This is a genomic window from Stappia indica (assembly GCF_009789575.1).
GTDB lineage: Bacteria > Pseudomonadota > Alphaproteobacteria > Rhizobiales > Stappiaceae > Stappia > Stappia indica_A.
On the sequence record NZ_CP046908.1, the window covers coordinates 1914510 to 2029852 of the forward strand.

100 protein-coding genes, 1 tRNA gene and 1 CRISPR repeat array (2 of these 102 cut by a window edge) are annotated in these 115343 nt (G+C 66.0%); of the genes, 32 read left to right on the top strand and 69 right to left on the bottom strand.

The annotated features are described in order from the left end of the window. The 3 genes from GH266_RS09055 to GH266_RS09065 all read right to left on the bottom strand — a co-directional run. Positions 1–91, bottom strand: partial view of a TRAP transporter large permease gene (locus GH266_RS09055; protein WP_158193612.1) — the beginning only. It extends 1196 nt beyond the left edge of the window; 91 of the gene's 1287 nt are visible here — the first part of the coding sequence; it begins with the start codon at positions 89–91; the stop codon falls past the left edge of the window. Further along, positions 88–591, bottom strand: a complete 504-nt coding sequence (locus GH266_RS09060) for a TRAP transporter small permease (RefSeq protein WP_158193613.1) — start codon at positions 589–591, stop codon at positions 88–90. Before GH266_RS09060 ends, GH266_RS09055 begins: the two co-directional genes overlap by 4 nt. Before the next feature lie 249 nt (positions 592–840). Next, positions 841–1863 carry a TRAP transporter substrate-binding protein gene (locus GH266_RS09065; RefSeq protein WP_158193614.1) on the bottom strand — a complete coding sequence of 341 codons (1023 nt, stop codon included), beginning with the start codon at positions 1861–1863 and terminating at the stop codon, positions 841–843. Between the two features lie 234 nt (positions 1864–2097). Here GH266_RS09065 and GH266_RS09070 point away from each other — a divergent pair, with 234 nt between their 5' ends. Then, the gene (locus GH266_RS09070; RefSeq protein ID WP_158193615.1) at positions 2098–3018 is read left to right on the top strand and encodes a helix-turn-helix domain-containing protein; all 921 of its coding nucleotides are present in this window, start codon (positions 2098–2100) and stop codon (positions 3016–3018) included. Positions 3019–3057: 39 nt separating this feature from the next. Here GH266_RS09070 and GH266_RS09075 read toward each other — a convergent pair whose 3' ends face one another. Continuing rightward, positions 3058–3780: a GntR family transcriptional regulator gene (locus GH266_RS09075; protein WP_158193616.1), complete on the bottom strand. Its 723-nt coding sequence runs from the start codon at positions 3778–3780 to the stop codon at positions 3058–3060. Between the two features lie 176 nt (positions 3781–3956). Here GH266_RS09075 and GH266_RS09080 point away from each other — a divergent pair, with 176 nt between their 5' ends. The 6 genes from GH266_RS09080 (at position 3957) to GH266_RS09105 (ending at position 10646) form a co-directional block, all read left to right on the top strand. Then, entirely contained in the window at positions 3957–4994 is a 1038-nt protein-coding gene (locus tag GH266_RS09080) for a C-terminal binding protein (protein ID WP_158193617.1), read from the top strand. 84 nt (positions 4995–5078) lie between these two features. Continuing rightward, positions 5079–6095: a TRAP transporter substrate-binding protein gene (locus tag GH266_RS09085; RefSeq protein WP_158193618.1), complete on the top strand. Its 1017-nt coding sequence runs from the start codon at positions 5079–5081 to the stop codon at positions 6093–6095. A gap of 95 nt (positions 6096–6190) precedes the next feature. Then, positions 6191–6790 carry a TRAP transporter small permease subunit gene (locus GH266_RS09090; RefSeq protein WP_158193619.1) on the top strand — a complete coding sequence of 200 codons (600 nt, stop codon included), beginning with the start codon at positions 6191–6193 and terminating at the stop codon, positions 6788–6790. Then, entirely contained in the window at positions 6783–8111 is a 1329-nt protein-coding gene (locus tag GH266_RS09095; RefSeq protein ID WP_158193620.1) for a TRAP transporter large permease, read from the top strand. Before GH266_RS09090 ends, GH266_RS09095 begins: the two co-directional genes overlap by 8 nt. A 41-nt stretch (positions 8112–8152) precedes the next feature. Continuing rightward, a complete protein-coding gene (locus tag GH266_RS09100) occupies positions 8153–9760 on the top strand; it encodes a GMC family oxidoreductase (RefSeq protein WP_158193621.1) in 1608 nt (535 codons plus the stop codon). Positions 9761–9797: 37 nt separating this feature from the next. Beyond that, a complete protein-coding gene (locus GH266_RS09105) occupies positions 9798–10646 on the top strand; it encodes a fumarylacetoacetate hydrolase family protein (RefSeq protein ID WP_158193622.1) in 849 nt (282 codons plus the stop codon). Positions 10647–10695: 49 nt separating this feature from the next. Here the strand turns inward: GH266_RS09105 and GH266_RS09110 are convergent, their stop codons facing one another. From GH266_RS09110 to GH266_RS09130, 5 genes are all read right to left on the bottom strand, one after another. Then, positions 10696–12000, bottom strand: a complete 1305-nt coding sequence (locus GH266_RS09110) for a TRAP transporter large permease (RefSeq protein WP_158193623.1) — start codon at positions 11998–12000, stop codon at positions 10696–10698. Continuing rightward, on the bottom strand, positions 11997–12479 hold the full coding sequence (locus GH266_RS09115; RefSeq protein ID WP_158193624.1) for a TRAP transporter small permease: 483 nt from the start codon (positions 12477–12479) through the stop codon (positions 11997–11999). The genes GH266_RS09110 and GH266_RS09115 overlap by 4 nt, the downstream gene beginning before the upstream one ends. A gap of 74 nt (positions 12480–12553) precedes the next feature. Then, positions 12554–13630, bottom strand: a complete 1077-nt coding sequence (dctP, locus tag GH266_RS09120; protein ID WP_158193625.1) for a TRAP transporter substrate-binding protein DctP — start codon at positions 13628–13630, stop codon at positions 12554–12556. A 26-nt stretch (positions 13631–13656) separates the two neighbouring features. Beyond that, a complete protein-coding gene (locus GH266_RS09125) occupies positions 13657–14448 on the bottom strand; it encodes an alpha/beta fold hydrolase (protein WP_158193626.1) in 792 nt (263 codons plus the stop codon). Next, positions 14448–14999, bottom strand: a complete 552-nt coding sequence (locus GH266_RS09130; RefSeq protein ID WP_158193627.1) for a cupin domain-containing protein — start codon at positions 14997–14999, stop codon at positions 14448–14450. The genes GH266_RS09125 and GH266_RS09130 overlap by 1 nt, the downstream gene beginning before the upstream one ends. Positions 15000–15164: 165 nt before the next feature. Here GH266_RS09130 and GH266_RS09135 point away from each other — a divergent pair, with 165 nt between their 5' ends. Continuing rightward, positions 15165–16097, top strand: coding sequence for a LysR family transcriptional regulator (locus tag GH266_RS09135; RefSeq protein WP_158193628.1), 933 nt, complete (start codon positions 15165–15167; stop codon positions 16095–16097). A gap of 8 nt (positions 16098–16105) precedes the next feature. Here the strand turns inward: GH266_RS09135 and GH266_RS09140 are convergent, their stop codons facing one another. The 22 genes from GH266_RS09140 to GH266_RS09245 all read right to left on the bottom strand — a co-directional run bounded on the left by GH266_RS09140 (position 16106) and on the right by GH266_RS09245 (position 44519). Further along, positions 16106–16561, bottom strand: coding sequence for a YaiI/YqxD family protein (locus GH266_RS09140; protein WP_158193629.1), 456 nt, complete (start codon positions 16559–16561; stop codon positions 16106–16108). Between the two features lie 134 nt (positions 16562–16695). Next, positions 16696–16920 (bottom strand): formate dehydrogenase subunit delta, encoded by a 225-nt coding sequence (locus tag GH266_RS09145; RefSeq protein WP_067219362.1) that lies wholly within the window; start codon positions 16918–16920, stop codon positions 16696–16698. Continuing rightward, the gene (gene fdhD, locus GH266_RS09150) at positions 16910–17725 is read right to left on the bottom strand and encodes a formate dehydrogenase accessory sulfurtransferase FdhD (protein ID WP_158193630.1); all 816 of its coding nucleotides are present in this window, start codon (positions 17723–17725) and stop codon (positions 16910–16912) included. The genes GH266_RS09145 and fdhD overlap by 11 nt, the downstream gene beginning before the upstream one ends. Before the next feature lie 4 nt (positions 17726–17729). Next, positions 17730–20600, bottom strand: coding sequence for a formate dehydrogenase subunit alpha (gene fdhF / locus GH266_RS09155; protein WP_158193631.1), 2871 nt, complete (start codon positions 20598–20600; stop codon positions 17730–17732). 4 nt (positions 20601–20604) lie between these two features. Beyond that, positions 20605–22176: a formate dehydrogenase beta subunit gene (locus GH266_RS09160; RefSeq protein WP_158193632.1), complete on the bottom strand. Its 1572-nt coding sequence runs from the start codon at positions 22174–22176 to the stop codon at positions 20605–20607. After that, positions 22173–22652 carry a formate dehydrogenase subunit gamma gene (locus tag GH266_RS09165; RefSeq protein WP_158193633.1) on the bottom strand — a complete coding sequence of 160 codons (480 nt, stop codon included), beginning with the start codon at positions 22650–22652 and terminating at the stop codon, positions 22173–22175. The genes GH266_RS09160 and GH266_RS09165 overlap by 4 nt, the downstream gene beginning before the upstream one ends. Positions 22653–22928: 276 nt before the next feature. Continuing rightward, a complete protein-coding gene (locus GH266_RS23475; RefSeq protein WP_158193634.1) occupies positions 22929–24674 on the bottom strand; it encodes an OFA family MFS transporter in 1746 nt (581 codons plus the stop codon). 344 nt (positions 24675–25018) lie between these two features. Next, positions 25019–27103: a sensor histidine kinase gene (locus GH266_RS09175; protein WP_158193635.1), complete on the bottom strand. Its 2085-nt coding sequence runs from the start codon at positions 27101–27103 to the stop codon at positions 25019–25021. Next, complete coding sequence (locus GH266_RS09180; RefSeq protein ID WP_158193636.1) at positions 27096–28499, bottom strand: sigma-54-dependent transcriptional regulator; 1404 nt, start codon at positions 28497–28499, stop codon at positions 27096–27098. The genes GH266_RS09175 and GH266_RS09180 overlap by 8 nt, the downstream gene beginning before the upstream one ends. Before the next feature lie 171 nt (positions 28500–28670). After that, a CRISPR array of direct repeats spans positions 28671–29032; the repeat unit is 32 nt; unit sequence GTTTCGATCCGCGCCCCCGCGAGGGGGGCGAC. 184 nt (positions 29033–29216) lie between these two features. Further along, positions 29217–29507 carry a CRISPR-associated endonuclease Cas2 gene (gene cas2, locus GH266_RS09185; protein ID WP_158193637.1) on the bottom strand — a complete coding sequence of 97 codons (291 nt, stop codon included), beginning with the start codon at positions 29505–29507 and terminating at the stop codon, positions 29217–29219. Positions 29508–29516: 9 nt separating this feature from the next. Then, on the bottom strand, positions 29517–30551 hold the full coding sequence (gene cas1c / locus GH266_RS09190; protein ID WP_158193638.1) for a type I-C CRISPR-associated endonuclease Cas1c: 1035 nt from the start codon (positions 30549–30551) through the stop codon (positions 29517–29519). Further along, a complete protein-coding gene (gene cas4 / locus GH266_RS09195) occupies positions 30548–31192 on the bottom strand; it encodes a CRISPR-associated protein Cas4 (RefSeq protein WP_158193639.1) in 645 nt (214 codons plus the stop codon). The genes cas1c and cas4 overlap by 4 nt, the downstream gene beginning before the upstream one ends. A 38-nt stretch (positions 31193–31230) precedes the next feature. Next, on the bottom strand, positions 31231–32184 hold the full coding sequence (gene cas7c, locus GH266_RS09200) for a type I-C CRISPR-associated protein Cas7/Csd2 (RefSeq protein WP_158193640.1): 954 nt from the start codon (positions 32182–32184) through the stop codon (positions 31231–31233). After that, on the bottom strand, positions 32181–33992 hold the full coding sequence (cas8c, locus tag GH266_RS09205; protein ID WP_158193641.1) for a type I-C CRISPR-associated protein Cas8c/Csd1: 1812 nt from the start codon (positions 33990–33992) through the stop codon (positions 32181–32183). Before cas8c ends, cas7c begins: the two co-directional genes overlap by 4 nt. Then, positions 33989–34654 carry a type I-C CRISPR-associated protein Cas5c gene (cas5c, locus tag GH266_RS09210; RefSeq protein WP_158193642.1) on the bottom strand — a complete coding sequence of 222 codons (666 nt, stop codon included), beginning with the start codon at positions 34652–34654 and terminating at the stop codon, positions 33989–33991. Before cas5c ends, cas8c begins: the two co-directional genes overlap by 4 nt. Positions 34655–34786: 132 nt before the next feature. Next, positions 34787–37054 (bottom strand): CRISPR-associated endonuclease Cas3'', encoded by a 2268-nt coding sequence (locus tag GH266_RS09215; protein WP_158193643.1) that lies wholly within the window; start codon positions 37052–37054, stop codon positions 34787–34789. 198 nt (positions 37055–37252) lie between these two features. Continuing rightward, positions 37253–38950: a dihydroxyacetone kinase family protein gene (locus GH266_RS09220; RefSeq protein ID WP_158193644.1), complete on the bottom strand. Its 1698-nt coding sequence runs from the start codon at positions 38948–38950 to the stop codon at positions 37253–37255. A 287-nt stretch (positions 38951–39237) separates the two neighbouring features. Continuing rightward, complete coding sequence (locus GH266_RS09225; RefSeq protein WP_158193645.1) at positions 39238–40128, bottom strand: NAD(P)-dependent oxidoreductase; 891 nt, start codon at positions 40126–40128, stop codon at positions 39238–39240. Positions 40129–40166: 38 nt separating this feature from the next. Continuing rightward, entirely contained in the window at positions 40167–41603 is a 1437-nt protein-coding gene (locus GH266_RS09230; protein ID WP_158193646.1) for an aldehyde dehydrogenase, read from the bottom strand. Positions 41604–41639: 36 nt separating this feature from the next. Then, the gene (locus GH266_RS09235; RefSeq protein WP_158193647.1) at positions 41640–43118 is read right to left on the bottom strand and encodes a tripartite tricarboxylate transporter permease; all 1479 of its coding nucleotides are present in this window, start codon (positions 43116–43118) and stop codon (positions 41640–41642) included. Position 43119: 1 nt separating this feature from the next. Beyond that, complete coding sequence (locus tag GH266_RS09240; protein WP_158193648.1) at positions 43120–43581, bottom strand: tripartite tricarboxylate transporter TctB family protein; 462 nt, start codon at positions 43579–43581, stop codon at positions 43120–43122. After that, positions 43572–44519: a tripartite tricarboxylate transporter substrate binding protein gene (locus tag GH266_RS09245; protein ID WP_199270488.1), complete on the bottom strand. Its 948-nt coding sequence runs from the start codon at positions 44517–44519 to the stop codon at positions 43572–43574. The genes GH266_RS09240 and GH266_RS09245 overlap by 10 nt, the downstream gene beginning before the upstream one ends. Before the next feature lie 169 nt (positions 44520–44688). On the opposite strand from GH266_RS09245, the gene GH266_RS09250 reads away from it, so the two are divergent. The 7 genes from GH266_RS09250 (at position 44689) to GH266_RS09280 (ending at position 50826) form a co-directional block, all read left to right on the top strand. Continuing rightward, complete coding sequence (locus GH266_RS09250; RefSeq protein ID WP_158193649.1) at positions 44689–45351, top strand: GntR family transcriptional regulator; 663 nt, start codon at positions 44689–44691, stop codon at positions 45349–45351. Positions 45352–45704: 353 nt separating this feature from the next. After that, entirely contained in the window at positions 45705–46679 is a 975-nt protein-coding gene (locus GH266_RS09255) for a Bug family tripartite tricarboxylate transporter substrate binding protein (RefSeq protein ID WP_158193650.1), read from the top strand. Positions 46680–46699: 20 nt separating this feature from the next. Further along, on the top strand, positions 46700–47290 hold the full coding sequence (locus GH266_RS09260; RefSeq protein ID WP_158193651.1) for an amino acid synthesis family protein: 591 nt from the start codon (positions 46700–46702) through the stop codon (positions 47288–47290). A gap of 17 nt (positions 47291–47307) precedes the next feature. After that, positions 47308–48177, top strand: a complete 870-nt coding sequence (locus GH266_RS09265) for an alpha/beta fold hydrolase (RefSeq protein ID WP_158193652.1) — start codon at positions 47308–47310, stop codon at positions 48175–48177. 1 nt (position 48178) lies between these two features. Then, positions 48179–48865, top strand: coding sequence for a GntR family transcriptional regulator (locus GH266_RS09270; RefSeq protein WP_158193653.1), 687 nt, complete (start codon positions 48179–48181; stop codon positions 48863–48865). 22 nt (positions 48866–48887) lie between these two features. Continuing rightward, positions 48888–49328, top strand: coding sequence for a tripartite tricarboxylate transporter TctB family protein (locus GH266_RS09275; protein WP_158193654.1), 441 nt, complete (start codon positions 48888–48890; stop codon positions 49326–49328). Positions 49329–49332: 4 nt separating this feature from the next. After that, positions 49333–50826: a tripartite tricarboxylate transporter permease gene (locus GH266_RS09280; RefSeq protein ID WP_158193655.1), complete on the top strand. Its 1494-nt coding sequence runs from the start codon at positions 49333–49335 to the stop codon at positions 50824–50826. Between the two features lie 105 nt (positions 50827–50931). Here the strand turns inward: GH266_RS09280 and GH266_RS09285 are convergent, their stop codons facing one another. Then, positions 50932–51405: a MarR family winged helix-turn-helix transcriptional regulator gene (locus GH266_RS09285; protein ID WP_158193656.1), complete on the bottom strand. Its 474-nt coding sequence runs from the start codon at positions 51403–51405 to the stop codon at positions 50932–50934. Between the two features lie 115 nt (positions 51406–51520). Here GH266_RS09285 and dctP (GH266_RS09290) point away from each other — a divergent pair, with 115 nt between their 5' ends. The 5 genes from dctP (GH266_RS09290) to GH266_RS09310 all read left to right on the top strand — a co-directional run bounded on the left by dctP (GH266_RS09290) (position 51521) and on the right by GH266_RS09310 (position 57427). After that, positions 51521–52609 (top strand): TRAP transporter substrate-binding protein DctP, encoded by a 1089-nt coding sequence (dctP, locus tag GH266_RS09290; RefSeq protein ID WP_158193657.1) that lies wholly within the window; start codon positions 51521–51523, stop codon positions 52607–52609. An 8-nt stretch (positions 52610–52617) separates the two neighbouring features. Next, the gene (locus tag GH266_RS09295) at positions 52618–53139 is read left to right on the top strand and encodes a TRAP transporter small permease subunit (RefSeq protein WP_158193658.1); all 522 of its coding nucleotides are present in this window, start codon (positions 52618–52620) and stop codon (positions 53137–53139) included. Next, a complete protein-coding gene (locus GH266_RS09300) occupies positions 53136–54431 on the top strand; it encodes a TRAP transporter large permease (RefSeq protein WP_158193659.1) in 1296 nt (431 codons plus the stop codon). Before GH266_RS09295 ends, GH266_RS09300 begins: the two co-directional genes overlap by 4 nt. Further along, positions 54431–55402 (top strand): alpha/beta hydrolase family protein, encoded by a 972-nt coding sequence (locus GH266_RS09305; RefSeq protein ID WP_158193660.1) that lies wholly within the window; start codon positions 54431–54433, stop codon positions 55400–55402. The genes GH266_RS09300 and GH266_RS09305 overlap by 1 nt, the downstream gene beginning before the upstream one ends. A 531-nt stretch (positions 55403–55933) precedes the next feature. Next, positions 55934–57427: a TolC family protein gene (locus GH266_RS09310; RefSeq protein WP_158193661.1), complete on the top strand. Its 1494-nt coding sequence runs from the start codon at positions 55934–55936 to the stop codon at positions 57425–57427. Here the strand turns inward: GH266_RS09310 and GH266_RS09315 are convergent. The 11 genes from GH266_RS09315 to GH266_RS09365 form a co-directional block, all read right to left on the bottom strand. Beyond that, positions 57424–58251, bottom strand: coding sequence for a hypothetical protein (locus GH266_RS09315; protein ID WP_199270489.1), 828 nt, complete (start codon positions 58249–58251; stop codon positions 57424–57426). The genes GH266_RS09310 and GH266_RS09315 overlap by 4 nt on opposite strands. Positions 58252–58324: 73 nt before the next feature. After that, positions 58325–59704, bottom strand: coding sequence for a glutamate decarboxylase (gene gad / locus GH266_RS09320; RefSeq protein WP_158193663.1), 1380 nt, complete (start codon positions 59702–59704; stop codon positions 58325–58327). Positions 59705–59755: 51 nt separating this feature from the next. Then, the gene (locus GH266_RS09325; RefSeq protein ID WP_158193664.1) at positions 59756–60871 is read right to left on the bottom strand and encodes a linear amide C-N hydrolase; all 1116 of its coding nucleotides are present in this window, start codon (positions 60869–60871) and stop codon (positions 59756–59758) included. Positions 60872–60898: 27 nt separating this feature from the next. Continuing rightward, entirely contained in the window at positions 60899–62596 is a 1698-nt protein-coding gene (locus GH266_RS09330) for an FUSC family protein (RefSeq protein WP_158193665.1), read from the bottom strand. A gap of 115 nt (positions 62597–62711) precedes the next feature. Further along, complete coding sequence (gene mdtN / locus GH266_RS09335) at positions 62712–63764, bottom strand: multidrug transporter subunit MdtN (RefSeq protein WP_158193666.1); 1053 nt, start codon at positions 63762–63764, stop codon at positions 62712–62714. A 3-nt stretch (positions 63765–63767) separates the two neighbouring features. Then, on the bottom strand, positions 63768–63998 hold the full coding sequence (locus GH266_RS23695; RefSeq protein WP_158193667.1) for a YtcA family lipoprotein: 231 nt from the start codon (positions 63996–63998) through the stop codon (positions 63768–63770). Positions 63999–64496: 498 nt separating this feature from the next. After that, positions 64497–65300 carry a hypothetical protein gene (locus tag GH266_RS09345; RefSeq protein WP_158193668.1) on the bottom strand — a complete coding sequence of 268 codons (804 nt, stop codon included), beginning with the start codon at positions 65298–65300 and terminating at the stop codon, positions 64497–64499. Positions 65301–65323: 23 nt separating this feature from the next. After that, positions 65324–66115, bottom strand: coding sequence for a transporter (locus tag GH266_RS09350; protein ID WP_158193669.1), 792 nt, complete (start codon positions 66113–66115; stop codon positions 65324–65326). Between the two features lie 187 nt (positions 66116–66302). Continuing rightward, positions 66303–67754, bottom strand: a complete 1452-nt coding sequence (locus GH266_RS09355) for a GntP family permease (RefSeq protein ID WP_158193670.1) — start codon at positions 67752–67754, stop codon at positions 66303–66305. Continuing rightward, positions 67751–68821, bottom strand: coding sequence for a patatin-like phospholipase family protein (locus GH266_RS09360; RefSeq protein ID WP_158193671.1), 1071 nt, complete (start codon positions 68819–68821; stop codon positions 67751–67753). The genes GH266_RS09355 and GH266_RS09360 overlap by 4 nt, the downstream gene beginning before the upstream one ends. A gap of 467 nt (positions 68822–69288) precedes the next feature. Continuing rightward, positions 69289–71385, bottom strand: coding sequence for an alkyl/aryl-sulfatase (locus GH266_RS09365; RefSeq protein WP_158193672.1), 2097 nt, complete (start codon positions 71383–71385; stop codon positions 69289–69291). Positions 71386–71785: 400 nt separating this feature from the next. Between GH266_RS09365 and GH266_RS09370 the strand changes: the two genes are divergently transcribed. Next, positions 71786–72469, top strand: coding sequence for a Crp/Fnr family transcriptional regulator (locus tag GH266_RS09370; RefSeq protein WP_158193673.1), 684 nt, complete (start codon positions 71786–71788; stop codon positions 72467–72469). Positions 72470–73140: 671 nt separating this feature from the next. On the opposite strand, the gene GH266_RS09375 is transcribed toward GH266_RS09370, so the two are convergent. The 8 genes from GH266_RS09375 to GH266_RS09410 all read right to left on the bottom strand — a co-directional run bounded on the left by GH266_RS09375 (position 73141) and on the right by GH266_RS09410 (position 79876). Beyond that, a complete protein-coding gene (locus GH266_RS09375; RefSeq protein WP_158193674.1) occupies positions 73141–73446 on the bottom strand; it encodes a DUF2249 domain-containing protein in 306 nt (101 codons plus the stop codon). 192 nt (positions 73447–73638) lie between these two features. Beyond that, a complete protein-coding gene (locus GH266_RS09380) occupies positions 73639–74901 on the bottom strand; it encodes a class II aldolase/adducin family protein (protein ID WP_158193675.1) in 1263 nt (420 codons plus the stop codon). A 19-nt stretch (positions 74902–74920) separates the two neighbouring features. Next, a complete protein-coding gene (locus GH266_RS09385; protein WP_158193676.1) occupies positions 74921–75232 on the bottom strand; it encodes an antibiotic biosynthesis monooxygenase in 312 nt (103 codons plus the stop codon). 8 nt (positions 75233–75240) lie between these two features. Next, positions 75241–75732 (bottom strand): D-ribose pyranase, encoded by a 492-nt coding sequence (gene rbsD / locus GH266_RS09390; RefSeq protein WP_158193677.1) that lies wholly within the window; start codon positions 75730–75732, stop codon positions 75241–75243. A 33-nt stretch (positions 75733–75765) separates the two neighbouring features. Further along, positions 75766–76491, bottom strand: a complete 726-nt coding sequence (locus GH266_RS09395; RefSeq protein WP_158193678.1) for an ATP-binding cassette domain-containing protein — start codon at positions 76489–76491, stop codon at positions 75766–75768. A gap of 71 nt (positions 76492–76562) precedes the next feature. Then, positions 76563–77702, bottom strand: a complete 1140-nt coding sequence (locus GH266_RS09400; protein WP_158193679.1) for a substrate-binding domain-containing protein — start codon at positions 77700–77702, stop codon at positions 76563–76565. Positions 77703–77742: 40 nt separating this feature from the next. Then, on the bottom strand, positions 77743–78768 hold the full coding sequence (locus tag GH266_RS09405) for an ABC transporter permease (RefSeq protein ID WP_158193680.1): 1026 nt from the start codon (positions 78766–78768) through the stop codon (positions 77743–77745). A 175-nt stretch (positions 78769–78943) separates the two neighbouring features. Further along, positions 78944–79876, bottom strand: coding sequence for a sugar-binding transcriptional regulator (locus GH266_RS09410; protein ID WP_158193681.1), 933 nt, complete (start codon positions 79874–79876; stop codon positions 78944–78946). A gap of 312 nt (positions 79877–80188) precedes the next feature. On the opposite strand from GH266_RS09410, the gene GH266_RS09415 reads away from it, so the two are divergent. The 3 genes from GH266_RS09415 to GH266_RS23600 are packed head-to-tail and all read left to right on the top strand — an operon-like array spanning position 80189 to position 83239. After that, positions 80189–81451, top strand: a complete 1263-nt coding sequence (locus tag GH266_RS09415) for an LVIVD repeat-containing protein (protein WP_199270490.1) — start codon at positions 80189–80191, stop codon at positions 81449–81451. 32 nt (positions 81452–81483) lie between these two features. Then, positions 81484–83049, top strand: coding sequence for an autoinducer-2 kinase (gene lsrK, locus GH266_RS09420; RefSeq protein ID WP_158193682.1), 1566 nt, complete (start codon positions 81484–81486; stop codon positions 83047–83049). 58 nt (positions 83050–83107) lie between these two features. Next, entirely contained in the window at positions 83108–83239 is a 132-nt protein-coding gene (locus GH266_RS23600) for a hypothetical protein (protein WP_280524821.1), read from the top strand. A gap of 82 nt (positions 83240–83321) precedes the next feature. Here the strand turns inward: GH266_RS23600 and GH266_RS09425 are convergent. Beyond that, a tRNA-Met gene (locus GH266_RS09425) sits at positions 83322–83398 on the bottom strand. 331 nt (positions 83399–83729) lie between these two features. On the opposite strand from GH266_RS09425, the gene GH266_RS09430 reads away from it, so the two are divergent. Continuing rightward, on the top strand, positions 83730–85475 hold the full coding sequence (locus GH266_RS09430) for a cyclic peptide export ABC transporter (RefSeq protein ID WP_158193683.1): 1746 nt from the start codon (positions 83730–83732) through the stop codon (positions 85473–85475). A 3-nt stretch (positions 85476–85478) separates the two neighbouring features. On the opposite strand, the gene GH266_RS09435 is transcribed toward GH266_RS09430, so the two are convergent. The 5 genes from GH266_RS09435 to GH266_RS09455 all read right to left on the bottom strand — a co-directional run bounded on the left by GH266_RS09435 (position 85479) and on the right by GH266_RS09455 (position 93041). After that, entirely contained in the window at positions 85479–87923 is a 2445-nt protein-coding gene (locus tag GH266_RS09435; protein ID WP_158193684.1) for a GcvT family protein, read from the bottom strand. Positions 87924–87927: 4 nt separating this feature from the next. After that, complete coding sequence (locus GH266_RS09440) at positions 87928–88830, bottom strand: choline/ethanolamine kinase family protein (protein WP_158193685.1); 903 nt, start codon at positions 88828–88830, stop codon at positions 87928–87930. Then, positions 88827–90890: an ABC transporter permease gene (locus GH266_RS09445; protein WP_209001569.1), complete on the bottom strand. Its 2064-nt coding sequence runs from the start codon at positions 90888–90890 to the stop codon at positions 88827–88829. The genes GH266_RS09440 and GH266_RS09445 overlap by 4 nt, the downstream gene beginning before the upstream one ends. A gap of 2 nt (positions 90891–90892) precedes the next feature. Next, complete coding sequence (locus tag GH266_RS09450) at positions 90893–91936, bottom strand: quaternary amine ABC transporter ATP-binding protein (RefSeq protein ID WP_158196128.1); 1044 nt, start codon at positions 91934–91936, stop codon at positions 90893–90895. A gap of 145 nt (positions 91937–92081) precedes the next feature. Further along, positions 92082–93041 carry an ABC transporter substrate-binding protein gene (locus GH266_RS09455; protein WP_158193686.1) on the bottom strand — a complete coding sequence of 320 codons (960 nt, stop codon included), beginning with the start codon at positions 93039–93041 and terminating at the stop codon, positions 92082–92084. Between the two features lie 217 nt (positions 93042–93258). Here GH266_RS09455 and GH266_RS09460 point away from each other — a divergent pair, with 217 nt between their 5' ends. From GH266_RS09460 to GH266_RS09470, 3 genes are all read left to right on the top strand, one after another. Beyond that, positions 93259–94020, top strand: a complete 762-nt coding sequence (locus tag GH266_RS09460; RefSeq protein ID WP_158193687.1) for a DeoR/GlpR family DNA-binding transcription regulator — start codon at positions 93259–93261, stop codon at positions 94018–94020. Positions 94021–94134: 114 nt separating this feature from the next. After that, entirely contained in the window at positions 94135–95421 is a 1287-nt protein-coding gene (locus GH266_RS09465) for a UDP-N-acetylglucosamine 1-carboxyvinyltransferase (protein ID WP_158193688.1), read from the top strand. Positions 95422–95532: 111 nt separating this feature from the next. Beyond that, positions 95533–96762 (top strand): mandelate racemase/muconate lactonizing enzyme family protein, encoded by a 1230-nt coding sequence (locus GH266_RS09470; RefSeq protein ID WP_158193689.1) that lies wholly within the window; start codon positions 95533–95535, stop codon positions 96760–96762. On the opposite strand, the gene GH266_RS09475 is transcribed toward GH266_RS09470, so the two are convergent. From GH266_RS09475 to GH266_RS09505, 7 genes are all read right to left on the bottom strand, one after another. Next, positions 96763–98049, bottom strand: a complete 1287-nt coding sequence (locus tag GH266_RS09475; RefSeq protein ID WP_158193690.1) for an amidase family protein — start codon at positions 98047–98049, stop codon at positions 96763–96765. It lies immediately after the preceding gene. A gap of 64 nt (positions 98050–98113) precedes the next feature. Then, entirely contained in the window at positions 98114–98791 is a 678-nt protein-coding gene (locus GH266_RS09480; protein WP_158193691.1) for a DUF2848 domain-containing protein, read from the bottom strand. Between the two features lie 44 nt (positions 98792–98835). Then, complete coding sequence (locus tag GH266_RS09485; RefSeq protein WP_158193692.1) at positions 98836–100116, bottom strand: TRAP transporter large permease; 1281 nt, start codon at positions 100114–100116, stop codon at positions 98836–98838. After that, on the bottom strand, positions 100113–100661 hold the full coding sequence (locus tag GH266_RS09490; protein WP_158193693.1) for a TRAP transporter small permease subunit: 549 nt from the start codon (positions 100659–100661) through the stop codon (positions 100113–100115). Before GH266_RS09490 ends, GH266_RS09485 begins: the two co-directional genes overlap by 4 nt. A 27-nt stretch (positions 100662–100688) precedes the next feature. Further along, positions 100689–101732: a TRAP transporter substrate-binding protein gene (locus GH266_RS09495; protein ID WP_158193694.1), complete on the bottom strand. Its 1044-nt coding sequence runs from the start codon at positions 101730–101732 to the stop codon at positions 100689–100691. A gap of 22 nt (positions 101733–101754) precedes the next feature. Then, positions 101755–102558, bottom strand: coding sequence for a putative hydro-lyase (locus tag GH266_RS09500; RefSeq protein WP_199270568.1), 804 nt, complete (start codon positions 102556–102558; stop codon positions 101755–101757). 132 nt (positions 102559–102690) lie between these two features. Next, positions 102691–103611: a LysR family transcriptional regulator gene (locus GH266_RS09505; RefSeq protein WP_158193696.1), complete on the bottom strand. Its 921-nt coding sequence runs from the start codon at positions 103609–103611 to the stop codon at positions 102691–102693. Positions 103612–103813: 202 nt separating this feature from the next. Here GH266_RS09505 and GH266_RS09510 point away from each other — a divergent pair, with 202 nt between their 5' ends. Beyond that, complete coding sequence (locus GH266_RS09510; RefSeq protein WP_158193697.1) at positions 103814–104443, top strand: LysE family translocator; 630 nt, start codon at positions 103814–103816, stop codon at positions 104441–104443. Between the two features lie 36 nt (positions 104444–104479). Here the strand turns inward: GH266_RS09510 and htpG are convergent, their stop codons facing one another. The 3 genes from htpG to GH266_RS09525 form a co-directional block, all read right to left on the bottom strand. Beyond that, positions 104480–106414, bottom strand: coding sequence for a molecular chaperone HtpG (gene htpG / locus GH266_RS09515; protein WP_158193698.1), 1935 nt, complete (start codon positions 106412–106414; stop codon positions 104480–104482). Between the two features lie 112 nt (positions 106415–106526). Continuing rightward, positions 106527–107354: a glycerophosphodiester phosphodiesterase family protein gene (locus tag GH266_RS09520; RefSeq protein WP_158193699.1), complete on the bottom strand. Its 828-nt coding sequence runs from the start codon at positions 107352–107354 to the stop codon at positions 106527–106529. After that, positions 107351–108397, bottom strand: coding sequence for a Gfo/Idh/MocA family oxidoreductase (locus GH266_RS09525; protein ID WP_158193700.1), 1047 nt, complete (start codon positions 108395–108397; stop codon positions 107351–107353). The genes GH266_RS09520 and GH266_RS09525 overlap by 4 nt, the downstream gene beginning before the upstream one ends. Before the next feature lie 207 nt (positions 108398–108604). Between GH266_RS09525 and GH266_RS09530 the strand changes: the two genes are divergently transcribed. From GH266_RS09530 to GH266_RS09540, 3 genes are all read left to right on the top strand, one after another. Then, the gene (locus GH266_RS09530) at positions 108605–110767 is read left to right on the top strand and encodes a caspase family protein (RefSeq protein WP_158193701.1); all 2163 of its coding nucleotides are present in this window, start codon (positions 108605–108607) and stop codon (positions 110765–110767) included. A 46-nt stretch (positions 110768–110813) separates the two neighbouring features. Beyond that, positions 110814–112769, top strand: coding sequence for an adenylate/guanylate cyclase domain-containing protein (locus GH266_RS09535; protein ID WP_244953822.1), 1956 nt, complete (start codon positions 110814–110816; stop codon positions 112767–112769). 68 nt (positions 112770–112837) lie between these two features. Next, on the top strand, positions 112838–113602 hold the full coding sequence (locus GH266_RS09540; RefSeq protein ID WP_158193703.1) for a hypothetical protein: 765 nt from the start codon (positions 112838–112840) through the stop codon (positions 113600–113602). A 16-nt stretch (positions 113603–113618) separates the two neighbouring features. Here GH266_RS09540 and GH266_RS09545 read toward each other — a convergent pair whose 3' ends face one another. Together GH266_RS09545 and GH266_RS09550 are read right to left on the bottom strand one after the other, a co-directional pair. After that, a complete protein-coding gene (locus GH266_RS09545; RefSeq protein ID WP_158193704.1) occupies positions 113619–114857 on the bottom strand; it encodes an MFS transporter in 1239 nt (412 codons plus the stop codon). Positions 114858–114986: 129 nt separating this feature from the next. Further along, on the bottom strand, positions 114987–115343 hold the final stretch of the coding sequence (locus GH266_RS09550; RefSeq protein WP_158193705.1) for a metal-dependent hydrolase. 732 nt of this gene lie beyond the right edge of the window; 357 of the gene's 1089 nt are visible here — the last part of the coding sequence; the start codon falls outside the window, past its right edge; the stop codon is at positions 114987–114989.

The window sequence follows — 115343 nt, forward strand, 5'->3', positions numbered from 1 at the left end:
AGAGGGCCGGCACGCCGAGCACGAGAAACATCTCGAAGCCCGCGATCAGCAGCACGACGGCCAGCGCAACGATGAGGAAGAGGAGAATCATGCCTCGTCGGCCTCCCGTGCCGGCGTGCGGTCGATCAACCCGAGGAAGCTCAGCAGGTAGCGCAGGGCAAGCAGCCCGAAGCCAACCAGGGGCGCGACATAGATCCAACCCATCTCGAGGCCCAGCGTCGGGCTTCTCTGGCCGGAGCCGAAGACGAACAGCGTCATCTTCCAGGCGAGCCAGACGAGATAGAGCGAAAAGAGGAAGCCGACGGCATCAATGATGCGCTGGACCGGCAGGCGGGTCGCCTCGGCGATGCGGGACCGCCAGGTATCGACGGCGACGTGCCGGCCGATCTCGAGCGCGTAGCCGAGGGCGAGGAAGACCAGGTAGAGGTTCATCAACCGGACCGCCTCCTCGATCCAGCCGAGGCTGGAGGCAAGGGGACTGCCCGAGGCGCGAACCAGGACATTGACGAAGTAGAGCCCCGCCATCGTCAGAAAAATCGAAACGAGTGCGCACCGTTCGACGGTGCGCAGGACCGAAAGAGCGCTGCGCATAGAGTTGCTCCAGACATCCGCCGCAAGGGCCATCCCGTCCGCCGCCGGACGGTGGTCAGGATGAAGATCGCGGGCGCGGTCCGAGCCGCGCGGACAATCAAGTCGGGACGCACACCGTCCGCCACGAATGCGGGCCGGGACGAAACCACCCGCCGCAGGACGACGGTCAAGGCGCCTGCAGGCATCAGGCACTGCAGGTAAAGAGCCTGCGGGCGCGGTCCGGGCCGCGCCCGCGGGCACCGCCGACGATTACTTGGTAATCGTAGCGTATTCCTGCTCGTACAGGTTCACCAGCTCGAGGCCTTCCTCGCCGGCGCCCTGGATGTAGGCGTTACGGGCAGCCGGGTACATGGTCTCGCGGAACGCGGCCTTCTCCTCGGCGGAGAGCTCGCGCACCTCGACGCCGGCAGCCTTGATCTCTTCCAGCGAGGAGGCGACCGAGGCCTTCTTGTGGGCGATCAGGTCCGGGACGACCTCGGCGAAGGCGTCGGTGATGATGGTGCGGTACTCTTCCGGAAGGCTCGCCCAGAAGGTCGGGTTGAAGAGGATCACGTCCTCCATCGCGCCGTGGTTGGAGAGCACGAGGTACTTCTGCACCTCGTAGAACTTCATGGCGCGGATGGTGTCGAGCGGGTTCTCCTGGGCATCGACGACGCCGGTCTGCAGCGAGGTGTAGAGCTCGCCGAAGGGCAGCGCGATGGCGGAAGCGCCGACGGACTTGAACTGCTCGATCAGGATGCTGGAATCCATCACGCGGAACTTCTGGCCCGAGAAGTCTTCCATGGAGGCCAGCGGCTTGCTGGAGGAGAAGTTCTTCCGGCCGTTCGGCCAGAGCATCAGGCACTCGACGCCGCGGCTCTCGAAGGACTCGCACAGCGCCTTGCCGAAGGTGCCCGAGCGCAGCTCCTGCGCCTTGGCATCGTCTTCCGGCAGCAGGAAGGGAATGTCGAGGATCGACACGACCGGGTTGAAGCCGCCGAGGAAGGCAGCCGGAGCGACGGTCGCCTCGAGCGAGCCGAGCTGCACGCCCTCGGTCATCTCGCGCTGCTGGCCGAGCTGGCCCTGCGGGAAGATCTGGAACTCGACGGCGCCGTTGGTGCGCTCGGCGACCAGTGCCGCAACCTTTTCAAGGTGCACGTGGCGGGACTGCTGGGTCGACTCCAGATGGCCGATCTTGGCGACGAAATCCGCCGCGAAGGCACCGGTCGAGAAGGCGACACCGGCAACGGCGAGAACGGCCGTTGCGGCCAGTTTGCGAACAGTATGTGTCATAGGGCTCCACCTCTAAGGCTAACAGGCACTGGATACGCTTTTGTTTCTTGGCGCGATACAGGCGCGGAAGTGAATAGCGTATTGAGCGATCCGGATGCTGTCAACGACTCATCTCAAAAATGAGACAATTGGACAATTCGTCCAAGAACTGATTATCATGCTCGGAATTGAACACTGCAACGGTCATCCGGCCTCGCGCCGGCATCGCCTGCTCCCAGCCCACGGGACACCCTTTTGACCCAGGACGACGACGCCATCCGTTTCAGCGATATCGGCGCGAGGCTGAGGGCCTATCGCCTCGGCAAGGGACTGACGCCGGAGGCGCTGGCGGAGAAGCTCGGCATTTCCCGTGCCGCCCTCTACCGGGCCGAAAAGGGCGAGATCCGCAAGATCGAGATGCTGACCTCCATCGCCGACGAACTCGGCGTGTCGCTGCCGAGCCTCCTCGGCGTCGGCGTGGAATATGTCAGCACCTCCATCGGCTTCTTCGAGCGCATGCGCCAGCTGGAGGACGAGTGCCAGCAGATCATCGGCCTGTTCAGCCCGATGTCCTACCTGCTCACCTCCGACGGCTACGACGAGATCCTCAAGGAGGTGCTGCTCGAATCGATTCCCGAAGGCACGGACCCTGCGGGCGAGGCCGCCGAAGCGGTGGAACGGCTGCTGGAGATCCTGCACGCCCGAAAGGACGCCTTCCGCCTGCGCCGGCCGCTGATCGTCAGCCTGATCTCCTCGGCCGACCTGGAGCGGTTCCTGCTGCACGGGCTGATCGGCCGGCACGACCTGTCGCCGGAGACGACCGACCATCGCCGGCTGATGGCGCGGCGCGAGGCGGAGTATCTGCTGTCGATGCTGCGCGACCAGCCCATCGGCATCCAGATCGGCATCGTGCGCGGCCCGGTGCCGGCAACGAGCTTCCAGATCTTCCGCCAGACCAACCGCTCGGTGCTGGCGATCAGCCCATTCCGGCTCGGCGAACAGCCGAATGTGCGCCTCGGCGTTGCGCTGATCACCTCGGCCGCCGAGGCGATGACGCTGCACGAATCCATCGCCGAACGCCTGTGGGGCGACGCGCTCAAGGGCGCCGAGGCAATCGCCTATCTGGAAGCGATGATCGAGAAATACGCGATCGCGGAGACGCCCGGCGCGAAGTGAGGCCGCCGCGGCCTCGCTGAGGGCGGGGCCAAGGCAGCGTCAGGGCAGCGCCAAGGCGGACAGCGCCTCCAGGCATTCCTCGTCCGAGCGCCGCTTGCCCTTCTGCCGCGCCGAAGGGCCGGCCTGCAGCCCGTTCTCCGGCAGGGCGAGCGAGCGGTTGATCACCAGGATATGCTCGCGCAGCAGGGCGTGGGCCGCCTCGAATTCGCGCCGCACGATGAGGTCGCGCATCTCCACATGCTCGGAGAAGGACCGGCTCCAGAAGTTGCCCTCGCCCGACTGCAACCTTGCGCGCAGCGCCTCCAGCGCCGTCGCGGTGAGGTCGTAGGCCTTTTCCAGGTAGCGGTTGCCGGCGGTCTGCAGAATGACCCGATGATAGGCGCTGTCGGCGCGGCTGTAGAGCCACCACTCGCCCACGTCGATGGCGTGCTGCATCTGGGAGATCGCCCCGTTCAGCCGGTGCACGAGGGTCTCGGGATCGCGCGCCAGCGCGTCCTGCAGCGCTTCGCGCTCCAGCATCGCGCGAAAGCGGCTCATCTCCGCAACGTCCTGGCGCGAGGGCGTCACCACATAGGTGCCGGCCTGCGGCACGATGGTGACGAGCCCCATGTCGCGCAGGTCCATGAAGGCCGCGCGCACCGGCGCCTTGCTCATGCCAAGGGCCCGCGCGATCTGCTCTTCCGACAGCCGTTCGCCGAACTCGAACCGGCCCGACACGATGGCATCGCGCAGCCGCTCGCAGGCCTCCTGAGTGAGTGACAAGACGCTCTCCTTCCCGGTCCGGTCGTGTTCCATCGCGGACGAACAAGCCTGAAATCACCTGAATTCCGGACTTTTTCAAGCGCGATAAAAACCGTTTGACATTCCATGAAATTCTAGAATTCTAGAATGGAAACGTCAATGACCAATCGCGTCTCGAGAACTCCAAGAGGTTCCCCATGTCCCGCCTTCGCCTGTTGACCCCCGACGCCCAGTACCCGGACGACGCCCTGATCGAAAGGGCGACGGCGGGCGAGGAGGTCGACTGGGACATCCACCGGGAGCGCAGCTTCGACCGGCTGCCCGATGCGGTGCTGCGCGGCTGCGACGCGATGGTGGTCTGGCACGAAATGCCGGTGACACGCGAGATGATCGCCCGGCTGGAGCGCTGCCGCATCATCGTGCGGGCCGGCGTCGGCTTCGACCATATCGACCTGGACGCGGCCGCCGCCGCCGGCATTCCGGTCTGCAACACCCCCGACTACGGCACCAGCGAGGTGGCCGACCACGCCATCGCCCTGATGCTGACCCTGCGCCGCGGCATCGGCTCCTATCACCGCAACCTGATGGCCTCGCCGCAGGAGGGCTTCGACCACGCCCGCGCTCCGCTGCTCGCCCGGCTGAGGGGCAAGACCTTCGGCGTCGTCGGGCTGGGCCGCATCGGCATCGCCGCGGCGCTGCGGGCCAAGGCCTTCGGCATGCGCGTGCTCGCCTATGACCCGCTGGTCTCGCGCGGCACGGAGATCGCCGCCGGCGTCGACCGCTGCGACCGGCTGGAGGAGCTGCTGGCGCAGGCGGACGTGGTCAGCCTGCACTGCCCGCTGACCCCGCAGACGCTGAAGATGATCAACGCGGAGCGGCTGGCGCAGATGCAGCCGCATGCGGTGCTGATCAACACCGCCCGCGGCGCCATCATCGACATGGATGCGCTGCTGGAGGCCCTGCGCAACGGCACCATCGCGGGAGCGGGGATCGACGTGCTGCCGGTCGAGCCGCCCTCGCCTGCGGACGCCATCGCCCGCGCCTATGCGAACGGCGCCGACCCAATCGTCGGCGAGCGCCTGTTCGTCACCCCGCATGCCGCCTGGTCCAGCCCGGAAAGCGTTGCCGACGCCCGCCGCCTGTCGGTGGAGACGGCCATGCAGTTCCTGCGCGAGGGACGGCTGCGCAACCTGGTGAATTCGCCGGTCGCGACCCCGCTGAGCGGCGTCGCCTGACGTGGCAGACTTCGCGGGAAACACCTGCGACACGATCCAAGGACATGGGATCAGACAAACATGTCCGCCCCTGGGAGGAAGACCATGAGAAAGACGCTTGCAACCGCCATCCTGGCCACCGGCATGCTGGCCGGCACCGGCGCCCTGGCGCAGGAGTTCGAGTTCACGTTCCAGTCGGTCGACCCGGCCGGCAACCCGAACTTCGCCATCCAGCAGGCCTGGACCGAGCGGGTGAAGGAAATGTCGGGCGGCCGCCTCGTCATCGAGCTGCTGCCGGTCGGCGCCGTGGTCGAGTACAACGAGACCCAGGACGCCGTCGGCTCCGGCATTCTCGACGGCCACATCACCGATGTCAGCTACTTCTCCGGCAAGGACCCGGCCTTCGGCCTGATCGCCAACCCGATCGGCGCCTGGTCGTCGCCCGACGAGATGTTCCGCTTCATCAACTATGGCGGCGGCCATGAGCTGATGAACGAGCTGGAAGGCCCTTATGGCCTGCGCTTCATCGGCGCCACCACGACGGGCCTGGAGGGCTTCGTCTCCGCCCGTCCGCTCGACGGCGTCGACGACCTCAAGGGCCTGAAGGTCCGCGCTCCGGAAGGCCTGATCCAGGAAGTCTTCGCCGCCGCCGGCGCGGTGCCGGTGAACCTTCCCTATTCGGAGGTCTATACCGCGCTCGACAAGGGCGTGATCGATGCCGCGGACTCCACCGTGTTCTCGACCAACCACCAGCAGGGCCTGCACAAGGTCGCCCCGCATCCGGTCTATCCCGGCTTCCACTCCATGCCGCTGGTCGAGGTGTCGATGAACCTCGACAAGTGGAACGCCCTGCCGGCCGACCTGCAGGCGATCCTCACCGTCTCGGTCCGCGACTTCGCGCAGGATTCGGTCGCGATCCTGTCGATGAACGACCTGAAGACCTATGCGGAAGCCAGTGCCGATCCGAACATCACCGTCCACAACTGGCCGGCGGACGAGCGAGCCCGGTTCCGCACCATCGCCATGGACCAGTGGGCCAAGATCGCCGACCGTTCGGACAATGCCCGCAAGGTCTACGACACGCTGACCGCTTACCTGAAGAGCCAGGGCATGCTGAACTGAGCCAGGCCTGAATATCCCGGGCGCATCCCCTGCGCCCGGGCCTTTTTGCCGAAGAACGCCCGACAGCACCGCGCCCCAGACCGGAGTGGCTCCCCATGTCCGAAGCCCCGGACCCGCGTCCAGACATCGCCGGCATCGCCAACGCCCCCGCAAGGCGGCTCGAACACCTGCCGGAAGCCGGGCGGCTCGGCTGGGCCATCACCCGGATCGCACGCCTCTTCGCCATCGGCATCATCGTTGCGATGGCCGTGCTCGTGGTGGAGATCTTCCTGCGCTACGTCTTCAACTCGCCGACCACCTGGGCGCACGAAACGACGACCTTTCTCAGCGCCCTCACCTTCATCTTCGGCGGCCTCTACTGCGTGGCGCGCAACAGCCATATCCGCGTCGTGCTGATCTACGACCTCGTCGGCGCGCGCCTGCGCAACCTGCTCGACGTGCTGATCTCCCTCGCCTGCCTCGGCGCCAGCCTGTTCTTCGCCTGGGCCGCCTGGCTGATGGCGCGGAAGGCGGTCTATCGCCCCGACGGCAGCTTCGCGCTGGAAACCAGCGGCAGCGCCTGGAACTCGCCCGCCCCGGCGGTGCTGAAGGTGTTCCTGTTCGTCGTCCTGGTGACGATGAGCCTGCAGTTCCTGGTCCTCACCTTCAATTACCTGCGCGGCCTCGCAAGGCCTGAGAGGCACGACGATGCTTGACCTTCTCGACCTCGGCCTGAACCTGAAGGCGCTCGGCATCGAATACGGCACGCTGGTCCTGTTCGCCCTGCTGGTGGCCCTGCTGCTCACCGGCATGCCGCTGGCGCTGGTCACCCTGCTGGTGGCGCTGGTCTTCGCCATCGGCTGGTTCGGCCCCAATGCGGTGCCGCTGATCACCAGCCGCGTCTATTCCTTCGTCTCCTCCTTCGTCTTCGTCTCCGTGCCGATGTTCGTGCTGATGGCGGCGATCCTCGACCGCTCCGGCATCGCCCGCGACCTGTTCGACGCCATGAAGCTGGTCGGCGGGCGCCTGCGCGGCGGCGTCGCGGTGCAGACCGTCTTCGTCGCGGTGATCCTGGCGGCGATGAGCGGCATCATCGGCGGCGAGATCGTGCTGCTCGGCCTCGTCGCGCTGCCGCAGATGCTGCGCCTGGGCTACGACCGCCGGCTCGCCATCGGCGTCGTGTGCGCCGGCGGCTCGCTCGGCACCATGGTGCCGCCCTCCATCGTGCTGATCATCTACGGCCTGACCGCAAACGTGTCCGTCGGCGAGCTGTTCACCGCCGCCTTCGTGCCGGGCTTCATGCTGGCCGGGCTCTATATCGGCTACATCCTGTTCCGCTCCTACACCGATCCCGCAGTCGCCCCGCCGCCGCCGGAAGACCGCCCGTCCCTGTCGGAGATGCTGCCGCTGCTGAAAGGTCTGATCCTGCCCGTTCTCGTCGTGTCGGTGGTGCTCGGCTCGATCTACGGCGGCATCGCCTCGGTGACGGAGGCCTCGGCCATCGGCGTTGCCGGCGTCATCGTCTCGACGATCCTGCGGCGCGAGTTCTCCTTCTCCATGCTGCTCGACGCGGCCATGCACACGCTGGCCACCGTCGGCATGATCATGTGGATCGGCATCGGCGCCAGCGCGCTGGTCGGCGTCTACAACCTGATGGGCGGCATCCGCTTCATCTCCTCGCTGATCACCGGCGTCTCGGACTCGCCCACCGTCATCATCCTGCTGATGATGGGCATCCTCTTCGTGCTGGGCATGTTCCTGGACTGGGTCGGCATCGCGCTGCTGACCATGCCGATCTTCGTGCCGATCGTGATCGGCCTCGGCTACGACCCGGTCTGGTTCGGCGTGCTCTTCGCCATGAACATGCAGGTGTCTTTCCTGACGCCGCCCTTCGGACCGGCCGCCTTCTACCTCAAGAGCGTGACGCCGCCGGAGATAACGCTCGGCGAGATCTTCCGCTCGCTGGTGCCCTTCATCTGCCTGCAGGTCCTGGCAGTGGCGATCCTGATCCTCTTCCCCGGCATCGCCCTCTACTGACGTCGCCGGCCACCTGCAACACAGCCCCTTCGGATACCTTCATGACGTCCACCCTCGACGGCGACTACGACTACATCATCATCGGCGCGGGAACCGCCGGATGCGTGCTCGCCAACCGCCTGAGCGAAGACCCGCGCACCCGCGTCCTGCTGCTGGAGGCCGGCGGCAAAGACACCTATCCCTGGATCCACATCCCGGTCGGCTATCTCTACTGCATGGGCAATCCGCGCACGGACTGGATGCTGCGCACCCAGCCCGAGAACGGGCTGAACGGCCGCTCCCTCGCCTATCCGCGCGGCAAGGTGCTGGGCGGCTGCAGCTCGATCAACGGCATGATCTCCATGCGCGGACAGGCCGCCGACTATGACGGCTGGGCCGCGCTCGGCAACACCGGCTGGAGCTGGCAGGACGTGCTGCCGCATTTCCTGCGCTCGGAAGACCGGCCGGGCGGCAACGGCCCGCTGCACCGCGAGGGCGGCGAGTGGAAGGTGGCGCGGCAGCGGCTGAAATGGCAACTGCTGGAGGACGTGCAGACGGCGGCGGCGGAAATGGGCATTCCCCGCAGCAGCGACTTCAATGCCGGCGACAACGAGGGCGCCGGCTATTTCGAGGTCAACCAGAAGAACGGCCGGCGCTGGAGCGCGGCCCGCGCCTTCCTGAAGCCGGCCCTCAAGCGCCCCAACCTGCGCCTTCTCACCCATGCCGAGGTGGAGCGCATCCTCGTCGAGGACGGGCGCGCCGTCGGCGTCGCCTTCACCCGCGGCCACAGGCGGGGCGAAGCGCGCACGCGCGGCGAGGTGCTGCTGGCGGCAGGTGCGATCCACTCGCCGGCGCTGCTGGAGCGGTCCGGCATCGGCCAGGGCGCGCGGCTGAAGGAGGCCGGCATCGACGTCGTGCAGCACATGGAGGAGGTCGGCGAGAACCTGCAGGACCACCTGCAGCTGCGCATGGTGTTCCGCGTCGAGAACGCGCTGACGCTGAACCAGATCGCCAACTCGCTGACCGGCAAGATCGCCATGGCGGCGGAATATCTGTGGCGCCGCTCGGGCCCGTTGTCGATGGCTCCGAGCCAGCTCGGCATCTTCACCCGCAGCGGCCCGGACCAGGCAACGCCGGATCTGGAATACCACATCCAGCCGCTCTCCACCGACCGGCTCGGCGAGCCGCTGCACCCCTATCCCGCCGTCACCGTGTCCGTGTGCAACCTGCGCCCCGAAAGCCGGGGCAGCGTGCACCTGTCGCCCGGCAGGCCGCACGACCCGCCGCAGATCGCGCCGAACTACCTGGCAACGTCCGGCGACCGCGAGATCGCCCGCCGCTCGCTGCGCCATGCCCGCAAGCTGATGACCATGCCAACCTTGCGCAAATACGCGCCGCAAGAGGCGCTGCCGGGGGCGGACATCGTCTCCGATGCCGGGCTGATCCGCGCGGCCGGCGACATCGGCACGACCATCTTCCACCCCGTCGGAACCTGCCGAATGGGCGCCGACGACCATGCCGTGGTCGATCCGCAGCTGAGGCTGCGCGGCCTTGAGGGCCTCAGGGTGGTCGATGCCTCGATCATGCCGCGCATCGTCTCCGGCAATACGGCAACGCCCGTGGTGATGATCGCCGAAAAGGCCGCCGACATGATCCTGCGCCCCGCCTGAGCGGCGCATTCCGTTTCAAGACCCGAAAGGACAACCCATGAAGTTTCTCCGCTTTGGACCGGCGGGCGCGGAAAAGCCCGGCTGCCTCGACGAGGCCGGCACGATCCGCGACCTGTCCGGCCTGATCGACGATTTCACGCCGGAAACGCTCTCCTGCGAGACGCTGGACCGGCTCAAGGACACCGACCTTGCCGCGCTGCCGCAAGTCCCGGCCGGCACCCGCATCGGGCCTTGCGTCGGTGCGGTGCGCAATTTCTTCGCGGTCGGGCTGAACTATGCCCGCCATGCCCGCGAGACCAACAATCCGGAGCCGGCCGAGCCGGTGCTTTTCTCCAAGGCGACGTCCTGCATCTGCGGGCCGAACGACCCGATCATCCTGCCGAAGGGCTCGGTCAAGACCGACTGGGAAGTGGAGCTCGGCATCGTCATCGGCCGGGTCTGCGAGCATGTCGAGGAAGCCGAGGCCCTCTCCCATGTCGCCGGGTACTGCACGATCAACGATGTCAGCGAGCGCGCCTTCCAGATCGAGCGCGGCGGCCAGTGGATCAAGGGCAAGTCCGCGCCGAATTTCGGCCCCGTCGGCCCCTGGCTGGTGACGCCGGACGAGGTCGGCGACCCGCAGGATCTCGCCCTCACGCTGTCGGTCAACGGCGAGACGATGCAGGACAGCTCGACCTCGGACATGATCTTCGGCGTCGCCACGATCATCTCCTACATGTCGCGCTTCATGCGGCTGATGCCCGGCGACATCATCGCCACCGGCACGCCGGAAGGCGTCGGCCTCGGCTTCACGCCGCCGCGCTTCCTGCGCGAGGGCGATGTGGTGGAGCTGTCGGTGGAAAAGCTCGGCGCCCAGCGCCAGAGCGTCATCGCGCACGGCAGCTGACGGCAGAAAACCAGCGGCGCGGCGGTGACAGGACCGCCGCGCCGCAGCCTCAAAGCAGCGAGGGCACCAGCGTCGCCAGCGGCGGGAACAGATAGACCGCGACGGCAATGGCCAGGATCATGATCCAGTAGGGCGCAAGGCCGCGGAACACCTCGGACAGGCGCAGCTCCTTGTCCGGGATCGCCGCCAGCACCACGAAGGCGCCGATGCCGAAGGGCGGGGTCAGAACGCCGGCCTCGATCACCAGGATGCCGACGATGGCGAAGACCACCGCGTCGATGCCCATTGCCTGCGCGATCGGCCAGAACAGCGGCACCGTCAGCAGCATGATCGAGATGCTGTCGACGAAGCAGCCGAGCACCAGCCAGATCGCCGCCATCACCAGCACCGTGCCGGTCGGGCCGAGCTCCATCGTCTCGAACAGCATGCCCACCACCTGCGGGATGCCGGCGAGCGCCAGCAGCTTGGAATACATCGCCGCGCCCAGCAGCAGCAGCATGATCGGCGTGACCACCATGCCCGCCTCGCGGGTCGCCTCGACGATGGCACTCCGGCTCATGCCCTTGGCGAGAGACAGCAAAAGCGCGCCGGCAAGCCCGACGGCGCTTCCCTCCGTCGGGGTGAAGAAGCCGCCCCAGATGCCGCCGAGCGTGACGACGATGATCGCCAGGATGCCGAAGATGCCGACCGGATCGGGCCGCGGCGCGCTTTCGGGCGCGACGGACGTCTCGGCTTGCACGATCTGCGGATCGCGGATCGCCCGCACCACACAGTAAAGCGCGAAGAGCACGGCCAGCGCGATGCCCGGCAGGACGCCGGCCGCGAACAGCCGCCCGATGGACTGCTCCGTCAGGATCGCCCAGACGATCATGAAGACCGAGGGCGGGATCAGGAGGCCGAGCACCGAGGAGCCGGCGATGCAGCCGGCGGCGAAGCTGCGGCGATAGCCGGCCGCCTGCATCGAGGGATAGGCGATGTGGCTGAAGGTGGCGGCCGCCGCCACGCCGACGCCGGTCACCGCCGCGAAGAAGGCGTTGCCCGCAACCGTTGCCACCGCAAGGCGCGCCGGCACGCGGGAGAAGGTGCGGTTGGCGGCGGAGAAGAGGTCTGTCGCAGCGCCCGAGCGGGCGATCAGCAGACCCATCACCGCAAACAGCGGGATCACCATCAGATTGTAGTCGCGAATGCCGTCGAAGGCCGTCTGCTGCAACAGGCCCAGCGTCATCCACCAGTCCTGGAACAGCAGGTAGAGCCCGACGGTGGAGCCGATGAGGAAGGCCAGGGCAATATGCACGCCGGCCAGCGCCAGCACGAAGATCAGCCCAAGGGCGATGACCGCGGTCTGTTCGATCATCGCGCGCTCCTCCCGAAGCTGCTGCGGGCCTTGCTGAGGAAGGCGACCGCCAGCATGCACCACAGCAGCGCGACCGCGAGGCGCACCGGCCAGGCGGTGACGCGGAACGCGTCGGTGCCGAAGAATTCATGGGTCCGGTAGGCCTGCTCGATGGGCTCGACCGAGATCGCGGCAAGGCACAGGAACAGCGCCGCGCCGACCAGATTGGCCAGCGTCATGGCAAGCGTCAGCACCGCGCCCGGCAGCTTTTCCAAAAGCAGCGTCATCTGCAGCAGCCGGTCCTGCAGCAGCGCCTTCATCGCCTGCAGGAAGGTGACGAGAACCAGGGCGATGGCGACGAGATCGGCCGTGCCGGCGAAGGGGCGCCCGAAGGCGAGGCGGGCGCACACGTCATAGACGATGAGCCCGGCACAGAGATAGACGACGAGGCTGCCGAGATCCGCCAGCAGGCTCGCCGCCCGGTTGATGAAGCGTTCCATGTCTTTCCACCGGTTGGACGGACGGCACAAGACGAAAGCCGGCCGGACATGGCGCCCGGCCGGCATCGCCCCACTCAGAACTGGTAGTCCGTCGGGAAGGTATAGCCTTCCTCGCCGAGGATCCGGATATAGGTCCTCAGCACCTCCGCGGTGGGATAGCCGCGATCTTCCAGGCCGGCAATCGAGGTGACCGGAATGTCGGTCACCGCCCGTGCCCAGCGGGCCCGCTGCTCGTCGGAAAGATCGCGCACGGTGATGCCCTCGGCCGCAAGCTTCTCGGCGAGCTGGCGGTCGCGCTCGGCGCTGCGCTCGGCAACGATCACCGCCGCCTCGGCCGCCACCTCGTCGATGATCGCCACCACGTCCTCGGGCAGCCGCTCGCGGGTGTCCTTGTTCATGAAGGAGACGAAGGTCGCCAGCGAGCCGAAGCCGGTCCGGGTGAAGGTCGAGGAGACTTCCTTGAGCTGGAAGGCCTCCATGCCGGAGATGAAGAACAGGCTGCCCTCGGCAAGGCCCGTCTGCATCGCCTGGTAGTGCTCGCCGATGCCGAGATTGACCGGAACGGCGCCGATGGGCACGAAGAGCGGCGCGTTGGTGCCGGCCATGGCGATGCGCCGGCCCTTGAGCTCGTCGATCGCCGTCCAGTCGAAGCTGGTGGCAAGGCCGTAGGCCTCGGTGACCATCATCGACAGGATATGGGCGTTGTAGGGCTCCATGCTCTCCTGCAGGCTCGGCACCTCGGCCAGCATGCGCGAGGCGACGCGGCCCTGCAGCACCGGATCGGATGTGGTGAAGGGGACCATGGCGCTGTAGTTCAAAAGCGCCGCCCGCGACTGCTCGAAGCCGATGGGCGACAAGCCGATGTCGAGCGTGCCGCGCTGCACTGCCTCGACGGCGCCGTCGACCTTGGCGACGCTGCCGCCCCAGGCCTTGATGAAGCGGATGTCGTGACCGGTTCGCTCCTTGACCCGCTTCTGCACCTCGTCGGCGAAGAACGTGTCATAGGTGGCGATATAGGTCAGGCCGGTCGTGTGACCGCCGCCCATGCGCAGCAGGAAGCTGTCCGCCTGCGCCCCGATGGTGCCGGCTAGCAGCAGCGCCGCCCCGCAGACGCTGCCGTGAAAACCCTTGATCCACGTGCCCAGTTTCATTTTTTTCCCTCCCAGGTATTCCTGCCTCAGATGGCGGCCAGCACAGTGCGTGCAAACTCCTCCGGGGCGTTGACATAAGGATAGTGTCCGCCGGAAATCTCCCGATGGACGGCCTCCGGCCAGCTGTCGCGGAACAAGGCCCTCGCCCGCTCGCCGACAATCGGATCGTCATGGCAGTCGACCACCGTCACCGGGCCGGCGAAGCGCTCGCGCAGCGGCACCGGCAGCGACGAGGTCACCTCCAGCAGGCGGCCCTTCAGGTCCTCCGCCGCCAGCCATCCGCTCATCGCCTGCAGCAGAAGTTCGGACAGCATCGCGGGCGGGGCAGAGGCCGCACGCTCGCGCCACTCCTCGCGAAGCGTCTCCGCCGGCGTTGCCGCGATGGCGGCATGGTCGAACAGCGGATGCGGCTTGAGATCCTCGGCTTCGACGAAGCCGTTGCACAGGATCAAGGCGTCGAACGGCCCGTCCGTGGCCGCATGCTGCAGCCACCAGGCGCTGTAGGAACAGCCCAAGGCGACCGGCGCCGCGAGCCCGAGCGCAAGTGCCAGGCGCTCGGTGCGCCGGGCAAGCTCGCGCGGGGCGAGCGTACCGGGATAGTCGACCAGCACCGGATCCACGCCGCCGGCCGCCAGCAGCGGCGCGGCAAGGCAGAAGAACTCGGAAGTGCCGCTCGCGCCCGGCAGCAGCAGCACGGGCCGGCCCGACGGCGAGGCGGCCCGGCGGAACGACAGGGCGCCGTCCGCGCCCTGCGTCCTGGGGAAAGCCGCATCCAGTGCGGCGAGCGGCTCCCCCGTCAGGTGTGTGCCAGGGACCATCAGCTTTCCAGCAGGCCCCGTTCGCGCAGCTCGTCCATCGCGCCCGGCGAGAACTCGGCCTTCGGCTGGTTGCCGCCGATCACGAACATCAGCAGGTGCTCCTTGTCCGGCTCGTCGAACGTGATGTTCTCGAAACGGCGCTGCACGCCCGGGGGGAACGAGATAACGTCATGCGGGCCGAGCTCGAACGCCTCGACCTGGCCGTCGACTTCCCACGAACAGCGCCAGCGGCCGGTCATCGGAATGAAGGTCTCGTTGGTGTCGTGGTTGTGCATCATCGGTCCCTTGCCGGGCTTGGCATGGCAATAGCCCAGATTGAAGCCCTCGGAGATCTTGATCGATGCGTTTTCCGCGGCCTGGGCACCGACCGGCGAGGTGGTGGCGACATCCGCCCCCTCCGGCGGCTGGAAGCCGACGACGTTGTACAGCGTGCGCTTGCACTCCGGATGATCGCTGTCCGGCAGTCCGCCGTCGAACCCCTTGAGTTCGGAGAAAAGGGCAACGCGCTTGCGCATCTCTTCACGGGTGACGCGGATCGTCTTCAAAGCCATTACGACCTCCCTGGCCTGTTTGCGTGATGACCGGCACTGCCGGTTTTGCCCTCCGTGCAACTACGGAGAACTATCACGATGGAGAATGGCGCGAGGGGATCGTTTGCAGCAATCGGCTGGCCTTGATATGCTTCATTCGATTTCCGAATAGCTGAAGAGTATGAAATGGCTGGCCCCGACTACAGCCTGAAGGACCTGCGGGCGCTCGATGCCTTGCTGCGCGACCGGCATGTCAGCCAGGCGGCGAACCGGCTCGGCATGAGCCAGCCGGCGATGAGCATGACCTTGAAGCGCCTGCGCGCGGTCTTCGACGATCCGCTGCTGATCCGCCAGGGCAACAAGCATGTCCTGACCGATGTGGCGCGCGGCCTGCACGAGCGCGTACAGATCCTGATCCGCGAGATGGAAGGTCTGGTCGACGACAGCGGCGGCTTCGATCCGCTGCGCTCGCGCCGCACCTTCACGCTGATCCTGACCGACTATATCGACGCGATCCTGATCCCCTCGCTGCAGCAGCGGTTCAGGGACCTCGCACCGGAGGTGCGGCTGCGCATCGTCGGGCCGGACCCGTTCCGCCTCGCGCGCGTCTTCGGCGAGGGCAGCGTCGACCTGACGGTGTCGTATTTTCCCGATGCGCCGGGCGACCTGATCTCGCGCCGGATGTTTTCCGACAGGATGGTGTGCCTTGCCAGGCACGGCAATCCGGCGATTTCCGGCGAGCTGACGCTTGCCCGCTTCTGCAATCTCGACCATGTCGCCATCGAGCCGGCCGAGGCGACCATGTACCGCGCGGTGCTGGACGAATCCCTAGCCAAGCTGAACCTGGTGCGCCGGGTGGCGATCTCCAAGCCGGACTTCGTCGGCGTGCCGTTCCTGCTCGAGCGGTCGGACCTCGTGGCGACCATGCCCGAGCGGCTCGCCCGGCTGTTCACCGCGAAATTCGACCTCGTCACCTTCTCGCCGCCGATGGACCTGCCGCCGCTCGACATCCAGATGATGTGGCACAAGAGCACCCACCTGTCGCCGGCCCATGTCTGGCTGCGCGATCAGGTGATCCAAGTCTGCCGGCAGCAATCGCCGGGGACCGATGGCGACTGAGGCGGCCGTCAGGCGCCGTTGAGCGCGCGCCGTGCCAGCCGGTCGAGCGATTGCAGGAAGCGGGAGCGGTCGGACCTGGAAAAGGCGCGCCCGCCACCCTGGTGGAAGGGATCGGCGGCACGGATGTCCTGCATCAGGTCGCGGGTTGCGAGCCGGCCGCCGATATTGGCCGTATCGAGGATCTGGCCGTCGTGCTGCAGCACATGCGCCCCCGCCTTCACGCAGCGGTCGGCAAGCGGCAGGTCGGCGGTGACCACCACATCGCCCGGACCGCAGTGCTCGGCGATCCACTTGTCGGCCTCATCCGGGCCTTCCGCAACGATCTTCAGGGATATCAGCCGGTTGGAGGGCGGACGCAGGCCGCCGTTGCACACGAGCACGACCGGAACATCGAGCCGGCTCGCCACGCGCTCGACCTCGTCCTTCACCGGACAGGCATCGGCATCGACATAGATCGTGGTCACGCCTCTACTCCCCTCACCGCTCACGCATGGCGGGCACGGCTTTGCGAACCGCGCCGACGCCGGCCCTTATAGGGGCTCTTTCGAGGGAGCGAAATCCGGGCGGAGAAAATCGCCCGGAAATCGGCACGGGAGGGTCAGGCGGCCTGCTTCGGCTTGCGGATGGCGGGAGCTGCCTCGACCACCAGCGGATCAAAGCCGGACCCGTTCTCCGCCAGCATGGCGAAGAGCTGATTGCGCATGCGCGGCTCCCAGAACTTGCTGATGTGATCGGCGATCCCGGCCACCGCCTCGTCATGCGGGCGGGTCCGGAAGAAGCCGGCGATCTGGTTGGCCATGTAAGTCAGTTTGTCAGGCGACATCTTTGAGGCTTCCCCCGATGATCCTTTGCGGATGCGTGAAGAGTTCGAATTCGTCGCCGCGCGCGACGGCCGCGAGGGTGATGCCGGCGGCCTCGGCCTCGTCGACGGCAAGGGCGGTGGGCGCGGAGACCGCGACGAGGATGCCGCAGCCGGCGACCGCCGTCTTCTGCACCAGTTCGATGGACAGCCGGCTGGTGAGGACGATGGCCCCCGTCGCCATGTCGATCCCGGCCCGCGCCGCCGCGCCGATCAGCTTGTCGAGCGCATTGTGCCGGCCGACATCCTCGCGCACCAGAACGAGCCCGTGCTCGCTCTGGTAGAAGCCGGCCGCGTGGACGGCACGCGTACGCAGGTTCAGCGCCTGCATCTTGGCCATCGCGGCGACGGCCCGCGACACCTCGGCCGGCGCGAGCCGGACCCCGGCGGCGACGGGCGCGATCTCGCGCATCGCCGCCTCCAGGCTCTCGATGCCGCACAGCCCGCAGCCGACCGGCCCGGCCATCGACCGGCGCCGCTCGCCGAGCCGCGCGCTGGCGTCGCCGGCAAGGCTGACCTGCAGGTCGAGGCCGCGGCCGCAATCGACCGCGGCGACCTCCTCGACCTCCGCCACCGAGGCGACGAGCCCCTCGGTCAGCGAGAAGCCGTAGGCGAGATCCTCCAGATCGGCCGGTGTTGCCATCAGCACGGCATGGGACGTGCCGTTGTAGCTGATCGCCACCGCCACCTCCTCCGCAAGCTCCCTGGTGGAGGCGGAGAAGCGGCCGTTGCGATAGGCGGTGCCGGAGGCGGGGCGATGGGTGACCATGCGGCTACTCGGCAGCCTCGATCCGCCGCGACAGGGTCGAGAATTCCTCGTATTTCTCCTGCCAGTCGGTCGGGCCGTTGGACGGCATCACCTGCACCGCCGTCACCTTGTATTCCGGGCAGTTGGTCGCCCAGTCGGAATAGTCGGTGGTGATGACGTTGGCCTGCGTCGTCGGGTGATGGAAGGTGGTGTAGACGACGCCCGGCGACACGCGGTCGGTGATCTGCGCCCGCAAGGCCGTCTCGCCGGAACGGCTGGCGAGCTTCACCCAGTCGCCGTCCTTGACGCCGCGCGTTTCCGCGTCGTGCGGATGGATCTCCAGCACGTCCTCCGCATGCCAGACCACATTGGCGGTGCGCCGGGTCTGCGCGCCGACATTGTACTGCGACAGGATGCGCCCGGTGGTGAGCAGGAGCGGGAAGCGCGGCCCGGTCTTCTCGTCCGTTGCCACGTAGTCGGTGCGGATGAACCGCCCCCTGCCCCGCACGAAGCCGTCGACATGCATGATCGGCGAACCGTCCGGCGTCTTGTCGTTGCACGGCCACTGCACCGAGCCCTTCTTCTCCAGCATCTCGTAGGAGACATTGGCGAAGCTCGGCGTCGTCGCGGCGATCTCGTCCATGATCTGCGAGGGGTGGGTGTAGGACCAGTTGGCGCCCATCGCATTGGCCAGCATCTGGGTCACCTCCCAGTCCGCATAGCCGTTGCGCGGTGCCATCACCTTGCGGACCCGGTTGATCCGGCGCTCGGCGTTGGTGAAGGTGCCGTCCTTCTCCAGGAAGGTCGAGCCCGGCAGGAAGACATGGGCGTAGTTGGCGGTCTCGTTCAGGAAGAGGTCGTGGACGATGACGCAATCCATCGCCGCAAGGCCGGCCGAGACATGGCGCGTGTCGGGATCCGACTGCAGGATGTCCTCGCCCTGGCAGTAGAGCCCCTTGAAGGTGCCGTCGACCGCCGCATCCAGCATGTTGGGAATGCGCAGGCCCGGCTCGTCGGAGATCTCGACGCCCCACAGCTTTTCGAAGATGTCGCGCACCTCCTGGCCGTTGACATGCCGGTAGCCGGGCAGCTCGTGCGGGAACGAGCCCATGTCGCAGGAGCCCTGCACGTTGTTCTGGCCGCGCAGCGGGTTTACGCCGACGCCCGGCCGACCGATATTGCCGGTGAGCATGGCAAGGTTGGCGATGCCGATGACGGTGGTCGAGCCCTGGCTGTGCTCGGTGACGCCGAGGCCGTAATAGATCGCGCCGTTGCCGCCGCGAGCATAAAGCCGGGCCGCCTCGCGCAGCTCCTGCGCCGGGACGCCGGTCAGCGTCTCGACCGCTTCCGGGCTGTGCTTCGGGTCAGAGACGAACTCCACATAGTCCTGGAACTCGTCCCAGTCGCAGCGCTCGCGGATGAAGGTCTCGTCGAACAGCCCTTCGGTGACGATGACATGAGCCATCGCCGTCACCACGGCGACGTTCGTGCCCGGACGCAGCGCAAGGTGATGCGAGGCCTGTACATGCGGCGTCTTGACCAGGTCGATGCGGCGCGGGTCGACGACGATCAGCTTCGCCCCTTGGCGCAGCCGCTTCTTCAGCCGCGAGGCGAAGACGGGGTGCCCGTCGGTCGGATTGGCGCCGATCACCACGACCACGTCGGCATGCTGGACGCTGTCGAAGTCCTGGGTGCCGGCGGAGGTGCCGAAGGTCTGGCCGAGGCCGTAGCCGGTCGGCGAGTGGCAGACACGGGCGCAGGTGTCGGTGTTGTTGTTGCCGAAGACCGCGCGCGTCAGCTTTTGCACCAGATAGGTTTCCTCGTTGGTGCACCGCGAGGAGGTGATGACGCCGATGGCGTCCTTGCCGAGCTCGTACTGGATGGCCCGCAGCTTCGTCGCGGCGAAGCCCAGCGCCTCCTCCCAGGAGACTTCCCGCCAGGGGTCGGTGATCTTCTCGCGGATCATGGGGCTCAGGATCCGGTCCTTGTGCGCGGCATAGCCATAGGCAAAGCGGCCCTTGACGCAGCTGTGGCCGCGGTTCGCCTTGCCGTCCTTGTAGGGCACCATGCGCACCAGCTCGTCGCCGCGCATCTCCGCCTTGAACGAGCAGCCGACGCCGCAATAGGCGCAGGTCGTGACCACCGAATGCTCCGGCTGGCCGATCTCGATCACCGACTTTTCCTGCAAGGTCGCCGTCGGGCAGGCCTGGACGCAGGCACCGCACGAGACGCATTCGGAGGACAGGAAGTCCTCGTGCATGCCCGGCGAGACGCGGCTGTCGAAGCCGCGTCCCTCGATGGTCAGCGCGAAGGTGCCCTGCACTTCCTCGCAGGCCCTGACGCAGCGCGAGCAGACGATGCACTTGGACGGATCGTAGGTGAAATACGGGTTGGTCTCGTCCTTCGGCATCCAGCGGGCGTTGACCTCGCCCAGCCCATCGCGCGCCTTGACGTGGTTGTCGCCCTCATGGCCGTAGCGCACGTCGCGCAGACCGACGACGCCGGCCATGTCCTGCAGCTCGCAGTCGCCATTGGCCGCACAGGTCAGGCAGTCGAGCGGATGGTCGGAGATATAGAGCTCCATCACCCCGCGGCGCAGCTGCTTCAGCCGGCCGGTCTGGGTGCGCACCACCATGCCCGGTTCCACCGGCGTGGTGCACGAGGCCGGCGTGCCGCGCCGCCCCTCGATCTCCACCAGGCAGAGCCGGCAGGAGCCGAAGGCATCGACCATGTCGGTGGCGCAGAGCTTGGGGATCTGGATGCCGGTCTCCATCGAGGCCCGCATCACGGAGGTGCCTTCCGGCACGGTGACCTCGAAGCCGTCGATGGTCAGCGTGACCGTCTTTTCCGACGTCGAGGCCGGTGTGCCGTAGTCGGTTTCCTTGATCAGGGTCATCGGTCTACTCCGCCGCTTCGGCCATCGGCCGGGGGGTGAAATCCTGAGGGAAATGGGTGAGCGCGCTGAGGACCGGATAGGGCGTGAAGCCGCCGAGCGCGCAGAGCGAGCCGGCCTTCATCGTGTCGCAAAGGTCCTTCAGCAGGTCCACCTGCTCGCCGGAGCGCTCGCCACCGGCGATCTTGTCCAACGTCTCGACGCCGCGCACGGCGCCGATCCGGCAGGGCGTGCACTTGCCGCAACTCTCGATCGCGCAGAACTCCATGGCGAAGCGCGCCTGCTTCAGCATGTCGACCGTGTCGTCGAAAACGACGACACCGGCATGGCCGATCAACCCGTCCTGTGCCGCGAAGGCCTCGTAGTCGAACGGCGTGTCGAACAGCGCGGGCGGGAAATAGGCCCCGAGCGGGCCGCCGACCTGCACCGCGCGCACCGGACGGCCGTTCGCCGTGCCGCCGCCGATCTCGTTGACCAGGATACCGAGCGTCACGCCGAAGGCGGTCTCGTAGAGCCCGCCGTGGCGGATGTTGCCGGCAAGCTGGATCGGCATTGTACCACGCGAGCGGCCGACGCCGAAATCGCGGTAGAAGGCGGCGCCCCGGTCCATGATCACCGGCACGGAGGCCAGCGAGAGCACGTTGTTGACCACCGTCGGCCGGCCGAACAGGCCCTGCAGCGCCGGCAGCGGCGGCTTGGCCCGCACGACCCCGCGCTTGCCCTCCAAACTGTTGAGCAGCGAGGTCTCCTCGCCGCAGACATAGGCGCCGGCGCCGACGCGCACCTCCATGTCGAAGGCGTGGCGCGAGCCCAGCACCGAGGCGCCGAGAATGCCCTCCCGGCGGGCGATCTCGATCGCCTCGCTCATGATGGCGATGGCATGCGGATATTCGGAGCGGGTGTAGATGTAGCCCTTGGTCGCTCCGGTCGCGATGCCGGCAATCGCCATGCCCTCGATGAGCACGAAGGGGTCGCCCTCCATGATCATCCGGTCGGCGAAGGTGCCGCTGTCGCCCTCGTCCGCGTTGCAGACGATATACTTGCGGTCGGCCTCTGCCCTGAGGACCGTGTTCCACTTGATGCCGGTGGGAAAGCCGGCGCCGCCGCGGCCGCGCAAACCGCTCTCGGTCACTTGAGCCACGATCTCCGCCGGCTCCATGGCAACCGCGTTCTGCAGCCCGCGCAGGCCCTTGTAGTGGCGATAGTCCTCAAGCGAGAGCGGGTCGGTGACGCCAACGCGGGCGAAGGTCAGCCGGGTCTGGCCCTTGAGGAAGGGGATTTCCTTCGTCTCGCCGTGGAACAGCGGATGGGCGCCGCCATCCCCCAAACCGGCGTCCAGGAACCCCGCCTCGAACAGGCCGGGCACGTCCTTTTCCGCGACCGGGCCATAGGCGAACCGGCCATGGGCGGTGCGCACCTCGACGAGCGGCTCCAGCCAGTGCATGCCGCGCGAGCCGTTGCGAACGATCCTGGCCTCAAGGCCGCGGGCGGAGAGTTCGCGCGCGATCGCCCTGGCAACGCGGTCGGCACCGACGGCAAGCGCCGCGGAGTCCCTGGGAACGAAGATCACCGGGGTCATCGGCCTGTCTCCTTCACCAGCTCGCTCATCGCGGTCTCGTCCAGCCGTCCGTGCAGCTCGCCGTCGAGCATCGCCGCCGGGGCGCAGGAACACAGGCCGAGGCAGTAGACCGGCTCCAGCGTGACCCGCCCGTCCGGCGTCGTCTCGTGCCAGTCGATGCCGAGCGCGGCGCGCACCCCGTCGGCGAGCGCATCGCCGCCCATCGACTGGCAGGCCTCGGCCCGGCAGATCTTCAGCACATGGCGGCCCGCCGGCTCCTTGCGGAAGTCGTGATAGAAGCTCGCGACGCCGTGGACCTCGGCCCGGCTCAGATTGAGCGCCTCGGCGATGGTGCGCAGCGCCTCTTCCGGCACGCAGCCGAACTCCTTCTGCACCTCGTGCAGGATCGGCAGCAGCGGCCCCTCGAGCTGCGCAAGGTCCTCCACGACGGCCTGCGTCCGTTCCGCGACCTGTCGTGACGACAATTGCAATGACATGCGTTTTCTCCCTCGCCTCGCCCGCTTTCCGGAAAGTCCGAAATGCACGGAGAAACATCAACATCACTGTTCCGTTGTGCGATTGCACATCCCTATAGATGAGCAATCGACTCCACTTTACGCCCCCCCTCGGCCGGCTGCGTCGGGACGCAAGGGCTCAGCCGCGCCGGATGAGCGGCGCGCGGGGCGGACCACGGAAACGGTGGGTCGGAACCCGGGACGCCGAAGCGTCCCGGGCCTGGGTCTGTGCCTGGGATCGGGCCCTGGGGGATCGCCTCAGGCCTTGGCCGGCTGCGCGCCCTCGGGGCTTGCACCCTTCGCGCCTGCTCCCGCGGCACTCTCCATGTGATGCCTGGCATCGACCGGCCGCACCAGGGCATTGGCCACCAGCGCGATCACCAGCAGGGCCGCCATGGCATACATGGTGGTGTTGTAGAGGCTCGGCGTCGGATCGACCGTGCCGGCTGGCGCGATCTCCATCAGCTGGGCCACCGTCACCGTCTTCGCCGCCACCAACTGGTCGAGCTGCTCGACGCCCGCGCCGAACTTCTGGACGAAGGCCTGCGGGTCCACCTTGGACGCAAGGTCCCGGATGGCGCTGTTGAGCGACATGTTGCGCAGCTCGGTGATGGCGAGCGGCCCCAGGACACCGGCGGTGCTCCAGGCGGTCAGCAGGCGTCCGTGGATGCCGCCGACATACTTGGTGCCGAAGATATCGGCGAGATACGCCGGGATCGTCGCGAAACCGCCGCCATACATCGTGAAGATGATCATGGTGGCGCCGTAGAACATCACCAGCCAGGTCACCGCCGGATCGACGCTCACCTGTGCCGCCGCGAAGGGGATCGACAGGTACAGCAAGGTGCCGAGCACGAAGAAGCAGTGATAGGTGTTCTTGCGCCCGATATAGTCAGACGTGGAGGCCCAGAAGAACCGGCCGACCATGTTGAACACCGAGATCATGAACACGTAAGTCGCCGCGAAGGCGGAGTTCACGATCAGCGGCAAGGTGGTGCCGAAGATCTCCGACATCATCGTCTTGGCGACGCCGATCACGCCGATGCCGGCGGTCACGTTGAAGCACAGCACGATCCACAACAGGTAGAACTGCGGCGTCTTCAGCGCCTGGTCGATATGGACGTTGTTCTGGGTGATCATCTTACGCGAGGCCGCATCCGCCGTCGGCGGCGTCCAGCCGGCCGGGCGCCAGCCCTCGCGCGGCACGCGGTACGAGAAGGCCGCGATGATCATCACGACGAAATAGGCGATGCCCAATGTGAAGAAGGTGCCGGCAGCGCCCGTGTTGCCGGTGCCCACCACATAGATGCCTTCCTGCAGGGCGACGGGTGCGGCCGCCACCTGCTTGGCACCGGCGAGCACCACCTCGACCATCTGGCCGTTGACCTCGGCAAGCCGGCGACCGCCCTCGGTGACGAGATCGATGGAACCGAGCGGACCGAGATAGTCCGGCGCCTTGTAGAACACGCCGAGCAACCACTCCTTGATCGGCGTCGCGATCATCGCACCGCCGCCGAAACCCATGATCGCCATGCCCGTCGCCATGCCGCGGCGGTCCGGGAACCAGCGGATGAGGGTCGACACCGGCGAGACATAGCCAAGGCCGAGGCCGCAGCCGCCGAGCACGCCGTAGCCCAGATAGAGCAGCCACAGCTGGTGCGTCATGATGCCGAAGCCGCCGATCAGGAAGCCGCCGCCCCAACACAGCGCCGCCACCACGCCGACCATGCGCGGGCCGACCTCTTCCAGCCACTTGCCCGCAAAGGCCGCCGACAGGCCGAGAAAGACGATGGCGACGGAGAAGATCCACACGACCGACGACAGGCTCCAGTCGCCGGGCGCTGCGGCCACGACGCCGAACTGCTTGATCAGCGGCGGATTGAAGATGCTCCATGCATAGACGGAGCCGATACACAGGTGGATGGCAATGGACGCCGGCGGAACCTTCCAGCGGTTGAAGCCGTCCTCTGCGACGATGTGTTCCTTTTTCAGCCAGTCAAACATGCACCTGTTCTCCTCCCGTGCACGGTTGTCGAGGCAGTTCCGGATCGCATGCCGCGCCGTTGACCGGATCGTCGGCAGCCCCCGGCCGGCCCCTGTCCGGGACCGGATGCCTGCTGCCTGCTCCCCCGCGCCCTGCAAGGCCTCCCGCCCTGCAGCACCGCGGCAGACCGGCCCACACGGACGGCCTGCGTCCAGACAGCACACTCCCCCATGCAAGTTCGGCGCCAGTTTGAATGATCGATATTTTTCAATAACTTGACAGAAATAGCCGGCGCAGTGCGGACATTTTGTCCAGGTCCGCCCGCCTGTCCCGCCACCGGGGACTGGACATTTTGTCCGAAGCGTCAGGCGTCGCCGGCGCTCGGCTCCTCGGGCAGCCAGATGGTGAAGACGGTGCCCGCGCCCGGTGCGCTGCGCACCCGGATCTCGCCGCCCTGGCGGCTGACCAGCGTCTGGGTGATCGACAGGCCGAGGCCCGTCCCCTGCCGGCTCTTGGTCGTGTAGAACGGATCGAAGACGCGGGAGAGCACCTCCGCGCTCATGCCCACGCCCGTGTCGGCGACCTCGACCGTCACGCCCGGTACGTCGCCGCGCTGCGTGTCGGCGGTGGCCAGAGACAGCCGCCCGCCCAGCGGCATCGCATGGATGGCGTTGACGATCAGGTTGATCAGCACCTGCTGCAATTCGGTCCGGTTCATCAGGATGGCGCGGGTCGCCCGCATCTCGCGCACCACCTCGATCTCGGTGCGGCGCAGGAGATGGCGCACCAGCGGCAGGCAGTCGGAAATCACCTCGTCGGGCGCATGCCGGTCGGCATAGCCGGCATATTCGTCGGGCTTGGCGAACTGCAGCAGCTTCATGACGATCTGGTTGATCCGGTGGACCTGCTCGTCGATCAGCCGGATCTCCGTCCCGGCGACCTTCGCGTGCTCGCCGAGCAACATGCGCAAGACCTCCAGATTGCCCTGGATGACGGCGATGGGATTGTTGATCTCATGCGCGACGCCGGCCGTGATCTCGCCGATGGCGGCGAGCTTTTCCGACATGATCAGCTGCTTCGTGGTCTCCTCCAGCTGCCGGTTGGCCAGCATCAGATCGCGCGTGCGCTCCTCGACCCGGGCATTCAACTCCTCGTTCCAGGACCGCAGCTGCCGGTCGCGCTCCTGCACCAGATCGAGCAGGTGATCGAGATGCTGCGCGACCCGGGCGATCTCGTCGTTGCCGCTGCCGGGCCGGGTGCGTGCGCCGAGGTCGCCATGCTCCACCCGCGCGATCGTGTCCGTCATCCGCTCCAGCGGCTTGAACACGCCGCGCGCCCAGCGCAGGAACAGCGGCACGCTGACGGCCGTGACCAGAAGGAAGCCGATGAGAACGGCGGCAAGCGTCGCCACCTTCTCCTTCTGGAACGGCGCCTCCAGAAAGCCGACATAGAGCATGCCGACCCGCATTCCCCGGCTGTCGGTGATCGGCTCATAGGCGGAGATGTACCAGTCGTTCACGACGAAGGCGCTGTCGAGCCAGACCTCGCCCCGGCCCAGCACGCGCTCGCGCACCGCCGCCGAGACCCGGGTGCCGAGCGCCCGGCGGTTCTCGAACAGGCGGACATTGGTGCTGATCCGCACATCCTCCAGGAACAGGGTGGCGGTGCCCTGGCTCCCCTCCGGCAGGCTGGCCTCGCGGTAGACGAGGTCGTTGATCGTGTCGATGAAGACGAGATTCTGGTTGAGCAGGATGCCGCCGACCAGCGCGGCCGGCACCGCGCCGGCAAGGCGTGCCGGGCTGGCCGAGTGCACGACCATGCCCCGCGTCTCGGTGGTCCGCTCCGTCGGCACCGCGTTGGGTGTCGGGATCAGCTCGAGGCTCGCACGCTCCGCAAGGTCGGGCGAGATGCCGGCGAGCTCCTCGCCCTCGAAAATGTCGACGCTGCTGGCGGGGGCACCGGCCATCGCCCGGTCGACCACCGGCCACTCGCGGCCGAGCGGCGGACGCGCGCCAGCGGGCGAGGCCGCGCGGACCCGGCCGTCGTCGCCGACGAGATAGAGAAAGTCGAGCCCCATCTCCGCGCGGCTGCGCTCCAGCAGCGCGGCCAGCGCCGCCCCGTCGCGCGCATCGGCGATGTCGCGGAACTCGGCCGACTTGCCGAGCGCGTCGAGCCGCTCGCCGGTATTGTCCAGGATCCGGGTGAAATACTGGTGCGCAACCGTCAGGTCCGCATTCACCTTGGTCTTCAGCAGGGCGTCGAACTTCGAGTTCCAGCGCACCATCGCCCCGCCGAGGAACAGCGGCAGCACCACGAGCGTCGGCAACAGCGCGATGGCGAGCAGGCGGACGCGAACCGACAGGCGGCTGCGGCGCGCCGCCCGCCCCCCCTGCCCCGTCGCAGGCTCGGGCTCGGGCTCGGGCTCGTGCTCCGGCTTGGGCTCAGCCATTCCAGTCCGCAAGCTTGCGGTCGATGGTCTTGCGCGAGATGCCGAGCCGGCGCGCGGCTTGCGCGCGATTGCCCTCGCACTCGCCCAGAACCGCCAGGATGTGCCGGCGCTCCACATCCTCCAGCAGATCCGTCCGGCTCGGCGCCGGCACGGTCTGCGGCTTGTCCGCCCTGCGCGTCATCTCTGCCGGGAACCGGCCGAGGATCAGCGACCGCTCGATCATGTTACGCAACTCCCGGACATTGCCCGGCCACTCGTAGGCGAGGAGACCGGCAGCCACATCCGGCCCGATCGGCACCGGCGGCATGCCCAGCTGGACCGCCAGCTTGCTCATGAAGAGTTCCGCCAGTTCGCGAATGTCGTCCCCGCGCTCGCGCAGCGGCGGCATCTCGATCTGCAAGACGTTGATCCGGTAGAACAGGTCGGCCCGGAAGCGCCCGGCCTCCACCTCGCGTTCCAGGTCCGCGTTGGTGGCAAAGACGAAGCGCAGGTCGACCGGCACCTCGCGCTCCGAGCCGATGGGCCTCACCCGCCGGTCCTCGATCGCCCGCAGCAGCTTGCCCTGAAGCGGCATCGGCAGGTCGCCAATCTCGTCGAGGAACAGCGTGCCGCCCTGGGCATGCATGAACAGGCCCTCGCGATTGGACGCGGCCCCGGTGAAGGCGCCCTTCAGGTGGCCGAACAGCTCCGCCTCGATGACATCGGCCGGGATCGCCGCGCAATTGACCGGCACGAAGGGCTTGGCGGCGCGGTCCGAGAGCTCGTGCAGGGAGCGCGCCGCCACTTCCTTGCCGGTGCCGGATTCGCCGGTGATCAGGACGGATGTCGGCAGCGATGCAACACGGGCGATGGTCTCGCGGATCTCGCCGATCTGGGGAGAGTGGCCGATCAGCTTGTCGCGCAGCAGCAGGTGGTCGGAGGTTGCCTGCAGCTGATGGCGCAGCAGCTGGTTTTCCCGCAGCAGGGTCACCCGGTCGAGGCAGCGCGCCACCGCATTGAGCAACTGGTTGGAGCGGAAGGGCTTCAGCACGAAATCGACCGCGCCCGCCCGCAGCGCCTGGATCGCCGTTTCCAGGTCCGCATAGGCGGTCATCAGGATCGCATGGGCGAAGAAACCGATCTCTCGCTGTTCGGCGAGCCATTCCACGCCCGTCTTGCCGGGCATGATATTGTCGAGGATCACCACATCGAAGTGATGCCGGTCGAGCAGCACCGAAGCGGCGGCGGCATCCTCCGCCTCCGCGATATGCTTGCAATGCGGCGCCAGCGTCCGCACCAGGAAATTGCGCATGCCGGGCTCGTCGTCGACGACGAGGATCGCAGCCTGCGACAGCCATGGCCCGAACTCCGCATCGACGGACGCATCTGTCAAGCGTCTGAGCGATCCCGTGCCCATGATCTCCCTCCCCCGGAGTTTTATGTCGTTTTGTGTCTATTTATCCTCAACAGATAGCACAAGCAGGACAGGCAGCATAACGCCCAAGAACGCAACCGGGACGTGACCGGGCAGCACGGAAAGACGATGGCGGTTACAGGCCTCCAGCACCAACTCTCCGAAGTGACGCATGTTTCGATCCACGCCCCCGCGAGGGGGGCGACAGCTTGTTGCCGTGGCTGGAAGCGCGCCTTCGAAAGTTTCGATCCGCGCCCCCGCGAGGGGGGCGACCACAGGCCTCCCGCTCCGCTTCGACCGCATCCCGTTTCGATCCGCGCCCCCGCGAGGGGGGCGACAATTCGGGCGGCGGTGCTTGGTGAAGGCCGCAAAGTTTCGATCCGCGCCCCCGCGAGGGGGGCGACGTTCCGGCCCTCGTCTGCGGATGTCACGAAGGCGGTTTCGATCCGCGCCCCCGCGAGGGGGGCGACCGGGACGCCATCGGGGATGGATTGGGGCGTCAAGGTTTCGATCCGCGCCCCCGCGAGGGGGGCGACTGGCTGCTCGTATCATGCGGTTTTTACAGAAGAAACCCGAGCTCCGGCGCGAACTGCAAGGCGCCGCATCCCGCAGCCGCGCCAGCAGCTCGCTGCTCCTCAAAAAAGATTAACAATTTCAATGAGCTGTTTCCCGCGCGAACCTGCCGGGTTTTTTCGGCACGCTTCAGGTTCGCACAGGCGACTAGACGATCAGCGGCCCGTTGAGATCCGCTGCCGGCTTTGCCCCCACATGCTCCACCCGCCGCTGCCAGTTGGAGCCCAGATGATAGTAGCGCAGGCTGTCGCTGCGCGGGTCGATGATGCTCTCCAGCCGCGCCTTGAGCTTGGTCCACAGGGCCGGATCGACCTCGACCTCGAAGACGGAGTTCTGCACCCGCTGGCCATAGTCCTGGCAGGCGCGCGCCACCCGCCGCAGCCGCCCGGTCCCGCCCTCGCTGACGGTGCTGACATCGTATGTCACGAGAACCAGCATGGCGCGCTCCTATTTCCAGAACCAGGGCGGATAGGCATCGAGGTCCCCGCGCAGATGACGGGACAGGAACTGCGCCTGGAGATAGGGCACCAGCCCCAGCGGCGCTTTCTCGTCCAGGAAGGGATGGAGACGCTCCTCGCGCTTGCGCTCCTGCCAGGCGGTCAGGACAGTGCGCCGCCCCTCCTCCGTCAACAGCACGCCGCCGCCGTCGCGCGTTTCGAAATCGCGGGCCCGCAACTGCCGGCGATTGAGCAACGAGAGCGCCAGCCTGTCCGCCAGGACGGGGCGCAACTCCTCCATCAGATCGAGGGCAAGGCTGGGGCGGCCCGGCCGGTCGCGGTGCAGGAAACCGACGGCCGGGTCGAGCCCGACGCTCTCGGCTGCGCTCCGGCAATCGTGGGTGAGCAGGGTGTAGAGGAACGACAGAACCGCATTCACCGGATCGAGCGGCGGACGCCGGGAACGGCCGAGAAATCGGATCTCCGGATCCGGAGACCGCACCAGATGGCCGAAGACGGAAAAGTACAGCTGGGCGGCCTCCCCTTCCGCCCCGCGCAGATGGTCCAGCCCGGTGAGACCGGCGGCAAGCCGTTGCAGGATCCGCGCCAGCCGCTCGCACACCGCGGAGATCGCCTCCGCGGGCTCCTGCCCGTCCCCCTCGCCATGATCGCGCAAATGCCGCAGGAGCACGCTGCGCTGGTTGGCGACCTTGCCCATCACCAGGCTGCGGACGATGTCGTCGGGCGCCTCGCTGGCGGCATATTGCGCCCGCCGCAGGAGCACATTTCCGGCAACGGGTCCTTCGACGCGCGCCTGGAACCGGTCGACCCTGTCGAGCAGGACGAGGGAAATGCCGTTTGCCGCGCAGGCCCCCATCAGCGCGGGAGACACGAGAACCGGCCCGAACGCGACGACCGAGCCGAGCATGTGGAACGGCACCCGCGCCCGTTCCGCGCCCTCCACCTCGGCAACGAGGTTTTCGCCATCCTTGCGCAGGGCCGCTCCCTCGGTGGTGACGTACAGCGTGTTGAGCAGCTTTCTCACGACGGCGGCTCCGGCAGGAGGAGTTGCTCGATCTGCCGTGCCCGCCAGGCCAGCACCGGCCTTGCGAGCTGCTTCGGCCGGCAAAGCTCGCTCAGGGAACAGGCGCGACAACGGTCGGCCCGGTAGATCGCCGGCGGCGTCGCGCGGGCGTCGAACACGGCGCGCAGATCCGCCACCGTCTGCTCCGTCAGGGCGCGCAGGTCCGCGTCGAAGGGCACCTCCACCCGCCGCTTCGTCTGTGCATAGAACAGCGCGCCGGCCGGCACCGGGCGGCCCGTCATCTCCTCCAGGCACAGGCCCTGGGCGCAAAGCTGCACCTCGTCGGCCCGGTGCAGCTTCGCCTTTCCGCGCTTGTACTCGACCGGATAGGGCGTCTCGCCATCTTGCGAGAGATGGAACTCGACCAGATCGGCAATGCCCGCGATGCCGAGGCGGCGGCTCGCAAGGGCAAGCCCGCTCGCCCGGCGGATCCCCCGCGCCCGGCGCCCGCCGGGACGATCCGTCACCGCATGCAGGACATGCCCCTCGGCCGTGAACCGGTTGTCGGCCCACAGCCGCTCCAGATGGATCAGCGCCGCCTGCCGCAGGCAATAGACCGCATGCTGCAGCGCCGACATCGGGATCGGATCCGGCGGTTCCATCGTGCTCCCTCCCCCCGTGTTCCCTCCCTCGCGTCCCGTTACAGCAGGTCGAGGATCTCCACCCCGTCCGGCAGCCCGTCCCGGTCGACGGCGACCGAATAGTCGGAGAAGGCGCGGGCCGGCGGCATGTTGTCGAGCCGCCGGTCACCGAGCGGATAGGCCTCGCCGTCGACCACGCGCTCGATCCTGACCCGGTCGAACAGGGCATGGGCCGGCGCATTGCCCAGAACATTGTCGTGGCGAAAGGCAATGATGCGGCGCGCCGACATCTCGCCGCGCGCGGCGGAGCGGTCGTGCTCGAACATGGTCTTCAACGCGGCAAACAAGTGCTCCAGGTCGCCTTCAGAAAAGCCGGTCTTGCGGGCCAGCGCGGCGTTGACGAAGACATGCGCGCGGTAGAGGCCGTAGGGCACGATATGCTTGCGCCCCATGGTGCGGTTTTCCGTCCGCTCCTCGCCCTCGCCCGTCTTGTCGCGGTCCTCCTTCTCCCGAGCCGTGGTCGCCGCCATGCGGGTGATGGAGATCTCCAGCGGCAGGATCGGCTCGACCGAGCGGGCGAAGGCGATCTGCACCGGCCCGCGCACCTGGCCGGCATTGATGCCGGTGCTCATCACCGCACCGAAGGCGCGCACGTCGAAGAAATTGTCACACATGAAGCCGGTGATGGCGCGCGCCTCATCGTCCGTCTGCGGATTGAGCTTGGCTTCCTTGGTCAGCTTTTCGCTGTCGCCGCGCACCGCGCGATAGGCCTCGCGGTGCTGCTCGTTGAGGATCGAGCCCTCCTGCACGTAGATCCGGTAACCGGGCTCCTCGCCGCGCGCCAGTTCGGTGTAGTTGCGGACCTTGCGCTTCAGGCTGACATCCGACACCAGGCCCATGCTGGTCTCCGGGTCCATGCGCGGCAGGTTGCCCGCATCGGGATCGCCGTTCGGATTGCCGTTGATCACGTCGAACAGAAAAACAATGTCGTGGCGATTGGAAAGGGCCGTCATGCTGCATCCTCCCCGGCGGGCTCGGCCGCGCCGGTCTTGTCTGTCTTGTCGCTCTTGCTCGGGAAAAACGCGTTGCGCTGGTGGTAGTAGCCGAGCGCGAACAGCGACTGCTGACGATCGGGCAGATGCGCCGGGAACGGATCGTCGCCGGGGCTCATCACCTCCATGATGTCGGCAATCGCCCTCTCCAGCACAACGCGGTGTCCGGGGCGCTGCTTGCCGATCCGCGACAGATGCGGCATCGACCCCGAGGCGAGATGGGCGAAGACCTTGCGCGGCTGCGACGAGGCGGCACCGTAATACTTGTCCTTGATGGTGGCGTTGACGTTGCGCCCGAGCGCCGCCGTCTGCACCTGTTCGTAGACCGCGAAGAGCCGACCAAGCAGATAGCCGGGCTCGCGGCAATCCAAGTCCAGTGACACGGGCACCTCCCCCTTTAGCGTTTTCGCGAAATTCCTGATGAGAACGGACTTCAGGATGCCGACCCGCAGGGCGTTGACGTCGCCATCGGCGCGCAGCCGCTCCAGCACGCTGGACATCAGCGTCAGCGGATAGGGCGCGTCCGTCAGGATCGCCCGCATCCATTCGCCGGCGAGATTGGGACGGATGTTCTCCGACTTGCGCAAGGTGGCGGTCTCGATCAGCAGCCGCCACATGGAGGGCGCGGCGTCCCTGGCCGGCGGCTCCACCCGCAGCCGCGCGATATGGCGGGCATAGCGCTCGGCGAGCACCGCGAACTCGTCCTCGACATAGAAGCGCACCGACAGCCGCGCGGCATTGGGCGCAAGGCCGAGCACGTGGAACCGCACGCCCTGCGGCAGATCTGGGCGGAACTCGTCGACCGGCAGGCCCTGGCGGATCTTGTCCAGGATCGTGCCGACCTTGGCCGCTTCGACGTTCTCGTCGACGGCGCTGTCCATCGCCGCGCCGCCGGGCGCTTCTGCAAAGATGCCGGAGAAGACGGCTTCGGCGACAGCGGCACCGCTCCCATCGGCCCAGAAGACGGTGGAGGCGTCGCCGACCTGGATGCGATGGCCGCTGTCGCGCTCCAGGAAGCGGTTGAGCGCGGCGACATAGGCAAACGCGGCCGCCTCCGACACCGGGGCATTGTCGCCCTGCTCGTGTCCATAGGAGGTGAAGGCATCGAGGTTGAACGAGACGATGGAGGCGCCGGACGACTGCGCGCCCCAAACGCCCTTGATCGCCGGATGCAGCCGCGCCACCGGGCCGACGGTTCCGGTGGCAAGGCACACGGCCTGCGACGCCGTGCCTCCCGCCTGCAACCGCTCCCAGATCCGCCGCGCGGCCGGCCGGTCATGCAGGCAAAGGCCGCGCAGCCGCTCCTCCTCCAGCGCGAAGACGATGTTCTGGTCCTTCATCTCCTCCGGCCAGTCGAGATCGGCAAACATCTCCGGCCGCCACCAGTCGAGGAAAGCGAGCAGCGCCGTCAGCCCCGGATCCTGCGTCCCGGCGAGCCATTCCCGGTGGCTGGCGACGAACGCCGAATGTTCCTGGCCGGTGCGCTTGCCAGCACCGGCGGTCAGCCCAAGCACATAGGAGGTCTTGTCCCAGAGATAGTTGGGCGCGATGCCGGAGGTCCGCTTTTCCGGCCTCGGCACCGCCATCATCCGCGGCAGGCGCTTGCGGCCCGTCCCCTCGCGCAGATCGACAGGCGCGATGGCCGGCCGGCCGTCGCGGGTCAGCGAAACGAGAAACGAGATCTTTTCCTGGCTGTAGCCGAAGGGCGGCACCTCGCCGCGCTCCAGCATGCGATCATAGGCACCGACCAGCGCCGTCAGCATGCTCATCGCAGGATCTCCGCCGAGCCGGGCTGCGGCACGCGCACGACGCCGTTGTCCAGCCTTGCCCGGAAGAACAGGCTCCCGCCGCCGCCCGCATGGTCGATGTCCCACAGCATGAAGCCGAGATCGCGCGTTTCCGCGATCGGCTGCGGCAGGGGCTCGCCCGGCTCGACCAGGCGGAAGTCGGCGACGAATTCGCGCGTGCCAAGGCACGGCTGATGGAAGCACTGCCCCTTGCGCGCCCGCCGGTTGAAGATGTCGAGATGCTTGCCCTCGCTCTCGCCCGCATCGGCCTTGGGCGTCAGCTCGAAATGCGCCGAGATGACATAGGCGACATCGTGCAGCACGGTGGCGGCGCGCTGCTGGCGGTTTTCGTCCGCCACCAGCATCAGGCTGCCGATCTCGCCGGATTTCATCGCCGAGCGGATCTTGCCGACCGGCGCCTTGGCCCCGACCTCGTTGCGCCGGATCGACTGGAAGCGGATCGGCCTGAGCACCCGGATCTCGTCGATCACCCAGCGGATCGCCGGCTTCCAGTGGATGGCCTCCAGGATGCCGCGGGCGGCGGACGGCGTGATCACGTCATAGGAGACGCGCTCGACCTTCATTTCCGGCCTGGTGAAGCAGGCGTAGTCGCCTGAAACGAAAAGTTGGATCCCGAACGGCACGGCCCCCTCCGCTTGAAAACGGGCGTGCCGATTCCCCAACGCGACCGTCAACGGACATGCGAGCGGTCAAAAATATCTTTTTCGGCAACGCACTATCAAAAAACTGAAACTACAGATGTGTCGATCTTGCGATCACAGGATGTACCCGTCAAGCGACAACTCGTCGCTTCGTTCCCATTCCAGACCCGTCTCGCGCGTGTAGAACTGCGGGGTGGCGAGCACCGCGAACTGGTCGCCGAAGCCCTCGACGAAGGACAGATGGCCATTTGTCCTCAGCCTGTCGCAGTCGGGGCGCGGCACCTGCACGAGATGGCGCTGCAGCGCGCGGGCGGCCGCGCCCGGCGGCATGCGTTCCGCTGCCAGCGCTGCCAGCGCCGCTTTCGCCTCTTCCTCCCGGGGCACGATCACCGGCGCCATGCGCTCCTCGATCAGGCGGAAACTCTCCGCAACGCTGCGATAGGCGAGATCGAGCGTCCCGGCGCTTTCCCGAAAGCGGGACAGGACCTTGTCGCGGTCGAGCGCCTCGCCCTTGCGCCAGTAGACTTCCTCGAAATACGCAGCGATCGCGGCAGGCGAGAACAGGTCGTCATGCCCGCCGGCCATCGCGGCAAGGGCACTGGCGAACCCGGCGATCTCGCGCGGGGTCGAGGCATCCGCCGGCCGGAAGACCGTGACGATGCTGTCGGCGACGGGCCTGCGCCCCTCCCGGTTGCAACGGCCGGCCGCCTGGACGATCTGGTCGAGCCCGGCCTCCGCGCGCCAGACCCGCGGAAAGTCGATATCGACGCCGGCCTCCACCAGCGATGTCGCGATGAGACGGCAGGGCCGCGGATCCTGCGGGGCGAGCCGGAGCCGCACCTCGGCAAGGAGCGCCTGCCGGTCGCTCGCCGTCTGGCGGGTGCTGAGATGGACGAGCCCGGCAAGCCCCGCCGCCATCGCCTCGCGGTAGAGCGACAGCGCGTGGCTGCGGCTGTTGACGATGACGAGCCCCTGCTCGTGGCCCGCCAGTTCGCCGATCAGATCCGCATCGCTCATCGCATCGCTCGCACGCCGCAAGGTGACGCGCGCCAGCCGGCGATGAAGGCCCTCAGGGTCCGGCGCCAGTTCGCGCTCCGGAGACAGCTCGAGCCCGCCATCGAAGCCCCGTACGCCGGGGCGAGAGGGGGCACCGAGAGCGGGCTGGGTCGCGGTGCAAAGCACGATGGTGGCGCCATAGTTGCGCGCCAGCTCGTCGAGCATTGCAACGCAGGGACGCAGCACATGCAGCGGGATCGTCTGCGCCTCGTCGAGCACGATGACCGCCCCGGCGAGGTTATGCAGTTTGCGGCATCGCGACGGGCGGGCCGCGAACAGGCTCTCGAACAGTTGCACGTTGGTGGTCACGACCACCGGCGCTGCCCAGTTCTCCATCGCCAGCCGCATCTTGTCCCGGCTGGACCGCTCCTTTCCGTCCTCTGCGTCGATGGCGCTGTGATGCTCCAGCACCACGTCCTCGCCGAGCACCTCGCGGAAGATCGACGCGGTCTGCTCGATGACGGAGGTGAAAGGGATCGCATAGACGATACGCGACAGACCGTGAATGCGGGCATGGTCGAGCGCAAAGCCCAGGGACGCCAGCGTCTTGCCGCCGCCCGTCGGCACGTTCAGCGTGAACAGACCGGGCGGCAGGGAGGCTTTCGCCCTGACATGCGTCAGGATATCGGCGCGCAGGCCATTCAGCTCGTTGGGGCGCGCATCGGCCTGCTTCCGCGCCATATGGGCGTCGAACCGTGCCGTCAGATGAGGGTTGATATCCGGCAGGCGCGGCCAGTCGCGATCCGGCGTCAGGTCGGCCGCGGTCTTGAAGAAGGCCTCCGTATCGAGAAAGTCGGCATCGACGAGGCAAGAAAAGATCATTCGCCCCAGCACCGAGAGCTGGAAGGGCAATCGCGCCCGCTCCCGATGCGGGCAAAACGCCTGCTCCAGGGCGACCATCCATTCGGTGCCCAGTTCCTCCCGCCAGGCCGGGTCGAGCGGGTCCAGCTCCTTCTTCAGCCGCTCAGTGAGACCGCCCACTCCCTCCCCGTCGGCCAGCCCGGCGTGGTGGCCGGCAATGGCATGGGCGACGAGCTGGGCAATGAGGCGGTCGCTCCCGCCGGGGAAGGCGGCGAGGGTCTCGCGCGCGCCGGCGGTCGAATGGTCGGGACCCTTGCCCTGCCCCGTCCGTTCCCCCCGGATATAGGCAAGGAACTGCGGGTTGTACTTGCCAAGGTCGTGCAGCAGCCCGGCCAGCGCCGCAGCCCGGGAGGCGCCGAAGGGTCGCGCGAACTCCGCCGCGAGCCGTGACACCTGCAGAAGATGCTCGGCAAGAGGTTGCCAGCGCTCCTCCGACTCGCCGGGCAATGAATGAGCGAAAAACATCGGGTTCTTTCAATATCGCGAAATTCGAAAGACACGATGAAACAACCCTGCGCCGACAATGTCAAAGCCCTGCCGCCCGGACCGCATCGCCGGCGATGGTCCGGGCAAAACCATCCACAACGGCGATGGACCGACGTGCCTTATCCACGCAAAAGGGCCCGGCCGCGTTTGCGCGACCGGGCGAGCACGAGCGCCGCCTCAGGCGCGCAGCGACCGGGCGATCGCGTCCATCCAGATCGCAACCGCCGTTGCACCCGCATCGGCATGTCCGAGCACACGCTCGCCCAGATAGCTTGCCCGTCCGAGCTTCGGCGTCATCTCGGCGGTCTTCCGGGCGCCCTGTGCAGCGCCGGCAGCGGCGGCATCGAACGCTTCGAGACCATTGCGATCTTCGCCGCGCGCCGCGCGCCATCCCTCGATCGCACCCGAAAGCGCGTCGAGCATCGTCCGGTCGCCGGGCTTTGCGCCGCCGGTCGCGGACACGGCCTCGGCCGCCTCGGCCAGGGCCTTGCCCCACAGATCGGCGGACGGCGCGGCCTCGCCCTCGAGCAGCCTTGCGACCCGCATCAGCGCAATCGCATAGAAGGGACCGGAGCTGCCGGCGATCTCCCGGCGCAGCGCCAGAGCCAGCGCGTCGAACGCCTTGGAGGGCGTCGAGAACTGCCGGGCGGCGACAGAGCGCAGCGCCACGGCCCCGCGCACCATGCTGGCGCCCAGATCGCCGTCGCCTGCGACGCTGTCGAGCTCCGTCAGCTTCTGCTCGGCCGCATCGAGCGCCTCGGCAATCGCCAGCATGGCGTTGCGCACGGCGCCCGAAACCGGACCGTCGACCTCGCCGGCAAGGATGTCGTCGGCCGCAGCCGGCGCATCCACCGCCGTCTTCTGCGTGATCACGCCCGGTCCCGGCCAGGCCGGAGCCGCCGTCTCCTGGTCGATCAGCGCGGAAAGCTCGTCATCCAGCGGCATCAGCGAGAGGGAGCAACCCGGCATTTCCAGCGCCGTCATGAAATTGCCGACCCACACGCGGGCAACGTTCACGCCGCGGCGGGAGAGATCGTCGAGCGCGTTGCCGGCCACGATCATCAGCTCGAGCTGGGTCGTCGCGCCGAGCCCGTTGACCACGAGCCCGATCGGCTCGCGGGCACGCTCGCCCAGATCCTCGACGAGACGGTCGAGCATGTCCGACACGATCCGGTTTGCCGGCAGCATGGCGGAGCGACGCGCGCCCATTTCGCCGTGAATGCCGAGGCCGAACTCGATCTCCTCGTCGCCGAGCGTGAAGCTCGGAGCCTTGGCCGAGGGCAGCGTGCAGGACCCGAGCGCGACGCCCATGGAGCGAACCGCATCGGCGGCACGGGCGGCCAGCTGCGCGACGACGGCAAGCTCCCTGCCCTGCTCGGCCGCAGCGCCCGCGACCTTGTGCACCAGGACCGTGCCGGCGATGCCGCGTCGCCTCTCCCGGGCGACGATGCCCTCCAGCGCCGCGTCGTCGCCGACGACAACGATCTCGGCCGGAATGCCGCCGGCGCGGGCAATCTCCGCTGCCAGGCCGAAATTGAGCCGGTCGCCCGTGTAGTTCTTGACGATGAGAAGCGCGCCGGCCGGGCCCGCCGTCGCCTGGATCGCCTCAAGCACCGCATCGACGCTCGGCGAGGTGAACACGTCGCCCAGCACCGCGGCCGTCAGCATGCCGGCGCCGACATAGCCGGCATGGGCCGGCTCATGGCCGCTGCCGCCGCCGGAGATGATGGCGACCTTGCGATGCTCCGGCGCCGGCAGGTCGGCGCGCAGCACCACGTTCCGGCCGACGATCCTGGTCAGTCCCGGCTGCGAGGCAACCAGGCCAGCAACCATTTCTGCGACGGCGTTCGCGGGATCGTTGATCAGCTTCTTCATATCCATTCCCCAGATGTGGTCACACGCTCAGGTCGGTGCTTGCGCCAAAACGCCCCGCGCGACAAGCTCGCGATAGTTGTCCTCGCTGCGGAAAATTCTCTGGAGCTGAAATTGTTAGAGCGCCATCATCGCTCGCTGATGCTGATGGCTGATGGAGGAAGCCCGCGCCTTGAGCCATTTATAAGCCCCGTCGGGCAGGGTCTCCCAGCTGATGCTGTTCCCGCAGGCAGGAGATCTGCCGGAGGCGGTTCGCAGGACCGCGCCCCGGCAGATCGAGCTTTTTTCGCTTACTTCGGGACGGCCGGCACGTGCCAGTCGTCCCACAGCTTGGCGATCGCGGCGTAGTCCTCGCGCGCATAGCCTGCGCGGGACGCCATCTCGTAGACCGAATGCGCGGCCTGGATCGCAAAGAGGGGAACGCCCTCCGTCTGGGCAAGGTCGAGCGCCAGGCGGGAATCCTTGCGTGCTGCGTCCAGCGGCATGCCGCCGGCATAGTCGCCTTCCACCACCCGCTTGGCGAAGCGGTAGGTCAGCGGCCGGTGCAGGCCCATCTGCGGATCCGACAGCAGGCCGATCAGCTTGTCGATGGACACGCCCGTCGCCGTCGCCATCGAGCCGGCCTCGGCAACCACGACCATGACGGCGTGGGCAACCGCGTTGTTGATGACCTTGGCGGCCGCGCCGGTACCCAGCGGGCCGAACACCGTCTGCTTGTCGGCAATCGCGTCGAGCACCGGCTGGCAGGCGGCGATGGCATCGCTCTCGCCGCCGATCAGCAGCGAGGCGGTACCCGCTTCCATCTGGCTGACGCCGGCCATCAGCGAGGCATCGATAACCCGCAGGCCGTGCGGTGCGAGCGCATCGCGGCAGGCGAAGATGTCCTGCGGATTGACCGTCGAGGTCTCGACCACCACCGCGTCCTTGGGCAGGTGCGGCGCGATCTGGCGCAGCACCGCGAGCGAGGCCTTGGGGCTCGGCAGGCACAGCACCACGATCCGCGTCTGCGACAACGCCTCGGGGCTTGCGATGGTCTCGGCGCCGAGCTCGCCCTGCGCCCTGGCCAGCATCTCCTCGTTCAGGTCGAACACCTGCACCGGAAAGCGGGCGGCGATCCGCTTGGCGAGCGGAAAGCCCATATTGCCGAGACCGTAGATGGCAACCTTCGAAATATCGGTCATGGAGACTCCAGAAACTCTCAATTCGTTGTCGGGACGGATCACTTGGCGATGGGCAGCGGGTTTTCGTGCAGGCCGAAATACATGCTCTTCACCTGCGCATAGAGGCGCAGGCCGTCGATGCCCTTCTCCCGGCCGATGCCGCTGTCCTTGAACCCGCCGAACGGCGTGCTCGTCACGGACTGCTTGTAGGTGTTGATCCACACGGACCCGGCCTCGAGGGCGCGGCCCGTGCGCCAGGCCTTCTTGAAGTTCTCGGTCCAGATGCCGCAGGCCAGGCCGAAATCCGTGCCATTGGCCTTTGCGACAAGGTCCGCCTCGTCCTTGAACGGCAGTACCACCAGGACCGGGCCGAAAGCCTCCTCCTGACAGGAGAGCGCGTCGTGCGGCAGTCCGTCGATCACGGTCGGCAGGTAATAGGCGCCCGCCTCGTACGCGGCGCCCTCGGGAGCCGAGCCGCCGCACAGGATGCGTCCGCCTTCCGCACGGGCCCGCTCGACGAAGGCATGCACCCGGTCGCGGTGATGGAACGAGGCGAGCGGTCCCACCTCGACGCCCTTGGCGTCGGGCGCCGCCACCACGATACGCTTGGCGCGCTCCACCAGCCGCGTCACGACCTCGTCGTAGACGCTCTCCTCGACCAGCAGCCGGGAGCCGGCAACGCAGGACTGGCCGGACGACCCGAAGATGCCGGCCGCGACCGCCGCCACCGCATGCTCCAGATTGGCATCGGCGAAGACCACGTGCGGCGACTTGCCGCCGAGCTCCAGCGCCACCGGGACGATGCGCTCGCCGGCAACGCGGCCGATGGCCCGCCCCGTGGCCGTGCCGCCGGTGAAGGAGATCATGCCGACGCCCTGATGCACCACGAGAGCCGCACCGATATCCGCGCCGTATCCCTGCACCACCTGCAGCAGCCCGCCCGGAAGCCCCGCGGCCGCGGCAATGCGCTCCAGTTCCGGAGCGAGCAGCGGCGCGTCCTCGGACGGCTTCAGGATGACCGCATTGCCGGCGGCGAGCGCCGGCGCAACCTTCGCCGCATCGTTCATGATCGGCGAGTTCCACGGCGTGATGGCAGCCACAACGCCATAGGGCTCGAGCACGGTGAAGGACACGTAGTCGCCGCGCCGCGGGGTGACGTCCGTCTCCAGCGTCTCGCAGACGGAGGCGTAGTAGCGGAACGTGCCGACCGCATAGTCGACCATGCCGCGGCACTCCGCGATCGGCTTGCCGTTGTCGCGCATCTGCAGCGCCGCGAGCGTCTCCTTCTCGGCCAGCAGGCCGTTGGCGATAGCGTGCAGAACCTCGGCCCGCTTGTGCGGCATCAGCTCTTTCCAGCCGGAGTCCCGGTAAGCTTTCTGCGCGCGGGCGACGACGGCGTCCAGCTCCTGCGGGGTGGTGATCGCAACGCGCGCGACCTCGGTGCCGTCGGCGGGATTGATGCTGACGAGTTCTCCGGCTTTCGTGCGGGTGTCCATGCCTGTGCTTGTCCTGTTGTGTGGTCGGGGCTGCGCTCAGCCGGCAGGCGTGTGAGGCTTGCGGCGGCGCAGCAGCGGGAGTGCGAGGATCGCCAGGATCGCGACGACGAGCACGATCGAGATCGGCGAGGAGACGAAGGAGAGCGGATCTCCGCGCGAGATCAGCAGCGCCTGGCGGAAGGAGGATTCCGCCATGGGCCCCAGGATCGCGCCCAGGACGATCGGGGCGATGGGATAGCCCGAGCGCGACAGCACGTAGCCGGTCACGCCGAAGCCGAGCATCAGCCAGACGTCGGCCATGGCGTTCGTCGAGGCGTAGGTGCCGAGCGAGCAGATGATCAGGATCATCGGCGCGAGCAGCGCGGCGGGAATGCGGAGCATGTTGACGAACAGCTTCGCGCCGACAAGGCCGAGGGCGAGCATCATGAAGGCGGTGAGCAGCATCTGCCACATGAAGCCGTAGACGACGTCCGCATGCTGGCTGAACAGCGCCGGTCCCGGGTTCAGGCCCTGGATCAGCATGGCGCCCATCATCAGCGCGGCGACCGAGTTCCCCGGCACGCCGAGCGCGAGCGTGGGGATCAGCGACGAGGCGTTGTCGGCATTGTTGGCGCATTCCGAGGCGGCGATGCCGCGCGGATCGCCCTTGCCGAAGCGCGAGGAGTCCCGTGCCGCACGCTTCTCCTCCGCATAGCTGAGGATACCGGCGAGATTGCCGCCCGCACCCGGCATGATGCCGATGATGACGCCGATGACGCCAGACCGGATCCAGGTGCGCGTGAAGGTGAGCGCCTCGCGCAGCTTGAGGCCGGCGCCGGTCAGGTCGGCACGGCTGCTCCCGCCTGAGGGGGACGCAAGCATGGCCAGCGCGGGAGGAATGGCGAAGAGGCCCGTCAGCATGACAGCAAGGTCGACGCCGCCGGCGATGTGGCGCACGCCGAACACCAGCCGCTCCGCACCGGTCATCATGTCCATGCCGACGAGACCGACCGCAACGCCGATCATCGCGGAGGCAAGCCCCTTGGCCGGGGCGCCGGCAAGCAGCAGCGACACGCTGGTGAGGCCGAAGATCGCGACCCAGAAATACTCGGTCGGACCGAACTTGAGGGCGAGCGTGACCAGCGGCGGCGCAATGATCATGAGCGCGAGCGCGCTGATGATCGAGCCGGCCGTGGAGGAGATCAGCGCAATGTGAAGGGCATATTTGGCCCGTCCCGCCTGGGCCAGCGGGTAGCCGTCGAACGTGGTGGCAACGGCGGAAGGCGTGCCGGGGATCCGCATCAGGATCGCCGGAATGGCACCCCCATACATGGAGCCGTTGTAGATGCCGGCCATCATGCCGAGCGCCACGAGCGGCGACATGGTGTAGGTGAACGGCAGCAGCAGGGCCATGGCGAGGGTCGCCGTGAGACCGGGAATCGCGCCGACGAGAATGCCGGCAGCGGTGCCAACGATCATCGCCAGGATGCTGTCGATGAGCAGGGCATGGGGAAGACCGGAGAGAACTTCGATCATGTCAGCCTCCCAGGATCAGTTCCGCCGGGAACGGCTGAGCGAAGGCGAGATGGAACACGACATAGGCCATGACGACAAAGGCGGCCGTTCCCAAGACGACGCGCACGGCATTGCGGTCTCCGCCGAGCACCGCCATCGCGGGGATGAATGCCAGGGAGGCGGTGAGAAAGCCGATCTGGCCGGCCAGCGCGATGAAGACGGCAAGCAGGGCAAGGCCGGCAAAGCCCTTGAACAGGGGGGCCTCGTCCGTGAGACGCGTGTCGCGGCCGAGACGGATGATGGACATCACCGACAGCACGATCATCGCGCTGCCGACCGCGATGGGGAAATAGGCGCTCGCCCCGGCCTGCCGGGTGCCGTCCCAGGTGACGACGGCCCCGACAAGCGCAACGAGGAGAGCCACCGCCAGCCGCTCGAGCGGCCGGACGGTGTTTCCCTGTGCCTGTTCAGGCGTTACTGCCACGGGGACTCGTCCCACATGGCCTGGTAGTCCTCACCCAGCTTCTGCACATGCTGCTGGAAATCAGCCGACGACTTGTAGGCCACCTCGGTGAAGAGCTCCTTGTTGCGCTCGATGAACGCCGGGTCGTTGGCCACGGCCGCAATGGCGGCGGCAAGCTTCTCGACGATGGCCGGATCCGTGCCGGCAGGAACGCCGACGCCGCGCTCGGAGAGCATCTCGACATCGACGCCGAGCGACTTGGCGGTCGGAACGTCAGGCGCCAGCGCGGACGGCTCGGAGCCGAAATGGGCGAGGATCTTCACCTTGCCTTCCTGGGCGTTGGGCATGGCCTCGCCGAGGTTCAGGGCAGCTGCGGACACGTGACCGCCCATCAGGGCTGTCCGGGCCGCACCGGCGGAGGCGAAGGGAACGTGGGTGAACTCCGCGCCGGTCGCCTTGGCGAGGTAGCGCATGGCAAGGTGGTCGTCGGTGCCGACGCCGGTCGTGCCGATGGTCACCGCACCCGGGTTCTCCTTGGCATAGGCGATCAACTCGTCGAGCGTGTTGAACGGGCTGTTGCCGGGAACCGAGATCGCGGACGGGTCGCGCACCAGGCCCGCCACCGGGATGATCTGGTCAGCCTTGAACGCCGCATCCTTGGTGATCGGGATGGTGAGCATCGGCGGCAGGTTCACGATGCCGATCGTGTAGCCGTCCGGCGTGGCGTTGGCGAGGGCCGCATGGCCCACTTCGCCGGCCGCACCCGGGCGATTCACAATGACCACGGACTGGCCGAGTTGCTTTTCCAGCAGCGGCTGGAGGGTACGTGCGGTAACATCGGTGCCGCCGCCTGCGCCATAGGCGACGATGAGTTCGAGCGACTTCTCGGGCCATTCGGCGAGAGCCGGGCCAGTGAAGATGGCAATGGCCGCAGCGGCCGTCATGAGTTTCCTGAGCACGATAATCCTCCCGGATCGTTGCGGGCCGGTCTTGTGCGGTCCCGTTGAAAAGTGCCGGCAGACCATACGTCCGGGCGGACGGCCGGCAAGTGAATTAGGGGCGGCATTTGCGCCGCCGGATCCGGCGATATAAACATCGACGAAATTATCAATAATCAGGCGCTGCAGTATGGTCAGACACGGAACGATGACGGAGACGGCGGTTTCGGAGATCGTCTCGGTTCTGGAGCAGGACATCATCTTCGGCAGGTTCCTGCCGAAACAACGGCTCTACGAGGACGAGTTCATCGTCCGCTTCTCCACCAAACGCCATATCGTGCGCGCCGCCCTGCACGAGCTGGAGAGAAAGGGCATCGTCGAGCGCCAGCCCAATCGCGGCGCGGCGGTGCGCTATTTCTCGCGCGCGGAGGTCGCCGCGCTCTACGAGCTGCGCGTCATCCTGCACGAGGCAGCGGCACGCCGGATCCAGCTGGCTGCCGACCCGGAGTGGTTTGCCCAGCTGGAGGCCGCACGCGACGCCCACGCCGAGGCGGTCGCCTCGCGCGACCTCGGGCTTGTCTTCCAGACCAATACGATTTTCCATCGCAAGCTCTTCGAGGGAACGGGCAATGCCTATCTCTCCGAAGCGATCGAGACCTCCAACGCCAAGACGCACGGCATTCGCTCCCACGGCCTCGGCATGCCGTCCCTGCTGGAGAAGGCCAGAGCCGAACATTTCGCGATGGTCGAGGCCGTCAGGACCGGCGACCTCGAGGAACTCGCAAGGCTCTGCACCAGCCACATGCAGCCCGCCCGCGCCTTCTACGAGGAAAAATACTGCGGCGCCCTGTAGGCGCGGGCTGACGGATCGCCCCTCCCATTTCAACACCTGCGAACCGGGCTGATCCGGCGCGGCTGCCTTCCCGTGACCAAGTCCACGGGAAGGTTCGATGTTGCACGCCTGCCCGAGCAGCCGATCCCCAGACGACAAGGACATTCAAGCCGTTAGCGTAGCGCTGCGGCACCCGCCCCCCTTTCGAAGACATCCCCATATCGAAATCACGGCGGGCGCGGCGCGCGCCCGGCTCACCTACGCTGCGCGCGTCCTCCATGCAAACGCGGCGCGTGCGGCCATGCAAATCAGGTCTTGAAACCCAAAACGTATGATGTGATTATCATACAATCTTGTATTAAGAGGAGGGGATCATGAACCGTCGACATTTCGTGCTGGCCGCAAGCTGCATCGCCGCAACCATCGGGCTGACAGCACCGGGCCTGGCGCAAGGATATCCCGACCGCCCGGTCACGCTTGTCGTGCCTTTTTCTCCCGGTGGCGGAACGGACCTTCTGGCGCGGCTGGTCTCCAGCAAGCTGGAGACCGCGCTCGGCGCGCCGGTGGTTGTCGACAATCGCCCCGGCGCCAGCGGCGCCGTCGCCGGCGCTTACGTGAAGACGCAGCCGGCCGACGGCTACACGCTGCTGTTCGGAACATCCTCGACCAACGCGATCTCGCCGGTCCTGCACGAGGACAAGATGGGCGACATGCTCACCGGCCTCGATCCGGTAAGCCTCATCGCCAACAGCGCGCTCATTCTCGTCGTTCCCGCCTCTTCGCCGATCACCGATCTCAAGGGCTATGTGGAAGCCTCGAAAGAGCGCCCGCTCACCTATGGCACCTTCGGCGTCGGCTCGACGCCGCACCTTCTGGGAACGCTCTTCGCCTCCAAGGCCGGCGCCGACATGATCCACGTGCCCTACAAGGGGTCCGCCCCGGCCGTCGCCGATGTGACCGGCGGCCATACCGACAGCTCCTTCCTGACGGTGACCGCGCTCACCGCCTCGCTTCAGGACGATGCGATGCGCGGTCTGGCAGTCGCCGCGGCCGGACGCCTGCCGCAGTTCCCCAACATCCCGACCTTCGCCGAAGAGGGCTATGACAGCCTCGACGACGCCGGCTGGTTCGGGATCTTCGCCCCGGCGGGAGTGCCGGCCGAGATCCGCGCCCAGGTGTCCAAGGCGGTCCGTTCGGTACTCGACCAGCCGGAAGCCCAGGACGAATTCGCCAAGCTCGGCGTCACGGCGCAGGGCAGCTCGCCGGAAGAGCTGGAGAAGAAGCGCGACGCCTCCGTGGCGCTGGTGAGGCATATCCTCGCCACCACAGATATCGACATCTCGAAGTAAACTGAAAGGTCAACGACACGATGCGCCGAGACAACATCGCCGACTACCAGATCCGCCGTTGGTACATCCAGGAACAGGAAGTCCTGACCAACGAGACCTATCAGTCGGACGAAGGCTCCCCCTTGCGCAAGATCCTGATCGCTGCCGCAATCAGGAACCCCTATGCGGCGCGGTTCAGCGAAGATCTGAGTGAGATCGTCGATGGCAGCGACAAGCTGGGAGAGGAGTTTGCCCGGCGCATCCTCGCCGCCCTGGACGGGGCGCAGGCCGAAAGCTACGGCAAGGCCTGCGTCGTCGGCAGCGCCGGCGAATACGAGCACGGCAACGCCTTCATCACCGCCCGGTTCGCGACCCCGATCCGGGCGGTGCTGCCGGGCGCGAAGGAATGGATCCCCTCGACCGGCAAGCGCAGCGGCCCGGGTGCCCTGATCGACGTCCCGCTCGCCCATGTCGGAGAACTCTATGCCCGCGACTACTACGACACGGTGAGCGCCTATTTCGACGATGCGCCCAATGCCGACGAGGTGGTGGTGGTTTTCGCCGTCGCGACACGCGGACGTATCCACGCCCGCCTCGGCGGACCTCAGGCCGCACCGCTCGCGGCCGAATAACGCACGGAGCCGATACGATGGACCGGGAGCACTCCAATTTCGTTCAGCTCAACGGGCTGCGATTTCACTATCTCACCTGGGGTGATCCCGGCCGTCCGATGCTGATCTGCCTGCACGGCCTGCGCAGCTATGGCCGAACCTTTGCCGGGCTCGCGGAAACCCTCGCGGATCGCTTCTACGTGGTGGCGCCCGACCAGCGCGGCCGGGGAGAAACGGACTGGGATCCGGCGAAGAACTACTTTGCCGATCAGTACGCAGCTGACCTTGGCGCCCTCATCGACCATCTGGGGGCCGAGACGATCCATGTTCTCGGCCACTCGATGGGCGGCATCAACGCGCTGACCTATGCACGGACCCATGCCGAGCGTTTTGCCTCGCTGATCCTGGAAGACAGCGGGCCGGAGGCCGATGGCAGTGCCGGGATCGAGCGGATCCTGAAAGAACTGCAAACGACGCCGCTCACTTTCGACACCTTGGACGAAGCCCGCGCCTTCTGGCGCTCGATCCGGCCCAACGTCACCGACGAGGCGATCGAATCGCGTGTCGCCCACTCGATGAAAAGCGTCGACGACAAGATCGTCTGGCGCCACGACCAGCGCGGGATCGGGGAGTGCCGGATCAAGCAGGCAAGCATCCGGCCCAATCCGGACCTCTGGCCTGCCCTGTCCAGCCTCGCCTGCCCCGTTCTCGTGCTGCGCGGCGCGAATTCCGACTATCTCGACCCGGCACGGGTACAGCGGATGTGCGAGACGAACCCGCGTGTGGTGGCCCGGGAGATAGAAAGCGCCGGACACTACGTGCACGACGACAATCCGGTAAGCTTCAACCATACGGTCGGCGCGTTTCTCGATCGCGTCATCGGGGAGAGAGGAGCAGGACGGGGATAAGATGGATACCAAGGTCAGCAATCCTGCGCGCGTCCGCGGGGCCAGTGTGCGCGAGCGCGTCACCAATGCCCTTCGCGCCGACATCATCACGGGCGTGTTCGTGCCCGGCCAGCGGCTGTCCGAGGCCGACCTGTGCTCCCACCTCGACGCTTCGCGCACGCCGGTTCGAGAAGCGCTGCGCCAGCTGGAGGCAGAACGTCTGGTCGAGGTCCGTCCCAACCGGGGGCCGATCGTGGTGAAGCTCGGCTGGGAGGAGGCCGAACGGATCTACGACGTACGGGAGCTGATCGAACCGGAGGTCGTCCGCCTCTTCGCTCTGGCCGCAACCCGCGACCAGCTGGAACAGATGGACGAGGCGCTCGCAGAGTTCGAGCGGGCCTCGTCCGAGGGACTCAATCCGGCGCAGCTGATCCTGGCCACCACCACCTTCTACGAGGTGATGTTCCAGGGCTGCACCAACGACATTCTCGCCGACATCCTGCGCGGCCTTCTTGCGCGGGTGAACCTGCTGCGCTCGCGCTCCATGTCCCGGCCCGGCCGCCCGAAGGAGAGCCTGAAGGAGATGCGCGACATCCTGTCATGCATCCGTGACGGGGACGTCCCGGGCGCCCAGCAGGCCGCGATCACGCACATTCGCAACGCCCGCGTCCAGGCCAAGGCCGCAATGCCGGCCCGTTCTGCCCCTTAATCCCGCAAGGACACCGAGCCCCATGCAGCCGAAGCTCAATCGTGACGCCGTGAGCGGTTTCCTGCTCGCCCTGGTCGGAGCCGCCGCCGCCTACCGCGCCCTCGACTACGGCATCGGCAGCGCGGCGCGGATGGGCTCCGGCTATTTTCCGCTGCTGATCGGCGGAGCACTGGTGTTGCTCGGCGCGGTGATCGGCATCGGCGGCCTGCGCGCGTCGGCGACGCAGGTGCACATTCCCTGGCGCGAGTTGCTTCTGGTCGCACTGAGCGTTGCGAGCTTCGCGCTGACCATCGGCCGGTTCGGCCTGTTTCCGGCCCTCGGCGTCTCGGTCCTGCTCGCGTGCCTCGCCGACCGCGACGTCGGGTTGCGGCGAACCATCGGCATTGTCCTCTTCTCCTGCCTGCTCGTCTGGCTCGTCTTCGTGATCGGGCTGAATTCCCCTGCGGCTCTGATCAAGGTGTGATCCGATGGAGTTGTTCACGCTCGGCTTCGCATCGCTGACGCTGACCTCGGTGGTCTATTGCTTCGCGGGTGTCTTCCTTGGAACGCTGATCGGCGTGCTGCCAGGCGTCGGGGCGCTGTCGGCGATCTCGCTGCTGATGCCGGTCTCCTTCTATCTCGACCCGACGACGGCGCTGGTGTTCCTGTCGGGGATCTACTACGGCGCGGAATATGGCGGCTCGACCGCCTCCATCATGCTCAACCTGCCGGGCACCTCGTCGAACGCCATCACCTGCCTCGACGGCTATCCGATGGCCCAGAACGGAAAGGCCGGCGTGGCGCTCACCGTCACCACCTATGTGTCCTTCTTCGGAGGAACCGTCGGCATCCTACTGCTGACCTTCCTCTCGCCGATCATCAGCCGGCTGGCCGTGGCCGTCGGCCCTTCCGAATATGCCGCGATCCTACTCCTGAGCATCATCATGGCGGCCACGATCTCCGACGGCCCGCCGATGAAGGGCATTGCGATGGTGCTTCTCGGCACCTTGCTCGGCACCGTCGGCATCGACGTGAACAGCGGCGACTATCGCTTCACCTTCGGCGTTCCCGAGCTCTTCGACGGCGTCAGCCTGGTCGCGCTGGCTCTGGGCACGTTCGGCGTCGGCGAGGTCATCTTCGCGATCCGCGCCCAGAAGGCCCGCGGCCCGATGCCCAAGGTCACCTTCCGCTCGATGATCCCGAGCCGGTCGGAGTTCCTGAAAACCCTGTTCCCGATGGTGCGCGGCACGGGCGTCGGCAGCGTGGTCGGCCCGCTGCCCGGTGCCGGGCCGACGATCGCCTCGCTGATCGGCTATGCGATCGAAAAACGCATAAGCCGAACGCCCCACCGGTTCGGCAAGGGCGCGATCGAAGGCATCTCCTCGCCAGAGGCCGCCAACAACGCGGCCGTGCAGACGGCCTTCATTCCGACCCTGTCGCTCGGCATTCCCGGCAGCCCCACGATGGCGATCATGCTTGGCGCGCTGATGATCCACGGCATCTCGCCCGGACCCAAGTTCATCTTCGAGCAGCCCGAGATGTTCTGGGGGCTGATCGCGAGCTTCTGGCTCGGCAACATCATCCTGCTGGGCCTGAACCTGCCGCTGGTCGGCATCTGGCTCTGGCTCCTGCGCATCCCTTATTCGATGATGTACCCGGTGATCGTGGCGCTCATCTGCGCCGGCGTCTACACGCTCACCAACAGCGCCTTCGCCGTGTGGCTGGTCCTGGGCTTCGGCTTCGTGGGCTTCCTGTTGCGGCTCTTCGACTATTCGCCGGCGCCGCTGCTCATCGGCTTCATTCTCGGACCCATGCTTGAAGAGAACCTGCGCCGGGCGCTTCTGATCCATCGCGGCAGCTACATCGAGATGTTCTCGCGTCCGGCCACCGCGGTGCTGATGCTGCTCACGCTGGCAATCCTGCTCTGGGCGATCCTGAAGCGGAATTCACCGCCCCAGACGGATGACGGTCACGGCGGCTGAGGCGAGAGCCGCGATGCGCCATCCTGCCGGCTGCCCCCTCCCCTGCGATGCCCCCCCGGCAATCGCGCAAGCCAGTCGGGCTTGCAGGACGCTCGTGCGCACGCCTCAAGCGGCAGGCTCCGCGACGGAAGAAATATGATCCGAGAGCTTGGTCAGGATCGCCTGGAATTGCTGCAATTCCTCGCCGCTCAGGCAGGACAGATACGCGCCCTCCCTTTCCACGAAGAGCGGCTCGATTTCCGCGAAGACACGCGCCCCTTCCGCGGTCGGGTGCAGCGTTACCTGCCGCTTGTCCTGGGTACTGGGAGTCCGCCGGACGAGGCCGCGTTTCTCCAGGCTGATGACGCCCCGGCTGATTGAGTTGCGCGGCTGTCCCGTCAGCTCCCAGATGTCCTTCGAAATGATGCCTTCCCGGATCATCACGCACAGCAGAACCGTCCACTCCGGACGCGAGAGGCGCCACCGTTCCTCGACCACCTTTAGGAGCGGCTCGCGGAACATGTTGCCCACATAAGCGAGGCGGAATGCCCAGGGGAAGCTGGCGGTGCTGACGAAATCATTCACGTTCATGCCTGCCATCGCATCCTGCTTTCCCGCCGCAAGTCAAGACGCAACTATTGCCATATGGGACGAATTATGCTCCCATATGGGAATAATTCTCCGGACAATCCGGGAGACAGGGAGGAGGAACCCGATGAAACACGTCACTTCCAGGATGGCTCGAGCCATCGCGGCCGGCCTTGTGGCGATCCTGTCCAGCGGGGCGGCGCAGGCTGAAACGCGCACTTTGACCTACGCGACCTACCTCCCCCAGAGCTTCACCTGGGTCCAGGTGGACGACTGGTTCATGGACGAGATCGAGGCGAGGACCGAGGGCCGGATCAAGTTCGAACGAAACTACGGCGGCTCGCTTCTGGGTCCTGTTGAGGTCTTTCCGGGCGTGAGTTCGGGCGCGGCGGACCTGGGGACGGGCGGCGCCGTCTACAATACCGACATGCTGCCGCTGGCCGGCGGACTGCTGCTGCCCTTCGTGACCGAGAATGCCGATGCTGCGGCACGCGCCTTCACCGATCTCAGCCTGTCGAGCGGCGCGCTGGCGCAGGAGTGGAAGGCGGCCAACCTGGCCCCCGCCTATTCGCTCGTGGCGACCGAAAACGCCTTCTGGACCAACAAGCCGATCGAGACGACCGAGGACCTGAAGGGCATGCGCATCCGGGCTTCGGGAGGCGTCGCCCAGGTGCTGCAGATGCTGGGAGCAACTCCGGTCGCCATGGGAATGGGCGACGGCGTGCAGGCGTTCAAGTCCGGTGCCATCGACGGTTTCTCGGCGGCCCCCTTCGACGTCAGCACGCTTGTCGGCCTGCAGGACATTGCGACCCATGCGGGCGACGCCGGCCGACTGGGCGTCTATGCGGCGGTGACGCTGGCATTCAACCTGAACACCTGGGACAGCCTGTCCGAGGAAGACCGCGCGGTGATCAGCGAGGTCGCGGCAGGTGCGCCGGCGAAATACCTCGAGATTGCCGACATTTCGATTGCAGCGGCAATCGACAAGATCAAGGCGGCTCCGCAGCTGAAGATCGTACGGACGAGCGCCGATGTCGACGCCGAATGGCGCGAGAAGACCCGAGAGACGGTCTGGAACGCCTGGATCGACGAGCTGGAGGCGAAAGGCATTCCGGCACGGGCGACGTTCGACGAGTTTCGGCGTCTTGTCGCCGAGAAGGAGCCTGGCTCCGACTACGCCCCCGGCTTCGACCGCCTGCAAGCCGAGCCGAACTGATCCCTGACATGACGGGATCGTCCTTGAGATGGATCGACCGGGCGCATATCGCGCTCGGCTCGGTCAGCGGCCTGTGCATCCTTGCCATCATGGCCATCGTCACGCCCGACGTGATCGCACGAAAGACGGTCAGCTACACCATTCCCGGTGCAGCCGAACTGAACACGCTGCTTCTGGTCACGCTGATCTATCTCGGCCTGGCCGCAGCCGAAGCGAAACGCGCCCACTTCGTCGTGACGCTGCTCACCGATTCCCTGACCCCGCGATATCGCCGTATCGCGGCGATACTCAGCACCCTCGTCAGCCTCGGATATGTCGGCTTCCTGGCATGGCTGACCACTCTCGCCGCCAGCAAGTCCTTCCTCTCGGGCGAAACGACGTTCGGGGTCGTCTCCTTTCCCGTCTGGCCCAGCCGCATTGCGGTCGCCGTGGGATTGTCCCTGCTCACGCTGCAGCTTTTCGTCGAACTGATCCGGCTTCTGGGCGGCCATCCGGCACACGTCCAGGATCGCGAAGGAACCGTCCAATGACCGGGATCGAGATATCCCTCCTGATGGGCGGGATGCTCATCGTGCTGCTTCTGGTCGGAACGCCGATTTCCTTCGCGCTCGGAGCGGCCGGAGTGGCAGGCCTGGCCCTGGCACGAAGCTGGCAATCGGTCCTGTTCCTGGTCGGCTCCAAACCCTTCGCCTTCACGGCGGAGCTGACCCTGATCATCGTGCCGCTTTTCCTGCTGATGGGGCATCTGGCCTTTTCGGCCGGCATTTCGCGCCGGGCGTTCGAGGCGGCTCGGGCCTGGGTCGGCCATATCCGGGGCGGCCTTGCGATGACCACCATCCTGGCCTCCGCGCTGTTCGCGACCGTGTCCGGGACAAGCGTTGCGACCGCCGCAACCATCGGGCGGATCGCGATCCCCGAGATGCTCCGGTTCGGCTACAGCGAGAGGCTCGCCGCCGGGGCCGTAGCGGCCGGCGGGACGCTCGGGGTCCTGATCCCGCCCTCCGGGGTCCTCGTCATCTACTCCATTGCGACCGGCACGCGGTTGAGCGATCTGCTGCTGGCCGCGATCCTGCCCGGGATCATGACCGCCGCGGCCTACATGGTCGGGGTGCATCTCCTCGCCCGGTTTCATCCCGGCTTCCAGAGCACGCAAGTGTTGCCGCGGGAGGGCTGGACGCGGCGCGGGACGACGCTGCTGAAGGCGTGGGATCTCTGGCTGCTGTTTGCCGTCGTGATCGGGTCGATCTATGCCGGTGTCGCCACCCCGACCGAAGCTGCCGGCGTCGGCGCAACCATGGCGCTGGCCATCGCCCTGTTCCGCCTGCGCGGGAACGTCCGGCAACTGGTATCCGGCTTCATCGAGACGGCCGTCTCCACGGCCGCGATCTTCGCGCTGATCATCGGCGCCGGGCTGTTCAGCCTCGGCCTGTCGGCCACGCAGGTTCCTCAGGATCTTGCCGCCTGGGTCGCCATGCAGGACGTGTCGCCGACCGTTCTCCTCATCCTCGTGCTGTTGCCGTTTCTGTTGCTCGGGGCCGTGGTCGACGGTCTCTCGATGATCCTGCTGATGATGCCGATCGTCTTCCCGATCATCACCGATGCCGGTATCGATCCGGTCCTCTTCGGCATCCTCGTCACCAAGATGACCGAAATCGGCGTCATCACACCGCCGGTCGGCCTCAATGTCTTCGTGGTGAAGGGCGCCTATCCGGACCTCAGGATCTCCGAGGCCTTCAAGGGCTGTGTCCCGTTTGTCGTGATCGAACTGATCCTGACCGGGATCCTCATCTTCTGCCCCGGCCTGGTGCTCTGGTGGCTGTGATGACGAAAGGCCGCGCGGTTGCCCTGGCCGATTTCGGCAGCTTCCATGTGGAAGGCCGGCTCGCCGAGATAACCGGCGAAGACTGCACGACAATCCGCCTGACCGAGACGATCACCGAGTTCGTGCACGACCCCAACGGGCGCTACGCGATCGAGGGGGCGTATGTGCAGTACATGATCCCCGAAGCTGCGACAGGCAAACCCGTGCTCCTGATCCATGGCGGAGGCATGAACGGCGCCGTCTGGGAAACCACTCCCGACGGGCGAAAGGGCTGGATGCGCCTTCTGCTGGAGGCCGGGCACCCGGTCTATGTCGTCGACATGGTCGAGCGGGGGAGAGCAGGGTTCTGCGCTCTGGAAAGCGTCTGGACGTCGCGCCCGATCATGCGCTCCATCGAGGACGCCTGGGAAACCTTCCGCATCGGTCACCGCCAGCCGGACGGCCTGGCGGCGCATCCGGGGCAGCGATTTCCGGCGGATCACTTCATCAAGGGGGCCTATGCCTGGTCGCCGCGCTGGCCCGACACGGATGCCGCCGCGGCAGCGGCTCTTGAAAAGGCGATCCGGCGCATCGGCCCCTGCCACATCATCGCCCACAGCAGCGGCTCGGCAACGGCGTTTCAGGTTCTTTCGGGACTGGCGACGGGAGAGGTCCTGTCGCTCTGCCTCGTCGAGCCAGCTGGCCTGCCGCAGGTGCCGGACTTCCCCGACGTGCCGCTTCTTGCGGTTTGGGGCGACTTCATCGGGTCCAGCCATCTGTGGCAGGCGCTTCGCGAGACGAGCCGAACCGCCTGCGCCGCATCCGGACTGCATCTTGAGGAGCTGCTGCTGTCTGACGTCGGCCTTGCCGGGCACTCGCATCTGCCGATGCAGGACCTTGGGAACGAGCAGGTTCTCGGCGCCATCCTCACGCGCCTTGTCAGGCCGTCGGAGACAAGGCGGAGCTTGTCCCGGCACCAGACCGCGTCCTAGGAACGGCCTCGCGACAGTCGAGCTTGCGAGGCTTGTAGCCGCCGACGGGCCCGCACGACGTGCTGCTCGTCCGAAAGCCTCTTCGCGTCCTCTACCATCCTGCAGTCGGGACAGCATTCCGGCTTCAGGCAGAAAGGGAACAAAAGGGTGGATCGACAATCACAAGGCTCAGACGACTTCCTGGCCCCCGCTGTAGCGCGCAAGAACACTTGGCACTGAAGAGACGGAAACGACCGTCCCCGGAAAATTGACGCTCTTGGTGGGTGAGATCGGCTGCTGGAGCCCATCAACAACATTCCGTCGACCAAAGCCGAGGAAAGCTGTTTTGCGACGCTGGAGGAGCCGCAATCGCAGTGTGCCTCGAACCAAACGGCCTCCGGCAAACCGGGAGCGGTTCAGGGACGCCGTCTTCGACACAATTATGAGTCCACGACCCACGCCAACTGAAAAGTCTCAATGGGTTGTGCACCAGATTGATCCTGTGGTTCATTGCAAGCTGGCCGACAGAAACATGAATTTAGCGTGAGTTTCATGACATCGACACATGCAAGGCGTGCGACGCTTCTGTTCGGCTGCGTGTTGTTGAGCGGGTGTCTGAGCGACCCGTCCAAGCTGACCTCTTCCGCGCCCGACAAGCCGTGGGGACCAAGCGGTGACAACGGAAGCTTTGCTGTTCACGGTTCAATCAATGACACACCGGCGACAACCTCAACCGGTCCTCGGATCCAAGTCCAAAGCGGCAAGGTCTACACGCTTTCCGAGTTGATCGATCTCGGTCAGCGGTCTCACCCCTCGACTCGGGTTGCTTGGGAGCAGGCCCGACAAGCTGCCGCCGCGGTTGGCATTGCGGAAGGAACATTTCTTCCGATGATCTCGGCCAACGTGATCGCAGGATACCAGGACGTCGTTACGCCCCTGCCAACCCTCTTCGGGGGTACCGACTACGTGTCGACCAAAGCAAGTGGCGTGACGCCGAATATTGCATTGCAGTGGCTACTCTTCGATTTCGGTGAGCGGCAAGCATTGTTGAACGCTGCTCAACAAACCGCCTTCGCAGCGAATATTTCTTTCAACGGAACCCATCAAGCTCTCATTCACGACATCACGAGAGCCTACTATCTGTATGGTGTTGCCAGACAAAAAAGTGAAATTGCCGAACACTCGCTTGCCAACAGCCGTAAGATACTGGCTGCTGCAGAAGGACGGTATTCCAGCGGCATAGGCACCAGCATCGAAGTTGCCCAGGCGAAACAACTGGTTGCGCAATCCCGCTTCAGGCTGGTACAGGCGCGCGACGGTCTCGACGATGCGTATCAAGGCCTGACCGGCGCCGTTGGCTTGGCACCAAATGTGCAAATCAAGGTGGCCTCGTCCACAAGCCGTCGATTGCCAGGCACCCGAGGGGAACCCACGGACAAGGTTGTCCAACAGGCCTTGTCGCGACGCCCTGACGTTTTGGCGAGCTATGCTGCCCTGAAGGCGAGCGAAGCGAATGAACGCGCTGCTGCCGCGGCGTTTTTGCCAAAAGTCTATCTCGGTGCTGTTGCGGTTGCCAATCGAGGGCGCGTCCAGGCAGGCAGCTTGCCGGGCGCCGGCCTGCAGAGTACGGCGAGCGGCGTGATGCTCGGCGTCACCGTTCCCCTCTTCGACGGTCAGATCCGCAAGAACCGCCAGCGTCAGGCTGCATCTGCCACTAGGGCCGCCGCCGCGGTTCATCGGCAAACCAAGGATGCCGCCATACGGGAGATCCTTCTCGCGTCCAATTCAGTCAGGTCCGCGCTTGCCTCCTATGAGGCGGCATCAGAACTCCGCAGGGCTTCGATCGTCACATACAATGCGGCATTCGAAGCGTATCAGAACGGTCTTGGAACGCTCACGGATGTCACCGCCGCCGACAGTTCTCTTCTTGATGCCCGGGAGGCACAGGCAGATGCGCATGCAGCATCCCTTCTTGCCGCTTCATCTCTGGCGTTCATGTTGGGCAACATGACATCCAGTTCAGCCCCGGAGGAAGCGCTGCGCTAGGAAGGTCCGAGAGGACAGGGCGTGACCGTGCCCGTCTGCCTGCTTTCCTTCATCATCAAAAGCGCGCCAAGAAGAAAGCCCGATGCTCCCAGGCACAAAAGCAGGTTTGCCGAGAAGGCAATCCAGCCAGGCTCTGGCCCGCGCGGCACGTAGGCGAATATGCCGGCACCCATGAAGAGAATACAGCCGAGCAGATTCGAGGTGACGATCTGCCAATCGAGATCGGCTGGTTTCCACGACCAGTAGCCGTGACTGGTTTCCATGAACGCGAGATAGCCCGAGATCAGGAACAGCACTGAGCCAATCAGGCCCGGCAGCCAGATCGTCAGATCGGCGAGATACCATTGTGACGGCGGATCGATCGCATCCAGCGTATTGAAGTTGAACATCACCGTCCCGACGAACTGCGTGATGGCACTAAGCCATCCGATATCCGAGGGCTTCCAGCCGATCAGGCGAGGACGCACCGACATATCAGGCAGCTCCCCTCCCATCTGGCCAGCATTGGCAGCCTGCAGGTTCTGCATGAAGCCGGCGATCGTAAAGAAAATCGACCCTGCGAAGAAGACGAGAGCGAGTTCCCGTGCCGTGAACGGTCCGGGTGTGATCGACAGAAGGCTTGCGAAGATGAAATGCAGCGACCCCACGGCAAAGAACAAGCCATTCCACCAATTATATGCTGGGCGGTGCCAGAAGGGGATTCCATCCCGGCCTGCGTGTCGCAGCAATCCTTTGCGGTGCTGGCGTGCACGCAAAACAACCTCGCGCCCGTCGCGCAGGACGCAGCGCATGGTAATGAAAGGCCAGGGTCCTCTGGCGTCCATTCTCGCATCCATGTTCGTGCTGGAGGCAGCGGTCGGCTGCCTCCAGTGTCTCTTTTTACAGGGCGGCAGGCTGTCAGTGATGGAAGCCGGAGGCGTCGTCTTCGCCGAGCGGGATCTTGCGCGGATGGGCATCGAGATGCGCCAGTGCCGAGCGAATGTCCTCGATCAGCAACGCGCAAAGATCACGGCTGACACCGTTGCGCACGAGAACGCGCTGGATCGACTTGTCCTCGCAATGCGCCGGAAGGGTGTAGGCGGGAACCTGCCATCCACGCACCCGCAGCCGGTCGGCAAGATCGAACAGGGTAAACCCCGCCTCCAGTCCTTCTTTCAGCGTCCACGATACGGCCGGAATGCCCTTGCCGCGGTTCCCGTCAAAGACGATTTCGAACGGCCCCAAGCCTCCGAGTTCACGCGCAAGATAGGCAGCACTGTCGTAGCAGGCTCCGTGCACCTTGGCGTAGCCCTCTCGTCCGAGACGCAGAAAGTTGTAATATTGGCAGACGATCTGCCCGCCCGGGCGGGAGAAGTTGAGGGCGATATCCTTCATATCCCCCCCCAGATAATTGACCCAGAAGACCATTTCCTCCGGCAGGTCGGCCTCCTCGCGCCACATGATCCAGCCCACGCCGAGCGGGGCGAGGCCGAACTTATGGCCCGACGCGTTGATGGATCGCACGCGCGGCAGGCGGAAGTCCCATTCCAGATCCGGCGCACAAAAAGGTGCAAGAAATCCACCGCTGGCGCCATCCACGTGGATGGGAATGTCGAGCCCGGTCTCTTGCTGCAGCTGATCCAGCGCGTCGCTAACCGCCTTTACCGGTTCGAATTCGCCAGTGAAAGTGACGCCAAGCGTTGGCACGACACCGATGGTGTTTTCGTCGCACAGCTTCAGCACCTCTTCCGGCGTCATGAGCAGGCGTCCATTCTCCATGGGAATCTCGCGGTGCTCCACGTCCCAGTAGCGGGTGAATTTGTGCCAGCACACCTGAACGGGGCCGGTAACAAGGTTGGGGCGGTCGATTGTCTTGCCTTCCGCCTTGCGCCGTGCCTCCCAACGCCGTTTCATGGCCAGCCCGCCCAACATGGCAGCTTCGCTCGAACCGGTGGTTGAGCAGCCTGTCGCAGGGCCTTTCGGAGCGTTCCAGAGATCAGCGAGCATCCGTACGCAGCGCGCCTCGATTTCGGCGGTCTGCGGATACTCGTCCTTGTCGATCATGTTCTTGTCGATGCAGGCATCCATCAGGTCGTGGATTTCCGGCTCTTCCCAGGTCTGGCAGAAGGTAGCCAGGTTCTGGCGGGAATTGCCGTCGAGCATAAGTTCGTCGCGCACCGCCATATAGATCCGACGCGGGTTTTCCTCGTGGTCCGGAAAATGCGACTTCGGCAGCGACGAAGACAGCGCCGTGGCGCCGTAGATCGCGTCGTTTGGATTGTCGGCCTTGCGGCTCATCGGTTTTCTCCCGGTTCGCGTGCATAGAGGTCCAGGTCGGGTGAGTGAACGTCAGGTCGGTTTTGCCTGTTTCAGGAGGCCGGTTGCATCGCCAGAGAGGCTGTCAAGCCGATCGAGGGGCAAAATCAGAGGTGTACCGACACTCGCAAGGTCGTCGAGATCGAAGCTTGCGTAGTTCAGACTCCGGTAGGTGCGAAGATGGAAGCGCCTGCGCTCAAGGTCCGACAGGTTGGTCCAGCAGGTGTATTCGGTGGCAGGCCCCTTGCTTCCCGGCCCAGGCAGGCCGGCGACTTCCAGATGACCGCCATCAGCGTCTGCAGGGGCGACGGACACCCCTCGCGGCCTATCGAAGGCGTTCATCACATGCGCGAGCGTCAGCACCGCCATGTCGGGCGTCGCCGCCTTTTCCGTAAACTGTGCGTAATAAGCCGCGCGCACGAAGCGGCCGACCGAGGTGCTGGAGGAAGGCAAACCGGCCGTCGCGATCCCCGAATCCGGCTGAACCGCCCTGTAGCTGCCGAAGGTGGCGCTGGAGGCATCCACGTTGGTCAGGAACGTGTAGTTGTCGAGGTTGGTGAGATGCCAGGGAAACTCCGGCCCGTTCGTCATCACTCCGACCGGGTTGTCGTACAGCGACATCGCGCCCTTGTTGAACTCGATTACAAGCGATGCGCCCCCGGCATCATGAACCACGTAGTGAAACGGGGACTCGACCCCGCCAAGCAGGGTGAGCGCCTCGAGCAGAACAGGTTGTGCCTGAAGCGCGGCTTTCACCTCCCCCACGCTTGCGAAGCGGCCAAGTGCCCATGAGCCGAGATCGGAGGCCGAGAGCACGGCCTGTGTCGCGGCGACCGCCTGCTGCGGTCCACCAGCGGCCGGATAGGACAGCAGGCTGAAGGTCAGGCCCTGGTCGTTCAACCCCTCCAGGACCTTGAAATCGGACAGCCCGAGCGGCGCCTCGCGTGTTGGCATCCGCCCCGGCATCGTCACAGCCAGAAACGCATGCCGGCTCTCATAGTCCAGCGTCGCATGGCCCTCAAGATGCGAGGAGAAGAACTGTCCGACCGGGCAGTAGGCGAGCTGATAGGGCAAGTCGGAGGTCAACTCCAGGGTCCTCCCGAAATATGCCTTGCCGGTGGCATCGCGGTAGACGAGTGACGTGCACATGCTCGGAGTTCCTCTTGTAGACTACGTTCACCGGGTGACCAGAGCAGGTCTGAGCGTAATCACGAACTGTTCTTCAAGTTCGCGACGAATCTCATCAATTCTTGCAGTAACGTCTTCAGGAATTTGCTTTTGGGAGCGTATATGACGATGGAGCCCTTCCAGTTCCCCACGGATCGACGCGAGCTGGAGGAGTTGCCCGTCGCTGGCCCGCTGCCGGCGCGGCTCGAAATAGGCCATGCTCAGAAGGTTGCTAGTCTCCTCAAGGCTGGAGAGGATCTTTGACGAGGTCGCAACGTCGACCATACGGGCATCCGGGGCCTGCCTGGTGAGGTCCACAAGGGCGTTCGCGCTCACCAGGAGCCGCAAGCGTAGGCCGTTCACGATGCTCACGGGCCAGAACTGAGTGAAAATGACGAAGATCACGAAGATCCCCAGAAGAATGCCAAGGATGCGGTCGCTGGCCTGGGAGAACTCGAAACTGGGACCGAAACCGTTCAGCGTTGTCAGCAGGAAAGCCAGTGCGATCTGAACTCCGGCGTAGGAAATGCGCTCGTTACCGGATGAGACCCATCCTGCAATGAGAACGGCGATGAAGACGAGGATCATCAGCCCGCCTACATCTGTGAGGTGTGGCATCACAAACAGCAAAGCCGCTGCTCCCATGGCCGCTCCCACGAGGCACCCCGCAATCCGAAGCGTCAGCTTGCGGACGGTTTCCCCGGTCGTGCCAAGCGCGGCGACGTAGCAGGTAATCATGGCCGTATGGATGCCGTTCCAATCGATGCCGGTATAGATCAGGTAACAGACGACAGCAGCGATCGAGGTCTTGAGCGCGTAGAGCTGATGCCTCGGCGCTGAAAAGGCATCCGCAGCAAGCAGCGGCACGGGCTCCGGCTTGGGACTGGCGCCGGCATCGGGGCGGGCAAGGTTTTTCAGCGCCGCGCGCAGGGCATCATCAGCAGGTGTTGAAGTCTGCGGTTCCGTTTCCTGCGGGAAGGCGAAAATCGGAACTTCCCTCGCCGAGACCAGGTCTGCGACATGCCGTAACTGGGCGGCGAACATCGCACGCCGGTCCGGAAGGATAGTATCGCCAGGGGCCTGAGCCGCCAGCGCGATACGATAGCTGGTCGCGACGGCGCCGTTAAGCCAGAGGGAGTCGGCACGCGGGACAAGGTGGAGAAACCGCACAAGCAGCATCTGCTTCAGCGACTCGTCGTTGCCCTCGGCCAGAAGCTCGGCAAGCTTTGCGCTTTCCCCACCGCGTTCCACCGCCTCCGCCGACGCCCGCAGGCGCTCGACGATCCGGTTGCGCACGAGAACCTGCGACGGCGTTCCCACACAAAGATTGAACAGGATCATGAGCGCCATCGGCATGCAGGCCATCTTCCATGCCGCAAGGAGGCCCTGATCTCCAATCTGCCCAATCGGAACGTCGGTGACGAGCGTCATGATGAAAGCGACAATCAATCCCACGATTGCCGCTTGCTCGCCCAGTGGGGTGGTCGAACTGAAAAACAGAAACACGTATGACGTGAAGAACATGATCGCCAGTCGGGTGGCCGCGCTGTCAATACTCAGGTTGATGATCGGGATCATCACCAACACCACCAGCGAGGCGAGAGCGATCAGACCGATGCCGAGCAGACAGTTCATCACTGCGTCGCGCTTCATAAGGAAAATGATCAGATAGCAGCTGATCGCCGGCTCGGGGATCCGGTAGGTCATGGCGACCCCTGTTACCAGCGCGCACAGCAAAGCAACCCGCCAGGTCTGGGAAAACCGCCCGTCGAATGGCTGCAGGTCGTGCCAAGCCTGCACCACAAGGCTGGAGAGCGGCCCGCTAGCAGGCATCATCGAGATGAATGGTCGCGACGGCCGAGGCGCCCACGCGCATCAGTTCTGCAGGTGGATCGGCAAGGCGAATTCGGACCGGGAAACGTTGCTGAACCCGAACCCATTCGAGCGATTTCGGCACGATTGGCAGAGAGATCGGAACATTGATCAGGTCCTTTGTACTGATGCCCCAGCCAACACTCTCGACCACACCCTTGATCGCTATCTTGCGGTTCGCCAGAACATGGACGGAAGCGCAGTCGCCTGCTGAAATACCTGGGATAACAGTCTCGGTGTAATTCGCATTGACGTACCAAACATCGCTCTGAATGAGAGTGAAGAGAGGCTGCGCCGGCAGCACGTAGTCGCCCGTTGAAGTCGTCAATCCAACGACATGGCCATCGTGCGGCGCAAACAGCCGCGTTCCGGCCAACTCGTGTTCCGCAATTGCCAACGCCGCGCGGCGCGCTCGCACAAGGGCTCCCGCTCCCAGCTCGTCTCCGACCAGCGCCTGTGCCGCATCCTGTTGACGAAGGGCTTCTCTGAGACTTACCTCAGCGTCGCGCTTCAGAGTACGAGCATCATCCAGTTGCTGCGCGGAAACATAGCCCTTCTCGGCCATGGGCCGTAGCCGTTCGAGCGACTGCGAGGCCAAATCCAGGTTCGATCGGGCCCGTTCGACCTGTTGGCCCGCAATATCCGCATTGGCAAGTTCTGCCTGGATATTGCGAGACTTATCGCTGGCCGCGGCTTCGGCCAATTCAAGGTCGGCGCGAGCCTGCTCGACCGCCAGCCGATAGGCGGTATCATCGAGCTCGAGAAGGAGGGTTCCCTTCTGGACAAAGGCGTTTTCCTGGACGGGAACACTCTTCACCCGACCACCGGCACTGGTTGCCATCCTTGTAACGTTGGCAAACACCGAGGCATCGTCCGACAGAGGATTCGCTTGGGAAACCAAATGACTGCGATAGGCTAGTACTACCGCTGTCGCGATGACCAGGAAACTGATTGCTACACCCGCAAGGGCGGTGAGACGTCCTGAACTTATTGGTAGAGGCATGGTTCAGCGACCAAAGAATACTATCAGAGACAGATAGGTGAACGCGAGGCTCATGCTCATGTAGACGGGCACCCGCCAGCGCAAAATGTCGTCAATCCCCGTCACAACGAGCAGAGCCCGCGTCATGAGCGTCAGAACAATGGCTGCGAACAGACACACCAGCCACGCCGGAAAATAGCTGCCGAAGAGCGGGATCGAGGGGGCCAAACTGGCAAGGGCAGGCGATGTCGTCACACCAGATCACTATATCTTCAGGCAGATAGCCGAACTTTCATCATTCAAGGTAGTCAAGCGCGAGGCAGCACGCAGAGCGCGAACCATAGTACGATTGGTCGAGGGGAGCAATTTTTGAGGACAATGAGCTTGTAGGCGATCCTCTTCGGCCGGCGCAATGCCATACGCGCCGATGTGAGGTCCCTTTCCGCGCGCAGAGGTGACCACTTGCGCCAGTCGGTGTTGCTACTCTCTTGCCGTGAGGATCGGAGGCATCCTGGATGCTCCCTCGGCCGAAACGTCATGCCAGACGCGGCGGGCACCACAGGTTCGTTCGCCGCATGAGAAGCTCGTCGTTGGTAACAGGGCGTGCCGTATCGCCGGCCGACCGCTTCTTACCGATTTCGAAGAACACCTTCGGCCAAGTGAAGTACAGGCTCTCGCCCCCGCGCAAGCCCTTCACGATTATTGACGTGCACTACCCAAAAATTTTGCCGCATGAACATGCGATATGGTGACCTAAAAAGAAAACGCGATCCCTAGAAGCGGACCGTGGGTAACAGTGTTGTAGGAAAAAGCTGAAGAACCTGAATTTCCGTTGTTGTAGTTCACACCGATCGCTTTGTACTGGAGATGCAGTGTAACACGTTCGTCGAAGTGGTAACCAACACCGCCTTGCAGACCCCACGTGAAGTCCGACGCAAGACCGAAGCCGCCGACATTACCGCTACCGAAAAGCGACCATTTCGGCGCCACGAATATCTGCCCGCGGACACCGATCACGGGGTCTACCCATTGTTCGGTTATCGTCCGGGTGAATGTATTGGCCGGAGTGTTGGCAGTGACCTTTAGCTGATTGTACCACCAGCGGCCGCCGGCATAGGCTTCGGCCCAATTCCGATCCTGATGCCAGAAACGGTATCCGAAGAAGGCTTCCGTCACCAATTGCTTGACGCCTACATCGATGCTGCCGCCGACACGGGGAAAGCTGCGGTCCTTGCCCAGGTTCATGTAGGCCATGTCCAGCGATGCGCCGAAACGGTTGTCGTACAGCACCCCGACATGCACCATGGCGCCGAACTGAAGGTTTTCCAGAATCGTTCCGGGCGAAACGTCCAGCGACGTGTTGGGCAATCTGCCGACGCGGCTGTCGCCCCGAATGGTCGGGGCGAGCAGATAGGGCGCGACAACGAATTTCCAGGTTCGATCGACGCGGACGTCCGGCGTTTCCACTGACGGCAGGGCCACCGCAAGTTCAGTTGCATGCGCACCGCAGGTCAGAAGGCCGGCAAATATGAGTGTAACTGCACCTTTCTTCATCATTCACCCCCATCCGTGTCTGGTACCTATTTCGGGAAGAGAAAAGTTACCGCGGCCCGTGCGCCAAAGCCTTCCGGACCATTGTCCGAACTCGCCGCGTAGTAGCGCACTCCGGCCTGAAGGCTGACCGGCTGTTTGTCTATCGTCACGAGTTTGGCAATCATGACATTGATCGGGATCGACCATTCGTTCGACGTCCAGTCGTAGGTGGTTTGCGAGTTCAGCGTGAACGTCCAGGCATGCTTGGTCGTGTAAGACAGGAACGGTTGCAGAAAGGTCGCGTTGACATTGCTGCGGTTGTCGTCGCCCGCATAGGACCAGACATGATTGGCAAGCCCGCCATAGGTCCAAGGGCCGGACTGGCGCAGGAGAACACCCGTCGGTCCGGCACCCCACTTGCGGGTGCTCAAAAGATCGTCGGTTCCGGTGGGCAGCAACAGCACCGGCCCGGCACCCCAAATGATCCCGCCGGAGGTTGGTCGCTTTGGCGAAAAAAAGAAGCTCTGGGTCATATCGCTAAGGCCGAATTGCGTGCCGGAATTTCCGGCGATGTCATCCTGCCAGACCACCGGCAGAATGGTCCGCGAGATCAGGTTCCAATCTTCGTTGAGCGAGATCGGAATCACCGGCTGAATGTTCAGCGTAATTTTGTTGCCGCCGGCAGGGCCAAATCCGTGATCGTAGTTCCATTGGAACGGAACGCTGATAAGCGAGGCCACGGGATTTGACAGCTTCTTGGCAAGATCCTCGTCCTGCGCAATAGATGGGGCTATCTGGAAAGCAAGCGCGAGCAAAATCAAGGCAAATAACTGCTTCATGATGGCTATTTCCCATGTCAATGAGTCAACAAACGCTGTATAAACAACCCTCCAACATTAACATTACCCAGAGATATAACCTGGGTTAGGCAGATTGAACTCAAGAAAATAAAATAAGACATCTTTCATTGCACGCTCTTCTATTTCAGAGGCTGCTGTAGTTTTTAGAATGGACGGCCCATCAATCTCAGAAGGCGCCGAGCGTGCCCGCCAGACTGATCAGGGCGAGGAGGGCGATCATCGGAACGGCGACGGCGACCACGAAGACGTCGAGATAGCTTTCCCGGTGCCCGAGACCGCTGATCGCGAGCACGGTGATGACCGCGCCGTTGTGAGGGAGTGCGTCGAGAGCGCCTGCCGCAACGGCGGTCACCCGGTGCATGACCTCGAGCGAGGTGCCGGTCGCGCCGGCGAGGGCGACGAAGGTCTCGCCGAGTGCGTCGAGCGCTATGCTCATGCCGCCCGATGCCGACCCGGTCAGTGCCGACAGAGTGGTGACGGAAACCGCCACGGAGACGAGCGGATTGCCGCCGCCGAGATCAAGCATTGCCGTGCTGATGGTTGCGAAGGCGGGCAGTGCGGCGACGACTGCTCCGAAGCCGACCAGGCTTGCGGTATTGAAGATCGGCAGAACCGAGGCGTCTGCGCCGGCGTTCAGGCTGGCCTTGATGTCTGTCAGCCGCGTGCGATTCGTCGCGATCAGAAACACGATCGCAACGCTTAGGGCAACGATGACCGCCCAAAGGCCGCGAACCGCCTCGATCCGCGTCTCGCCGAACAGCGGCAGTTCCAGAAAGGCGGTGTCAAGATGCGGCACGACAAGAGCAAGGAAGCCGAGATTGAGCACGACAACGAAGGCGATCGGGGCGATGGCGAGCCTGCGCGAGGGCAGCGCGCGTTCCAACTTCGGTCGCTGGAGTTCGGCTATGTCGAAACCCTCCCCCTGTGCGTGTTCGCGCAGGCCGGTATCGATCAGCGGCACAGCGTTGGTGTGGGCACCATAACCTTCCCCCGTCGCTGCCGCCCGCGCACTGCGACTGGTCAGCCACCAAGTGCCCAGGACGAGCATGATCGCCGCGGCGGCAATCCCAAGGCCTGGGGCTGCAAACGAAGTCGTCCCGAAATACGGCATCGGAATTGCGTTCTGAATCGCGGGGCTGCCGGGCAGCGCGGACATGGTGAAGGTGAACGCCCCGAGCGCGATGGTGCCGGGGATCAGACGCTTGGGGATCCCGGCGCCGCGGAACAGGGAGGCCGCAATAGGCAGTATCGCAAAGGCCACCACGAACAGGGAGACGCCGCCATAGGTGAGAACAGCACAACACAGAACCACGGCGAGGATCGCCCGCTCCGCGCCAAGCAGGTCGATCACCCCCTTGGCGATGGCTTCCGCGCATCCACTGTCGTCCATGAGTTTGCCGAATACAGCCCCGAGCAAGAACAGTGGGAAGAAATCGACGATGAAGCCGCCGGCCGCAGCCATGAATATCTGTGTGTAGGCGCCCAAAAGAGGGAGCGTGCCAGAGGCGGCGGCCGCCAGAAGTGCCGTCGTCGGCGCGAGAACAAGCAGCGTGACCCCGCGAAAGGCCAGGTACATCAGCACGGCGAGCGCCAGAAGGACTGGCAGCACGTCCATCATGGCCGTGTTCTCCTGGTTCCATCTTCGAGATGTGCGGGCGACAGGCTTTCCTCGAACAGAAATCCCGGCCGCCAGGTGGTCTCCACACCGACCTTGTCAAGGTTCGCAGCGAGCCATTCGTCTGCCGTCTGCCGCCCGATTTCCTTCAGGTGCGCCAGAAAGGCGGGTTCCGCGTTCATCTTGCTGGAGGCTGAGAGTTGCCGCATCACGTCCTCGGCGGCGATCATATGCAACCGCGCGTCTCGGTAGGCTGCCCGGTCGAGCTTTTCGTGGTGGATCAGTTCCCACAGATAGGCAACGGATCGGAGTTCCTTGATCAGGCTGCCGTTGAAGGTGATCTCGTTGAGGCGATTTTCTATCTCCGCAGGAGTTGTCGGTATCTCGTCGCGCCAGAACGGATTGATCTGAATGAGGATCACGTCGCGCGCCTCGGTCTCGTCGATCAACGGAAACAGCGGCGGATTGCCCATGTAACCGCCGTCCCAATACGCCTCGCCGTCGATCTCGACGGCCTTGAACAGGAACGGCAGGCACGCAGACGCCATTACCGCGTCCACGGTGATTTCTGGTTGCCGGAACACCTTCGGACGGCCGGTCCGCACGTTGGTCGCCCCAAGAAAGAGCCGTGGTCTGGGTGCGGCGTTGATAACGTCGAAATCGAAACAGGCCGCGACCAGGTCGCGCAACGGATTCATGTCGAAGGGATTGAACTGATAGGGAGAAAAAGCCCGGGTGAAATATTGCGCCATCACATAGCCAGGAGATTGATCGAGCGACCAACGTCCGACCAGCCGGTCCCACATGCTGCGGCGGATCGGACTGAGGCTGGCGGCCCGACTGACCCTCGTCCAGTAGGTTTCAAGCGTTTCCCGCGCGCCCTGCCTGCCTCCAACAGAGAGCCCTTGGGCGAGCGCGACGGCGTTCATCGCACCTGCGCTGGTCCCGGAGATGCCCTCAATCTGAAGACTGTCTTCTTCGAGCAACCGGTCCAGCACACCCCACGTGAACGCGCCGTGCGCGCCCCCTCCCTGCAGGGCGATGTCGACGACACGTTCGCCTTCAGCCATGATTTCGCTCCCCCTCGTCGAAACCGGCTGGAGGTGGCGCTATCGATCGGAGACGTCGACAGTCCAGCTTTCCAATCATGGATGGCTCCGGTCGGCAGGGCGTCGGTCCAGGCGCCATTCGCCGGGCAGGAGACGAAAGGTTGCACGACCGACCGGTTTCCTTGGGGTGCGGGCGACCGTTTCCAGGCAGCACCTTCCGTCGCGGTCTGGCGGCAGAGGGACCGAGTGCCTCCTGCAGGCCCTCTTCCTGCTCGGAAGAAATCGAGGTTTGGGGAAACCTCGGCCGGTCGACCCGGATCTCCGTCTCTACCTTGTCCATGGCGCCCCTTGCGACGAGTAGGAACGGGGAGAACGTGCCGTGCCTGACCCTTGCAACGAACTCGCGGGCGGAGGCGTCGTCGAAATCGAGTACGATTGAGTTCGCCATGGCAAGTTCGCTCCTCAGCCGCGCCGGTCCGGGCGTGCGGTCACTCCGGGATCATGGCACCGACATCGCCCTCGAAGGGGTCATGGCTAGCGAGTTCCGTGCGAAGCTGCGTGCCAGGGAGAATCTCGAAGCGTGGGTCGAACTCGACCATGAGCCCCGCGAGCTGCCCGAGCACACCTGGGTCGCCCTCGGCCGTCGCCCGGCCATTGGCGAGAAGCGCCTCGAACGACGCCTCCCCTGTCATCACGGTCTCAAGGTCGGCACGGTTCACGGTCAGCGTCAGGTCGGCGTCGTCGGCCCGGTAGCCCTGGATGTTGGTGAGTGTGGCGTTCGACAACTCCACGACAAAGGTCTCCGCGGTGTCGGGCGTGACCAGGTTGATCTTCATAGCCAGCGACCCGGCGCGGCGGCTGTCCATCCGGATCGCGAGGAAGTTGAGGAAGAGCTCCGTCGACATCGCGCGAATCACATCAGGGCCAGCGCTGCTCACCGCCGTACCCTGCGGGATGCCGGAGCGCAGCTCGTAGGCGCCCGCGAGGAAGCTGTTCCTCAGCCCCGGATTCTCCTGTTGATAGCCGATCTGCTCGAACGCATCCGCGAGCGCGTCCTTTGCCGCGCCATTCGCCGGCTCGGCCTGGACCAGCTTGTTGAGGATTTCGGTCGCGAGCTGGTAGTCGCCGCTGTCGTGCAGGTCCCGCGCCTTGTCAAGGATCGCGTTCGGCCCGCCCATCATCTCGACATAGAGAGGCGCAGTGTCCGAAGGCGACAACGGGATCAGCGTCGCCGGGTTGCAGTCCCAGAAGCCGAGATAGCGCTGGATCACACCTCGCGCGTTGTGCTCCGGCGAGCCGTGGTAGCCCCGACAATGCCACTTGTACTGCAAGCTTTCGGGCACTCGATAAACATTGTGGATCTGATTGATGGTCACACCCTGATTAGCGTAGTGCAGCACCTGATTGTTCATGTTGGCATAGAGGTCGCGCTGGTCCCGCAGCACCTCGCGGATGCGCTCATTGCCCCAGCGTGGCCAGTGATGCGACTGGAACATCACCTCGGCCTCGATGCCAAACCGATAGAGCGCCTCATTGATGTAGCGTGACCAATTGAGCGGATCGCGCACTGGGGCGCCGCGCAGCGTGTAGATGTTGTGCAATGTTGCCGTGACATTCTCGGCCATCCACAGCGCCTTGAGATCGGGAAGGTAGGTGTTCATCTCCCGCGGCGCTTCGGTGTTGGGCGTGTTCTGGAAGATCATCCGTACGCCGTCGACCTCGACTTCCTCGATCGGCTCCGTTACGAACCGGGTGGGTGCGACCAGTCCGTTGACACCCAGCGGGACCCGGTGCCCGAGCCCTTGCGTGACGAAGCCATGGGGAGCGACGGGCAAAAGCAAACCATACTGGTAGAACAGCCGCCGGTTCATCGCATTGCCAGCATAAACGTTCTCGGAGATCGTGAACTGCATAAAGCTGCCGGGGGCGATGATCTCGACGCGTCCCGACGCGATGTCCTCGTCGCTGACGATCCCACGCACGCCGCCCCAGTGGTCGGCATGGGTATGCGAGTAGATCACGGCAGTGACCGGCAATCCCTCGCCCACGTGCTCCTGGAACAAATCCCACGCTGCCCGAGCGGTCTCCGTCGTGGTGAGCGTGTCGAAAACGATCCAGCCGGACGCGCCGCGCACGAAGGTCATGTCCGCAAGGTCGAGGCCCCGCACCTGGTAGATCCCGTGGATCACCTCGTAGAGGCCATAGTTGTTATTGAGCCGTGCGATCCGCGTCATCGACGGGTGGATACTGTCGAACTCCCCCGTCCCGTCCAGAAAATCGTACTCCGCTCTGTCGAAAGCGACGTTCCCAGCATCGGCCATGATCTGCCGCGCGCGCGGCTCGGCGATCATCCCGCGCGCCTGTTCCTCCAGATCGCGGGTGTCCTCGAAGGGTAGAGTTGCCTTTGCCTCCTTGAGCACGCGTATCGTGTGTGCGGACGGAGCCTTGCCTTTGGGATGGAAGTGGCCGACCAGGCCGGCTTGCTCCGCCCGGACAGGGCTGCCTTCCAGTGACAGACTTCCGGCAACCGCAAACGCGGCGCCCGCGACCGGGATTGATCTGATGAACTCGCGTCTGGTGGTCATTTCGGTCTCCGCGTTTCGGTTCGTTCCAGGTCAGAAGGAGACAGCGAGGCCGAACAACGGCTACCCAAAGCCATGTCGACTTTGCATTCACCCATTTGCGTCTCGACCGGCAACTGGCGTCAGCCACCGTGTGTCGACCGCTGCGCGTCCCTCTTCGAGCTTCTGAAGCGCGCCTCCTCCGCCCTTGCAGCGTCGGACTTGCAAGGCATACGGCGTGACGACGAACTCTCCACGCGCAGCTTGCTGGCGTGCATTTCACCCAGCGTGCCGGACCACTGATCACGATGTCTCCAGCGGCGAAAACAACGTTTGGATTGATCGTCCTCAACGACAGTCGAAAGAACTGGCGCTATCTAATTCCGATAAAGCTATATGTTCCGCAGCGATAGGATTGCGTCGGATGCAGCAATCTAAGAAAAAATTCGCCGACATACTGCGAAGCCTGCCCGGCACAGGCTGGCTGTCGGAACAGCCGTTAGAGTTTCAGTGCCGGTTCGCGTTGTCTGGCCGATGGACGACCCTCCGGCGCGGTGAGTTTCTTTACACCTTTGGCGATGTTCCCAACGCGATTTATGGCTTGGGCGAAGGTCTGCTCGACATGTCGATACCGATCGCTGGCGACGAGGAAGTGACTATCTACCGGGCTGGACCCGGCTTCTGGATCGGGGACTCCGCCCTGCTTGCGGAAACGACCCGCTCGATGTCGGTCGTGGCAGTTCGGGAATGCCGTGTCTTTCGGGTTCCGGTTGATGCAGTGCTCCGACAATTGGCAACACATCCAGAAGACTGGCCTTGCTTCTTCAGACTCAGTCACATGAATGCGTCGCTCGCGCTGCGTATCCATGCTGAGGTCTTGTCGCTGCCACCCAAGATCCGGTTCGCACGCATGTTGCTCCGGTTGGCGAGTTCCGACGGATCGGTCCGGGCAACGCAGGAAGAGCTTGGCCGAATGGCCGGGATGAGCCGCGCCGCCTTCCGCCGCGCCTTCACGATGCTGATCGCTGTCGGCGCGGTGCGCACGGAATATGGCAGCATCTGGATCGTCGACCGTGCTGCCATTCAACGGGTAGCTCAGCCAGACTAGCGCCGCACTGGCCTCAATCCGGGCGTGTCTATCTGCAAGGCTTCCCTGCCCTTCCATATGTGAAGTCGTCGGGCTGTCGTCCCGGCCGCGGGCGAGGCAGCATTCAATCAGGAGATACAGACCGATCCCTGGTGAGAGGGAGTGATGATGCCCCTGCTGGAACTCGTGCGCCGGCGCGATCTCTTCCCGCACATCAACAAGAAGCGCAAGGCGACCGTCTATTCGAACGTCGAGGATGAACTGGCACGGCTGACGAGGTGGCATTGCCGCAGGTCGGGGAGGTCGGTTTCGCGAAATTCAAGTGGGAAGGCGCGGCATTTTCTGCAGGAGCATCAGGCAGACCTCGCGCTTCAGAAGCTCAGTTGCGACAAGCCGCTCCCGGCAACGAACCTCGGCCAGTTGCAGAAGATGTTGGTCGCCGCCTGCATCCCGAATGACCTGCTCCCCGACTTTGGATCGCCCCGAACCGGAACTTCCGGGGGCAGAGCACCCGCCGGCCGAAGCCGAGAAGCGCTACTACGCCATGCTGGAAGAACCAGCCATGGCGGCGTGACGCAAACGAAACGGACTCCGGCAAACCCGGGACGGTTCAGGGTTCCGCTGCCCGTCCCGCGGCATGCGCTCCAGACGCAGCAAACGAAAAGGGCGCCGTTCGGCGCCCCAACGTTGTCTCAGCCGCATCCGCCTCCGCAACAATCATCGCGTCTTGGCGCCTCCACCTGCCCTTCCTTCCCGACGAGAACGTGCCAGTCGACGGGACCCGGGATACGATAGGTCCAGGAAAACTGACCGGGAACAGCCTGCTGGAACTGGTAAAGCAGCCCCTGCGGGTCGTGATCGTTGATCAGTTCGAAACACTCGCCCGGATGCAGCGCGTCGTACTGGCGGAAAACCATCAAGTGACGCTGCGGCCTTGGCAGCGACCGCAGGTCCAAGACAGCGACAGGCTGGTCGGCATTGGACGATGTAGAAGTCATGGCACGCTCCGATAGTGATGCGGATGACCATGGTGTTATGGCGAGCGAAAGAGATCGTCCTTGTCGAGGAACAAACTTCGGTTGACGAGGCTCTCACACCTTGCTCGCCAGGCGAACCGGCACTCCAGCTGACAGGCACCGTCCCGGCGCATCTTGCAAGGTCGGGGGCAGGTCACAAGGCGACCCCGAGCCTTATTTCTTCAGCTTCGCCTGTTCCAGGGACCAGTATTCCATATCGAAGAGATCCGGCGTCGGCAGTGGCGTAAACCGACCATAGGCTTCCGCCGCCTGAATGACCCGTGCCGTCTGCGACGCGAGATCGGCAACGATCCCAGCCTCGGCGGCACTGCCTCCGACACCGAACAGTCCCATACCCCGCACCAGGATCACCCGCGGCAACGGATCGAGCATGGTCTTCGGTTCGCTGGCCTGCGCCGCATGGTGCTCGAAGTAGCGTTCATAGCGCCCGCCGAAATCCGCAAGGGCGGCGTCCAGTTCGGCCGCGCTTTCCGTGCCGTCCAGAACCAAAGGAAACGGCTTGACCCTGATGACATGGTCCGGGGTGATCGTGCCCCGACCGGTGATCTCCACCAGGTCCGGCATTTGCAGGAGGCTGTCGATTGCCGCATCCGCGCGAAAATCGAGAGCAACGCCCGAGGCGAAGGCCGGTCCGGCCGCCCGGATGCGCTCCGACAGAAGATCGCGAAAGGCCCGGCTTTCGGCGGTGGCGCCGCGCGGGGCAAGCGGCGGAACGAGACGCACCCCGTGCTCAGCCAGGTGCTCCTCCGCCATGTTCACGAACTCGATCATCCGATCATAGGACTGGCGCGCCGTCTCGCCGAAGGTGAAAAGACCGTGATTGACCAGCCAAAGCCCCTCGCAATCGGGATTCTCGTCGAAGATCCGCGCTGCCTCGATGGAGAGGTCGTAACCAGGCATCACATAGGGCACGATGGCAAGGCGCCGGCCATAGAGGCGACGGCCGATTGCTGCTGCATCCGGCTGGTTCACCAGGGCCAGCACTGCCGCCGCATGGGAATGGTCGACGAATTTTGCCGGCAGGAAGGCATGAAGCAGGGTTTCGATGGATGGATTGGGCGAGCCCGGATCGAGCAGATGAGCCCGCAGCAACGCCACCATTTGCGGATCGGACAGGGCCGGCCCCGACCGCGCCTCGCACAGCGGAGCCAGTTCGAGCGCGGGAAGACCGGGAGCCTCGATCGTCCCCAGGTCCCAGCCACTGCCCTTCACATGCAGGACGGGCCTGAACTCGCCGTCGGCCATGCGGCGCCGCGTCTTGACCGAGGTGTTGCCTCCGCCATGCAGCACGAGATCGGTCTCGCCGCCGATCAGCCGCGACGTGTAGATGCGCAGGGCCAGGTCACGCTCGGCCTCCTCCTCCCCGGCTCCGCGCAACCAGGCTGCCGCCTCGTCGTCATTCCACCTGTTGATCATCCGCACGTCATCCATCGCCTCAAACCTGCTCGTCCACCAGATCCGACATCACCAGCCGAAAGATGTCCTTGCTGCGCGGTCCGGTCATGATGTCTTCCAGCAGCGCCACGGTCGTCTTGTAGTGCTCGGTACGGCGATGATCGTCGACACTCTCGGCGCTGCGGAAGATCTCGACGATGGTGAACCGCGTCTCGTCCTCCGGATCCTGGAGCACGTCGAAACGCAGGTTGCCCGGCTCCCGGGTCGTGCCCTCGTAGTTGATGCGGAAGGCATCGAGGAAATCCTCGATGCGATCCGGTTTCACCTGGATGTGAACCAATTGAACGAACATCTGCAGGTTCACTCCACGCCGGTCTTGCCGAACTTCACATTCAACTCGTGACGCTCGGTCCAGCTCTCCGGAACCGGCGCTCCGGTGTTGTTGAACCACTCCTGGACGGGAATGCCGGAGACGAGTGCCACATTGCCCCAGGGCATCCAGGCGCCGGTGCGCACGATGTATTTCGCGCCGCGATAACCGTCCTCGTGGAACCAACTGTTGGGGCGGGTGCTGGCCTTGGCATCGGGGAAGACCTCGGCAACGCCGTTCCAGGCGTTCGGGTTGTTCTCCTTGGCGTCCTCGATCATGTGGTATTCTTCTACCCACATTTCCTGGCGGATCGCCCGCAGCACGGTAACCAGATCCGGCACGCCCGGGCACAGGGCCAGATCGATGACCCGGTCGTCATAGGCCATGGGGTAACCGGCATCGGTGACGAGCAGAATGTCGTCATGGCCCATCTCGGAGATGGCCCGGCTCAGTTTCACGTTGAGAATTCCATTCCGCCGCATGGCGTTGTCCTTTCGTTTGGGGAAGTCGGTCGTTCAGGCATGTCCCTGAACGATGAGAGAGATGATTTCGTCCTGGGAGGTCGTCGCCATGTCGCGCACGCCGGCCATTCCGCCCAGATGCAGGATGGCCACCCGGTCGCAGACCTTGCGCACATGGCCGAGGTCGTGGCTGACCATGATGATCCCGATGCCCTTGTCGGCGAGTTCCCGCACGACGGAGAGGACCTCGTCCCTGGCGCTCGGGCTCAGCGCCGATGTCGGCTCGTCGAGGATGATGTAGCGACTGCCGAAGGCGGTGGTCCGTGCCAGCGCCGACACCTGCCGCTGTCCACCCGACAGGTGGCCGGACGGCGTGCGGACATCGAAGGGGCGCACGGAGAAGCTATTGACGATCTCCTGGGCGCGCTTCCGCATCTCGCCGTATTTCAGGAAGCCGAAGCGGTTGGTGATCTCGCGTCCCAGGAAGATGTTGTGCACGACCGGCATGTCGTCGAAAAGCGCAAGATCCTGGTACAGCATCGCAATGCCTGTATCGCGCGCCTCCGACGAACTTGAAAAGGAACAGAGCTCGCCGTCCACTTCGATAGTGCCCGTGTCTGGCATCACCGCACCGGCCAGCACCTTCATCAAGGTGGACTTGCCCGCGCCATTATCTCCCAGCAGCCCGACCACCTCGCCGGCTTCCACTTTCAGATCGATGTTCTCGATCGCTTTCACCGGCCCGTAGGATTTGGAAATTCCGCGCAGAACCACGCTCATGTCATGCCATCCAGTCTTCGCAGATATCTTGGAGGCAGGGACCGCGTCGCGGCCCCCGCAGCATGGGAGGCTCAGCGGTCGAGCTGGCCGGAATAGCGGAAGGCATGCGCGGTTTCCGCATCGATCGCCTCGCTCGACATCTTGTAGTCCAGCGGCTTGATCGTCGCGGCCAGGACGACCGGCACCGGGTCGCGCTGCGCGTGGGCCCGGATGGCTTCCGCGACCGCGACGCCCCAGTCGTCATTGACGCGGAACGCCGTCACCTTCAGGCCGCCTTCCTTGATCGACTTCAGTTCGTCGGCGCCGCCGCCCCAGCCGTTGATGATGACGTCATCCAGAACGCCGCGCTCGGTCGCGGCCGCCAGCACGCCAAGCGCCACGGCGGTGTTGCCTGCGTGCAGCATCCTGATATCGGGGTGGCGGCTCAACAACGCGTTGGCCCCGCTGAAGGCGAGCTCGCGGTCGCCGTTCGCCTCGAACTCGCCAACCAGTTCCATGTTGGAGTTCTTGGTCACGCAGTCGGCGAAATGGTCCGACCGCTGGCTGTCGATGAGGCCGGGAATATAACGCACGAGCGCGAACTTGCCCTCGCCGCCGGTCTCTCCGATCACCCACTGGCACAGGGCCTCAGCCCCGATCGTATGGTCGAAACCGACATGGGTAATCGGTTGCTTGTCGGTGCCGTAGGTGTCCACGAAGGGATTGACGACGTTCATCACCAGCGTCGGCAGGGCCTCGGCAAGGCGCGAGATGTTCGACTTCTGCACCTGATACTCGGACGGGCCGATCACGACATAATCGAAGTTGCCGGCCAGAACCTGCTCGACCTGCGCGCCCTGCCGGTCGTGCTCGTCCGGCTTGATCATGAACTCGGTAATCTCGAAGGGCACACCGAGTTCCTCAAGCCGCTTGCGGGTCGAGATATTGAGGCGGGCCCAGGCGTCCGAGGTTTCAAGGCTCGGGAACATCAAGGCGATGCGCAGCGGCTTGTCGAACGTCTTGGCGCTGGCAACCGGCTCGGCGACCACCGCCTTCATGAATTTGTCCATGGCTGCCCGTTCGGCCGGCACCATTTCGTGCAACTCGGGGAGCAGGAAGTAGCCGCGCTCCTTGGCGCCTGCCGGCACATCCTGAGCCGCAAGCGGCAAGGACAGGGCAAGGGTTGCGGCTCCGGTCAGCAGGATTGTTCTTGCAAGGATCTTCTTGGTCATTTCGTCTCCTCCACTTTGCTTTTTTGGTATTTGGGTAAATCTATTCCTCGCTGCGGCTGTTGCTGCGGGAGTAGAGGCCGATGGTGATCAGGATGACGGCGCCAGCGGCCACGTGTTGCCAGAAGGCCTCGAAGCCGAGCATCACCACAGCGTTGGTGATGGTGGCGAGCAACCAGGCCCCGAGCAGCGTTCCGATGATCGAGCCGCGTCCGCCGAACAGATTGGTGCCGCCGACGATCACCGCGGCGACGGTGTTCAGCAGGATCGTCACCGCGCCCGAGGCGACGACCGCATCGAGGCGACCGGTCAAGATGATGCCGCCAAGAGCCGCGATCAGACCCATGAACACATAGACGCCAACCCGGTAGTTCAGGACGCTGATGCCGAGCCGCCGTGCTGCAACCGGATTGCCGCCGACGGCATGCAGCCGGGCGCCGATCTTGTGGTAGGCGAAGATGCAATGTGCCGCGACGATGAAGGTAAGCGCGATGACCAGCGGCATCGGAATTCCGAGCAGCCGCCCGCGCCCGAGCCAGGTGACGAATTCCGGAAAGCCGAAGAAGACGCCGCCGCCGGCATAGACCAGCGCCAATCCGCGGAACACGAGCTCCGTCGAAAGCGTGACAATGAAGTCCGGCATCCGCAGCTTGGTGATCAGCAGACCGTTGATCAGGCCGCAAAGCCCGCCCGTCGTGAAACCGACAAGCACCGCGACCCAGAGCGGCAGGCCGAAATCCTTGAGGGCGGCGGCAAAGGCAACGCTGGACAGCGTCAGGATTGCGCCGATCGACAGATCGATACCACGGGCGGTGATGACGGCCGTCATGCCGATGCCCAGCAACATGATGAGCGAGGCGTCGAGGGAGATTGCCCGCATGTTGCCGGCGGAAAAGAAGCTCGGCGTGGTGAAGGCCATGATCAGGGCAATGATGCCGAGCATCACCGCCGGCGCAGCCAGCGGGACCTTCGTCGGGCCGAAGAGCGGGGGCAGGTTGCCGCGCCAGTTCGAGGTTTCAAGCACCTGGCGCTGCCGCGCAGCCGGGCCATCGTCTTGTACGAGTGCCAATGTTTCCTCCGGAGGTGTGTTCATTTGTTTTTTGTTGGATCAATTGAACACACAGCTTGGGAGGAGTGTCAAGCACCTCGTTTTCCTCCCGCGTCATCGGCACCCGCGCGCAGCCGCGCGCCCCGCCAGGCAGGCTGCAGGAAGGTCGGAAAACGGGAGGGAAGACGTGCGCGGATCAAACCACCAGAGCGTGGGCGGTTTGCTCGTCAGTAATGAAGATATTGATGAAATCGCCCTGCAGGGCCGCGCGTATCGCAGGCACCTTGTCGAGGCCGCCGGAGGCGGCAATCATCCGCGGCGCCTCGCGGTAGCTCTCCAGCGGCAAGCCGATCACCCGCTCGTGCAATGGCAGGTCGATCTCCTTGCCTTGCGCATCGAAGAACCGGCAGAGAACATCGCCAACCGCACCGCTCCGGCGCATTGCCTCGACCTCCGCGGGATGGACATAGCCGCGACGGATCACGCTGGCGGTCTCGTCGACCGCACCGATGCCAACCAGCGCGAAATCGGCCTTTAGCGCCATCTGCAATGTGTTGCGCACGCTGGCGTCGCGCAGCATAGCCTTGGCAATCTGGGCATCCTCCACCACCAGCGGCGCTGGCACGAGGAACATCTTGCAATCGGCACTGACAACGCGAAGGCCGTCGACATAGGCCTGAACGCCGCCGGTCATGCCGACAAGGTCGATCCGGCGATCGTTCACCAGATGGCCCAGGCGACGGATCGCCGCGCCGACCATTTCCCCCCAGCCGACCGCCAGAAGCCCGCCCTCATCCAGGCGCTGCATCAGGAACTGGGCCGCGGCCTGGCCAAGCCTTTCGCTGCGTGGCTCCCCCGCGAGATGCGGGATGACCCGCACCTCCTCCAGCTTGAACCGGTCCTGCAAGCGGCGCTCGATCTCCAGGCACCCCTGCAAGGCGGAGTTGATACGCACCTCCAGCATGCCGCTGCGGCGACCGTTTTCGAGCATTCGGGAGACCTTGATACGCGGCAGGCCCAGCTTTTCGCCAATCGCCTGCTGCGTCAGTCCGTCATGGTAGTAGTACCAGGCCACACGGGCCAACAGCGCGTCTTCCTCGGAAATGATCGGCGTCTCGAATGCAGTCATGGACGATCTCTCAGGCACGCGCCAAGACGTCGGCCCCGTCTGACGCAGGGGCTTCCGCGTAAAAACGCAACGGTATTACGAATCAGGCTCCACCAAACTTCAAGCTCAAACCGGCCAAACTTGGTCCAGCGCGTTTGCCCCAGAGCGAACGATCCGGTCAAGGCAAAAAGCGGGACGCGGCGCTTGACGAGCCCTATCGTGCATGTTCATATGTTTTGTATAAACACAAATGATCTATTCGTAAAGCGATCCGGCATCCGCATACCTCGAAGGAGCGGTGGACAGCCAGACGTTCCCCCCGGAGAGGAAACCATGACCACCGCCACCACCCTGCGCGCGCCCGCCCACGCTCTCAACATGCGGCTGATCGGCCACTGCACCCAGGGAGGACGATCCGACGGAACGCAGATCATGGTGCGCGACGGCTACGCCTATGTGGCCCACATCTTCTCGAAGGGCTTCAGCGTGATCGACGTTCGCGATCCCTCCCGCCCTCGCACGGTGAATTATATCCCCTCCCCGCCCAACACCTGGTCGCTCCATCTTCAGGTGCATGACAACCTCCTGTTGACGGTGCACGCACAGGACCAGTTCGCAAAGCCGGAAAGCGACGACGAACGTAACTACTACAAGGCCGACACCAGCGACATCTCCAAGGCGATGCAGGCGACGGACCGGAACCATTCCGCCGGCATGGCCGTCTACGACTTGAGCGATCCCGCGAACCCGCGACAGATCGGCTTCATGCCGGTCAATGGCGTCGGCCTGCATCGGATCTGGTACGCGGGCGGGCGCTGGGCTTACGCCTCCGCGCAGATCGAAGGGTTCACCGACTTCATCCTCGTGACCATCGACATGTCCGATCCCACAAGGCCGGAGATCGCCGGCCGGTTCTGGCTGCCGGGAATGAATGTTGCCGCCGGCGAGGTGCCGGACTGGCCGCTTGCGGAGGGGCGCTACAGCCTGCACCATCCGATCGTGCATGGCGACACGGCCTATTGCGGCTGGCGCGATGCCTGCCTCGTCGTCGTCGACGTGAAGGACCGCACGGCTCCCAGGATGATCGCGCATCGCAACTGGGCACCGCCCTTCGGTGGCGGCACCCACAACTGCCTCCCCCTGCCGGATCGCGACCTGCTGATCGTGGTCGACGAGACGGTCCTCGACAACGAGGAGGACGGCGACAAGCCGATCTGGGTCTTCGATATTCGCAACCCTGCCAATCCGATCTCCATCGCCACCTTCCCCAAGCCCAACGACCGCGACTACAAGGCCGTCGGCGGGCATTTCGGGCCGCACAACGTCCATGAAAACCGGCCGGGCAGTTTCGTCAGCTCGACGCTGATCTTCTCCACCTGGCAAAATGCCGGCTTGAGGATCCACGACATTTCCAATCCCTACGCCCCTAGAGAAGTCGGCGCGCTCGTTCCCCAGGCCCCGACACATCATGTCGACCATCGCCCGGGCCGACCGCTGGTTATCAACACCACGGATGTCTTCGTGGACTCTGCGGGTCTTGTCTATTTTACTGACTTCAGCGGCGGCGGCCTGCACATCGCCGAGTTCAACGGCTGAGACCGGCCGGCGCACGCGACGAGGAGGGCTCAATGCCGCAATACTATCTCGCCATAGATGCCGGCACCGGCAGCGGCCGGGCGGTGGTCTTCGATGACGCTGGCCGTCAGTGCGGTCTCAGCCAGGAAGAGTGGACCCATATCAGCGAGGCCGGCGTCCCCGGCTCGATGAGTTTCGACTGTGCGGGGAACTGGCGGCTTCTCGCCCGCTGCATCCGCCGCGCCATCGCCAGTGCCGGCATCCGCGCGGATGAGATCGCGGCGATCAGCTCGACATCGATGCGCGAAGGTATTGTGGTCTACGACGCGGCGGGAAACGAACTGTGGGCCTGTGCCAATGTCGACGGCCGGGCGACGGCCGAAGTCGCCGACCTGAAGGCCCGGGACGAAGAACTGGAAGCGCATTTCTACCGCGTCAGTGGCCAGACCTTCGCGCTCGGGGTCTGGCCGCGGCTGGAATGGCTGCGCCGGAACCGTCCGGGCATCTTCGAAAAGGCGGCCAGGCTGTCGATGATCAACGACTGGGTCGCCGCCCGCCTGAGCGGCGAGATCGTGGTCGAGCCCTCCAACGCGGGCACCACGGGATTGCTGGACCCCGGTGCCAGGCAATGGTCGAACACGCTGATCGCCGAAGCTGGGCTGCCGCGCGAGCTGTTTCCGCGCGTCGTCGAGCCCGGTTCGGCGATCGGCGGCGTCACGGCGAAGGCCGCGGAGGAAACCGGGCTGAAGACCGGCACGCCGGTGATCTGCGGCGGCGGCGATGTGCAGATGGGAACGCTGGGCCTTGGCGTCACCCGCGACGGCGATGCCGCAATTCTCGGCGGCACGTTCTGGCAACAGGTGATCAACATCCCGACGGGCCGCACCGACGACACGAGGCGGGTGCGCATCAATCCGCATGTGGTTGCCGGGCTGAACCAGGCGGAGTGCATCTCGTTTTTCGTCGGCCTGACCATGCGCTGGTTCCGCGACACGTTCTGCGGCGAGGAGAAGCAAGAGGCCGCCCGGCGCGGCATGGACGTCTATGCCCTTCTGGAGGAAATGGCCGCCAGGGTTCCGCCTGGCAGCAACGGGATCATCCCGATCTTTTCCGATGCGATGGACTTCGGACACTGGTACCACGCGGCCCCATCCTTCCTGAACATGTCGATCGAGCCGGGCCACACCACCAAGGCGAGCCTGTTTCGCGCGCTGGAGGAAAACGCCGCCATCGTCTCCAGCATCAACCTGGAACGGGTCATGAGCTTCTCCAAGGTCCGCATCGACAAGCCGGTGGTGTTCGCCGGTGGCGCGTCCAAAGGCGCGCTATGGGCGCAGATCCTGGCCGACGTTCTGGGCCGCGAGGTCGCCATCCCAAGGGTGCGCGAGGCGACCGCGTTGGGATGCGCTGCGGTCGCGGCCTTCGGCATCGGAAATTTCTCGTCTCTGGCCGAGGCCGGATCGGAAATGTCAGAGGTGGAGCGCATTGTCACGCCCAACCCCACGGTGGCGGAGACCTATCTCGCGGCACGGAACCGCTGGGAACGCGCCTACCCCCAGCAAAAGGCCCTGACCGACGCAGGCGTGACCTCCGCCATGTGGCGCGCGCCAGGCGTCTGACTGTAAAAGCTATGAAGGTTGCCCGGGGTAGGGTCGCTTGCCCCGCCCCGGCCACAGCATGACCGGACTGGGACACGGCACTCACAGCAACCGCGAGCAGGACTGGAACTACCTGCATGTCTGCGTCGATGACGCCAAGCGTCCAGCCTATTCCGAGATGCTGACCAGCGCGACCCCGGCACCATATTGACGCGTGCCCTCGCCTGGCTGCCCGGTACAGCATGCAGGCCAGCGCATCATGATCGGAAATTGCTCTTGATAAAGACAAGTGGTGGTAGCGGAGGAGGGACTCGAACCCCCGACACGCGGATTATGATTCCGCTGCTCTAACCAACTGAGCTACTCCGCCATACCGGCAGCGGGCAGCTGAGGCCCGCGCGAGTGAGCCCGCATATAGTCGGCGCCGTGGCTGCCTGTCAAGAGACGAGCCGCAGGTTAGGCGTGCTTCTCCCCACCCGCCGTTTCGTGCAGCTCCTGAGGGCGTCGGTGGATGTCCCTGCAGCGGGGAATGCCACAAGCCAGGGCACAGCCCAGCGCATCTCCCCTGCCCGGCGCAAGCGCGTTTCCCTCACCCGAGAATTGGGCTAGAGCAGGGTGCGCGACAACAGTCGGACGGCGCGCGAGGCAGGCGCCAGCCCGCAGAAAACACAAACCGGCGACGAGCAGGCAAGACGAGCAAGATGGCGGGGCAGAACGACAGCGAGACGGGCGGCACCGAAGGCGGCAGCGGGCTCGGCTCCCTCTTCGCGTTTCTGATCCGCGACGGCAACCTGATGCGCTCGCCCGTGCTCGCCTATGCGGTGCTGGCCAGCGTCACCCGCTCGGGCATGATCTACGCCATCAACACGCTGGCGGGCGCGGCTGCCATTGCCACGGGCGATGTCCTGCTGCTGTTCGCCGCCATCGCCTCTACCCTCACCTTCTCGCATCTTGCCCGGGTCGCCAGCTTCCGTCTGGTCGAGACCACGAAGCGGCGGCTGCGCACCGAACTGAGCCGGCGTCTTCTGGAGGCCCGTGCCGACTTTCTCTCCCGCCGCGACCACGGCAAGGTCTATTCCATCGTCACCCACGAGGTGAACCAGATCTCCTATGCGTCGGTGAACTTCATCCAGTCGCTGGAAGCCGTGCTGGTGATCGCCTTCTGCATTCCCTACATCTTCTATCTGTCCTGGCCGAGCGGTGTGGCGACGCTGGGAGCTGTCGTCCTCGGCGCCATCGGCTACCTGCTGGCGCAGACACCGGCACAGGCGAGCGCCGAGCGCGCTTCCCGCACCGAGTGGACCTTCTTCGACCGGGTCAACGACGTATTGCGCGGTTACAAGGAACTGCGGCTGCGGCGCGCGCGGCGCGACGGACTGCAGGCCGACATCGTCGACGCGGCGAGCCGCGAGCGCGAGCTGAAGGTCACCGCAGAGCGCTTCTTCAGCCTCGGCCAGACGGTCGCCCAGGGCGCGATGATGGGGCTCCTGTGCCTCATCGTCGTCGGTCTGCCGCTCTTTGCCGGCACACCTACGGAGACGGTGCTGCAGGTGCTGACCGTGGTGCTGTTGACCTACGGGCCGGTGGAAACGGTGATGGGCAATCTTGCCTCCTTCTCGCGCGCCGCCGTCGCGCGGCGCCTGATCGCCGGGCTGGAAAAGGACCTGATCGCCGAGGCCGAGACCGACGCGCCGGCGACAGGACCTGTCGCTCCTCCTACCCGCTTCTCGCGGATCGAGCTGCGCGGCGTGACGGCGACCCTGTCGGAGGCACCGCCCGAAGGGGCTACCACTGCCGCCCCTGCCGACGACGAACGCTTCACCGTCGGACCGATCGATCTGGTGCTGGAGCCCGGGGAAGTGGTGTTCATCAGCGGCGGCAATGGCGCCGGCAAGTCGACGCTGATCTCGCTGCTGACCGGGCTGCGCCGGCCCGAAGGCGGTGAAATCCTTCTCGACGGACAGCCGGTGACGACGGCCACCCTTCAGGACTACCGGGACCTCTTCAGCGCGGTCTTCAGCGAGTTTCACCTCTTTTCCCGGCTTTACGGGCTGGACGAGGCCGAACAGGCGAAGGTTCCGCCGCATCTTGCCGAGCTCGACCTTGCCCACCGCGTCCGCATCGAGAACGGCGCGTTCTCGACCCTGGCGCTGTCGACGGGCCAGAAACGGCGGCTCGCGCTGTCCGTAGCGCTTGCCGAGGCACGGCCGATCATCGTGCTGGACGAATTCGCCGCCGACCAGGATCCCGTCCGCCGCAAGCTCTTCTACGACGTGCTGGTGCCGCAGATGGCGCGCGACGGCCATCTGGTCATCGCGGTGACCCACGACGAGCACTGTTTCGACAAGTGCGACCGGCTGATCCGCATGGAGGCCGGGCGCATCCTTGCCGACACCCGCCAGCCGGGGGCGGCACACGCGATGGCAGATGCCGCGTCAGGAGCCTGACCCTCAGGCCTTCACGCGGGCATTCTGCGGATCGTAGAGAGGGCCAAGCTCGATCCGCGCCGGAACCCGCTCGTTGGCGACGACGAGCTCGTAGCTGCCGGCGCGCAAGTACCCCTCGTCCACACCTTCCGCACGGCGCACATAGCCGTAGCCGATCGGCCGATCCACTGTGTAGCCATAGCCGCCGCTCGACAGATAGCCGGCAAACTCGCCGTCGCGCAGGATCGTCTCGCGGCCGAGCAGAACCACGCTCTGGTCCTCGACAGTGAAGCAGGCGAGCTGCTTGCGCAGCGGCGCGCCCGCAATCCGCTCCGAGGCCTCGCGGCCGAGGAACGGCAGGCCGGAGCGCAGCTTCACCGCCCAGCCGAGGCCCGCCTCGAACGGACTGTCGTTCGGCGTGATGTCGGCGCCCCAGGCGCGATAGCCCTTTTCCAGCCGCAGGGATTCGATGGCGCGGTAACCCGCCGGCCGGATGCCGTGCGGCGCACCGGCCTCCATCAGGGCATCGAACACCGCGCCAGTGGCCGCGATGGGCACATGCAGCTCCCAGCCGAGTTCACCGACATAGGTGACGCGCAAGGCCCGCACCGCATGCCCGGCGATCTCGATCACCCGCACATGGCCGAAGGGGAAGGCCTCGCCCGAGACATCCGCCGTCGGCGCGACAGCGGCGAGTACGTCACGCGCCTTCGGCCCCATCAGCGACAGCGTGCCGAACTCCTCGGTCACATCGACAAGGGTCGCGTTGGAGCCTGCACGCAGATGCTCGGCGATCCAGCTGCCGTCATGGGTTCGGAAACCGGTGCCGGTGACGATGTAGAACAGGTCCTCGGCAAGACGCGCGACGGTCAGGTCGCACTCGATGCCGCCGCGGCTGTTGAGCAGCTGGGTGTAAGTGAGCCGGCCCGCCGGCTTGCCGATCTTGTTGGCACAGATAAACTCGAGCTGTTCCGCCGCATCCGGCCCACGCAGCTCGAACTTGGCGAAGGACGACTGGTCGAAGAGGCCGACGGCCTCGCGCACGGCCCGGTGTTCCTCGCCGACCGCATCGAACCAGTTCTGCCGTCCCATCGAATAGACGTCGCGCGGCTCGTCGTGGGCACGGGCAAACCAGTTCGGCCGCTCCCAGCCGAGCTTGGAGCCGAACACCGCCCCGCGCGTCTTCAGCCGCTCGTAGAGCGGCGAGACGATGCGCGGGCGCCCGCTCGCATATTCCTCGTGCGGGAAGACGATGGTGTAGTGCTTGCCATAGGCTTCCAGTGTGCGCTCGCAGACCCAGTCTCGGTCCGTGTGAAGGCCGGAGAAGCGTCGGATGTCGACGCTCCACAGGTCGAGCGGCGCCTCGCCCTTCATCACCCATTCGGCGAGCACCCAGCCGGCGCCGCCGCCCGAGGCGATGCCGAAGGCATTGAAGCCGGCGCCCACATACATGTTGGTGCACTCTGGGGCTGCGCCGAGGATGAAGTTGCCGTCCGGCGTGAAGCTTTCCGGCCCGTTGATCATCTGCTTGACGCCGGTTCTCTCCAGCGCCGGGATGCGATGGATCGAGTTGACCAGATGCTGCTCGAAATGATCCCAGTCATCCTCGAACAGCTGGAACTGGAAATCGTCCGGCACATCGCCCGTCGTCCAGGCGATGGGGTCCGGCTCGTAACCGCCGAGCGCCAGACCGCCGACCTCCTCCTTGAAATAGGTGCGGCGGTCGGGGTCGCGCACGGTCGGGGTGTTGGAGGTGATGCCCTCGATCTGCTCGGTGATGATGTACTGGTGCTTGACCGGCTGCAGCGGCACGTTGACGCCGGCCATGGCGCCGACCTGCCGTGCCCATTGGCCGGCGCAGTTCACCACCTTGTCGCAGGCAATGCGGCCCTGCGTCGTCTCCACATGGGTGATGCGCGCCCCGTCCATGACGAAGCCGGTGACGCGAATGCCCTCGACGATCCGCACGCCGTGCATGCGCGCGCCCTTGGCCAGCGACTGAGTGATGTCGGAGGGGCTGGCCTGCCCGTCGGTCGGCAGGAAGGTGGCACCCACCAGATCGTCGACGCGCATCAGGGGCCACATCGCCTTGACTTCGTCCGGCGACAGCAGATGCATCTCCATGCCGAAGCTGCGGGCGGTGGTGGCAAGGCGGCGATACTCGGTCCAGCGGTCCTTGTTGCAGGCGAGCCGCAGGCAGCCGGTCATCCGCCAGCCGGTCTCCAGACCCGTCTCGGCATCCAGCCGCTTGTAGAGGTCGACGGAGTATTTCAGCACCTGGGTGATCGAGGCGGAGGAGCGCAGCTGACCGACCAGCCCGGCCGCATGCCAGGTCGAGCCGCTGGTGAGCTTGCCCTGCTCCAGCAGCAGCACCTCGGCCTTGTGGTCGCGCGCCAGGTGATAGGCGGTCGAACAACCGATGATGCCGCCGCCGATGACGACGATCTGGGCCTGCTGTGGAAGCGACATGGAACTAACCCTTTCCGAAACGGAGGCGGTAGCAGGCAAGCGCCGCCTCGAAGGCGGCGAGCGTTTCTGCGGTGTAGGCGACGTAGTCGACGCCCGGCGCGTCGAGATGCAGTTCGGAGACGAGGCTCCAGAGGGTCTCGCGCAGCAGCGAGGCGACCTGCATCGCCGCATGGGCATGCAGAAAGGCCGCGTCCGCCGGCGCATCGAGATAGATCGACAGAAGATCTTCGGTCTCCATCTGCGAGAAACCCGCATTGGAGGCGACGCCGGCGAGGTCGAACATCGCCGTGCCGAAGCCCGCATATTCGAAGTCGATCAGCCAAAGACGGTTGCCGTCGTCGATGAAGTTGGCCGGCAGCAGATCGTGGTGGCCGAAGACGATAGGCAGCGCCACCTGCGCCTGCTCCATCTCCTGCGCTACAGTGAGGAATTCCGGCAGGCGGCCCGCCATGCGCGAGTTGCCGGCAACCAGCGTGCGGGCATAGTCGCGGATGACGTGGAAGACCCAGAAGATGAAGCCCGCACCGCTGACCCGCTCGCCCATGCCGGTATGGAAGCGCCGGATGAGCGCCGCCACATCGGCCCGCCGGGCGCGGACGTCTTCAGGCCCGAACGTGTGCCCGTCGATGAAGCGGGAGACCATGATGCCGGGCTCGACATGCACCAGTTCCGGCGCAAGGCCGAGATCGACGGCGGCCCGCGTCACCATCGCCTCGCGCGCCCGCTCCACGTGATGGAACGGAAAGTCCCGGCCGAGGCGCACGACGAAGGCGTCTCTCGCGTCTCGGACGAGAAAGCTGGCATTGGAGAGGCCGCCATGCAGCGGCTCGATCACGGGGCGGCCGGACCAGACCGGCAGGGCGGCGATCCTGTCGTGGGTTGCGGCGGGCCCGGGCGCATCGCTCATGAGCGTCCTCCTGCGGTGTCGTCGAGACCGAGGCGCTGCCGGCTGCGCTCCGCGGCAGCGGCGATCAGCCTGTCGGCGATGATGGCGATGAAGGCGACGGCAAGACCGGCGACGAGGCCGCGTCCGGTATCGGCCTTGGTGAGCGCGATATAGACCTCCTGGCCCAGGTCCCGCGTGCCGACAAGGGCGGTGATCACCAGCATCGACAGAGCCAGCATGATGGTCTGGTTGATGCCGAGCAGGATCTCCGGCAGGGCGAGCCGCAGGCGGATCTTGGTCATCAGCTGCCACGGGGTCGCCCCCGCGACGAGCCCCGCCTCGACCAGCTGCGGGTTCACCTGGCGCAGCCCGTGCGCGGTGTAGCGGATGGCCGGCGCGACCGCATAGGCGACGACGGCGATCATGGCCGTGAAGTCGCCGACGCGGAACAGCATCACCGCCGGCATCAGGTAGACGAAGGAGGGCAGCGTCTGCAGCGTGTCGATGACCAGTTCGACGCCCTTCCACACCCGCTCGCGCGTGGAAGCGAGAATGCCGACGGGAATGCCGATCATGCAGGCGATGACGACCGAGATGCCGCACAGATAAACGGTCACCATCGCCTTTTCCCACTGGCCGGTGAGGGCGATCAGCGAGGCGAGCACGGTGACCAGAAGCGCCAGCCGCCAGCCGCCGAGCCGCCAACCGAGCAGGCCAAGCAGCCCGGTGACGCCGAGCCACGGCAGACCGGCGAGGAACCGCTTCACCGGCACCAGCACGTTAAGCAGCAGGGCGTTCTTCACCGCCTCGATCTGGTCGAAGAAATTGACGTTGATCCAGCCGACGATGTCGCTGCCGACCGATCCGGTGGAAAGCTGCAAGGCCTTCGGGTAGGCCTGCACGGGCGCGGCGACGAGGCCGGCAAGCGCCGTGACCAGGACGAGCAGGCAGCCGGCAACCGTATAGGGATGACGCGCGAGCAGCCCCTTGCGCTGTGCACCCTCCGCCCCGTGCTCCGGACGGCGGCCGGCAAAGGCCTGGCTCAGCCTGTCGAGCGCAATGGCAAGCGCGACGATGGCAAGCCCTGCCTCGATGCCGGCGCCGATGTCGAGCCGCCTCAAGGCGGCCAGCACATCGAAGCCGAGCCCGCCCGCACCGATCATCGAGGCGATGATCACCATGTTGAGCGACAGCATGATCACCTGGTTGACGCCGACCATCAGCCCCGGCCGCGCACTCGGCACCAGGATGCGCCAGGTCATCTGCCGCCGCGAGCAGCCGGTCATCCGGCCGAGCTCATGCACCTCTTCCGGCACGGCACGCAGGGCCAGCAGGCTGATCCGGGTCATCGGCGGCAGCGCATAGATGATCGTCGCGACGATCGCCGAAGTCGGGCCGAATCCGAACAGGAACAGGATCGGCACCAGATAGGCGAAGACCGGCACGGTCTGCATCAGGTCGAGCACCGGCCTCAACGCCTTCTCGAACACCCGCCAGCGGAAGGCGGCAAGGCCCAGCAGCAGCCCGCCGACGACCCCGACCGGCACGGCGATCAGGATCGAGGCGAGCGTGACCATCGCGCTGGCCCACTGGCCGAAGACGGCAAGGAAGGCAAAGCAGCCGCCGACCAGCAGCGCGAGACGGCGCCCGCCGGCATAGTGGCCCATCAGCATCGCAACGCCGGTGACCGCCAGCCACGACAGCGGCGGCAGCAACTGCACCGCGGCGCTGCCGCGTCCGTCGAGAATGCCGGTCGACAGCAGCCCGAGAACCAGGCGATAGGGTGCCTCCACCATGGCGGCGAGAAAGCGCGTGAGATCGGTGAAGGTGAAGAGGCCAAAGCTCGCGTCCTCGACCAGCCAGCGCATCGCATCGCTGATCCAGCGCTGCATCGGGATGCGCCAGCCGCGCGGAATATCGAAAGCCCAGCCGGCATAGGGCTCGCCGAATTGCCAGAGCAGAACGAAGGCGAGAAGACCGGCGCCCCAGATCATCTGCCAGCGGCGGCGGTTCTCGCGGCCTTCGGCTCCGGCGGCGGCGACAGGCGCGGGCGAGCGCGGAATGCTGGCGGCCTCGCTCATGCTCAGCCCTGCATCATCACGGTGACGACCGCATCGCGGGTGAGGCGCCCGAGCACCCGCCCGTCGCGCGCGCGCACGCCGATTTCCTGCAGGCGGCCGGCAAAGAACGAGGCCGCATCGGCAATGGGCGCGCCCTCGTCCACTGCCGGGGCACCTGCCGGAGCGCTCCCCGTCTCCATCAGGCTTCCCGCGCGGATCACCTTGGCGCGGGCAACGCCGCGGGTGAACTCGGCGACGTAGTCGTTCGCCGGTCGAAGGACCAGGTCTTCCGGCGTGCCGATCTGCACCACCGCGCCGTCCTTCATGATGGCGATGCGATCGGCCAGGCGGATCGCCTCGTCGAAATCATGGGTGATGAAGACGATGGTCTTGCGCAGCACCGACTGCAGTCGGATGAACTCGTCCTGCATCTCGCGGCGGATCAGGGGATCGAGCGCCGAGAACGGCTCGTCGAGGAACCACAGCTCCGGCTCCACTGCGAGCGAGCGGGCAATGCCCACCCGCTGCTGCTGGCCGCCGGACAGCTCGCGCGGGAAGAAGCCCTCGCGCCCTTCCAGTCCCACCAGCGAAATCATCTGCCGGGCACGCGCCTCGCGCTCCGCCCGCCCCACGCCCTGCACCTCGAGCGGGAAGGCGACATTGCCGAGCACGGTGAGATGCGGCAGCAGCGCGAAATGCTGGAACACCATGCCCATGTGGTGGCGGCGGATCTCGATCATCCGCTTCGGGCTCGCGGCAAGCAGGTTCTCGCCGTTGAACAGGATCTCGCCATGGGTCGGCTCGACCAGCCGCGACAGGCAGCGCACCAGCGTCGACTTGCCGGAACCGGACAGCCCCATGATCACGAAGATCTCGCCCTCGCGCACGCCGAGATTGACGTCGCGCACCGCGCCGACCAGTCCGGCCCGCGCAAGGCGGCTGCTGTCGGCGGCCTCCGCGCTGTCGATGGAGTAGTGTTCGGCGCCGGCGCCGAACAGCTTCCAGACCGAGCGGCATTCGAGCTTCGTCGCAGGCGCTGCGGCTGCGGGCCTCTCGCCCTGCTGCATGGAAGTGGTCACGGGTGGCATGCCTCGGCTTGCAGGTCCCGCCGCCGGCCCGCCAAACAATGGCAGGACAGATCGGCGACAGGGCGAAAAGAGGCTGCCGCCGTCCCGGGGACGGAAGACGGCGGCAGCCAGTCGGGCAAGATTGTTACTTGATCCACTCCGACCAGCGGCCGGCATTCGCGTCCATCCAGGCAGCGACCACGTCCTCGACGCTCTGTCCGTCGAGATCGACCTTGGTGATCATCCCGCCCATCTCGTCATTGTCGACGGAGAAGGCCGAGATCGCCTTGTGCGCGCCGGGCCACTTGTCCTTCACGCCGGACCACGCGACCTTCCAGATCGGCCCGCGCGGCTTGCCGCAATCATAGGCCATGTCCGGATTGGAGCCCCAAGCGGGATCCTCGTAGCAAGCCTTCTCGTAGGCCGGGAACTCGACCCACTCGCCCTCGTATTTCTGCGGCGCCCAGTGCGGGGCATAGACCCACAGGAGGATCGGCGCCTTGCGCTGATAGGCAGATTCCAGCTCGGCGAAGAGCGCCGCGTCCGTGCCTGCGTGAACCACCTCGAACGGCAGGTCGAGCGCTTCGACACGTTCGTCGTCATAGCCGCCCCAGGTCACCGGCGCTCCCAGATACCGGCCCTTCGGCGCCGTCTCCGCAGTGGAGAAGGCCTCGGCGCAGGCATCGCTCTTCAGCGCTTCCCAGTCGGGCAGGCCCGGGCAGAGCTCCTTCATGTAGCTGGGATACCACCACTCCTCGATCGCCAGCATGCCGCTTTCGCCGAGATTCTCGACCTGCCCGGTGGCGGTCGCCTCATCCAGCGCATCACGGCCGGTGGTCTCCCAGATCTCCATCGCCACATGCAGGTCGCCGGTCTTCAGGCCGGCAAACTGGGCGATGTAGTCGGCCTGGACGTATTCGATGTTGTAGCCGGCCTTTTTCAGCACCTCGCCCATGATCTGCGTGGTGATTAACTGGCCCGTCCAGTCGTGCAAGGTCAGGCGGATGGGGTCTGCGTTCTCCGCGGCTCGCACCGGCGTCCCCGCAAGGACGGTTGCGGCCAGCAAGGCGGACAGGATCGCTGCCGCCGGGCGGACATGTGTCATGGCTGGTTCCCTCTGTATGCGCTCTGGAGGCAGCGCCCGCCCTTGTCGGATCTCTTCGGCGCCGTCACAGGATCGTCACCTCGGCTGCCAAGCCTGTCAATGCATTTGAGGGATAAAATTGGCAAATACGACGGTAGATGTGGCTTTTTGAGATTGAATAACCGATATTACCACAAAAGCCACACAGATAACCAAACAGCCGGCCGTCTCCTGCACCATGACCTTCAGCAAGCGCCAGACCCTGATCCTGGAAAGCACCCGCCGCTCGGGCAGTGCCCGCATCGCCGATCTCGCGGCCGAGCTCGACGTCTCGCTGGAGACGATCCGCCGCGACATCCGCTCGCTGGTGGAGACCGGCGAGATCGTCAAGTCGCACGGGCTTGTCAGCCTGGCGCGGCAGGACATGGAGGCCCCGTTCGAGCGCCGCATGCGGGAAAACCTCGAGGCCAAGATCCGCATCGCCCGCCATGTCGCGGCCGGCATCGCCGACGGCGACAGCGTCATGATGGACACCGGCACCACGACGAGCGTGCTGGCGCGCGAACTGCGCGGCAAGACCGGCCTGACCATCGTCACCAACTCGTCCGACGTCGCAAGGACCCTGGCCACCGTGAACGGCAACAAGGTCTACATGGCCGGCGGCGAGTTGCACGGCGACAACGGCGCCGCCTTCGGCCGCTCGGCCATCGACTTCGTCTCCGCCTTCCGCGTCCGCCACGTGGTCATCTCCATCGCGGCCATCGATCCGGTGGGCGGACTGATGGACTACCACCTTGCGGAGGCGGACTTTGCCCGCACCGTGCTCGGCTGCGGCGAAACCCGCACGGTCATCACCGACCACAGCAAGTTCAACCGGCGCGCCCTGGTGCGGGTCGCCGGCTTTCCCGATGTCGACCGGATCGTCACCGACACGGCTCCGCCGCCGGAGATCGCCGAGCGCCTGCTGGCCGCCGGCACCGCGCTGGAAATCGCTGCGTAAGACGGCATCCCGGCACGGCCACGCCATTGCCACGGAACTGCCGTTTGCCGTCGCCCGGATTCTCCATTAGGAAACGGGCAACATCCTGCCCCTTCCATCCGGAGGCACTTTTCCATGGCCGACCTCATCGTCGATGGCGGACACCCGATCTCGGGCACCGTCATTCCGTCGGGCAACAAGAATGCCGTTCTGCCAATGCTCTGCGCCACCCTGCTCACCGACGAGCCGGTAACGCTGGAGAACGTTCCCGAGATCAGCGACGTCGCCAAGATCCTCGCCTATTTCGAAAGCATGGGCTCGACCGTGGCGCGCGCCGACGACGGCGCGACGCTGACCATCCGCCACGACTTCGAGGCCTTCCGCAGCGGCGAAGCGGACCTGCCGCTCGGCATCCGCTCCGCCGTGCTGCTGCTGGCGCCAGTGATGGTGCGCACCGGCACCCTGACATTCGACACCGATGCCAAGGGCTGCGCTCTCGGCCTGCGCGAGATCGATCCCCATCTGGAGATCATCGAGCAGTTCGGCGCCCGCATCGTCGCGACGCATCCTTACGACATCCGCCGTGAGAGCCAGCTCAAGGGCCAGGCGATCTGGGCCGATTATGCGTCGGTGACCGCGACCGAGACCTTCGCGATGATCGCCGCCACGGCGGAAGGCTCCTCCGTGCTGATGAACGCGGCCTCCGAACCGCATGTCCAGGCGCTATGCGAGATGCTGCGCTCGATGGGTGCGAAGATCGACGGCCTCGGCACCTCGCGCCTGAGCGTGAGCGGTGTCGAGCGCCTGTCCGGAACCCGCGTGCGGGTGCCCGACGATCATCATGAAGTCGCGACCTTCCTTGCCATCGGCGGCGTCACCGGCGGCCGTGTCACGGTGAAAACCGACGTCACCCCGCACATGACGCTGATCCTGCGCCAGTTCGCCAAGCTCGGGCTCCAGTTCGAGACGACCGACGATTCCATCACCGTCACCGGCTGGACCCGCGAGATCTCCCGCCCCTATACCCGCGAGATGCTGCCGAAGATCGAGGCCGCGCCCTGGCCCTACTTCCCGGCCGATCTGCTGCCGCAGGCCATCGGCGTCGCCGTCGGCTGCCACAGCGAGATCATGTTCTGGAACAAGATCTACGAGGGCGCCCTGGCCTGGAGTTCGGAACTGGCGAAGTTCGGCGCCCGCGTGCACCTGTCCGACCCGCACCGGCTGATCGTCTTCGGCGGCAACAACCTGCGGCCGGCGGAAGTCGAGGCGCCCTATATCATCCGCGTCGTCCTTGGCCTGTTCCTGGCGGCGATTCAGGTCGAGGGCCAGTCGACCATCCGCAAGGCCGACCCGATCCGCCGCGCGCATCCGCGCTTCGTCGAGAAGCTGACGGAGCTCGGCGCGCAGGTCCGCTGGGCCTGACGATACATTTGCGCGAAAGCGACCGTGCGTGTCGCTTTCGCGCATCTGGACATCCTCCCCATCGCCGTTAGCCTGCGAGGGCCGACGACCGCGCGATCAGGAGGACACGCGATGAAGCTTGCCGAACTCGAGACATTCGTGGTCGGCAATCCGCCGCCCGGCTTTGGCGGCCGCTATTTCGTCTTCGTCAAGCTCACCACGGCCTGCGGCATTGTCGGCTATGGCGAGATCTACGCGGCGAGCTTCGGCCCCGATGCGATGACGCACCTCGCCGAGGACGTGTTCGCCCGCTATCTGGAGGGTAGCGACCCCTTCGCCATCGAGGTCTTCTTCCGCAGGGCCTACGGCTCCGGCTTCACCCAGCGCCCGGATCCGACCATGTGCGGCGTCGTCAGCGGCCTCGAAATGGCTATGTGGGACATCGTCGGCAAGGCGCTCGGCAAGCCCGTCCATGCCCTGCTCGGCGGACGCGTGCACGAGCGGCTGCGCTCCTACACCTATCTCTACCCGAAGGCAGACGAGGACCACGCCGCCTTCTATGGCGATCCGGACTTGTCGGCCGAGCGGGCAGCCGAATATGTCGAGGAGGGCTTCACGGCAGTGAAGTTCGATCCGGCCGGCCCCTATTCCGTCCATGGCGGACGCCAGCCGGACCTGGACGACCTCGAGCGCAGCGAATTGTTCTGCCGCCGCATCCGCGAGGCCGTCGGCAACCGGGCGGATCTCCTGTTCGGGACCCATGGCCAGTTCACCGCGTCGGGCGCGCTGCGTCTTGCACGCCGGATCGAACCCTACGATCCGCTGTGGTTCGAGGAGCCGGTGCCGCCCGACATGCCGGAGGAGATGGCGAGGGTCGCGCGCGGAACGGCGATCCCGGTGGCGACCGGCGAGCGGCTTTGCACCAAATGGGAATTCGCCCGGCTGCTGTCGACGGGCGCCGCCTCGATCCTGCAGATGAATCTCGGCCGGGTCGGCGGGCTGCTGGAGGCCAAGAAGATCGCCGGAATGGCGGAGGCCTGGCATGCCCAGATAGCGCCGCACCTTTATTGCGGGCCCATCGTCGCCGCGGCGAACATCCAGCTCGCCGCCTGCTCGCCCAACTTCCTGATCCTGGAATCGATCCGCCGGTTCGACGGCTTCCATGCCGACATCCTGAAGGCGCCGCTGCGCTGGGAGAACGGCTATGTCACCGTGCCCGATGCGCCGGGCCTCGGCGTCGAACTCGACGAGGAGGTTGCCCGCGCACATCCCTACACAGGACGCGCGCTGCATCTGGACATGACCCAGCATCCGGTCGACCCCATCCGGGATCGCCGGTTTCCAAGGGACGGCGAAGCCTGATCAGCCGGCGCCGTTGAGGTCCCGGTCGAGCCTTGCACCGACGGACAGCACGTGCTCGTCATGGCCCTTGGCGCCGCCGATCATCAGCGCGCCGGGGCGGCCGCTGCCGGTACCGTGCGTCGGCATCGACATCGCGCAGGCATCGGCAAGGTTGAGCAACGAGGTGTTGCGCAGCATGGCCGCGTTGATGCGGTCGAAATCCGCCAGTGCCTCCGCGATGCTGGGCGGGCGGATCTGCAGCGTCGGGGCGACCATCGCATCGAAGCCCGACAGGGCCTCCGCCGTGCGCGCGATGACCTCGATGCGGGCAGCCCACGCCTCGGCCACTTCGTCGTCGCTCAGCGTCTCGCGGAACCGGATACGGGTCAGGACCCGCGGATCGCCGACGCTGACGAGCGTGTCGAGATGATCCTTGTAGAGCTCATGGGCCTCGGCGGAGACGAGAATCCTGTTGAGCGGCAACGCCTCGTGCAGAAAACCGAGATCGAGCGGCACGAGTTCGTGGCCTGCCTCGACGAGGCGCGCCTTGGCCGCCTCGAAATGACCGCGCGACCACTCGTCCAGCTCGTTGGTGAAGGCGTTCTCCGGCACCGCCAGACGGAGGCTGCCGGCCGGTGCCTCGACGCCCGGCGCATCGCCGCCGCTCACCACCTGATAGGCCGCCAGCATTGTGGCGAAATCGGTGGCCAGCGGACCGCAGGTATCGAAGGAGGCGGCCAGCGGATGCACACCGTCGAGCGGCACCTTGTCTTGGCTCGGCTTGTAGCCGTAGAGGCCGTTGATCGCCGAGGGAATGCGGATCGAGCCGCCGGTGTCGGTGCCGAGCGCGATGTCGCACAGGCCAAGGCCGACCGTTACGCCGCCGCCCGAGGTCGAGCCGCCGGGAATGCCGCCCTCCTCGAAGACGTTCGAGGGCGTGCCGTAATGCGGATTGATGCCGACGCCCGAATAGGCGAACTCGCTCATCGAGGTCCGGCCGAACGGCACGGCGCCCGCCGCCTTGATCCGCGCCACTACCGGGCAGTCCTCGGTTGCCGGCTCCCGGTCTTTCAAGAGGAGCGAGGCCGCCGTGGTGCGCTGGCCCGCCTCGTCATAGAGATCCTTCACCGACACGAGCATGCCGGCGAGCGGCAGCGGCCTGTCGGCGGCCGCGACAAGGGCCTCCGCTTCGGCCGCCGCCTGCAGGATGCGGGCGGGGGAGAACTCGGTGAAGATCGCCGATGCTGCGTCTCCCAGTGCCTCGACGCGTCTGATCGCGGCCCTGGCCTTCTCGACGATTTCACCCATTCACCTGTCTCCTCCTGTGCCGGCCGGCCCGTCCGCCGGCGGCAATCCTCCCGCGACCGTTGCCTCAGGCGACGATCGGCAGGACCGTGATCTCGTAGCTGTGACCGATGCTGCGGCCGAGCACCGGGTCGCGAAGTTCCATCCTGAACGCTGCCGCCGGCCGTACGCCGCCGATGGCACCGAGCGTTCCGCACAACATGGCGGCGCAGTCCCCCCGCGCGCAGGCGGCATCCAGCCCAGAGCCCTCGATCAGATCGGCGAGCGGGCGGATCGAGCCGACCTTGCCATCCTGATAGGGGATCCAGTCACCGGCCGCATCCTCCTTGATCCAGGAGCGCAGTTCAAGCGCGTCGAGATGGCCGGCGACCTCTTCGAACAGCCAGAGTTCGCTGGCCACCGGCTTGGCGCAGGCCTGCTTGGAGAGCGCCACGGAATGGGCTTCGAGGTCGCGGTCCGTATGGTCGGAAGCAAGACCGATATGAAGCACGCCGCCCATTGCCAGAAGGAAGGGCTCGACCTCGCCGGACGTGCCGCCGCCGACCACCTGGATGCGGCCTTCCTGGGTGAGGAGATCTGCGGCAGTGCGATAGTAGAGGGGCACGGTGGACGGGGGCGCGACGCCGATTTCGGCCAGTTCCTCGATGTGATGGCGGATCGCCTCGGGATCGCGTCCGGTCCAGCCGGCGACGGTCAGGTCGGCAACGTGGGCGAAAAGCGGCGCACCGTTAAGGGTGAACTCCATGGGAAGCTCCTTGAAAAGGGGAAAGGGCCTGCGCCTGCGCCGGATCAGAGCGATCCGGGCAGGAACAAGGCGATTTGCGGGAAGGCGATGAGAGCGGCGACCATGGCGAGCATGACCAGGACGTAAGGGATGCAGCCGAGCATCACCTCGCTCAGCGAGCCGGATTTGCGCGCGCCCTGCACCACGTAGAGATTGAGCCCGACGGGCGGCGTGATCAGCGCCATTTCCACCAGAACGATCATCATCACGCCGAACCAGACCTTGTCGTAGCCGAGCCCGACCATGATCGGCACGACGATGGGAATGGTCGCAACCATCAGCGACAACGTCTCGATGAAGAAGCCGAGCACGATATAGAGGACGATCACCACCAGAAGCGTGCCGAAGGGCGACAGGTTCAGGCTGTCGAAGAGACCCTGCAACTCGCGGCCAAGCCCGGCCGAGGCCAGCGTGAAGTTGAGGAAATAGGCACCGGCGATGATCAGCATGATCATCGCGGTGATGCGCACGGTGCCGAGCAGGCTTTCCCGCATCATGGGCAGGGAGACGCCGCCATTGACGGCAGCGATCAGCAGCGCCATCGCGACGCCGACGGCCGCCGACTCCGTCGGCGTTGCCCAGCCCGCGTAGATCGACCCGATCACCACGGTGAACAGGATGAAGATCGGCACCAGCTGGACGAGTGCCGCGAACCGCTCGCCCCAGCCGAAGCTGCGGCTCGGCCCGCCGAGCGAGGGCCAGATCTTGCACAGGACCGCCGTCACGATCATGAAGGCAACCGCCATCAGCAGGCCCGGCAGAAGACCGGCCAGGAACAGGCGCGGGATCGAGGTCTCGGTGAGGAAGCCGTAGACGATCAGGTTGATCGACGGAGGAATGAGGATACCGAGCGTGCCGCCGGCGGCGATCGCCCCGGAAAACAGCTTGGGGTCGTAGCCGAGCTTCTCCGCCTGGGGCATCGCCACGGTGGCAACCGTCGCCGCGGTCGCCACAGAGGAGCCCGAGGTCGCGGAGAACATGGTCGCCGTGCCGATATTGGCATGGACCAGCCCGCCCGGCAGCCAGGACACCCATTTGTCGAGCGAGCCGTAGGTTCTCTCGGCGATGCCGCCGCGCACCAGGATCTCTCCGAGCAGCACGAAGAAGGGAATGGCGATCAGCGTAGCGGAATCGGAGGCCGACCACACCACCTGGCCAAGGCCGCGGATCAGCGGAAAGACCGAGAAGAACTCGGAAATTCCGAAGCCGAGCAGGAACAGGACGATGCCGACCGGAATGGACAGCGAAAGCAGTCCGAGCAGGGCGATGGCGACGCTTCCGATCATTTGCCCTCCTCCGCTTCGCCGCGCGCGCCGATCATTGCATCGGCGCTCCGGAAATCGCCGCGCAGCACCGTCGCCAGCGCCAGCAGGACCAGAAGGCAGGAGGAGATGGCGAACCACACCCAGCCGGAGAACCAGACCGCCTGCGGGATCCACAGAGGCGTCTCCAGCGCCGTGTTGGCCCGCGAGCCCCTGACCAGGGTCTTCTCCAGCACCGGCCAGGCCTGATAGGCGATGATGCAGACCGTGCCCGCGGCAATGCTCATCGCGAAGATGTCGAGCCACGCCCGTCCGCGCGTCTGCAGCTTCTGGCGGACGAGATCGATGCGCACATGCGCAAGCTCGGTCAGTGCATAGGACAGGCCCCAGCTTGCAACCGCCGCCATCACGTAGCCGGAGATCTCGTCGGACCCGCCGAAGGAGCGGCCGAACTGTCTCAGCGTGATGTCGGCGATCACGAAGCCCGCCGTCGCCAGCACGACGATGCCGACCAGCAGGGCAAGCCAGGAATTCATGCGGCGGAGGGCCGCGGCAAGATTGTCCGTCATGTCGCGGCCCCCTCTTGGATCACGCTATCAGTTGACGGTAACGCCGGTGGTCTGGCCGACGCTGTCGTTCCAGCGCCTCACCCAGTCCGCGCCGGCGCGCTCTGCCCACTCCGGCAGAACGGTCTCGGTCAGGATCTTGCGTGCAGCGGCGACATCCGCCTCGCTCGCTTCGACCAGCTTCATGGAGGCCGGCTTGCCGGCCGGGCACTCGCCGTTGCCGGTCAGGCAGGCGGTGTCGGTGGCGACGGAGGCCGCCACGGAATCCCAGGCCGGCGTCTCGAACTTCTCCTTGATCTGGGTCTCGATCAAGGCGCGGGTCTCTTCCGGCAGGGCGTTCCAGCGGTCGAGGTTGACGGCGGTAACCACCGAGTCCCAGCCGCCGAGCGGCAGGTTCATCAAGGTGTCGGTGACTTCCCACCAGCCGGCGCTGTAGCCCGAACCCGAACCGGTGACGGCGCAGTCGATGACGCTGCGCTCCAGCGCGCCGGGCACTTCCGAGAAGGCAACGTTGACGCCCTCGGCGCCCAGCGCCTCGAGGAACTTCGTCGTCATGCGGCCGGAGCCGCGGATCTTCTTGCCCTTCAGATCGGCGAGCGAGGAGACATCGCCCTTGCAGAACACGACCTGCGGCGGATACGGCGCGATCGCCAGCACCTTGGCATTGAAGCGCTGCTCGTAGATGTCCTCGACCATCGGCCGTGCGGCCGCGACCATGGCGCGGGCCTCGTCGGCGGTCGTGGCGATCAGCGGCACATCAAGGCCTTCCAGCTCCGGGGCATCGCCGACCGCGTAGTCGGCAACGGTCATGCCGATGTCGAACACGCCGTCGCCCAGCATGCGGAACACGTCGCCGCCCTGGATGCCCATCTGGTTGTGGGTGGTCATCTGCACCTCGATACCGCCGTTCGACGCGGCCGGCAGGGTCTCCGTCCAGAACGGAGCCTCGAACTTCTGGTGCAGGGGAAGGTTGGACCAGCTGCCGACAACGGACAGCGTTTCCGCCGAAGCGGGGGCGAATGCGGTAAACGACAGGGCCGTGGCCGCGAGCAGGCTGGAGGCAATGCGCTTCATGTGGGACTCCTCTGGTTTTCGTTCACTTCGAAGCGGGCCAGACGCCGCCGAGCGTGAATTCGGCAGCATCGGCAGAGAGATCGGTCACCAACATGTGGCCGGGCTCATGGGTGATGGCGATCTCCGGGCGGGCCTGGCGGATCGCCATCTGCGGGGTCACGCCGCAGGCCCAGAACACCGGGATTGCACCGGGAGCAAGCTCCGGAACTTCGCCGAAATCAGGTTTCATCAGGTCGGCGATGCCGATGCCGGCCGGATCGCCGATATGCACCGGCGCACCATGCGCCAGCCGGTAGCGGTCGGACAGCAGTACCGCCTGGATCGCGTCGGAAGGATGGAAGGAGCGCATCGACACCACCAGCGGTCCGCCGAACGGGCCGCTCGGCGCCGCCTGCAGGTTGGTGATGTACATCGGCACGTTCTTGCCGCCCTCGAAATGCGGCAGCGGAATGCCGGCCCGCACGATCGCCGCCTCGAAGGAGAACGAGCAGCCGAGCACGAAGGAAACGAGGTCGTCGCGCCACACGTCCGAGAGGTTCGGCACCGGGGTATAGCCCTCCTCGCCGGCACGGAACACTCGATATCCGGACACGTCGGTGCGGATATCGAGATCGGCCCCCAGCGAGGGAATGCCCGGATTGCCGGGCTCGGACATGCCGATCAGCGGACAGGGCTTGGGATTGAGCGTGCAGAAGCGCAGGAAGTCGCCGGCAAGCGCGGCCGGCAGGATCGCAAGGTTCCCTTGCAGGCATCCCTGGCCGTAGCCGGCGGTCGGGCCGCGGAACCGACCCTGTCTGATGCTGACGCGAAGTTCGGCGGGAGACAGACCACGGAAGGCATCCGATCCGGATGCGGTGCGGTCAAGGGCGACAGATGCAGGCACGCTGGCAACCTCCTCACGTTACCTCGTGAGGATTGCCAGTCGTTATGATCTTGTCAAGTTATCGATATAAGATTTTTATGATCTTCTTTCAAGATCATTTTGATCACATGCACGCGCGACGGCCGCAACCTCTTCTCCCACCTCCCGATTCCGGTCCGGCATATAGGCGACGACGAACCGCAACGCGCTGAGCCGGGCCTCTTCCACGACCTTCAACGGCCGGATCCGCGAGCGAAAAAGATCGGCCTCGGCAATACGCACCGGCAGCACGCCGATGCCGAACCCGTCGGCAACAAGATGCAGGACCGTCGACAGGCTGGCCGATCCGTGCAGGTCGGGCGGCGGCAGGTCCGGCGCGGCAAGCAGCCCCTCGAGCTCCCGAAACGGCGGCGTGCCCTTGGGAAAGGAGACGATGGTCTGCCGGGCCAGGTCGGTCAGCGTCAGCGGCTCGCCCGCCTCCGCATCCGCGCCTTCCTTGTCGGAGGCAGCCCCGTACCAGCCGAGCGGCTGGCGCTGCAGCGGCACCACGGCCGCCCCGCTCGGAACGCTCTCGCGCAGCATGATGGCGACATCCAGCCCGTCGTCGGCCAGCGCCAGGCCGAGTTCTCGCGAGGTATCGACCGACAGTTCGAAGCGAACCCGCTGATGGGCGCTTTTCAGCTGGTTGAGCAATTCGCTCAAGATCGTATGGACGATGGTCTCGGCAACGCCGATGCGGATCGTGCCGCTCAGCCCGCCGGGCCGCGTGATCTCCTGAATCAATCGGTCCCGCGCTGCGCTCAGCCGCTGCGCCTCCTCCAGGAAGCGGCGCCCGACCGGCGTCAGGCGGACCTGGCGGCGGCCACGGTCGAACAGTTGGATGCCGAGGCGCTTTTCCAGCGCCAGGACCCGGTTCGAGATCGCCGACTGCGAGAGCCCGTATTTCGCCGCAGCGGCGCGAAACCCGCCCGCCCGGACGATATCCTGGAGGATTTCCACGTCCTTCAGCTCGAACACGTCAGTTCCTCCCTCGGCCGCGTCCAACGCGCGGACGGCGCATCCTCGTGGAACGCCGGAGCGGATTCAAGCGCCGCGCAGATCGCCCTCGCCGGCCGAACCTCCCGGCCTTGCGCTGGCAATGCCGGCTCGGAATGAATATCGTGCCGCAACCTGCCCGCCGCACCCGAACACCGGGCGCCCCACCGCGAGATCGGCACTCATGACATCCGACCAGCTCGTCGCCTTCGCCACCTTCGCCTTCGTCGCCTCGGTGACGCCAGGCCCCAACAACGTGCTGCTGACGGCCATCGGCGGTTCTGCCGGCTTTCGCAAAGGCATGCCGACCCTGTGGGGCATCGTCTTCGGCTTCGCCGCGATGATCTTCGCCCTTGCCGTCGGCCTCGGCGGCACGGTCTTCACCCTGCCTCATGTGATGGACGCGATCCGCATCGTCGGCCTCGTCGTGCTCCTGTGGCTCGCCTGGAAGATCGGCTCGGCCCCGGTCGGCAGGTCGGAGGGCACGACGGCGACAGAGGGCAAGCCGGTGGAGCGGCGCGGCAGCTTCGTCGGCGCCGCCCTGTTCCAGTGGGTCAACCCCAAGGCCTGGCTGATCGCCGCCGGCGCCATCGGCACCTACATGCATCCCGGCAGCGGCAGCGTGCTGCAGCAGGCCGGCATTCTCGCCGGCGTCTTCATCCTTGCCGCTGCCCTCGGCTGCCTGCCCTGGCTCGCATTCGGCGCGGCCGTCGGCGAGCTTCTCAAGCAGCCGCGCGCGGCTCGCCTCTTCAATATCGCGATGGCGGTGCTGCTCGTCGCCTCGATGATCCCGGTCGTTCTCGACGCCGGGTGATCCGGGGAGGCGAGACCGCCTCCCCGTCACCTCGGATCAGAGCCCGCGCCCCATCGCCGTGGACAGCCGGCGCGCGAAGGCGACCGGATCCGCCGGTACCTCGCCGTCAAGGATCAGCGCCTGGTCGAGCAGCAGCCAGGCGGTATCTGCAAGCTTGCCCTTGTCGCCGCTGCCGGCCAGCGCCGAGGAAAGACGCGACAGCAGTTCGTGCGAAGGGTTGAACTCCAGCACCGGCGCAAGGCGCGCACGCCCGTCGCCCTGCCGCGACATCAGCTTCTCGAACTGCCGGTCGGGCCCATGCTCGGGGGCGACGAGGCAGACCGGGCTTTCGGCGAGCCGCGAGGAACTGCGCACCTCCGATACCCGCTCGCCGAGCGTCTCCTTCAGGAACGCGGTGACCAGTCCGATATCGGTATCGCCGGCCTCGGCCTTCTTGTCGGCATCGGACTTCGCCTCGCTGACAGGGATGCTATCGAGCTCCGCTGCCCCTTGTGTGATCGAGCGGAACGGCTTGCCCTCGAAGCCTTCCACCATCTGCACCCAGAACGCATCGACCGGATCGGAGAGGTACAGCACCTCGACGCCGCGGGCACGGAAGCCCTCCAGATGCGGGCTGGCGGCAATCGCCTCCTGGCTCGCGCCGGTCGCGTAATAGATCTGGGTCTGGTTTTCCTTCAGGTCCGCCACATAGTCGGACAGCGAACGCCAGCTCTGCCCGTTGTCGCGGCTGCTGCGGAAACGGGCGAGGCCGAGGAGCTTTTCCTTGCGCTCGAAGTCCTCGTAGATCCCTTCCTTCAGCACCGGGCCGAAGGTCTCCCAGACCTTCTCATAGGCAGCGGCATCGCTTTCCGACAGTTTCTGCAGGTCCCCGAGCAGCCGGTTGGTCACGCCCTTGCGGATCGCATCCAGCACCGGATTGTGCTGCAGCATCTCGCGCGACAAGTTTAGCGGCAGGTCGGAGGAATCGATGACGCCGCGCACGAAGCGCAGCCACGCCGGCAAGAGGTCGACGTCGTCGGCGATGAACACCCGGCGGACATAGAGCTTCACCCGTCCCTTGCGGTCGGGGTCGAACAGGTCGAACGGCTTCATCGACGGCACGAACAGCAGCACGGAATATTCGTGCCGCCCTTCCGCCCGGTAGTGGACGGTCATCGCCGGCTCGTCGAACTGTCCCGACACATGGCCGTAGAACTCGCGATACTCCTCCTCGCCGATCTCGGACTTCGAACGCGTCCACAGCGCGGTGCCGTCGGCAAGGCGGCGCGGCTCGCTCTCCTCACCGTCCTCCGCTGGCGGCACGGCCAGCGTGATCGGCACCGGCACATGCGCGGAGTAGGCGCGCACGATCCGCTCGATGGTGGCAGGCCGCGCATAGGAGGCGGCATCGTCCTTGAGATGCAGGATCACGCGGGTTCCGCGCGCGGGCACGTCCGCATCGTCCCCGGCCGGCTCCACCGTGAAGGCGCCGAGCCCATCCGAGCTCCACTGCCAGGCCTCGCTGCTGCCCGCGGCCCGGCTCACCACGTCCACCTTCTCCGCCACCATGAAGGCGGAATAGAAGCCGACGCCGAACTGGCCGATCAGCGCCGTCCCGTCCTTGCCCTCGCCCAGCCGGTCCATGAACGCCTTGGTGCCGGAGCGGGCAATGGTGCCGAGATTGTCGATCAGCTCCTGCCGGGTCATGCCCGAACCGTTGTCGGACACCACCAGCCTGCGGCCCGCTTCGTCCGCCTCAAGGCGAATGCCGAACTCCGGATCCTCGCCCAGAAGCGCAGGATCGGTGAGAGCGGCATGCCGCAATCGCTCGCACGCATCGGCCGCGTTGGAAATCAGCTCGCGAAGGAAGATGTCCTTGTTGGAGTAGACCGAGTGCACCATGAGATGGAGCAACCGCGCGACCTCCGCCTGGAAGGCGTGGCTCTGCGGCGCCTCGGTGCCTGCCCCTGTCGTGTTCGGCTCGCTACTCATTGGTTCTGACTGCCCCGTACGCTCGTAAATGTCTGAGGGTGAAACGCCGTCGCGCCGGACCGGACCGGCAGATGCTAAGGCGGCTGAGATATCGGCTTGCGATGCGGCGAAATCAAGCACCCTGGCCGCCGGCGGGGCCCGCCGCAGGACCGGACGGCGAAGATCCGGGCCACACGCCTTCCTCCTGCGCCACGCGCTTGAGCAGCGACGGCCGGTCGGTGACGATGCCGTTGACGCCCATCCGGATCAGCCGGCGCATCTCCTCTTCCTCGTCGATGGTCCACACATGCACGGCAATGCCCCTGGCGTTGCAGTGTCGCACGAAACCGGAGGTGGCGAGCGGGACGCCGTATTGCGAAAGCGGGATCTGCGCGCAGGCGACGTCGGGCGCGGGCACCGGCATGCCCCAGGCGCCGAAGCGCAGGGCGGTCACCGCGCGCGGCCCGCTGCTGAGGCAGACCCTGTCGCCGAAACGGGCGCGGACCGCACGCAGCCTCGTATCGGAAAACGAGGCGATGCAGACCCGTTCCAGGCACGCCATGCGCTCCAGCAGGTCGAGCGTAGGCTGCAGCGCCTGGTCGGTCTTGATGTCGATGTTGAAGCGCATCTCCGGAAAGCTTTCCAGCGCTTCGGCAAGGGTCAGCAGCGGCTCGCCGCCCTGCATGCGCACGCCGGCCAGATCCGACATGACCAGCGAGGAGACGACGCCCTGCCCGTCCGTCGTGCGCTCCAGCGTATCGTCGTGAAAGACGACCACCCGCTCGTCGCGCGAGGCCTGCACATCGATCTCGATATAGCGGTAGCCGAGTTCGGCCGCGGCGGAAAACGCCTGCCGGCTGTTCTCCGGGTTCTCCAGCCCGCCGCCGCGATGGGCGAGCGCGTGGAACCCCGGCTCTGCCAGATAGGGATGCACGAACCCCTTCGACCGCGCCGCGCTCATGCCCAGCGCCCGTCGGGATCGAGCGCGATCCGCCGTCCCAGCCGGGCAGAGGCATGCGCCGCCTCGATGAGGCCGATCACCTGCGCCGCCGAGGCCATGGTCACCGGGACCTCGCCTCCGGTCTCGATGGCCTGCCGCATGCGCTCGTAGAAGGTCAGCCAGCGCCCGCGCTCGCAGGGAACCGCGCGGCGGCTTCCGTCCGGGGCAACGATCTCGCCCTGCTGCACCTCCGGCTCGACGCCGAACTGCGGATCGAAAGGCGTCACGCCGGCCTTCAGCTGATCTTCCTGCACGTCGAGCCCCTGCTTGCGGAACGTGCCAAGGATCCCTTCGATGCGGAACCGGTCGCGCGGCGCGGCAGCAATCAGCGAAACGCCGAGCGACAGCCGCATTCGGCCCAGCCCCATCAGCAGCTCGAACCCGTCATCCGTCACGCCGCCCTGCCGCTGGGTGAAGACATCCGCCTGGAGCCAGTCCGGCATGCCGACCAGTTGCAGCGCCTGGTCGACGAGGTGGGAGCCGAGATCGTAGAGATTTCCGGAGGCCGGCGCCGGCCGGTCGCGCCAGCGGTCCGCCACCTGCGGCCGGAACCGGTCCCACACGAGACGCAGCGCCGCCACCTCGCCCAGCTCGCCGCTCTCCAGCAGGCGCCGTGCGGTCAGGAAATCGCTGTCCCAGCGGCGGTTGTGATAGACGGCGAGCTTGAGGCCCTTCTCGCCCGCAAGCGCCGCCAGCTGCTCCGCCTCGGCGCGGGTCGGCGTCGCCGGCTTGTCGACGACCACATGGCGGCCTGCCTCGAGCGCGGCGCGCACCTGCGGGACATGCAGCACGTTCGGGGTCACGATGACGACGAGGTCGATGTCGGACCGCGCCAGCAGTGCGCCAAGATCGGGAACAACGGCCGCTTGCGGGAAGTCTGCCTCGACCTCCTCACCTCGCGAAGTCGCCACCGCGGCGACCTCCATGCCGGCAGCGGCAACGAGCGGTGCGTGCAGATACCGCCCCGCCGCTCCATACCCAGAAAAGCCGACCCGCAGGCCCATGTCGCTCCACTCCCGTCTCGCCTCGCGCCGGGATCTTGGGAAAAAGCACCGCCAAGGGCAACCCGCCAGCCGGTTTTTGCCGTGCTGATTGACCTCGATGTCGGATTGGGCTGCAATCGCAGAACGGTGAAGGACAGGCACTATCGGCTGGACGGGCAGCGCGCCCGCGGCTAGTTCACACCGTCCGACCGCAGAAGGAACCTGTTCATGCGCCTCCTGCAGGGCATCGCCCTCATCGCATGTCTCGGCATCGCGCAGATGCTCGGCGCTGCGTCCGCCCTTGCCGCGGAGCGGCTGGCTCTGGTCATCGGCAATGGCGGCTATTCCGGCGCTGCCATGACGCCGCTGAAGAACCCGGTCAACGACGCGGCGCTGATCGCCGATACGCTGCGCCAGGCCGGCTTTGCGGTCGAGACGGTGCTCGACGCGGACCTGCGGACCATGAAAGGGGCGGTCCGAGACTTCACCAGGCGCCTTGGGGAGGCCGGCGAGGGCTCGATCGCAGCCGTCTATTATTCCGGTCACGGCTTCCAGGCCGGAGGGCGCAACTATCTTGCTCCCATCGGCGCGGACCTGCAGGACGAGGTGGATGCGGAATTCGAGGCCCTTGCCGTGGACTGGGTGCTGTCCGCGGTCGAGGACGCGCACAAGGGCGCCAACATCGTCATTCTCGACGCCTGCCGGAACACCGCGCTCAGCCGCTCCGTCGGCGCCGGCGGGCTCGCCCTGCTGAACAGCACGCCGCGCGGCAGCTTCATTTCCTTCGCCACCGCCCCCGGCAGCACGGCAGCCGATGGCGCCGGTCTTAACAGTCCCTACACCTCGGCCATCGCCGCCGAACTGCTGACGCCCGGCCGCAGCATCGAAGCCGTTTTCAAGGCGGTCCGCCTGCGTGTGGTGGAAGCGACCGGCGGCGACCAGGTGCCCTGGGATCACTCCTCGTTGACCTCGGAGATCGTCTTCGTGCCCGATGCGGCGGCCGGTGGGCCCGCAGCGATCGCGAGCGCGGCACCTGGCTCCGACGTCCAGCTCGAGCTGCAGCTGTGGAACGACGTGAAGGACAGCGGCTCGGCCGACCAGATCCGCAGCTATCTCGACCGTTTCCCGAACGGCGCCTTTGCCACGCTCGCGAAAACCCGCCTGGAGGAGGCCGAGACCGGCAGCGGAGACGACAGGATCGGGCAACTCTTCGCCCAGCTCGCCAGCCGCTCGCTGATCGTCGACACCCCGACCCAGCCGCACGAATTCTACTCGAACGCCCGTCTCAAGGAGATCCGCGGCGACTATCCCGGTGCGCGGCAGGACTACCTCAAATATTTCGCCTTCGGCATGCCGCAGGTCGACCCGCATCTGCGCTTCCAGTCGGTGCTGCGGGTGCAGGAAGGACGGGCCGGCGCGCTGGAGATCTACCGCTCCCTGTCGCAGGGACGGAACGATCCCACCACGCTGTTCGCCGAAATCCTGCTGGAGGAGCGCGACGAGCGCGTCCGCCGGCTCGGTGCGTTCCTGGACGCCTATCCGGACTTCTCGCCGGCGCTCTATGCCCTGTCCCAGGACTACAGCCAGACGCGGCTCGGCCAGCAGTCGGCGACCGACAAGGCGCGCGAGCGCGATCTCCTCGACCGCTTCATGGCCGCCGTCGAGGACGGCCGCTTCCTTGGCTACTATCTCGACCAGCAGATGGCCGCCGAGCAGGTCGAGGACGCCAGGACCCGCCTTGCTGCCCTCTCCTTCATCAACCCGGCGGCGCTCGCCAACCCGGTACGCCTCAACGCCATGCGCTCCAACCAGGGCTGGATGCTGACCCTCGCGATCGCCGACCGGACACGGGAGATCTTCGTGAAACTGCCGGGCGGCGAACCGCGCTCGACCGGCTTCGTCAATGGTGCGGTCGATCCCTCGACCGGCGCACCGATCCCCTATCCGGCCTTCGAGCTTCCCGGAAATGCCGGCGATACCGCCATCGAGGTGAGCTATCTCGACATCCATGGCGAGATGCAGGGCCCGTTCTCCGTCAGCTTCACGCCGGGCGATGCGCTCGTCTCGGGCCAGAAGGACATCCTCGAGCGGCTGAGCACCGGATGGCTCGCCTTCCGCGACTGGGACGGCCGCAAGCTGCTCTATTTCACCCACCTGATCAGCTATCGCTGCGCGATCCAGGAAGTCCGCTACGCCCTCGACAGCGACACCCCGAACCAGGTTTTCGATACCGGTCCTTGCGATCCGGACAACCCGCACGCCATCCCGGCGTCCGGGCCCGGCTCCACCGTCCATGTCGACATTCCCGCCGCCACCTCCTTCGTCTCGGTGGAGCTGTTCTATCGCGACGGCACTCGGTCCGGCGTCAAGCGCTTCGACGCCGGCCAATGATGCAAGTGCCCGACCGCAGGCCAGATCACGGGAGACGCAAGTGACGATGCGGCCCGAACGTCGGGGCGGATGGCAGCTGGAGGTCGCGGCCGTCGTCCTTGCCTCGCTGCTCGCCCTGCTCGCGGCCTCGCGGCTCGACCCGCTTGCCGGAGACATCGCCGTTTCCTTCGCACCCTCGCCGCCGAGCGAAACCCTGTCCCAGATCGTCGTCGCCGTGGTGACGGAAGACACGCTCGCCACCTTCCCCTATCGCTCGCCCATCGACCGGGAGTTCCTTGCAAGCCTCGTCAGACGCCTTGACGAGGCGGGAGCTGCCGCTGTCGGCATCGACATCCTGCTCGACCAGCCAAGCCTGCCGCACAAGGACAAGGCGCTGTTCTCCGCCATCGACGACGCCTCCCTTCCCGTCGTGCTCGCCTATGCCACCGCAGCCGACGGGCTGACCGATCGGCAGGCCGCGTTCGCCGCAAAGAATGTCGCCAGCCGCAGGCACGGGCTGATCGCCCTGCCGCGCGACGAGATCGACGGCGTCGTCCGCCACCTGCCGCGAGAGCGGTCCGAACACGGCGAGACCACACGCACTTTCACGCAGGCTCTGGCGGAGGCAGCCGCAGCGAACCGCGACAGCGCGAACGGGACGCGATCCCGCATCCTCTACGGCAATGGCGCGCAGGCACCGGAGAACGGCGCGCCCGGTCCCTTCGCGCTCTATCCCGCACATCTCGTACCGCTGCTCCCGGACGCGTGGTTCGCCGGCAAGATCGTCCTTGTCGGCACGGACCTGCCGACCATCGACCGGCACCCAACGCCGATGGTCGCTGGCCGGGGCAGCGCCGCCGGTACCATTCCCGGCGTCGTCATTCACGCGCATATCCTTGCCCAGCGCCTTGCCGGGCTCTCGCTGCCCGCCTCGCCGCCCTGGCTGCGGATCGCGGCGACCCTGGCGCTTGCCGGCCTTGCCGCGCTGGCGCTTTCGCTGCCCTTCCCTCCGCGCCGGCTGGTCCTGCTGCTGGCCCTCGGCCTTGCCGCCTATGCGGGCCTGGCCGCCTGGCTTGTCGCCAGCGGCACATGGCTGCCGCCGCTGGTCGCCCCGCCCCTTGCCGCGCTTGCCACCGCCGGCCTGCTCGCCTGGCGGCGATGGCAGACGGAGCGCTCGGAGCGGGCGTTCCTGCGCCTTGCCTTCTCCCGCTATGTCAGTCCCCCGGTGGTGGAGCGCATTGCCAGCGGGCGGCTGGCGCTGGAACTCGGCGGCGAGAAGCGCAAGGTCACCTACCTCTTTACGGATCTGGAAGGCTTCACCAGCCTATCGGAGCAGCTCGAACCCTCCGCCCTGACCGACATCCTCAACCCCTATCTCGACGAGATGTGCCGGCTGATGACCGAGCACGGGGCAACCATCGACAAGATCATCGGCGATGCCGTCGTCGGCTTTTTCGGTGCACCCGACGACGATCCGGAGCAGGAGGCTCATGCTGTCGCCCTTGCCCTTGCTCTCGACGATTTCGCGCAAGGTTACCGGCTCAAGGTCGCCGCTCGCGGCATCCATCTCGGCGCGACCCGGATCGGCCTGCACACAGGGGAGGCGGTGATCGGCAATTTCGGCGGCAGCCGCTTCTTCGATTACACCGGCATCGGCGACACGGTGAACACGGCCGCGCGGCTGGAAGGCGCCAACCGGTTCCTCGGCACCCGCATCCTGATGAGCGAGACCGTGGCCGCCCGCTGCCCGGCAAGCGACTGCCGACCGGCGGCCGATCTCGTTCTCAAGGGGCGCAGCGCTCCCCTGCCCTGTTTCGAGCCTCTTGCGGCCCGCCAGCGGGACCCGGCATGGCGCTCCGCCTATCGCAAGGCCTTCGCGGCGATGCGCGCCGGCGATGCCAATGCCGCGAGCCTTTTCGAGGCCTCATTGCAGCTACGGCCCGACGATCCGCTGGCGCTGCTGCATCTTCGCCGCTTGCAGGCCGGCGAGAGCGGGGCCACACTGGTTCTCGAGGGCAAGTGAGGCAGACGAGGACATCTTCGCGCTCGCAAGAAGACTGCCAGCGCGAAGGCTGCCAGCGTGAAGGCTGGATGAACACGAGACCCGGGACCACCATGCGCCAGACCGCCCTTTGCCTCGGACTTGGCCTGCTCGTCAGCCTCGGCCCGGCCGCAGCGCTCGCCGACTATGTCGTCATCGCCGCCAGCGGCGTATCCGGCAGCTATTCCGCCGGAACCGAGATCGCCGACGACCGGCAGATCGACCTGCCCCAGGGCGCAAGGCTGACCCTGATCGAGCGCAGCGGCCGCATGGTCACGCTTGAGGGGCTGTTTTCCGGCACGGTTCCCGCGCCGGGCGAGAGCGGCGAAAGCGAAGCCCCCTCCACCGGATGGGATGCCCTCAAACGGCTGGTCGGTTCGGCCGAAGCCAGTTCCACAGTGCTCGGCGCGGCGCGCGCCAGCGCCGGCGACATCCCCCCGCCTCCGGGCGTCTGGGACCTCAGCACCGACAGCTCGGGTCCCCGCTGCGTCCGCAAGGGCGAGCTGACCCTGTGGCGCAAGCAGGCGGACGAGGGTCAGACCGTCTCGGCCAGAAGTGCCGCCGGCCGTCACGACGGCATCGTCTGGAAGGAGGGCGAGAACCGCCTCACCCTGCCCGATGACATGGCCATGGAGGACGGCCGCATGGTCGTCTCCATTGCCGGTGAGCTTCGGGATTTCGAGCTTTCGGTGATGCCGCAGACGCTTGCCGGCGCGCCTGCGGGACAGTTGCTTGCCTGGCTGGCGGAGCAGGACTGCCGCCGGCAGGCGCTCGCGCTGATCGCGCGCCTGCATGCAGGCGAGACGGTAGACTGAGCCGGCAAGCACCGGTTCAGGCCGTTGCCGCCAGCCGGCGCGGACGCCCGCTCTTCAGCAGGATCAGCACGATCACCGCGATGTTGAGCATGTTCCAGGCGATGCCGTTGAGGAACGCCGCCTGGTAGGACGCTGTCAGGTCGTAGATCCAGCCCGACATCCAGCCGCCCAGCGCCATGCCGACGATGGTGGCGGTGATCACCGCGCCCACCCGGCGCCCGGCCTCGCGAGCGGGCAGGTATTCGCGCACGACGATGGCATAGCTGGAGACGATGCCGCCCTGCGACAGGCCGAAGATCAGAGACACCATGTAGAGCGAGGCAAGCCCGTCATAGGGAATGTAGAGGAACAGCGCGAGGCACTGCAGCACGGCGCCGATCAGCAATGTCCGCAAGCCGCCGATCTTGTCGGCCAGCACGCCGGAGATCAGCCGGCTTGCAATGCCTCCGGCCAGCATCAGGGACAGCATCTCCGCCCCGCGCGCCACCCCGTAGCCGAGGTCGACGCAATAGGCGACGATATGCACCTGCGGCATCGACATGGCGACGCAGCAGCCGAGCCCGGCAAGGATCAGCAGGAACTGCAGGGCACCGGGCGACAGCGGCGTCGTGCGCACCGGCGGCGGCGGCTCGACATGCCGGCCGCCAGTTACCATGTGCGGCGCCGGGCGCCGCAGCAGGAAGGCCATCGGCACCAGCACGGCGAGGCAGACGCAACCTGCGAGAATATAGGCGCCGCGCCAACCGTAGTCGGACATCGCCGCCTGCAGCACCAGCGGCCATATCGCTCCGGCGAAATAGTTGCCCGAAGCGGTCGCGGCCACGGCCAGTCCTCGGCGCTTGGCGAACCAGTGAGAGACATCCGCCAGCAGCGGACCGAAGGTCGCCGCCGAGCCGAAGCCGATCATGGCGCCTTGCAGCACGGTGAAGATCCAGATCGAGCTCGCCTGCGAGGCCAGCAGGAACCCCGAGCCCAGCAGCACGGATGCCAGCGCCAGAGGCACCATCACGCCGAGGCGGTCGACGAAGCGGCCGATGAAGAGATTGCCGAGCGCGAAGCCGATCATCGTCGCCGTGTAGGGCAGCGAGGCGTCCGCCCGGTCGACGCCGAACTCGCGCTCCACCGCCGGCAGCACCACCACCACGGACCACATGCCCGCCCCGCCGATGGTGGCGAGAAACATGGAAAGTCCCAGCCGGGCCCAGGCATAGCTGCTGTCGACACCGCCCGTGTCGTGGGTCTGGCTTCCCTGCATGGCGTGAGCGTCCTCCCGGTTGCCCGCATGTCTCCCGCATGCAGGCTTTTTCAACCGGTTACTACCCTATGACGGGCCTTTCAACGCCAATCGGCTGCAACATCAGGCTGACGTAGCGGCGCAAGACCCTTAGCAGGTGCCGGCTTGGCGAGGCCCGGCAGCCGTGTCCGCCGCGAGCGCCGCCTCGGCCGCCTGCGCCTCGGCCGGGCGCAGGAAGGGGCGGCCCCAAAGCCGCGCCAGCAGCCAGTCGCCATCGCCCTCGCTGGAGCGCCGGTGCGACATGTCCCGCTCGGGCACGATGGGCGCGTATCCGGCTTCGCCGCGCTCGGCGACCGCGAAGCGGAAGACATAGGCCGGCGTCAGGCCCATGCGCAGGTCGGAGACCACAAGCCGGTTCCCCAGCTCCTCGACGCGCAGATAGCCGCGGCTGAACCAGTCGAGCTTGGCAAAGGCGGGATTGGCCGCAAGGCACTCGGCGAACCTGCC

Coding starts and splice junctions, on each gene's coding strand:
- GH266_RS09250 (WP_158193649.1), top strand. CDS start 44,689: ATGGTCAGACACGGAACGATGACGGAGACGGCGGTTTCGGAGATCGTC.
- GH266_RS09430 (WP_158193683.1), top strand. CDS start 83,730: ATGGCGGGGCAGAACGACAGCGAGACGGGCGGCACCGAAGGCGGCAGC.
- GH266_RS09455 (WP_158193686.1), bottom strand. CDS start 93,041: ATGACACATGTCCGCCCGGCGGCAGCGATCCTGTCCGCCTTGCTGGCC.
- GH266_RS09400 (WP_158193679.1), bottom strand. CDS start 77,702: ATGACCAAGAAGATCCTTGCAAGAACAATCCTGCTGACCGGAGCCGCA.
- GH266_RS09350 (WP_158193669.1), bottom strand. CDS start 66,115: ATGAAGCAGTTATTTGCCTTGATTTTGCTCGCGCTTGCTTTCCAGATA.
- GH266_RS09080 (WP_158193617.1), top strand. CDS start 3,957: ATGTCCCGCCTTCGCCTGTTGACCCCCGACGCCCAGTACCCGGACGAC.
- GH266_RS09435 (WP_158193684.1), bottom strand. CDS start 87,923: ATGTCGCTTCCACAGCAGGCCCAGATCGTCGTCATCGGCGGCGGCATC.
- GH266_RS09065 (WP_158193614.1), bottom strand. CDS start 1,863: ATGACACATACTGTTCGCAAACTGGCCGCAACGGCCGTTCTCGCCGTT.
- GH266_RS09355 (WP_158193670.1), bottom strand. CDS start 67,754: ATGATGGACGTGCTGCCAGTCCTTCTGGCGCTCGCCGTGCTGATGTAC.
- GH266_RS09060 (WP_158193613.1), bottom strand. CDS start 591: ATGCGCAGCGCTCTTTCGGTCCTGCGCACCGTCGAACGGTGCGCACTC.
- GH266_RS09260 (WP_158193651.1), top strand. CDS start 46,700: ATGCGCCGAGACAACATCGCCGACTACCAGATCCGCCGTTGGTACATC.
- GH266_RS09230 (WP_158193646.1), bottom strand. CDS start 41,603: ATGGACACCCGCACGAAAGCCGGAGAACTCGTCAGCATCAATCCCGCC.
- GH266_RS09535 (WP_244953822.1), top strand. CDS start 110,814: ATGCGGCCCGAACGTCGGGGCGGATGGCAGCTGGAGGTCGCGGCCGTC.
- GH266_RS09520 (WP_158193699.1), bottom strand. CDS start 107,354: ATGAGCGCGGCGCGGTCGAAGGGGTTCGTGCATCCCTATCTGGCAGAG.
- GH266_RS09295 (WP_158193658.1), top strand. CDS start 52,618: ATGACGGGATCGTCCTTGAGATGGATCGACCGGGCGCATATCGCGCTC.
- GH266_RS09130 (WP_158193627.1), bottom strand. CDS start 14,999: ATGGCTTTGAAGACGATCCGCGTCACCCGTGAAGAGATGCGCAAGCGC.
- GH266_RS09495 (WP_158193694.1), bottom strand. CDS start 101,732: ATGAAGCGCATTGCCTCCAGCCTGCTCGCGGCCACGGCCCTGTCGTTT.
- GH266_RS09385 (WP_158193676.1), bottom strand. CDS start 75,232: ATGTTCGTTCAATTGGTTCACATCCAGGTGAAACCGGATCGCATCGAG.
- GH266_RS09305 (WP_158193660.1), top strand. CDS start 54,431: ATGACGAAAGGCCGCGCGGTTGCCCTGGCCGATTTCGGCAGCTTCCAT.
- GH266_RS09215 (WP_158193643.1), bottom strand. CDS start 37,054: ATGTTTTTCGCTCATTCATTGCCCGGCGAGTCGGAGGAGCGCTGGCAA.
- GH266_RS09135 (WP_158193628.1), top strand. CDS start 15,165: ATGGCTGGCCCCGACTACAGCCTGAAGGACCTGCGGGCGCTCGATGCC.
- GH266_RS09480 (WP_158193691.1), bottom strand. CDS start 98,791: ATGGAGTTCACCCTTAACGGTGCGCCGCTTTTCGCCCACGTTGCCGAC.
- cas8c (WP_158193641.1), bottom strand. CDS start 33,992: ATGAGCATGCTGACGGCGCTGGTCGGTGCCTATGATCGCATGCTGGAG.
- GH266_RS09300 (WP_158193659.1), top strand. CDS start 53,136: ATGACCGGGATCGAGATATCCCTCCTGATGGGCGGGATGCTCATCGTG.
- cas7c (WP_158193640.1), bottom strand. CDS start 32,184: ATGACGGCCCTTTCCAATCGCCACGACATTGTTTTTCTGTTCGACGTG.
- dctP (WP_158193657.1), top strand. CDS start 51,521: ATGAAACACGTCACTTCCAGGATGGCTCGAGCCATCGCGGCCGGCCTT.
- dctP (WP_158193625.1), bottom strand. CDS start 13,630: ATGAAACTGGGCACGTGGATCAAGGGTTTTCACGGCAGCGTCTGCGGG.
- GH266_RS23600 (WP_280524821.1), top strand. CDS start 83,108: ATGACCGGACTGGGACACGGCACTCACAGCAACCGCGAGCAGGACTGG.
- GH266_RS09365 (WP_158193672.1), bottom strand. CDS start 71,385: ATGACCACCAGACGCGAGTTCATCAGATCAATCCCGGTCGCGGGCGCC.
- gad (WP_158193663.1), bottom strand. CDS start 59,704: ATGAGCCGCAAGGCCGACAATCCAAACGACGCGATCTACGGCGCCACG.
- GH266_RS09280 (WP_158193655.1), top strand. CDS start 49,333: ATGGAGTTGTTCACGCTCGGCTTCGCATCGCTGACGCTGACCTCGGTG.
- GH266_RS09375 (WP_158193674.1), bottom strand. CDS start 73,446: ATGACTTCTACATCGTCCAATGCCGACCAGCCTGTCGCTGTCTTGGAC.
- GH266_RS09395 (WP_158193678.1), bottom strand. CDS start 76,491: ATGAGCGTGGTTCTGCGCGGAATTTCCAAATCCTACGGGCCGGTGAAA.
- fdhD (WP_158193630.1), bottom strand. CDS start 17,725: ATGGTCACCCATCGCCCCGCCTCCGGCACCGCCTATCGCAACGGCCGC.
- GH266_RS09160 (WP_158193632.1), bottom strand. CDS start 22,176: ATGACCCCGGTGATCTTCGTTCCCAGGGACTCCGCGGCGCTTGCCGTC.
- GH266_RS09525 (WP_158193700.1), bottom strand. CDS start 108,397: ATGGGCCTGCGGGTCGGCTTTTCTGGGTATGGAGCGGCGGGGCGGTAT.
- GH266_RS09110 (WP_158193623.1), bottom strand. CDS start 12,000: ATGATCGAACAGACCGCGGTCATCGCCCTTGGGCTGATCTTCGTGCTG.
- lsrK (WP_158193682.1), top strand. CDS start 81,484: ATGCCGCAATACTATCTCGCCATAGATGCCGGCACCGGCAGCGGCCGG.
- GH266_RS09235 (WP_158193647.1), bottom strand. CDS start 43,118: ATGATCGAAGTTCTCTCCGGTCTTCCCCATGCCCTGCTCATCGACAGC.
- GH266_RS09090 (WP_158193619.1), top strand. CDS start 6,191: ATGTCCGAAGCCCCGGACCCGCGTCCAGACATCGCCGGCATCGCCAAC.
- GH266_RS09330 (WP_158193665.1), bottom strand. CDS start 62,596: ATGACCTACCGGATCCCCGAGCCGGCGATCAGCTGCTATCTGATCATT.
- GH266_RS09255 (WP_158193650.1), top strand. CDS start 45,705: ATGAACCGTCGACATTTCGTGCTGGCCGCAAGCTGCATCGCCGCAACC.
- GH266_RS09380 (WP_158193675.1), bottom strand. CDS start 74,901: ATGATCAACAGGTGGAATGACGACGAGGCGGCAGCCTGGTTGCGCGGA.
- cas4 (WP_158193639.1), bottom strand. CDS start 31,192: ATGGAACCGCCGGATCCGATCCCGATGTCGGCGCTGCAGCATGCGGTC.
- GH266_RS09085 (WP_158193618.1), top strand. CDS start 5,079: ATGAGAAAGACGCTTGCAACCGCCATCCTGGCCACCGGCATGCTGGCC.
- fdhF (WP_158193631.1), bottom strand. CDS start 20,600: ATGACCCTGATCAAGGAAACCGACTACGGCACACCGGCCTCGACGTCG.
- GH266_RS23475 (WP_158193634.1), bottom strand. CDS start 24,674: ATGTTTGACTGGCTGAAAAAGGAACACATCGTCGCAGAGGACGGCTTC.
- GH266_RS09310 (WP_158193661.1), top strand. CDS start 55,934: ATGACATCGACACATGCAAGGCGTGCGACGCTTCTGTTCGGCTGCGTG.
- GH266_RS09165 (WP_158193633.1), bottom strand. CDS start 22,652: ATGTCATTGCAATTGTCGTCACGACAGGTCGCGGAACGGACGCAGGCC.
- GH266_RS09540 (WP_158193703.1), top strand. CDS start 112,838: ATGAACACGAGACCCGGGACCACCATGCGCCAGACCGCCCTTTGCCTC.
- GH266_RS09270 (WP_158193653.1), top strand. CDS start 48,179: ATGGATACCAAGGTCAGCAATCCTGCGCGCGTCCGCGGGGCCAGTGTG.
- GH266_RS09485 (WP_158193692.1), bottom strand. CDS start 100,116: ATGATCGGAAGCGTCGCCATCGCCCTGCTCGGACTGCTTTCGCTGTCC.
- GH266_RS09450 (WP_158196128.1), bottom strand. CDS start 91,936: ATGCAGCAGGGCGAGAGGCCCGCAGCCGCAGCGCCTGCGACGAAGCTC.
- GH266_RS09100 (WP_158193621.1), top strand. CDS start 8,153: ATGACGTCCACCCTCGACGGCGACTACGACTACATCATCATCGGCGCG.
- GH266_RS09145 (WP_067219362.1), bottom strand. CDS start 16,920: ATGTCGCCTGACAAACTGACTTACATGGCCAACCAGATCGCCGGCTTC.
- GH266_RS09545 (WP_158193704.1), bottom strand. CDS start 114,857: ATGCAGGGAAGCCAGACCCACGACACGGGCGGTGTCGACAGCAGCTAT.
- GH266_RS09285 (WP_158193656.1), bottom strand. CDS start 51,405: ATGGCAGGCATGAACGTGAATGATTTCGTCAGCACCGCCAGCTTCCCC.
- GH266_RS09175 (WP_158193635.1), bottom strand. CDS start 27,103: ATGGCTGAGCCCAAGCCGGAGCACGAGCCCGAGCCCGAGCCCGAGCCT.
- mdtN (WP_158193666.1), bottom strand. CDS start 63,764: ATGCCTCTACCAATAAGTTCAGGACGTCTCACCGCCCTTGCGGGTGTA.
- GH266_RS09510 (WP_158193697.1), top strand. CDS start 103,814: ATGACATCCGACCAGCTCGTCGCCTTCGCCACCTTCGCCTTCGTCGCC.
- GH266_RS09410 (WP_158193681.1), bottom strand. CDS start 79,876: ATGACTGCATTCGAGACGCCGATCATTTCCGAGGAAGACGCGCTGTTG.
- cas2 (WP_158193637.1), bottom strand. CDS start 29,507: ATGCTGGTTCTCGTGACATACGATGTCAGCACCGTCAGCGAGGGCGGG.
- GH266_RS09360 (WP_158193671.1), bottom strand. CDS start 68,821: ATGGCTGAAGGCGAACGTGTCGTCGACATCGCCCTGCAGGGAGGGGGC.
- GH266_RS09465 (WP_158193688.1), top strand. CDS start 94,135: ATGGCCGACCTCATCGTCGATGGCGGACACCCGATCTCGGGCACCGTC.
- GH266_RS09445 (WP_209001569.1), bottom strand. CDS start 90,890: ATGAGCGAGGCCGCCAGCATTCCGCGCTCGCCCGCGCCTGTCGCCGCC.
- GH266_RS09125 (WP_158193626.1), bottom strand. CDS start 14,448: ATGGTCCCTGGCACACACCTGACGGGGGAGCCGCTCGCCGCACTGGAT.
- GH266_RS09180 (WP_158193636.1), bottom strand. CDS start 28,499: ATGGGCACGGGATCGCTCAGACGCTTGACAGATGCGTCCGTCGATGCG.
- GH266_RS09475 (WP_158193690.1), bottom strand. CDS start 98,049: ATGGGTGAAATCGTCGAGAAGGCCAGGGCCGCGATCAGACGCGTCGAG.
- GH266_RS09095 (WP_158193620.1), top strand. CDS start 6,783: ATGCTTGACCTTCTCGACCTCGGCCTGAACCTGAAGGCGCTCGGCATC.
- GH266_RS09460 (WP_158193687.1), top strand. CDS start 93,259: ATGACCTTCAGCAAGCGCCAGACCCTGATCCTGGAAAGCACCCGCCGC.
- GH266_RS09265 (WP_158193652.1), top strand. CDS start 47,308: ATGGACCGGGAGCACTCCAATTTCGTTCAGCTCAACGGGCTGCGATTT.
- GH266_RS09105 (WP_158193622.1), top strand. CDS start 9,798: ATGAAGTTTCTCCGCTTTGGACCGGCGGGCGCGGAAAAGCCCGGCTGC.
- rbsD (WP_158193677.1), bottom strand. CDS start 75,732: ATGCGGCGGAATGGAATTCTCAACGTGAAACTGAGCCGGGCCATCTCC.
- GH266_RS09490 (WP_158193693.1), bottom strand. CDS start 100,661: ATGACGGACAATCTTGCCGCGGCCCTCCGCCGCATGAATTCCTGGCTT.
- GH266_RS09415 (WP_199270490.1), top strand. CDS start 80,189: ATGACCACCGCCACCACCCTGCGCGCGCCCGCCCACGCTCTCAACATG.
- GH266_RS09345 (WP_158193668.1), bottom strand. CDS start 65,300: ATGATGAAGAAAGGTGCAGTTACACTCATATTTGCCGGCCTTCTGACC.
- GH266_RS09275 (WP_158193654.1), top strand. CDS start 48,888: ATGCAGCCGAAGCTCAATCGTGACGCCGTGAGCGGTTTCCTGCTCGCC.
- GH266_RS09370 (WP_158193673.1), top strand. CDS start 71,786: ATGCAGCAATCTAAGAAAAAATTCGCCGACATACTGCGAAGCCTGCCC.
- htpG (WP_158193698.1), bottom strand. CDS start 106,414: ATGAGTAGCGAGCCGAACACGACAGGGGCAGGCACCGAGGCGCCGCAG.
- GH266_RS09325 (WP_158193664.1), bottom strand. CDS start 60,871: ATGTGCACGTCACTCGTCTACCGCGATGCCACCGGCAAGGCATATTTC.
- GH266_RS09220 (WP_158193644.1), bottom strand. CDS start 38,950: ATGAAGAAGCTGATCAACGATCCCGCGAACGCCGTCGCAGAAATGGTT.
- GH266_RS09315 (WP_199270489.1), bottom strand. CDS start 58,251: ATGGACGCCAGAGGACCCTGGCCTTTCATTACCATGCGCTGCGTCCTG.
- GH266_RS09225 (WP_158193645.1), bottom strand. CDS start 40,128: ATGACCGATATTTCGAAGGTTGCCATCTACGGTCTCGGCAATATGGGC.
- GH266_RS09470 (WP_158193689.1), top strand. CDS start 95,533: ATGAAGCTTGCCGAACTCGAGACATTCGTGGTCGGCAATCCGCCGCCC.
- GH266_RS09530 (WP_158193701.1), top strand. CDS start 108,605: ATGCGCCTCCTGCAGGGCATCGCCCTCATCGCATGTCTCGGCATCGCG.
- GH266_RS09440 (WP_158193685.1), bottom strand. CDS start 88,830: ATGAGCGATGCGCCCGGGCCCGCCGCAACCCACGACAGGATCGCCGCC.
- GH266_RS09115 (WP_158193624.1), bottom strand. CDS start 12,479: ATGGAACGCTTCATCAACCGGGCGGCGAGCCTGCTGGCGGATCTCGGC.